Origin of the sequence: Nocardia iowensis (genome assembly GCF_019222765.1) — a bacterium.
Classification (GTDB): domain Bacteria; phylum Actinomycetota; class Actinomycetes; order Mycobacteriales; family Mycobacteriaceae; genus Nocardia; species Nocardia iowensis.
In genome coordinates this window covers 5,557,813-5,673,155 of the sequence record NZ_CP078145.1, presented here as the reverse complement: position 1 = coordinate 5,673,155, position 115,343 = coordinate 5,557,813, and the positions used below count along the sequence as shown (strand labels likewise).

Sequence of the window (115,343 nt, the reverse complement as noted above, 5' to 3'; positions counted from 1 at the left end):
GTACGGGTATGCAGCGGGATCACTGTGCGGAAATCCCGTCCCGCACCGAGTTCGGTGGTCGTCACCGCGAACGCGGCGAGCAGGGCGGCGAACAAGCCCTGACCGTGTTCCCTGGCGACCACCGACGCGGCATCGGCCGCGTCGGCGTCGAGCACCTCCACCGACAGGTTGCGCTGCGCCACCCGCCGCGTCGGCGCCTCCGCGGGACCGTTGAGCTCGATCGGTGCCGCGGCGACCTTGCTGAGCGTGCCGCAGGGCAGGTCGTTCTCGGTGTTCTCCGGAAAGAACGTGCGCCAGGTCTCCACCGCGGGGTTGTCCGCGGTGGCCGTGGCGGCGCGGACGCGCTCGTCCTGGGAGAAGTCGACGTAGCTGCCGGTCTCGACCAGCTGTGCCGTTTCGCCCGCGCGAGCCGCGTTGTAGAGCGCGTGCAGCTCGCCACCGGTGGAGATGGTCGAGTAGCCGTCCATGATCGAATGGTCGGCCGCGAATACCACGGTGAAGCCGTCGCGACCGGCAATGGTCACGCAGACGTAGGACGGCCACCGCAGCGGTGAGGTGCCGTCGTCGAGCAGGCCGTGGACCAGGCGGTATGTCGCCATGGTCGAGGTGGGCGCGCCCGCGTCGACCGGCTGCACCCGGATCTCACCGGGCGGCAGGGTGTACCTGGCCGGCTTGCCGCCCTCGATGGCGACATGCGAGCGCAGTCCTTCGTGCCGGTCGATCCAGGCATCGAAGGCGCTACGCCAGGCCTGCGGATCCAGCGGTCCGTCGATGCGGAACGCGTGTCCGAGCCAGTAGTGGCGACGGTCTCGTATTCGACTGTGCTCCACCGCATCTCGAAGATGATGCTCGTGGTTATAAGAAACGGCGCGAGTATCTCGTGGCCAGTCGGCCCAGTGTGAAGTGGCAGTCGGGAGCCACTCGATCACACGGCCGCTCGGCAACGGGTAGTCGGCCAGTTCGATGAATTCCATGACACACCTTCAGCTGCCCATCGGTAATTCCCATGCGCGGTAAGGGAATTGCCGATCCGAATAGTGACAAGAATATCGGCCTGCATCCGAGAAACTTTGTCGGAACCGGTCCCGGGACGTCATCGTCGAACCGGAACGAGAGAAACTGTAGAAGAAATTCTCGGTGAATGTGACGGTGAGCTCGATCACCGGTATTTGCCCCCCGAACGCGGACAACGGCGTTGCGGGCCATGCAATGGGCCAGTGCAACGCCGCTGCCAGCGACAATGTGAAATGCTTAATGTTCAGGTAGCTGATAGATTGCCGGACAGTGTGTCTCAATGCACCTGGAATTCATCCCAGGTTTGCATGATCTTTACAGGTCCTGACGCTTAAGGAGCGCTAAACGTGACCTGAGACACACCTGAGTCGGATCTTTCCGGCGCGGGCGCCCCTGCTGTCTCAGCCGCCGAAGGCGGATGCCGGTGCGAGCGGCACGACCAGGCTGGACGGGCGGGCGGCGTCCCGGTGGATCTGCTGGGACGAACCGAGCAACCGCGGCAAATCAGTCGGAATCGGTATGGTCGACGGGAACGTGCCGCTGGTGATGCGAAGGCGCAGGGCGTGTCCCGGCTCCAATCGGTAGAAGGTGGGGCGGATCTTGACTTCCAGTTTGGTCACCTCGCCGGGCGTCAACAGCTGTTCGGCATCCTTGCGGATGACGTGTTCCGGCGCGTAGATCGTGCCATCCGTTGCGCGCCAAGTCTTTTCGTCGTTCAACGTGCGCTGGCTGGCCAACTGGGAGCCGCCGGTGATGTTGACCGCCGAACCGTCCGGCGCGACATCGTCGAGCCAGACCTGGAAGGCGGCATCGTTGCTGGTAGAGGACGCGTAGAGGGTGACGCTGCTGGGTCCGGCCAGCACGGTCGGCTCGGTCACCGGGTCCATCGTGTAGCGGCGTCCGGCCACCGGTTCCTGCACCCACTCCGTGCACGGGTTGTAGGCGTTGAACAGGCGGAACAGGAAATCGAACAGGCCCGCGCTGTACTGGCCGAGGCTCTGCCGGTTGCAGATGGTGTCGATGCCGGTGTAATCCAGCCGATCCGACGCGTCCTCGACCGCGGGCGGCTGCGCGACCAGTCGATCACCGTCGAAGTACCGCTGCTGAATCCCCGCCTGCTCGAACGGATATCGCGCGGTCGCGACCGCCATGTTGTTCGGATCGATCACGTGCAGCGGTTTGTCGGTTTTGTCGATTCCGTTCGGAATGTCCTTGAGCCAGCGGTCGAACCAGGCCACCGTGATCATGTCGGTGTCCAGCCGCGAGCCGGGCCCGAAGCCGAGGCCGACGTGGTACCACGGGCCCATCAGCAGCTGGAACCGTCCGTCGGTGGGCTGCCCCGGCGCCATCGGCGCGAACTGGTCCTTGCCCGCGGCGAGGTTCTGCAGCTGGGAGTAGTTGCGCCACGGGCCTTCCTGGTACAGATCCCAGAGCCCACCGACCTGGTACATGGCGATGTCGTTCTCGACGACCTTGTGCAGATCGGTCTCGAACCGGCGGTCCTGCCACCACTGGCCGTCGTAGGCCAGTGGGCCGCCCGCGTACGCCTCGAGCAGCAGCTTGATCGTGCTGTCCGAGGACACCACCGCCTGCAAATGATCGACCAGGGTCTTGATGAACAGCTGCGGCGAGACCACCGCCGTCATGAACGGGCCGATCAAGCTCAGGTACGGCACCAGCACCGAGATGGCGGTGAGCAGGATCGGGCTCATCATGCCGTCGTGGCCGAGCACCTCGTTGAAGATGTTGTTGGGCATGGCCATCGGCACAATCGCCTTCAACGGCGAACCGGGCGAAACGGATTCGGCCGTGCGCAATGCGGACAGCGCCGGGAACGAGTACCCGAACATGCCGACCTTGCCGTTGGAGCCGGGCAGCTTCGCCGCCCAGTCGACCAGTTGGGCGCCGTCCAGGCCGTCCTGCTGGGAGGCAGGGTTCCAGGCGCCGGTCGATCCGCCGGTGCCGCGCACGTCGGCGATCACCTCGATGTAGCCGCGCCGGACCAGCATGTCCTGAGCGCTGGTGGCCTGGTTGATGATTCGGCGCGCGTCCTTCAGCTGGTCGGGCAGCGGGATGTGCAGTGTGTCGATCACGCTGGTCACCGCGGCCGTCAGTGCGCTCGACAGCGCGCCGTAGGTAGTGAAGTTGACGACGACCGGGAACTCGCCCGCGGCGCGCGCTCCGGTGGCGGGATCGGTCGGGTAGCGCACCTCGGTCTGCAATTGGGTGCCGTCCGAAAGTGGGACGATATGTCCCAGTTCGTAGGCGATGCCGTAGCGCTCCGGCGTGGGCTGATAACCGGCGGGCAGGCCGAAATTCGCGGGCGCGTTCGGCACCGGTCCCGCGGCGGGCACGGCGTTCGCGGCGGGCGTGAGCTGGAGGATCAAGCCGATGGCGGTGATCGCGGCGGCGACCGTCACGGTGCGGCGGGGAGCCCGTGCCCGGGATGCAATTCTCAACTACCTGAACCTTTGCTGGCGGTGGTCGAAGTCGGGCTGGAGGCTACCCGTCCGCGGCGCTGCCGGGGATCGAGTGCCGTCGACCGGGCGAGTTGATTCCGGATTGTGTCCGGACGTTCAGGGCCCACGCCTGACCTCATCGTCGCTACTCAGCACAACGCATAAGCGGGGTGCGGCGACACCGGCAATTCGCAAGAGAGAACGACGCGTCTTTGGGAAAGTGCCTAAAAGTGGGTCCGATTATGGGGCGAACCCGGCGGATTCGAGTCGCCTGGCCAGCCGTGCGGCGGACAGGGTCATCGCGTCGGCGGGACGATGCGGGTCGAGTCCGGTCAACTCGTGCACCCGGGAAAGCCGATAGGTGACCGTATTTCGGTGCACATTGAGCTGCCGTGCCGTCGCCAGCTGGTTGAAGCCGCTGTCGACGAACACCTCCAGGGTCTCGGCGAGCATCGGCTGCGCATCCAGTGGCGCGAGCACCGAGGCCAGCCCGGGGCGGGCCGCGTCGCTCACCGCGACGGTGTATTCGAACTGCAAATCCTGTCTGCGGCACAGGATGTCGCGCCGGAGCAGGCACCGGCCGAGCTCGGCGAGTACCCGCGCCTCGGCGTACATCGTCGGGATCGCGTCCTTGCTGCGCGCCGCGCCGACGCCGACCCAGTACGGCGGCGGCTCGGCGGGCTCCTGCGCGGGCAGCCGGGCGGTGAGCCCGGACAGCGTGGCCGAGCCGTCGTCACCGGTCTGTAGTGGAATCAACGCGGTCCAGCCGCCCGCGTCCAACCGCAGGAAGACCCCAGGTATCGCCTCGACCCGGTGCCGCAGCGCCGACGCTGGCCCGCCGCGGGTGCCGCACAGGCGGAACACCGCGACGAGGAACGCGTCGGACACCGGAATCACCGGATCGTTGGCCCACTCCACCGGGTCACGGCCGGTGAGCAGCGCGTCGGCGATGCCGCGCCGGCGCTCCAACAGCTCCCAGCGCGGGTCGTGCACGCGCTGGGTGGCCGCGGTGGCGATCCGCGAGGTGACCAGCGTGACGTACTTCAGCAGCACCAGCGAGGCGTCGAGCAGCAGTTCGCGCTCCGGCGGGCTGGCCGTCGCGCGCAACCGCTCCCAGATGAACGCCGCGCCGAGCCGGTAGCGCTCCAGCACCTCGGGCAGCGGGGTGCCGTCGCGCAACCGGTCCATCGCGAGCTCGACGAGTTCCCTGGTGTCCTCCTCCGTCGGCTCCTCGCCGCGGCGCAGGTACTCGAAGAACAGGTCCACGTTGAGCTTGGTGCCCCGGGCGAAGTCGGTCTCCACCAAGGATTGCGGCAGCCGCTGGTACGGCGGCAGCGCGGCGTAGAACCCGTCGAGCATCGACGCGGTCCGCCGATGGAGATCGTCGAACACCCGAGTCCGCGATGGCATCATGCTGGTTCTTCTTCCCGGATTCAGGTCGAGTACAAGGCTTCGATCGTATCCGTGTAGCTGCTGGAAATGGGCTTGCGCTTGAGTTTGCCAGTCGCGGTCAGGTAGTCGCTGCCGTTCTCCCATACCTCTGGGAGCACGATGTACTTCCTGATCTGCTCGACCCTGGACAGTTTGCTGTTGGCCGCGGCGATGCCCTGCTCGACCACCCTCAGGATCTCCGGGTCCTTCGCCAGCTCGGCGACGGTGGTCCCCGGCAGGTTGTGCCGCTGCGCGTAGGCGGCGGCCAGGTCGGGATCGAGCAGCAGCAGCGCGGTGTTGAACGGTCGCTGCTCGCCGATGACGACCACCGTGCTGATCAGCGAGCAGTTGTCGGTGACCGTGTTCTCGATGTTGGCGGGCGACATGTTCTTTCCCGTCGCGTTGATGATGAGCTCTTTTTTGCGGTCGATGATCGACAGGTAGCCGTCACTGTCGATGGTGCCGATGTCGCCGGTGTGCAGCCAGCCGTCGGCGTCGATCGTCTCCGCGGTCTTTTCCGGGTCGCCGCGGTAGCCGCGCATCACCATCTTGCCGCGGATCAGCACTTCACCGTCGTCGCCGAGCTTGACCTCGGCGCCGGGCAGCGGGGTGCCGACCGTGCCGATCTTGACCCGGTCCGGGCCGTTGAGCGTCGCGCCCGCGGTACATTCGCTCATCCCGTAGCCCTCACACAGCGGCAGGCCGAGCCCGAGGAAGAACTCGTGCACCTCCGGCGGGATCGCGATCGAGCCGGTGACCGCGACCCGGACCTTGTCCAGGCCGAGACCCTGCCGAATCGTCGCCAGCACAAGGCGATCCGCCAGCCGGTGCTGGAATCGGTCGATCGCGCCGAGGGGGCGCGCGTCGGAGGCGGCGCGGGCCCGCTTGCGGCCGACGCCGATCGCCCAGTGGATCAGGCGGCGCTTGATCGGGGACTCGTTGGCGAACCGTTCCTCCAGTGCGCCTTTGACTTTCACCCACACTCGGGGGACGCCGAGGAACACGCTCGGATGCACCTCGGCCAGCGCCGCGGCGACCTGTTTGAAATCGGGGACGGTGGTGATCTGACAGCCCTCGAGCATGGTCAGATAGTGCGCGAACCAGCGGTTGGCGGCGTGTGCGTCGGGCAGGTAGGAGATCACCCGGTCGTCCGGCCCGCCACCGCCGAATTGCTCTAGGACGCGGGCGTTTTCGATGAAGTTGGTGTGGGTGAGCTCGACGCCCTTTGGCGGGCCGGTGGTGCCGGAGGTGTAGACGATGGTGAGCAGATCTTCGGGCCGTACCTTGCGCCAGGTGGCGTCGAAATCGAACCCGTCCGCCTGGGCCTGCTCGACGTCGGCCAGTGCGATGGTGCCGTCGGGCGCCTCGTCCACGCAGATCACGTGCTGGACGTGAATGCCCTGCTCGGCGGCCTTGGCCACGGCTTCCAGGATCTTCGGGGCGAACTGGCGCTCGCAGATCACCGCCTTGTTGCCCGAGTTGCCGAACTGATAGGTCAGCAGGTCGACCGGGTTGGTGTTGTACACCGAGAACGGCGTGGCGCCCGCGTGCAGCACCGCGGTGTCGCAGAGGTGGAACTCCGGCCGGTTGGTCAGCATCAGCGCGACCGTGTCGCCGGGCTGGATACCAAGCGCGGCGAGGCCGGTGGCGATGGACCGGACCCGCTGGCCGTATTCCCGCCAGGTGATCGAGACGGCGCCGCCGAGGGTGCGCAGCGCGACCGCGTCGGGGTACTTCGCGACGTTCGATTGGAACGCCGCACATAACGTGTCCGGGCGGAGCTCCGCCGGGACTGTCGATGAAACCAAGACCTAACCTCTGCTAGCGAAGGGCTGAGGCCATGCCGGTCGCCGTGGGGGACGCGGATGACCTCATCGTCACCTATCAGCAGAACGCATGAGCGAGTGTGTGCGCTAGCGGCAAACGCGCAGAGTGTGGCGCACGGCATTGTGCACTTGACCAAATTCGCGCCTCCTGGGTCACTCGTGCACCGCGGTGCCGGTCAGCGACAGGTGGGCCAGGATCCCGAATGTTCGACCGGTAGGTTCGGCGCCGCGAGCGCGGTCTCGGTGGTGGGGGCGAAACAGTTGTTTCCGGCGCTGCCGAGGCGGCCGCCGCCGAAGTCGATGACCGAGCCGGCGCCAAGGTTGCCGCCACTCTGGGTGAGCACGACGTCGCCGCCGAATCGGGAGCGCTCGACCTTGCCGGTGAGCGCGGCCAGGTCGCCGACGGTGTGCACGTGCAGGTCGGCGATGGCGGCATCGGCGACGGTGGTGTCGGCGATGTCGAAGCTCATGGTCGCCTTCGCCGGGGCGGGGCCGCCGGGGGAGTAGGCGTAGATGCCGATGCCGTCGGCGCTGCACTGACTGAGATGGGCATTGCGCAGGGTCAGCGCGGTGGTGTTGTCGCGGCCGAAGCTGGCGGAGAACAGGCAGCTGCCGAGGTTGCCGGGCACCACCGGATTCAACACCGCGGCGAGGAAGCTGGACCGGGCGGCGGTAAGGCCGTCGATGGTCATGCGGTGGCTGGCGCCCTCGGCACTCAGATTGAGGTTCTCCACGATATCGCCTGGGACATCGATGAATTCGCTGTTGGTAAGGGTTACTTCGCTGTCCGGCGTGCCGTTGCTGGTGACGAATTCGATTCCGTTGGCGGAGAAGTGGCCGCCACCGTGCCGATAACTGTTGCGGTCGATAGTGATTCGCATACGGGCGCGGTCGGCGGCATTGACGAAAATGCCCTCGCTGTCGGCGGCGGCGTTGAGTGGGTCGTTCGCCGGAATGGCGATATTGCGCTGGGTGTTGCCGCGCAATGTGGCGGTGAGCGAGGAGGTTCCGGTGCTCTGCATGCCCACGGCGAGGACGGAGAGTTTCGCGATGCCCTGATTGATGTTCTCGGTCAGGTTGTCGGTGATAGTGGCGGTGGCTTGCGCCGCGCCGGTGGTGCGGACATCGATGCCGTCACCACATGCGGTGTCGCGCACAGTATTGCGTTCGATGACGAGGGTATGTGCGCCCGCATCGGAGTCGATCATGATGCCCGCCCAGCCGTTGTTCAGCGCGATCACGTTCGGGGCCGCCGGGAGCGACGTGCCGAACGGGACGCCGAGCATCGGCGGGAACGGCTGGACGAGGAAGCCGTCGTGGCAGGCGCGGTTGCTGGCGGCGACCGTGTTACCCGCGAGGACCGCCGCGCCGACATTGCGGCCGTAGATGCCGCCGCGCTGAGCGCTGGTGATGGTGAGATCGCGGACTTCGGTCTTCGGTGCCAGGCGGACCGCGTCACCGTCGTTGGCGGTGGTCGTGTTGGCCACAGCCGGAACACTTCCGGGAGTCTGGCGGCCGAGCAGGCGCTGGCCCGGTTTGAGGGCGATGCCGCCGTCCAGCGGTGGTGTGCCGACGGGCGCGGCGAGGACGACGATCGTGTCACCGTCATTCGAAGCCTGCTGGACGCCCTGCAAGGTGTTGAAAGGTGCTGTTTCCGAACCGTTTCCGCCCGCTGGGGCCACCGCGCTCACGTACCAGGTCTGTCTAGGGTCGGCGGACGCGTACATCGGAGCCGTGCCGACGGCGAGCGCGCAGCACAGCGCGCCCACCACGGCCAACCGCGGCGAAGACAATTTCATGGCGACCTTCCGGATCGAGCCGGCGGTGCCGCGCACCACCGTGTGGTCCAGCCCACCCCATGCGCCTGGCGCGTGGTATCGGCAGAATGCCGAAGCTCACGGCGGTTCTTTGTGCCGTTGCCCGGAGTGAACGCGCAGGACACGCCGAACCGTGGTCGGGCCACCGCGATTCACCTCCGGCGCCGAGCGCGGCGTCGTATGGTGGATTCGGCGAGCCGGACCTGCCACGCCCGCTCGGGCGCGCCGCGGGATGCGCCCGCCTCGCCGATCCGCGGATGCCGCGAGTGCGAGGAGTGAGTCGTGTTGAAGCCGACTACCGAGGGAGTTCTGGAGTACATCTGCGCCGAGGAAGTCACCTACGTCGACATCCGATTCTGTGACGTTCCCGGTGTGCAGCAGCACTTCTCGATCCCTGCCCAGTCCTTCGGCGCCGATCTGGTGGAGAACGGGATCGCGTTCGACGGCTCGTCGGTGCGCGGGTTCCAGTCGATCCACGAGTCGGACATGCTGCTGTTCCCCGACCTCGATACGGCGCAACTGGATCCGTTCCGTGCGGCGAAGACGCTGAACATGAACTGCTTCGTGCACGACCCGCACACGCACGAGGCATACAGTCGCGATCCACGCAATGTCGCGCGCAAGGCCGAGGATTATCTGCGCAGCACCGGCATCGCGGACACCGCGTACTTCGGTCCGGAGGCCGAGTTCTATATCTTCGACGCCGTCCGCTACGACACCAGCATGAACGGCGCCTTCTACGAGGTGGATTCGGGATCGGCGAGCTGGAACACCGGCACCAAATACAACCCGGATGGCAGCCTCAACCGCGGCTACAAGGTTCGCCCCAAGGGCGGCTACTTTCCGGTCGCACCGTATGACGCCGACGTCGACCTGCGTGACCGGATGTGCACCAATTTGCAGAACGCGGGCTTCGAACTGGAGAAGGGGCACCACGAGGTCGGCACGGCGGGCCAAGCCGAGATCAACTACAAGTTCAACACTTTGCTCTCCGCCGCGGACGACCTGCAGCTGTACAAATACATCATCAAGAACACCGCCTGGGCCGAAGGCAAGACCGTCACCTTCATGCCGAAGCCGCTCTTCGGCGACAACGGTTCCGGCATGCACGTGCACCAATCTCTGTGGAAGAACGGCGATCCACTGTTCTACGACGAGGTGGGCTACGCGGGACTTTCCGACCTGGCGCGGCACTACATCGGCGGGCTGCTGCGGCACGCGCCGTCGCTGCTCGCCTTCACCAACCCGACCGTGAACTCCTACAAGCGCCTTGTTCCCGGCTACGAGGCGCCGGTCAACCTCGTCTACAGTCAGCGCAATCGATCAGCGGCGGTCCGCATCCCGGTCACCGGAACCAGTCCGAAGGCGAAGCGGCTGGAATTCCGCTGCCCCGACTCCTCCGGCAACCCATACCTCTCCTTCGCCGCCATGCTGATGGCAGGCATCGACGGCATCCGCCGCAAGATCGAACCCGCCGCCCCCATCGACAAAGACCTCTACGAGCTGAGCCCCGAAGAATCCGCCGAGGTAACCCAAACCCCGCCCAGCCTCGCCAGCGTCATCGACCGCCTGGAGGCCGATCACGACTACCTCACCGAAGGCAACGTCTTCACCGACGATCTTCTGGAAACCTGGATTCGCCTCAAGCGCGACACCGAAATCGCCGAGATAAACGTCCGCCCGCACCCCTTCGAATTCGAGCTCTACTTCGACGTGTAGGCCGGTTCCAGGGGATAGGGCGGCTCGCCGATGCCGACGATACGCAGATTGCCCCAGGGGTCGCGTTCCTGGAGGCGGCCCGCGGTGGGGTAGCAACCCGGGAGGGTCAGGAATACTTCGGCGCGGCCGGGGTCGGGCAGCTCGGTGCCGGTGGTGGGGGTGATGCGGCCGTACCAGTGGTAGCGGCCGTCGGTGGGGTCGGCGTGGCCGCTGAGGGTGACGGTCACCGGGAGCAGTGCGCCGGGGGCGTCGAGGGTGGCGGGGCCCGAATATTCGTGGGCTGGTTCGCGGTCCGCGGGGACGGTGAGGTCGTAGTGGCCGGGGTCGAGATGGCGCATGGTGCGCCAGTAGGAGACGCTGGAGCCGGGCCAGGCGGCGCGGTTGAGGCCGTGCTCATCGAGATACCAGCTGTTGCAGCCGCCCGAGTTCCAGACGGTGCCAGCCAGTTTCGCTTGGGTGCGGCGGTTGAATTCGTGCTGGGTGGCGGCGCGCACTTCGATGCGAGTGCTGGAGGTCTTGCGGTGCAGCTCGACGCACTGGCGGATGTAGCGGGCCTGCGCCTCGATCATGAACACGATGGATTGGTGTCCGCCACCGGAATTCGGGCCGACGATGAGGAACAGGTTGGGGAAGCCGTGTACCGCGACGCCGAGGAAACCCTCCATCCCATTGCGCCACGCGTCTTGCAGAGCAAGGCCGTTGGCGCCGACGATGTGCTGGTCGGCGAACCGGTCGGAGATCTTGAAACCGGTGCCGTAGACGATCGCGTCGAACGCCTCGGCGGACCCGTCCACGGTGGCGACACCGGTCTCGGTGAGGCCCGCGATGGGCGTGGTCACCAGATCGACATTGTCGCGCTGTAGCGCGGGATAGAAGTTGTTGGACACCAGGATTCGCTTACAGCCCAGCCGGTAGTCCGGGGTGAGCCGTTCGCGCAGTTCCGGGTCGCTGACCTGGCGGCGCAGATGGCCACGGGCGACCTTTTCCACCTGACGCATCAGTTCCGGATTCATGAACGCGGGGATCAACGACTCGTAGCCCCAATAGATCGCCCACCGGTAGAGCCGTTGCGAGCCGGGCAGATACCGGAACATTCGGTGCTCCAGCGCCGACAGCGGACGGTCCGGTTTCGGCACGATCCAGTGCGGGGTGCGCTGGTACACGGTTACCTGCGCGGCTTCCTTGGCGATTTGCGGCACGAACTGCACCGCGCTGGCGCCGGTTCCGATGACAGCGATGCGCTTTCCGCTGACGTCGAAGTCGTGATCCCACTCCGCTGAGTGGAAGCTCGTGCCGCGGAACGTGTCTCGACCAGGAAAAGCCGGAATCGAGGGTTCGTGCAGCGGGCCGGGCGCCATCACGACCAGCCGCGGCCGCAAGTGCCGCCCGTCCGCGAGGCCGACATCCCAGCGATCGTCCGCGTCGTCGAAGTCGAGCGAAACCACCTCCGAACGCAACCGGATGTGCCCGCGCAGGTCGTACTTGTCGACGGTGCGGCGCAGGTAGTCCAGAATCTCCGGCTGGCGGGCGAACATCCGCGTCCACCGCTTGTTCGGCTCGAACGAGTACGAATACATCAGCGACATCACGTCGCAGCCCGCGCCGGGATAGGTGTTCTCCCGCCAGGTGCCACCGATCTCGTCGGCCTTCTCCAGCACGACGAAATCGTCGATACCCGCCTTGCGCAGCTCGATGGCCATGCCGAGGCCACCGAAACCCGCACCGACAATGACGATTTCGGGTTCGAGGGTCATGCGAGCAGTCCCCGCCGCCGCCAGATCCACTCGCCGATCGGCCCGATGAGACCCTGCTTCTGCAGGAACACGCCGAGATTCGCGGCGCCGATGCCCAGTGCCTTCTTGGCGTCCGGGTTGTTGGTCGCGATCCGCCGGGCGGCGCGCCCGTCCAAACCGGCGCGGGTGTACATGTGCCGGTTGGTCAGCAGGTAGACGAACAGCGGGGCGGCGATCGCGACACACAGTCTGGTGTAGGCGAGTTCGGCCCGCGACATGGTGGGCACCCGCCGGGCCAGCGCGTCACGGGCGAAACCGATATGGCGCGCCTCCTCGGTGACGTGAATGCGCATCGCCCGAGAAACCAAGGGCTGCAACTCCGGGTCGTCCAGGGTGCGCCGCTGGATCGCGTCGAAAATCTCCTCGCCGACCAGCGCGCCGACCCAGGTCATGGAGCCGCGCAAGAAGAGCGGCAGCACGCCGATCACCAGTCTGCCCGTGCGGCGCGGCCAGTACGGACGCGCCTCGATGCGATCGATCAGCTTGCCGAACATCATCATGTGCCTGCACTCGTCACCCATTTCGACGAGGGTGTAGTGCGAATGCCGGGTGGTCGGGTCGTCGGCCAGCAGTTCGCGCAGCAGCAGCCGGTTGAGCAGGTTCTCGAACCAGATGCCGACGGACAGGACGTTCGCCAGTTCCTGCCGGGACAGTTCGCGGCGCTGCTGCGGGGTCATCGACTCCCACAGGTCGGTGCCGTACAGCGAAACGACCTCCGCGGGGAGGAAGAGTTTGTCCGGGTCGAGCGGTGCGTCCCAGTCCATGTCGACCACCGGGTCGTAGGACTTCTTGACCGATCCGGTCAGCAGGCGCTGCGCGAAGGACTCTTGCGGGATCAGTGCGGCGTCGTTGCCCATGACTGCTCTCCAACATGTCGACTAACCGATACAAGCTGTCACAGTCAGATTAGTGAGACAGGGTGTCGCAGTCAACCGTTGTGCGAGTATCGTGATTCTGTGACCACGACCAGCGGAAACCTCGAGCCTCCCGCCACCGACGGCCGTGCCACCCGCTGGATCGGCCACAAGGCACAGCGTCGCGCCGACGTGATCGACGCCGCGATCACCGTCATCGAGGAGCACGGCGTCGAGGTGTCGGTGCAGCAGATCGCCGACCAGCTGAAGCTGCCCCGCCCAGTCGTGTACCGCCACTTCGACGGCCGCACCGACCTCGACGAGCAGATCCGGCGCCAGATCCTGGAATCCCTGCTGGCGCAGATCATGCCGACGCTGCATCCCGACGGCACCGTCCGCGATGCCGTGCGCGGCGCCGTCGGCACCTACGTCCGATGGGTCGAGCGCCACCCGAACCTGCACCGCTTCATCGGCGGTGCCGCGCCCCAGGGCGATTCATCGCTGGCCGGTGCCAGGGACCGCATCGGCGGCCGGCTGGCCGACCTGTTCGCCATCTGGTTGTCCCGCTTCGGCATCGACCCCGGACGCGCCCGGCCGATGGCCTTCGGCATCATCGGCTTCGTCGACGGCGTGGTGAACAGCTGGCGCGCCGACCCGGCCACCACGCTCTCCTCCGACCAGGTCGAAGGCATCCTCACCGAATCGGTCCTCGCGCTCTTCGAGGGCAATGCCCGCAGCCTCGGCGTTCCCCTGGAGCGCGACGTGATCGTCGGCGATCTGCTGGCCCGTCCGGAAGCACTGCGCGTCAAGTAATTCGACTACTCGACAGCCGCGCGTCGGGTAGCCGGCCGTGCGCGAGCGTTGACTACGCTATGCCGGTGTCCGAACCTGTGCCCTTGACGAGGCTGCTCGACGACGCGGGGTTGCTGTCGCTCGAGCACCGCCTACACGTCGAAGAAGTGCTGGGTACGCACCGGTGGCAGGCCGACATGGAGGAGCGTCGGCTCGAATTCATCGGTGCCGAGCACACATTCGTGTGCACGGACTTTCACCTACTTGGCACGGCCGACGCCGAGTCGTGGCTGTGGGCCTGGGCGAATCCCTGGGGCTTCGCGCCGCCGCTGATCGCGGTCGCGCAGATGGTGCGCGAGTTCGGCTTCCGCTACGGCGTCGCCGAATTGTCCGTCGCGGAGCTACCCGTCGCGCTCGGGCGCGCCGCACCGGAACCGCATCAGGTGGCGGGCCTGCTGGCGGACGCCGCGAAAGTGATTTCCGGGCATTGGAGTTCGTACTGCGGTGTCACCGACGGCACCTGCGTGGCGTTCCTGGTCGAACATCCGGCCTTTCTGCTACCACCGCCTACCGCGGCAGGCCTTGCCCGGGTTCTCGCGCATGGCATCAACGCATTGCCGCTGGCCGACCATCGACGCGCCGTGCAGAGCTATTTGAGCAGGCGGGGCCTGGTCACCGGGTTCCTCGAGGACTATCGGCTGCTCGAATTCAGCGGTTCGGGCGTGGCGGGGGCGGTCGAGTTCGACGATGACGGGCAGGTCGCGAACCTCGATGTCGGTATGGTCATCGATCGCATCGAACTCCCGGCGGAGACGAAAGCGCAATCGGCGAACTCTCTTTGAGCGAGGGCGCGGCGAATCAGGCCTTTTCGCGGGCCAGTGCCTGGTAGCTCCGATGCCAAGCCCACTCGACCGGACCACGCTCGAACCGCCGCAACCACAGGTGCGCGCCGGTCACGATGATCAGCGAGACCAACAGGTACATGCCGACGGTGAACGGCACCCGCGCGTCGGCGGAGAAGCGGGCGGCGAGGCCGAAACCCCAGCCGTAGCAGAAGATCGACGCCACCAGGTTCTGCAAGATATAGCAGCTGAGCGCGGTGCGCCCGACCTCGGTGAGCCTGCGGCCGAGGAACCCCACGTGCGACTTGCGCAGATAGAACTCGGCGACCAGGGCGAGAATGCCGAGGGCGACGAAGGGCGCGGTGCCGTAACGGGTGAACAGGAACAGGTCACCGCCACCCGCGACGCCCGCGACGAGGTCGATCGGCGCCGCGACGCCGAAGCCGATGAGCATCAGCCACTTACGGATCCGCGCGCCCTCGGGCCGGAAGACACCGGCCCGGAACAGCCTGGCACCGAGCAGGAACAGCGCGACCGACATGGCGAACACGAAGATCGTCTCCACCCGGAACGGGGCCGCGTTCTGCACGCGGAACACCACGAGATCCCAGAACGACCCATCCGCAAAGGGATTCGGGTCGAGCGGTGGGCGTGGCTTCGAATTCTGCTGCGGCGCGAACACCATCGCGAGCGCGATGGCAGTCAGCACCGCGACGTGGATGCCCGCCATCACGATCATCCAACGACGTTGCGCGCGGTCACTTGTCGCGAGGACGAAGGCGACGACCAAGCCGGTGACCGCGTACCCCATCAACACATCGAACTCCGCGATGAACACGAAATTCAGCAGACCGTCCAGCAGCAGCAACCCGGCGCGAATCGGATACTTGCCGGGCCAGCGCCGCCCGCCGCGCTGGGCCGAGGCCTGCTGGATCGCCAATCCGATGCCGAACATGACGGTGAGTAGGCCGAGGAACTTGCCCTGCGCCAACTGCTGCAACACCCGCTCGGCCCACATCCAGCCGGTTGCCGGTCCGTTCAGTTCATCGATGTAGCCGATGATTCCCTCGCGGTTGGTCATGATCCAGATGTTGGTGCCGAGGGTCCCGAGAATCGCGATACCGCGCAGCACATCCAGCGCGATCACGCGCGAGCGTCCGCCCGGGGCCGCCCCCTTCACGGCCCCGGGCCGCTCCGCGGCGGCGCGCGTCTCGGCAATTGATTCGGTCATGTCTCGACTATCGCGTGTGGCCGCACTCGGGCAGATCCTCCGGAAGTACCACTGCGGTATGAGATCGACGTCCACACCGGCTCGGCGTCCGTCGCGCGGCCCGGCGCAGGCTGCGGACGGACTTCGTCCGGCGGTGCCCGTTAGGCTCGACCTATGCAGCGCATCATCGGAATCGAGGTCGAGTACGGCATTTCGACCCCAACCGAGCCGTCGGCCAACCCGATCCTCACCTCAACGCAGGCCGTCCTCGCCTACGCCGCCGCCGAGGGTGTGCCGCGCGCGAAACGCACCCGCTGGGACTACGAGGTGGAGTCGCCGCTGCGCGACGCGCGCGGTTTCGACCTGAGCCGGATGAACGGCCCCGCGCCCGTGATCGATGCCGACGAGGTCGGCGCGGCCAACATGATCCTCACCAATGGCGCCCGCCTGTACGTCGACCACGCCCACCCCGAGTACTCCGCCCCCGAGGTCACCGATCCGCTGGACGCGGTGATCTGGGACAAGGCGGGGGAGCGGGTGATGGAGGCCGCCGCGCGGCACGCGTCGAGTGTGCCCGGCGCCCCGCGGCTGCAGCTGTACAAGAACAACGTCGACGGCAAGGGCGCCTCCTACGGCACCCACGAGAACTACCTGATGAGCCGCGACACCCCGTTCAACCAGATCATCCTCGGCCTCACGCCGTTCTTCGTGTCACGCCAGGTGATCACCGGTTCCGGCCGGGTCGGCATCGGCCAGTCCGGCGACCACGCCGGGTTCCAGCTGTCCCAGCGCGCCGACTACATCGAGGTCGAGGTCGGGCTGGAGACCACCCTCAAGCGCGGCATCATCAACACCCGCGACGAGCCGCACGCCGACGCGGACAAATACCGCAGGCTGCACGTCATCATCGGCGACGCCAACCTGGCCGAGATGTCCACCTACCTCAAGGTAGGCACCACAGCGCTGGTGCTCGACCTGATCGAGGCGGGCGAGGACCTGTCCGACCTGCAGCTGGCCCGCCCGGTCACCGCCGTGCACACGATCAGCCACGACCCGACGCTGCGCGCCACCGTCGCGCTCACCGACGGCCGTGAGCTGACCGGCCTGGCACTGCAGCGGATGTACCTGGACCGGGTGATCAAGTTCGTTGACCGCACCGGCAACGACGACAAGCGCGTCGCGGACATCATCGAGAACTGGGCCATGGTGCTCGACCTGCTCGAGCGCGACCCGATGGAGTGCGCGAGCCTGCTCGACTGGCCGGCCAAGCTGCGCCTGCTCGAGGGCATGCGCCAGCGTGAGGGGCTGAGCTGGGCGGCGCCCAAGCTGCACCTGATGGACCTGCAGTACTCCGACGTGCGCCTGGACAAGGGCCTGTACAACCGCCTGGTCGCCCGCGGCTCGATGAAGCGGCTCGTCAGCGAGCAGCAGGTGCTCGACGCGATGACCAACCCGCCCACCGACACTCGCGCCTACTTCCGCGGGGAATGCCTGCGTCGGTTCGGCGCCGATATCGCGGCGGCGAGCTGGGATTCGGTGATCTTCGATCTTGGCGGCGATTCGCTGGTCCGGATCCCGACGCTGGAGCCGCGCCGGGGGACAAAGGCGCACGTCGGCAAGCTGCTGGACGGCGTGACCTCGGCCGCCGATCTTGTGGAACAGCTCACAACCTAGCGACGTCCGTCACAGCTCGGCCACCACGCGCGAGGCTTTCGAGCGCCGTTCGTGGCCCGGCTCGCGTCCGAGTGGCCGCAGCGCAAGCGACGAAGTCGCAAGTCGCGGCCGCTCGGACGCGAGCCATAAAGGGGCCGCGAACACGCAGCGCCGTAGGCGCTGCAGATCTCAACACAGTCCACATCGGCACGGAATACCTCATCGGGTCGGTTCGGCTGGGTAGTGTTGAAGAACGAGCACGGACATTGCTCATGATCGGGGCCGTGCTCAGAATTGAGCTCCGGTCATGATGAGGACAGAGGAGGTCGGCTGCCATGGCACAAGAGCAGACCAAGCGCGCCGGGGGCGGCGACGAGGATGAGGGTCCGGACGGCGTAGACGCCGCCGGTCAGGAGCGCCGCGAAAAGCTGGCGGAGGAGACCGACGACCTGCTCGACGAGATCGATGATGTGCTCGAGGAGAACGCCGAAGACTTCGTCCGTGCGTACGTTCAGAAAGGCGGCCAGTGACAGTAGGTGACCCCTCGCGTCTCCACTTGGGGTACGCCCTCTCGTCCTTCTCCGAATATCTCCGCATGCACGCTCCGGACATGTTGCCCGGCAACAAGTTCGGACCGATTGATGGCGCGGGTTTGAGCGCCACCAGTGCTAAGGATGTCGCGCCGCATGGCACCACCATCGTCGCGATCAGCTACCGCGGCGGCGTGCTCATCGCGGGTGACCGGCGGGCCACTCAGGGAAACCTGTTGGCCAGCAGGGACATCGAGAAGGTCTACATCACCGACAGCTACTCCGCGGCGGGCATCGCAGGCACCGCGGGTATGGCCGTCGAGATGGTGCGGATCTTCGCGGTGGAGCTGGAGCATTACGAGAAGCTCGAGGGCGTGCCACTGACCTTCGACGGTAAGTCCAACAAGCTGTCGAAGATGGTGCGCGAGAACTTGCCCGCGGCCCTGCAGGGTCTGGCGGTGGTGCCGATTCTGGTCGGTTACGACCTGAATGCCACCGATCCGGACAAGGTCGGCCGCATCGTGTCGTATGACGTAGTGGGTGGACGCAGCGAGGAGCGGTTCGGTTACGCCGCGGTGGGATCGGGTTCGGTCTTCGCCAAGGGATCGCTGAAGAAGCTGTACAGCAAGGGAATCGATCAGGAGCGCGCGTTGCGCGTCGCCGTCGAGTCGCTGTTCGACGCGGCCGACGACGACACCGCGACGGGCGGCCCCGATCTGCTGCGCGGGATCTACCCGACGGCGATCGTGATCGATGAGGAAGGTGCGGTCGAGGTGACCGAGGACCGGCTCGAGGCGATCGCCCGTGGGATCGTCGCCGATCGCGAGGCGGCCGAGGAAGGGAGTGCCCGCGCATGACACTGCCGTACTACGCGTCGGCCGAGCAGATCATGCGCGACAAGACCGAGCTCGCCCGCAAGGGCATCGGTCGAGGTCGCAGCGTCGTGGTTCTGGTGTACGACAAGGGTGTGCTGTTCGTCGCGGAGAACCCGTCCGCGACGCTGCACAAGGTGAGTGAGCTCTACGACCGGGTCGGGTTCGCCGCGGTCGGCAAGTACAACGAGTTCGAGAATCTGCGCCGCAGCGGGATCCTGCAGGCCGACATTCGCGGTTACCAGTACGACCGCCGCGACGTGACCGGCCGTGCACTGGCCAACGCCTACGCCCAGGTGCTCGGTTCGATCTTCACCGATCAGCTCAAGCCCTACGAGGTGGAGATCTGTGTGGCGGAGGTGGGCTACCCGGAGCAGCAGCCGACGTCGGTGCTGTACCGGATCACCTTCGACGGGTCCATCGTGGACGAGCGCGAATACGTGGTGATGGGCGGCACGACCGAGCCGATCCTCACCGCGCTGAAGGCGTCCTACCGGCCGGGCCTGGATCTGGCCGCCGCGATCAAGGTCGCGGTGGAGGCGCTGCAGGCGGGCGTCCCCGAGGGCGCGGAGAAGGAAAAGCGGGTGCTCGGCGTCAGCTCGCTCGAGGTCGCCGCGCTGGAGCAGGCGCGGCCGCGACGGGCCTTCCGGCGGGTCACCAACTCCGCGCTGGAGCAGTTGCTGAGCCCGGCCAAGAAGGGCAAGGCCAAGGCCGCGGAACCCGCAGCGGAGGAAACTCCGGAGGCGGAGTAACCATCATCGAGAAGTCCGGGCCCGGATAGGGGCGTGCTACGGCCGCCCGTATCCGGGCCCGAACTCTGTCCGCCGCGAGCACCCGTGGCACCGGGCGCACCGGATCGGACACGTTGATCAGGGTCGACAAGAATTTCCGCGGCTTCGTCGATGGTCCCGCCTGCCCGTCGCGTCGGGGGTGAAATGGTGTCCAGGGGTGGCGGGAGCTGCAGGGAATAGGGCAAACCGGGCCGAATCGTTGTGAAGACGTATGCGTTCTCGTTGTCCGCAGCCCCACGCGCTTGCATGACATGGCTGTAATGTCGATGGTGTGCAGCGACGAATCATGGGAATCGAGACCGAGTTCGGTGTGACATGCACCTTCCACGGTCACCGTCGGCTGTCCCCCGACGAGGTGGCCCGGTATCTGTTCCGCCGGGTGGTGTCCTGGGGCCGTAGCTCGAACGTGTTCCTCCGCAACGGTGCTCGGCTCTACCTCGATGTCGGGTCGCACCCGGAGTACGCGACCGCCGAATGCGACAGCCTGCACCAATTGGTGACCCACGACCGAGCGGGCGAGCGGGTCCTCGAAGAGCTGCTGATCGACGCCGAGCAGCGCCTCGCCGAAGAAGGCATCGGCGGCGACATCTACCTGTTCAAGAACAATACCGACTCCGCGGGCAACTCCTACGGCTGCCACGAGAACTTCCTCGTGGTCCGGGCCGGGGAATTCTCCAGGATTTCCGATGTGCTGCTGCCGTTCCTGGTGACCCGTCAGCTGATCTGCGGTGCGGGCAAGATCCTGCAGACGCCGAAGGCGGCCACCTTCTGCCTGTCGCAGCGCGCCGAGCACATCTGGGAGGGCGTCTCGTCCGCGACCACGCGTTCCCGGCCGATCATCAACACCCGCGACGAGCCGCACGCGGACGCGGAGAAGTACCGCCGCCTACACGTCATCGTCGGCGACTCGAACATGGCCGAGCCGACCACCATGCTCAAGGTGGGCACCGCCGCGCTGGTGCTGGAGATGATCGAGGCGGGCGTCTCGTTCCGGGACTTCGCCCTTGACAATCCGATTCGTGCCATTCGCGAGGTCAGTCACGATTTGACCGGTCGTCGTCCGGTGCGTCTCGCCGGTGGCAGGCAGGCCAGCGCCCTCGACATCCAGCGCGAGTACTACGCCCGCGCCGTCGAACACCTGCGCAACCGGGACCGGGATCCACAGATCGACCAGGTCGTCGACCTGTGGGGCCGCACCCTGGACGCGGTGGAGGCACAGGACTTCGCCAAGGTCGACACCGAAATCGACTGGGTGATCAAGCGCAAGCTGTTCCAGCGCTACCAGGACCGCTACAGCATGGAGCTGTCCGACCCGAAAATCGCCCAGCTCGACCTCGCCTACCACGACATCAAGCGCGGCCGCGGCGTCTTCGACCTGCTGCAGCGCAAGGGCTTGGCCAAGCGGATCACCGAGGACGAGGCCGTGGACGCCGCGGTCGACACCCCGCCGCAGACCACCAGGGCCAAGCTGCGCGGCGACTTCATCACCGCCGCCCAGGAGGCCGGTCGCGACTTCACCGTCGACTGGGTGCACCTGAAGCTGAACGACCAGGCGCAGCGCACGGTCCTGTGCAAGGACCCGTTCCGCTCGGTCGACGAGCGCGTGGATCGTCTCATCGCCTCCATGTAGAACGGGGCGACCGGACCCGGGGACCGTTCGGGTATCGGTCGCCGTCGGGTTCGACTCGCCGCTCGGTCGTATTACCGGATACGGTACGCGCTTATAGCGCCCTGAACTGCACGGATGTCGATTCCCGAGTCTTTGCCTACCGTGGAACGTATGGCTGATACAGAACTCCTGAACGAGCTGCTAGGCCTCGAGCGTGCGGGCTGGGACTCGCTGTGCAAGAGCGCGGGCGCCGACTTCTACGGCTCCATGATGACCGGCGACGCGGTGATGGTCCTCGCCCATGGCATGGTGCTGGACCGCGCCGAAGTCATTGCCTCCCTCAACGATTCACCGCCGTGGCGGACCTACGAGATCCGCGACCCGCGCGTGATAGACGCCGGAGTGGACAGCAAGATCCTCGTCTACACCGGCGTCGCCTACCGCGAGGGCGATAAGCCTGCTTTCCGCGGGCTCATGTCGAGTGTCTACGTGCGCGCGGGCGGCGAATGGAAACTGGTGCTCTACCAGCAGACGCCTATCCCGGACTAACCCTCGGCGAGATACCGCTCGACCGACTCGACCTTCGACGTCATCGCATCGGTGACGCCGGGACGGATGTCGGCCTTCAACACCAGGCTGCACCGCGGCGCGACCGCGAGGATCGCGTCGGTGGCCTGCTTGACGACGCCCATCACCTCGTCCCATTCGCCCTCGAGGGTGGTGAACATGGCGTCGGTCCGGTTCGGCAGCCCACTGGCGCGGACCACTCGGACGGCCTCGGCCACGGCGCGACCGACGTCGACACCGGCGCCGAGCGGACTCACGGAGAAAGCGATGATCATGTGTTCCATAGTGCCGTCCGGGCGGCCGTCATCCGGTGCCGACGCACATGTGATCGAATGAATCGCGCGCCGACGCGCACGCGCGGTGCGCGGCCCATTACCCTCTATCGGGTGGCGATATCCAAGGTCGAGCGGCTGATGAATCTGGTCATCGCGCTGCTGTCGACCCGGCAGTTCCTGACCGCGGAGCGGATCCGGGACAGCGTCGCCGGATACGAGGATTCCGCCAGCGACGAGGCGTTCAGCCGAATGTTCGAGCGGGACAAGAACGAACTACGTGACCTGGGCATACCCCTGGAGATCGGGCCGGTCGGCCGGTACTCGACGGTGGAGGGCTACCGGATCAACCGGGACGCCTACGAGCTGCCCGAGATAGATCTGACCGACGAGGAAGCCGCCGCCGTCGCGGTCGCCGTGCAGATGTGGGAATCGCCGGAACTGGCCGCCGCCGCGGAGGGCGCGCTGCTCAAATTGCGCGCCGCGGGCATTCACGTGGAGACCGACGCCGCGGTGGCCTCGGTGCCCGCGGTGCCCGCGCGCACCCGTGGCTCGGAACCGGTGCTCGGCAAGCTGCTCGCCGCGATCGACGCGGGCCAGGCGGTGCGGTTCGAGCATCGTGGCGCGATCAACGCGCCGTATCTGATGCGCGACGTGGAGCCGTGGGGTGTGGTGACCCACCATGGTCGCTGGTATCTCGTCGGGCACGATCGGGACCGGGACGCGGTGCGCAGCTTCCGGTTGTCCAGGATCGGCGACGACGTGACGCCGTACGGCCCCGAGAACGCGGTGAGCAAACCGGACGGTATCGACCTTCGCTCGATCGTCGACCACGTCACCAGCTCGGCGCCGGTCAGTGGCACCGCAACGGTGTGGGTGGCCGAGGGACGCGGGCGAGAACTCCGCAGAATCGGCCAGGTGACCGGCGAACGCACCATCGGCGGCCGGGCCGGCGCCGTGGTGGAGCTGCCGGTTCGCTCTCGGGACTGGATAGCCAGGCTGATCACCGGCCTCGGCCCGGACGCGGTGGTGCTCGCGCCGGAAGAACTGCGCAATGATGTCGTCGCCCGGCTGCGCTCGGTTTTCGATCGCACGGAGGTCAGGGCGTGACTTCTCGGCTTTCCGTTCGACTTTCGCGGCTGCTCAACATGATTCCGTACTTCATCGCTCACCCCGGCATCAGCGCCGCCGAGGCCGCCGCCGACCTCGGCGTGACCACCAAGCAGCTGATGAGCGATCTGAACCAGCTGTGGATGTGCGGCCTGCCCGGCTACGGGCCCGGCGACCTGATCGACCTGTCGTTCTCCGAGGAGAGCATCGAGGTCACCTTCTCCGCGGGCATCGACCGTCCGCTGCGGCTGACCTCCACCGAGGCGACCGCGCTGCTGGTCGCGCTGCGGTCGATCGTGGACATGCCGGGCATGGTCGATCCGACCGCGGCGCACGCGGCCATCGCCAAGATCGAATCGGCGATTGTCGGCGGTTCCGGCGCCGAGCTCGACGGCGCCCGCACCCCGCCGACCGAGGCGCCCGCCGTCGCCACGGTGCGCTCCGCACTGGCCAGGCAGCGCGCATTGCGACTGGTCTACTACTCGGCGAGCCGCGATGTCGTCACCGAACGCGTCGTCGACCCGATCCGGATCGTGCTCGTGGACAACAACAGCTACCTGCAAGCCTGGTGCAGGCAGGCCGAGGGCGTCCGCCTGTTCCGGTTCGACCGGATCGAGGCGGCCACCGAGCTCGACGAACCGGCCAGGCCGCCGAGCCACGCCACCGAAGAGTCCGCCGCGCTCGACCTGTTTCAGGATGATCCCGCGGTTCCGTTGGCGCGCTTGCGGATTCACGGCGACTACGCGTGGGTGCTCGATCAGTACCCGATGCATCGGCTCGCGGTGCACCCCGACGGCAGCCTGGAGGCGACCATGCGGTTCGCCACCCTGGACTGGATGGCGCGGCTGCTGCTCGGCTTCGGCTCGGGCGTCACGGTCCTCGGACCGCCGGAACTGGTCGCCGCGGTGCGCGAGCGCTCCAATGCGGCGCTGGCCGCCTACGCGGCAGCGGGATTCGAGGAAGCGGTATGACGGATACCGCCCACCCGACGGTGGGCCGATCAGCGGAAGTCGAGCCGACGTGACACACCGCGTGATGGTGATCGGTGCGGGCAGTATCGGCATCTTCGTCGGCGGCAAGCTGGCCGTGGCCGGTGCGGACGTCACCTTCGTCGGCAGGCCGCGGCTGCTCGACGAGATCACCGAGTCCGGCGTGCGGCTCACCGACCTCGACGGCGGTGACGACGCGCTGCCTGTCGGGCGATTCCGGGTGGCCACCGAACCGGACGATATCGGCTCGGCCGATCTGGTGCTGGTCACCGTGAAATCGGCGGCGACCGCCGAGTCGGTGCGCGAGCTCACCGGCAAGATCCGCCCCGGCACGGTGGTGCTGAGCCTGCAGAACGGCATCGGCAACGACACCGTCATCCGGGAGATCCTGCCGCACTGCGTGGTGCTGGCGGGCATGGTGCTGTTCAACGTCGTGCACCACCCGGGCGGCCGGTTCCACCGGGGCACCGAGGGCGGGCTGGCCGTCCAGGACGATCCGGCGCTCGCACCGTTCCTCGGCGTCTTCCAGCAGGCCGGACTCGCGCTGCGTCGCTACCCCGACCTGCGCCCCGTGCAGTGGGCCAAGCTGCTGCTGAACCTGAACAACCCGATCAACGCGCTGTCGGGGCGACCGCTGCGCGAGCAACTGGCCGATCGCAACTATCGACGCTGCCTGGCACTGACCCAGCGGGAAGCGCTCACGGTGATGAACAGGGCGCGAATTGCCCCCGCCCGGCTGACCCCGCTGCCGCCCGCCGTGATGGCCAGATTGCTGACCGTCCCCGACGGGGTTTTCCGCCGTGTCTTCGGCCGGGTGCTCGCCATCGATCCGATGGCCCGCTCGTCCATGGCGGACGATCTCGAGCTCGGTCGCAAGACCGAAATCTCTTGGCTCTGTGGCGAAATCGTCGGTCTCGGGGCGATGGTCGGCCTGCCGACACCGGTGAATCAGCGACTGATCGAGTTGATCGTGGCCGCCGAGCAGGGTGACCGGCGCACCTGGACCGGTGCGGAACTGCTCGAACAACTGCGCGCCGCCCACGCGAGCGGCCGCTGAGCAAGCGCGCGCGGCTCGGCTGAACGCCGGGCCAACGAGGCCGGATGGTGGCGTTGGCGCACGTCACCCTCCGGTAGCATCAGAACCATCACCAGTCTTGGGAGGTAAAAATCATGGGCAGTCTGAGCATCTGGCACTGGCTGATCATTGCGGTCGTTTTCGTGATGTTCTTCGGTGCCAAGCGGATGCCCGACGCGGCCCGCAGCCTGGGTCGGTCGCTGCGCATCTTCAAGAGCGAGGTCAGCCAGATGCAGAACGAGGGCAAGGAGTCCACCGACGCGTCGGCCCCGGCTCAGCAGCCCGCGGCGCAGCTGCCGCCCGCGCAGCAGGTGACCCCGTCGGTCACCGAGCAGCCCCAGACGCAGCCGAAGACGCTCTGAGCGGAATCTCGCGTCCGGAGTGAGCCGAAACTCACTCCGGGCATAGTGCTGTTGCCGAGCTGAGCGAGGCACTCCAACCCAGGGGCAATCACCAACCATGCGAATCCCGTTCGATCCCCGGCGCAGCAAGCGCAGGACCAACCCCGACGGCACGATGTCGTTGGTCGAGCATCTGCAGGAACTGCGCTACCGGTTGCTGGTCTCGATCGCCGCGGTCCTGCTCACCACGGTGCTGGGGTTCATCTGGTACGAGTACGGGTTCCTCGGCATCAAGAGCCTCGGCGATATCCTGCGCGGTCCCTACTGTTCGCTGCCGGACTCGTCGCGCGCCTCGATCAGTCCCGACGGGTCGTGCAAACTGCTGGCCACCGCGCCGTTCGAGCAGTTCACGTTGCGTTTGAAGGTCGGCATGACCGCGGGCATCGTGCTCGCCGCGCCGGTGTGGCTCTATCAACTGTGGGCGTTCATCACACCGGGTCTGTACGCGAAGGAGCGTAAGTACGCGGTCAGCTTCGTCTCGGCCGGAACCGTGCTGTTCGCGACCGGCGCCGCACTGGCCTACATCGTTGTCGCCCATGCATTGAGCTTCCTGCTCACGATCGGCAACAACGTCCAGATCACCGCGCTCAGCGGTTCGCAGTATTTCGGCTTCATCATTCAGCTGCTGGTCATCTTCGGCGTGAGCTTCGAAACCCCGCTGCTGATCATCGGATTGAACCTCATCGGGGTGCTCACCTACGCGCGGCTCAAGGCGTGGCGGCGCGGAATCACCTTCGGGCTCTTCGTCTTCGCGGCCATCGTCACCCCGCAGGACCCGTTCTCGATGCTCGCGCTGGCGTTCGCGCTGACGGTGCTCTTCGAGGTCGCGATCCAGTTCGCCCGGCTCAACGACAGGCGTAAGGCGCGCAAGGAAGCCGAGAGCATGGCCGCGCTGTCCGACGAAGAGGCGTCCCCGCTGACCGGGCCCGACCCGATCGACCCGGCCGACTCGATCATGACACCCCCGGATAAATCCGCACGCTCGATGTCGGACTACTCCGATACCCTCTGACGGTGACACATCACCGGTCGCATACGGGCGAGCTTGCGAAGTTTTCCACCGAGCTGAAATTCAGCCTGGATCCTTTTCAGCGCACCGCCTGTGCGGCACTCGAAGAGGGGCACAGCGTCCTGGTTTGTGCGCCGACCGGTGCGGGCAAGACCGTTGTCGGCGAGTTCGCCGTGCACCTGGCGCTCGCCGCGGGCGGCAAATGCTTCTACACCACGCCGATCAAGGCGCTGTCGAACCAGAAGTTTGCCGATCTGACCGAGCGCTACGGCCGGGACAGTGTCGGCCTGCTCACCGGTGATCAGTCGATCAACCCCGGCGCGCCCGTTGTGGTGATGACCACCGAGGTGTTGCGCAACATGCTCTACGCGTCGTCCGACGCATTGCGCGGGTTGTCCTTCGTGGTGATGGACGAGGTGCACTACCTCGCCGACCGGTTCCGCGGCGCGGTGTGGGAGGAAGTGATCCTGCACCTACCGCCGGACGTGCGGCTGGTCAGCCTATCGGCGACGGTCAGCAATGCCGAGGAGTTCGGCGCCTGGATGGAAACCGTGCGCGGCGACACCGCGGTGGTGGTGGACGAGACCAGGCCGGTGCCGCTGTGGCAGCACGTCATGGTCGGCCGGCGGATGTTCGACCTGTTCGACACCGACTCCACCGACCAGAAGGTGCTCGTCGACGAGGACCTGGTGCGGTTCATCCGGCAGCGTGAGGCCGCCGACCGGGCGAGCAGCTGGGGTGGCCCGCGCAACGGCCGCGGTGGCCCGCGACGCGACTTCCGTCCGTTGCCGCGTCCCGAGGTGCTGGCGAAGCTGGACGAGGAAGGCCTGCTACCCGCGATCACCTTCATCTTCAGTCGCGCGGGCTGCGACGGTGCGCTGGCGCAGTGCCTGCGTTCCCGGCTCGACCTGAGTCGCGAGGACGACCGCGAACAAATCGACGCCATCATCGAGAAGCACACCGGCGATCTGCCCAAGGCGGACCTGGAGGTGCTCGGCTACTGGGAGTGGCGCGAGGCGCTGCACCGCGGTCTGGCCGCGCACCACGCGGGCATGCTGCCCGCCTTCCGGCATACCGTCGAGGAACTGTTCGTCAAGGGTCTGGTGCGGGCCGTATTCGCTACGGAGACACTGGCTCTCGGCATCAACATGCCCGCGCGCACGGTGGTGCTGGAGCGGCTGGTCAAGTACAACGGTGAGTCGCACGCCGAGCTCACACCCGGCGAATACACCCAGCTGACCGGTCGTGCCGGACGGCGCGGCATCGATGTCGAGGGACACGCGGTGGTGCTGTGGCAGCCCGAGGTGGACACCAGCGCGGTCGCCGGTTTGGCGTCCACCAGGACCTATCCGCTGCGCAGCTCTTTCAAGCCCGGCTACAACATGTCGATCAACCTGATCGACCGGATGGGCGCCGACGAATCGCGGGCGCTGCTGGAGCGGTCGTTCGCGCAGTTCCAGGCCGACCGCTCGGTGGTCGGGCTGGTTCGCGGCATCGAACGCAACGAGGCCGCGCTGCGCAAGCTGCGTGATCAGCTCGGCGGCACCGATGGCGACTTCCTGGAATACATTTCCCTGCGCGAACGGATCAAGCAGCGGGAACGGCAGCTCGAACAGCAGGGCCGGTCCGACCGGCGCGGCGTCGCGGTCGCCGCGCTGACGGCGTTGCGCCGCGGTGACGTGGTGGCGATTCCGTCCGGGCGGCGCGCCGGGCTCGCGGTCATCCTGGAACCCGACGCGACGCCGGGCGATCCGCGGCCGCTGGTGCTCACCGAGGACAAATGGGCAGGCCGGGTGTCGGTGGCCGACTTCCCGGTGCCCGCGGAACCGTTGGGGCACATGCGGTTGCCGCGCCGGGTGGACCACCGCACCGCGCAGACCCGCCGCGATCTGGCCTCGGCACTGCGCAGCACCGGGATCTCGGCGCCGGGCCGACCCCGGCGCGGGAAGCGGGCCTCGGCCGCCGACGACCGGGAACTGTCCACGTTGCGCCGCAGCCTGCGTTCGCATCCGGCGCACACCCGCGCGGACCGGGAGCAGATGGCCCGCGTCGGCGAGCGCTACAACCGGCTGCTCCGGGAAACCGAGACCATGCGCCAGAAGGTTGCCGCCACCACGAACTCGCTGGCCCGCACCTTCGATCGGATCCTCGGGCTGCTGGAGGAGCGCGGGTTCGTGCACGAGTCCGAGGTGACGGCGGACGGGCGCAGGCTCGCCCGGATCTATTCGGAAAGCGATCTGCTGGTCGCCGAATGCCTGCGCCAGGGGCTGTGGCGCGGGCTCGGACCGGCCGAATTGGCCGGGGTCGTGTCGATTCTGGTCTTCGAATCCCGCCAGGACGGTGGATATCTCGGCGTATCCGGTCCGACGGCGCCGATCCGACGGGCGGTCGGCGAGACCATCCGGGTGTGGACCGAACTGCGTTCCGACGAGGCGCGGCACAAGCTCCCGCCCACCAGGGAGCCGGATCTCGGCTTCGTCACCGGCGTCCACAAATGGGCCCGCGGCGACGGGTTGGCCGAGTCGTTGCTCGCCAGCGGTGACCAGGCCGCGCCGCTGTCCGCGGGCGATTTCGTGCGCTGGTGCAGGCAGGTGATCGACTTGCTCGATCAGATCCACGGCACCGCCGACGATCCGGAGGTCGCCTCGACCGCCGCGAAGGCGGTGCGGGCGATCCGGCGGGGTGTCGTCGCGGTGGACGCCGCTTAGCGGATTCGATTGTGATTTGATTTCTTTCGCGTACCGACCGTGGCGGAGGAATCGCATGAGTGAGCGCAGCGAACGGATCAATAGTGCTTGCACGTCGGTTCCCACGCGGGGGGCTACCGTGTGTACAACGATGCGAGTGGAGGCAATCAGATGAGCGGCCCGTTTGGACCCAACGAACCCGGGGAGGGGCGCAACGATCCCACCCAGCAGTGGGGCGGCCAGCAGACACCCGGCGGCACCGGACCGGCCCAGCCCTGGGGCGGTCAACCGCAGACGCCGGCTTCGGCGCAGCCGACCCAGCAGTGGGGTGAGCCGACGCCGCCCCCGCAGCAACAGTGGGGCCAGCAGCCGCCGCAGTGGGGGCAGCAGCCGAATCCGCAATGGGGCCAGCAGCCCGGCCAGCCACAGTGGGGCCAGGGGCAGCCGCAGGATTGGCAGCAGGGCCAGCAGCCCCAGTGGGGTCAGCAGCAACCGCAGTGGGGCCAGCAGCCCGGCCAGCCGCAACAGTCGGGTGGCAAGGGGAAAGGCCTGGTCATCGGCCTGGTCGTGCTCGGTGTCGTGGTCATCGGTGCCATCGTCGCCCTCGTCCTCGTGCTGACCTCCAAGGACAAGCTGGACCAGTCCGCCGTCCAGGACGGCGTCAAGAAGGTACTCACCGACTCCTACGGCATCCAGGACGTCAGCGACGTCGCCTGCCCGTCCGGCCAGGAAGTCAAGGTCGACGCCACCTTCAACTGCGACCTCAAGGTCAGCGGCGAAGCCAAGAAGGTGACCATCAAGATCACCAAGGAAGACGGAACCTACGAGGTCGGCCGCCCCAACTAGGCCCCGGCTCCCTTGTATCCCCGGTCGGCCCACTCCCAGTGGGTCGACCGTTGGTCGTTGCGCCACCTGATCCGCGCGCACCCCCACCGGTACCGATCACGATCAACGGGACGTAGTGGTGGATGCTCTCGGGCGATGCCACCACCATGTCCCGTTGATCATGGTGGCTATCGGCCGACTGGCCGATTCGGGTGCGTTCTTCCTCTGCCGCACGGAGTTCGGTGCGGGTGCGGTGCCTGTTGCTCGGCTCGCGACTATTGCCGGGGGGTCAGGCGGTTCGGGTGGTGAGGGCTTTGATGAGCCGGGTGACGGGGCTTTCGGCGTTGTATGCGGTGGCTAGTTCGCGGAGGCGGTCGGGGTCGGCGGGGGTGGTGGGGAGGGTGTCGGGGCGGGAGAGTTCGACGTCGGCGTCGCAGACGACGCGGACGACGGGGGCCGCTGCCTTCAAATAGTCTTCCGCGGCACGGAGTTTGGCGCGGATGCCCTGGGACAGGTCGGTTTCCGGGTCCTCGACGGCGGCGACCAGCGCCTCGAGGGAACCGAATCGGGAGATCAGCATGGAGGCGGACTTCTCGCCGATGCCCGCTACGCCGGGCAGGCCGTCCGAGGCGTCGCCGCGCAGGGTGGCCAGGTCCGCGTAGGCGCGGCCCGCATTCTCCAGCGGCACACCGTATTTGGCGGCTACTTCGGCGGGTCCGTACAGTTCGGCCTTGGCCAGTCCGCGGCCTGCGTAGAGCACTCGCACGGGCGGCGACGGCGTGTCACGGACGAGCTGCAGCAGGTCGCGGTCACCGCTGACGACGATCACCTCGTCGGTGCTCTCCCGCGTGGCCAGCGTGCCGAGCACGTCGTCGGCTTCCAGCCCCGCCGCGCCGCCGGTCGCGATCCCGGCGGCCGCGAGCACCTCGAGGATCATGTCGACCTGCGGGGTCAGCGTGTCGGGTACCTCTTCGGCGCCGGGGCCCGCGTCCGCGGCGGTGTCGAGCCGGTGCGCCTTGTACGACGGCACCAGTTCTACGCGGAAGGTCGGGCGCCAGTTCAGGTCGAGGCACACCACCAAACGGCTCGGCGCGTGCTTGGTGATCAGCGACGCGACCATATCGGTGAACCCGCGCAACGCGTTCACCGATCGCCCGTCGGGCGCGGTGATCTTCTCGGGGATCGCGTGAAAGGCACGGAACCACAAGCTCGCCCCGTCCAGGAGCAACAGCGGTCCACCGGGAGTCGCAGCAGAAGTCACGCGCTGAGGCTACCTCCCTGCCCCGACAGACCCCTGCTGATCGGACACGAGGTGCGAACAACCGCCGTGCGATGAAGGGGTTCAACCCACCCGCGTCGGAGGGATGTGCAAGGAAACGAATGTGCGAAGACCGGTGGGCGAAGGGGAGTGGAGAAGTTCGGGTTCGCCTGGGCGGGGCGGCCAGGTAACGTCGGACGAATGAGCTCGCATACGGATTCCAGGTTCGCGGCGGACGTTTACGGGGAGCGGTTGGAGCGGGCGGTGGAGCTGATGCGGGCCGCCCATCTGGACGCCTTGTTGATCACTCCGGGCCCGGATCTGCGCTATCTGATCGGATCGGCCGCCGAATCCTTCGAACGGTTGACCTGCCTGGTGATCCCCGCCGACGGTGCGACACCGTCGGTGGTGATTCCGAAGTTGGAACTGGCCTCGCTGGAGGGATCCGCGGCCGGGGAACTGGGTTTGCAGGTGCTGGACTGGGTCGATGGGACCGATCCGTACGGAGTGGTGAAATCCGCGCTGCACGTCGGCTCCCGGGTGGCCGTCGCCGACGCCATGCCCGCCCTGCACCTGATCCCGCTCGCCGCGTCGTTCACCGGCCTGCCCGCCTCCGCCACACCCGTCCTGCGGGAACTGCGGATGATCAAGGACACCGCGGAGATCGACGCGCTGCGCCGCGCGGGTGCCGCGATCGACCGCGTGCACGCCAGGATGGGTGAATTCCTCCAGGTCGGCCGCACCGAGGCGGAGGTCGGCGGGGATATCGCCGCCGCCATCGTCGAGGAGGGCCATACCGAGGCCGCGTTCGTCATCGTCGGCAGCGGCCCGCACGGCGCCGACCCGCACCACGGTATGTCCGAGCGGCGCATCGAGGCCGGCGACGTGGCGGTCATCGACATCGGCGGCCCCGTCGACCCCGGCTACTACTCCGACTCGACCCGCACCTATGTGCTCGGCGAGCCGGACCCGAAGATCGCCGCCCGGTTCGCGGCGCTGGAACGCGCCCAGGCCGCCGCCGTAGCCGCCGTCCGCCCCGGCGTCACCGCCGAGTCGGTGGACGCCGCCGCGCGAAACCCGTTGACCGAGGCCGGTTTCGGTGCGGCATTCGTGCACCGCACCGGCCACGGCATCGGCCTGTCCGTGCACGAAGAGCCCTACATCGTCGAAGGCAACGACCTGGTACTGCAACAGGGCATGGCCTTCAGCATCGAGCCCGGCATCTACTTCCGCGGTGACTGGGGCGCCCGCATCGAAGACATCGTCGTAGTCACCGCGGACGGGTGCGAGTCGATGAATCAGCGTCCCCACTCGCTGACGGTCCTGTAGCGGACCACAGTCCCACCGCGTTAGCTCTGCCCCCGCGGAGTTATTGCTGGGGGGCGTTATCGTCCGGGGCGGCGAGGGTGCGGCTGGACATGACCCGCTGCACCTCGATCGCGATGACCACGCGGGTCGGGTTCTCGCGCGGGACCCGGTAGCGGTCCGCGTAGCGCCGTTCCGCCTCGGTGACGTCGTCCGGAGCGTCGAGGATCGTCGCCGGGCCTTCCAGGGTGAGCCAGCGCGCCCCCGCCACCTGGCTCACCGCCGCGTAACCTCCGCGCCGAACGTTGCGTACCTTCGCCGACGCCCCATCGGTGATCACCCTGGCGATCCGGGCCGTCGGATCCCAGGTGAAGCCCACCGCCACCACATGCGGTGTCCCGTTCGCCCGCAACGTGGTCAACGTCGCGAGGTGGCGCTCGTTCACGAACTCGAGCGCGGCGGGGGAGAGCGCAGTGGTCATCGTCGGCATCCCTCGACCGTAGCGGCCACCCTGGCCCACGTCCCACAAGGACCCGCCCGCACCATGGTCAACGGGACATCACCGAGCCCGCACTCGGGAAATCACTCGGCCATGTCGCGTCGATCATGCGGCCGCCGGGTCGGCACAGGTGGGTGGGGCGGGAATGACAGACTGGGCGGATGGGATCGCGCGGGATTGCGGATGGGACGGTGCTGCTGCTCGGCGGGCGCAGTGAGATCGGGGTCGAGGTGGCGCGGCGGCTGGCGCCGGGGGAGGTGGTGATCCTCGCGGCCCGGCGCAGCGGCGAGCTGGCGGAACAGCGCGCGGAGATCGAGTCGGCCGGCGCGGCGGCCGTGCACTGCGTGGAGTTCGACGCCGACGACACGGCGAATCATCCGGCGTTCCTGGAGAAGGTCACGGCCGAGTACGGGCCGATCGGAGTGGCGGTGCTCGCGTTCGGCATCCTCGGCGATCAGGCACGGGCCGAACGAGATCCGGCGCACGCACTCGCCGTGGTGCACACCGACTACGTCGCCCAGCTCAGCGTGCTCACCACGCTCGCGAATCTGCTTCGCGCCCAAGGCGATGGGCAGATCGTCGCGTTCAGCTCGGTGGCCGGTGTCCGGGTCCGCCGCGCCAACTACGTCTACGGATCGGCGAAGGCCGGACTCGACGGTTTCGCCAGTGGGCTCGCGGATGCGTTGCACGGCAGCGGTGTTCACCTCCTGCTGGTGCGCCCAGGTTTCGTCATCGGCCGGATGACCGAGGGCATGGAACCGGCACCCTTTTCCAGCAAGCCGCACCAGGTGGCCGATGCTGTGGTCAAGGGACTGCACAAGCGCTCGGGAACGGTCTGGGTGCCTCGCATCCTCCAGCCGGTCTTCTTCGTGATGCGCTTACTGCCCCAAGCGATCTGGCGCCGGATGCCACGGTGAGCGGTCAGGGCTGGGTGACGCTGCTTCGGCACGGTACGGCGGGCGCCGATTTGATGTGCGCCCCCTCGGCACCGCATGCTCTGCCAGGCGGCCCCAGGTGACGATGTCGTGGTCCGGGCCGCCGGTCGTAGTCGCCGGGATCGGAGCCGACGGGTGGGACGGACTCGGTCGATCGGCGCGGGAGGCGATCGCGTCAGCCGAGGTGATCTTCGGCTCGGCGCGCCAGCTTGCCCTTGTGCCGGAACAGGTTTCGGCGGGGGAGCGGGTTACCTGGCCGTCGCCATTGCTGCCTGCGCTGCCAGGGCTGTTCGAACGGTATGCCGGGGCCCGGGCATGTGTGCTGGCCAGCGGGGACCCGATGTTCTATGGGATCGGCGTGACGCTGGCGCGGTTGCTGGGGGCCGGTTCGTTGCGGGTGTTGCCGCAGCCGTCGTCGGCGTCGTTGGCGTGTGCGCGGCTGGGCTGGGGCGTGGCCGAAACGCCGGTGGTCAGTGTGGTGGGTCGGGCTTTGGAGACAGTGCTTCCGGAACTGGTGCACGGGCGAAGGGTGCTGGTGCTCAGCGCCGATCAGCACACTCCGGCGCGACTTTCGGAGTTGTTGTCGCGCAACGGCTTCGGTGATTCGGCGCTGACGGTGCTCGAACAGCTGGGCGGTCCCGCGGAACGAATCGAGGCGGGGATGGCGAAGCAGTGGCAGCGGCCCCCTGGAGATCCGCTGAACATCCTGGCGATCGAGTGCGTCGCGGACGCGGGACAAATTCGCGCGACCCGCCTACCCGGCCTGCCGGACGAATTGTTCAGCGGCGACGGCCAACTCACCAAGCACGAGGTCCGGGCACTGACGTTGGCCGCACTGGCGCCCGCGCCAGGAGAACTGCTGTGGGATATCGGCGGCGGCTCGGGCAGTATCGCGATCGAATGGTGCCGCACCCATCCCAGTTGCCGGGCAATTACTTTCGAACGGCTCGAGCACAGGCGGCGGCACATCGCCGACAATGCCGCCGCCCTCGGTGTTCCGCACATCGATGTGCGCGGCGAGGCGCGCGCGGAACTGGGCCGGGCAGCGCAGGCCGACGGTGCCGAAGTCGCCCCTCCGGACGCCATTTTCGTCGGTGGCGGCCTCACCCAGGATGGCCTACTCGAGACATGCTGGTCGCAGCTGCGACACGGCGGTCGGCTCGTCGTCAACGCGGTGACCGCGGAATCGGAATCATTGCTGCTCAGCTGGGCGTCCGCGCACGGGGGCGGATTGCGGAAGTTTCAGATCTACCGCGCGGAGGCACTGGGATCATTCACGACTTGGCGCCCGCAGCTGCCGGTGACGCAATGGTCTGTTGTGAAGATGCACAATGCGGCGCCGCGAAACGAGGTCCGCGGATGAAACGGGTTCGGCCCAGCAGGTAGGGTCGGGGCCGATATCCGATCATGATCGGAAATCCGGTTCCTGATGGGGAGATAGATGAAATACAAGAAATTCGCCGCAACCGCACTGTTGGCCATCGCCGCTACCGGTGTCACCGCCGGTACCACGTACGCTGCTCCGGTGCCGCCCGCGGTGCAGGATCAGACCACCACCGCGCCGACCGTCAAGGGTGAGGACCAGGGCGTCAGCTACGCCCTGCAGCTGGCCGACGCGGGCAAGTCCGTCGTCACCAGCGTCACCGGCGGCGCGTTCAGCCTGGCCGGTGACAAGCAGTCGGTCACCCTGAAGAATTCCGCGGGCGAGACCGTCACCACCATTCCGCTCACCGCGACGGCCAAGGGTCAGCCGGTGCAGATCGCCGCGGCTATCGCCGACGACGCCTCGCAGCTGACGCTGACCCCGCAGGTCACGCCGACCGCGAGCGCGCCGACCACCGCCGAGTTCATCGGCGCGCAGGACTGGTTCTTCGCCGAGTTGCAGCGTGCCTCGCTCGGCGCGCTGGTCGGCGGCCTGATCGGCGCGGCGGTCGGCATCCTGTTCTTCGGCGTCGGCATCCTGCCCGGTGCCGTGCTCGGCGCGATCATCGGTCTTGCCGTCGCGGGCGGACCGTCGTTGCTGAACGCGGGCATCGCCTACTTCAGCGGCCAGCCCTGAGAATACTGATTCTGGGCGGTACCCGGGAAGCCAGGGAACTCGCTCACATCGCTTCCGGCGAGCAAGGATTCGACATCGTCTCCTCGCTCGCCGGTCGCGTTCGCGACCCGCTGTTGCCGGTCGGTGCGGTGCGCGTCGGCGGCTTCGGCGGCGTCGACGGGCTGCGGGAGTGGTTGCGGACCAACGAGATCGGTGCGCTGGTCGATGCCACGCATCCGTTCGCGGGTGTCATCAGCGCGAATGCCGCTGCGGCAGCGACGGATCTGGGTCTTCCGCTCGTGCATGTGCGGCGGCCCGGCTGGTCCGCGCAGCCCGGCGACCGGTGGATTCGGGTACCCGACCTCGCCGCAGCGGCAAAGTCCGTTGGTGAGCTCGGTGAGCGGGTGTTCTTGACCATCGGACGTCAGGGTGTCGGCGCTTTCGCCGGACTGACCCGCCCTTGGTTCTTGATCCGTGCCATCGACCCACCCGAAGGCGCGCTTCCGGCGAATCATGAACTACTGCTTGCCCGCGGGCCTTTCACGCTCGAGGACGAATCGCGGCTGCTGGCGGACAAGCGCATCGATGTACTCGTCACCAAGGACAGCGGCGGCGATCAGACCGATGCCAAGCTCATCGCCGCCCGTTCGGCGGGAATCCCAGTCGTCATGATCGACCGCCCGCCACTGCCTGACGCCGCCGTGGTGATGGAAACCGTTGCGCAGGCGTGGGATTGGCTGCGCGAGCGGTCAGCGGCCGAGTAGTTCGGGCAACCGGTCGAACCAATCGAGTACGGCGCGTTCGTATCCGATACCGAAATCCAGGGTGGCGCGGGCGTAGGGCGGCAGGTCGGTGGGGTCCTCATCGAGGTACTTGGTGAGCCGCGTCTGATGAATCTCCCTGTTGGCGGCGATGATCCGGTCCAGATGCGCGCGATCGAGGTGGTCGCCGAAGGACAGCGTGAGCAGCAGGGGGAAGCGGATGTTCTCGCCGCCGGGATCGCGGGCGATCCACTCCAGGAAGGCTTCCCGGCCGGTATCGGTGATCAGATAGGGCGTGCGCTCACGGGCCCCCGGCGCGCCTTTCTCGACCAGCCCGGCCGCGTCCATCGCGTTGAGTTCCCGATAGACCTGGCTCTGCGTGATCGTCCAGAAGTCGCCGATCCGGTCCTGGGCCTTGGCCACTAGGTCCCAACCGGACATGGGGCCTTCGTGCAGAAATCCGAGCAGCGACGCGGCCGTGGAGTTCAACGGCTTGTGGCTGGTCGCGGTTTTCGTCAACCGACTGCTCCCTTCGCTGTCAACCTTCCATAGTGGAATGTTATACGAACGCGTGCGCCGGGTTCGCGAGGTGACCTATTTGCCGTCGACCAACTGATCGAGACGGGCGAGTACCAGCGCCATGCCTTCTTCCAACCGCACTTGACTCAGGCGAAGTTCGACGAGGTCTTCCTCGATCTTCTCGGTGCGCTCCTCGATCCGGTTGATGCCGTCGAGCGCCTTTCTGGTCAGAGCCGCGAGCTCGCTGAGCACATCGCCCTGTTCGTCGAGCGCTTGTTCGCTTGCGGGGCCTCCAGGGCTCGGGCGCGCAGCGTCAGCTCCGACAGTGTCGCGGCCAAGATCCCTCCATTCGTCAGTGCGTCAGCAGATCCTACGCGTCGGCCGGCGCCGCGTCGCCCGTCCCCGCGTAGCGACGCGAGGTGTAAACGCGGACGCCCTGGTCGGTGTGCATTGCCACGGTGGTCGACGCGCCGATGATCAACAGGGTGCGCATGTCGACCTCGGCCGGGTCGAGGTCGCCGAGCGACACCACCCGGACGGACTCGGTCGGGCCGCCCACGTCGCGGCCGAGCACCACGGGCGTGTCGGGCTTCCGATGCTCCAGCAGCAGATCCCGCATCGCACCGACCTGCCAGGTGCGCTGCGAGGAGGCCGGGTTGTACACGGCGATCGCCATGTCGGCGGCGGCGACCGCGGAAAGCCGTTGGGCGACAACCTCCCACGGCTTGAGTCGATCCGAGAGGGAGATCATCGCGTAGTCGTGCCCGAGCGGCGCACCGGCCCGGCTGGCCACCGCATTGGCCGCGGTGAGGCCGGGCAGCACCCGCACGGGCACCGCGCGCCACTGCGGATCCGCGGCTTCCTCGAGCACCGCTGCCGCCATCGCGAACACACCCGGATCGCCCGAGGACACCACCACGACCCGGGCGCCCCGCCTGGCCAGATCCAATGCCATGGCGGCGCGCTCCGACTCGACACGGTTGTCGCTGGCATGCCTGCGCTGTCCCGGCCGGGCGGGGACTCGATTCAGATAGGTGGTGTAGCCGACGAGATCCGTTGCGTCGGCGAGTGCTTCGTGCACCTCGGTTGTTGTCCACTCGGGTGCGCCAGGGCCGAGCCCGACGACGATCACTTGACCGGGGCGGTCGGGTGCGCGATCGAGAGGCGCGTCATCGGCGAAAGAGGGCGCAACCGTGCTGGTTTCGTGGTGCTCGACGGGCGAATCTCTCGTTGCGGCGGGTGCATTTGCGCGAGATCGAGTGGGTGAACTCGCGCGAGAGTGATCGTTGGCCGAGACATGCAGCGCTGCATCAAGTTCCGTGGCCGCTCGGGGGAGCGGAGTGGTCGGCGTCGGGCCTGGCACGAGGGTGATGGAGAAGTACGGGACATCCGCGTCGTCCACCTCGGCGGCGCGCAGGACGCGTTGACGGGTGCTGCTCGCGCGTTCCACGTAGTAGGCGTCGTCGAGCCGACCGGAATCCGAAAGTGCTTGGCGCACATGGGGGTAGGTGCGGCCGAGCTTCATGATGGCGGCAGCCTCGGTGTCGCGCAGGCGGCGGGTGAGCTCGTCGACGGGCATGGTGCCGGGCAGCACGGTCAGCACCTGCTCGCCCTCGACCAGCGGGGTCCCCAGCGCCGCCGACGCGGCGCTGACCGAGGTGATCCCGGGGATGATCTCGGCCTCGAATCGATCCGCCAGCCGTCGGTGCATGTGCATGTAGGAGCTGTAGAACAGGGGGTCGCCCGCGGCGAGCAGCGCGACCGAGCGTCCGGCCGCCAGGTGTCCGGCCAGCCGTTGCGCGGCCTGCTCGTAGAACTCATCGATCGCACCCTGATAGCCACCGGGGTGGACGGTGGTCTCGGTGGTCACCGGGTAGACGAGATGCTCCTCCAGTTGTCCGGCCCGCATATACGGTGCGGCAATAGCTCTGGAGATGCTGCGCCCGTGCCGCGCGCTGTGGAACGCGATCACATCGGCCGCGGCGATCACCCGCGCCGCCTTCACCGTGACAAGCTCGGGGTCGCCCGGTCCGAGTCCCACACCCCACAATTTGCCTGGCGCGGTAGCTGTTTCGCCGAACTGCACGTCGCCCTCCTGCGGCAGGTGACGCTGGTCACCTCGGGTGGCGTGCTGACTCGGCACCGATCCGCGGTCGGGCGGCCGAGTCGCATCGTCCGCTTGCCTGGCACCAGCCGTGCTGTCCGTCATTCCTGTTCGCTCGCAATCGCATTCAGCGCGGAGGCGGTGATGGCGCTGCCGCCGCGCCGACCGCGAACGGTGAGGTACTCGACACCGCCGAAACCCACCAGCGCGTCCTTGGATTCGGCCGCGCCGATGAAGCCGACGGGGATTCCCAGGATGGCGGCCGGGCGAGGCGCACCCGCATCGAGCATGTCCAGCAGATGGAACAGCGCGGTCGGCGCGTTCCCAATGGCGACGACAGCACCGTCGAGATGCTCCCGCCACAGCTCGAGCGCCGCCGCGGAACGCGTATTCCCCATGGCCGCAGCCAGTTCTGGCACCCGAGGATCGGCAAGCGTACAGATCACCGCATTATCGGCAGGCAACCGCTTACGCGTCACCCCCGACGCGACCATATTGGCATCACACAAAATCGGCGCCCCCGCCCGCAACGCCCCCCGCGCCGCAGCCACCACCCCCGCCGAAAAAGCCACATCCCCCGCCAAATCCACCTGCCCACACCCGTGAATCATCCGCACCACCACCCGAGCCACATCCGGCGGAAACCCACTCAAATCCGCCTCCGCCCGAATCATCGCAAACGAGCGCCGATAAATCTCGGCCCCATCGGTCAGGTAACTGGCACGCACATCGGACATGCGCCCCACCCTAAGAGGTCCCTCCCACCCCAGGTCGGCGCGGGTAGCCAGTGGCCAGTACCCCCACCGCCCGCCGAGCGGGACATGAGAGAGGCGACTCGCCGCTCGGCGCTCGGTGAGGTCCCGCTCGGAGGCAGCGTCGGCGGTGGGATGCCGGATTACCGCTCGGACTCTCGATTCCCGGGGCGCGAAGTCCCTGTGGTGAAGACGGCGCCTTCTCGCTAGCCAGCCATGGCGATGTCGACAGACAGCCGCCAAGTGGGACATGAGGAAGGCGACTCGCCGGTTGGGGTGCGGTGAGGTCCCGCTGGGCCGGTTAGGTGCGGGGGCGTTCGAGGATGCGGGACATGACGATTGAGCTGCGGGTGCGGCCGACTCGGGCGTTTTCGCGGATTCGTTCGACGGTTACCTCGATTTCGGCCATGTCGGTGGCCATTACGTGGACGAGTGCGTCGGCCTCGCCCGCGATCGTCCACACGCCGACGACCTGCGGGATCGGTTCCAGGCTGCGGCGGAGTTCGGCGGGGGAGATGTTGTCGCGGTAGTACACCTCGACGTAGGCCTCGGTCTTCCAGCCCATCGCCGCCGGGTTGACCAGCGCGGTGAAACCGGTGATCTGTTTGTTCGCGACCATCTTGTCGACACGCCGCTTCACGGCGGGGGCGGTCAGGCCCACCGCGCTGCCGATTTCTTGGAACGAGGCACGCGCGTGTCTGAGCAGGTGCTCCAAAATGCGCCGGTCGATGTCGTCCACGTCACACCCGCTTCCGTATCGCGCAATTATTCGGTGCTCTAGCGCTGATATGCGCAACGATTCGTTGTTCCTGGCGCAATAGTAGGCGAATTACCGTCGTGTGAGCAGCAAGATCGCGCCGACCTCCGGGAGACACGTTGACGTCAGTAGCCACCCTCCGCGCCGAGACCACCGCCCGTCAGCCGTTGCCGCGACGGTTCGTCATGTGCCGTCCGGACTACTTCGAGGTGACCTACTCCATCAATCCGTGGATGGATCCGACCGAGCCGGTCGACCGGTCCCTCGCCCTGCTGCAGTGGGAAACGCTGCGCGCCACCTACGAGGAGTATGGGCACAAGGTAGACGTAGTGCCCGGCGTGCCCGGCCTGCCGGACATGGTGTTCGCCGCGAACGGCGGCCTCATCATCGGCGACCGCGCGATGTCGGCCAAGTTCACCCACCCCGAACGCGCCGCCGAGGGACCCGCCTACCACCGCTGGTTCGCCCAGCACGGGCTGGCCGGACTGGTCGACGCCAAGGAGGTCAACGAGGGTGAAGGCGACTTCCTCCTGGTCGGTGACCGCATGCTGGCCGGGATGGGATTCCGCAGCTCGCTCGCCGCGCATCAGGAAGTGGCGCAGCACTTTTCCCGCCCGGTGGTCTCATTGGAGCTGGTCGACCCGCGCTTCTACCACCTCGACACCGTCCTGCTGCCCCTCGACGACACCACCATCGCCTACTTCCCACCCGCCTTCAGCCCGGCGAGCCAGGCAGTGCTCACCGAGCTGTACCCCGACGCCATCGTCGCCACCGACGCGGACGCCGAAGTCCTCGGCTTGAACGGCGTCTCCGACGGTTTCAACGTCTTCCTCAGCGACAAGGCCACCACCCTGATCGAATCGCTGCGCACCCGCGGCTACAACCCAGTCGGCATCGACATGTCCGAACTCCTCAAGGCCGGCGGCAGCGTCAAGTGCTGCACCTTGGAAGTCCACGAGTAGACAGCGGGTACATGGTCAACGGGACATAGTGGCGGACCCTCTCGGGCGATGCCCCCACCATGTCCCCTTGATCATGGGCGCGCGGATTCGGGCTGGGTGGGGACGGTCAGTCGATGCGGTAGCCGGTGTCGGTGGCGGTCACGTCGGTGACGATGCCGCGTGGTCGGCCGCAGCGGCGGTCGCAGCCGGACCAGTGTTGGCGTCCGGCGACTACCAGCTCGTTTGCGGGTAGCGTGGGGATGTCTTGGCGTGCAGGGGGTTTCGATTCTGGCGGCAGGACTCGGCCCGTTTCGACGGCGGCTGTGACGTCCGCGCGGACGTCGGTGCGTGACTTTGCGCAGCCTGGCCGACCCGCGCAGGCGCTGACCTGGAGCCAGGGGGAGTTGGCGTCGAAGATTAGGTCCATCGGGGCGAGCACGCGGACAACTTGCTCGGCGGCCCATTCGGCCAAGTCGGCGATGATAAGCGTGCGCCACGGGGTGATGAAGACGGGACGGTCGACGGCGGCGATGAATTCGGCGGTGCGGGCGGGTAGGGAGCCAAGGCGGACGCCTGCGCCGAGGCTGACCAAACCGTTGTCCTGATCCAGCCAGCCGATCGGAATGTCTTGGGCCGCAGTGAAATCGACCCGTTCGGCAGCGGGGGTGAGGCCGAGGTGGTCCGCTACCCGCGCGGCGCCGTCCTCGATGTCGTGCAGCCGCCACCGGCCCGCCTCGTCGCCACGCAGGTCGAGGAAGGTGTGCGCGGCGGCGAGCATGACATCGACCGCGTCGGCGGCCGAAACCCGGATGCCGGAGTCAGTTCCCGCCAGCACGAGCGCGAATTCGTCTGGGCCCGTGGCATGTACGCCGATATCGCCGTCGAGGCCGCTGATATCGCCACGCCCGTCGTCGAGGGTGAACAGCACTCGGCCGGGGAGTTCGGCCAGGCGCGGCGCGGCAAGCAGTCCGGCGTCGAGGACCGGGACGAGTGGATGGACATCCGCCGCGCCACCGATCCGACCGGACAGCGGCGAAGCGATAATATTGCGCACCCGCTCATGCGTCCGACTCGGCAACAACCCCGCCGCAGCCAACCGCCCGGTCAGCTCCGCGGCATCTCGCACCTGCCGCAACTGAACATTCCCTCGCGACGTCAGCTCGATATCCCCACCCGCGAGCTCCCGCGCCGCCTCAGCCAACACCTGCACCTGCCCCGGTTCCAACCGCCCACCGGGCACCCGGATCCGCGCCAGCGGCCCATCGGCCGCCTCATGCAACCGCAGCACACCGGGACAGGAATCCGGAACACGTCGACTCATAGTCCACCCAGCCTACGTACCCCCACCAACCAGCCATCCAGCGAGCAGGCACCCGAACACGGCCCCGCGAGCGGGACATCACTGCGGCATCGGCCGAGTGAACGCTCCATGGTGTCCCGTTCGGTGAACCGACGGGGCGCGGGGCAAGAAACCGGTTGGGAGGCGAGAGGGGGTGCGGGCCGATAGGGTGGGGGTATGTCCGAAATCTCTACCCTTGCAGACCGTCTCGCGATTGCTGACGTGGTTACTCGGTTGTTCGTCTTTACCGATCAGCGGCGGTGGGGGGAGTTGGTTGATGTGGTTTTTGCGGCGAAGGTGGATTTTGATGGGGGATTCGGGGGGCCGGTGGGGGAGCGGGATGCGGTCGATATCGTCGAGGATTGGCGGGTCGGGCTCGGTGAACTGGATGAGGTTCACCATCAGGCCGGGAATCAGTTGATCGATCTTCAGGGGGATGTGGCGACCGTGCATGCTGATGCGATCGCGGTGCACGTGAAGAATTCCGCTGTCAATGGCAAGACCCGCACGTTCGTTGGCAGCTACGCCATCGGTACCGAGCGCACGCCGGACGGCTGGCGGATCAACCGGTTCCACTATCACCTCAAGGTGATCGACGGAAACGCCGACCTGACGTAGCGATCGCCGTGTCGTTCTGGCGTTGTGGTCGCGGTGTCGTTCTGACGTAGCCATCGCGGCACCGTTTCCTTGCGGCGCGGACCGGGCATCAACTGTGCCCCGCAACCGTCGGCCACTTCCGCGCCGCCCGCAGCCCCGCCCGCGACCGCATGAATCGAACCGCACAGAGCGGCAGGTAGCATCTGGATGCTCGGCGGGCGATGAGGAAACCGGTGGAAATCCGGTGCGGTCGCGCCACTGTGAAAAGCCAGACCCTCTGGGCTTACCCACCCGCCGGCTCCGCTGGCTGCCGACCCCGGTGGCGAGCAGCAAACCGATGGGCGCGTAACCCGAGGAAGGCCGTCACCTGTGATTCTGCTGCTGTCCACGTCCGACACCGATCTGCTGAGCGCCCGCGCGAGCGGCGCCGAGTACCGGTGGGGGAATCCCGCTCGGCTGCTGGTGGACGATTTGCCCGCGCTGCTCGACGGCGCCGATCTGGTGATCGTGCGCATTCTCGGCGGCAAGCGCGCCTGGGAGGACGGTCTCGAAGCGATCCGGGCCAGCGGCGTGCCGATGGTGGCCCTCGGTGGCGAGATCGCGCCGGACGCGGAGCTGATGGAGTGCTCGACCGTCCCCGGCGGTGTCGCCGCCGACGCGCACAACTACCTGGCCGCGGGCGGCTCGGCGAACCTGCGGCAGCTGCACAACTTCCTGTCCGACACTGTCCTGCTGACCGGCCACGGCTTCGAGCCGCCGGTGCAGTTGCCGAGTTGGGGTGTGCTGCAACGAGCAACGGACGCCGAGCAGCCGACTTCGGCTGACGCGGTCGACATTCCGACCGTAGCGGTGATCTATTACCGCGCACAGCATCTCGCCGGGAATACCGCCTATATCGAAGCACTCTGTCAGGCGATCGAAGACGCGGGTGCGCGGGCCCTGCCGCTGTACTGTGCCTCGCTGCGCACCGCCGAGCCCGAACTGCTCGCGACCCTGCGACAGGCCGACACCCTGGTGGTGACGGTGCTCGCCGCGGGTGGCACGAAGCCCGCGACCGCCTCGGCGGGCGGTGAGGACGAGGCCTGGGACGTGGGAGCACTGGCCGACCTCGATGTGCCCATCCTGCAAGGCTTGTGCCTGACCAGCGGCCGCGCGCAGTGGGCGGCCAACGACGACGGCCTGTCCCCGCTCGATGTCGCCACCCAGGTCGCGGTTCCGGAATTCGACGGCCGAATTATCACGGTTCCCTTCTCCTTCAAGGAGTTCGACGCCGACGGCCTGTCCACGTACGTGCCGGACGCCGAACGCGCGGCCAGGGTCGCGGGCATCGCGGTGCGCTACGCCCGGTTGCGCCATATCCCGGCCGAACGCAAGCGCATCGCCCTCATGCTGTCCGCCTACCCGACCAAGCACGCCCGCATCGGCAACGCCGTCGGCCTGGACACCCCCGCCAGCGCCATCCGCCTGCTCACCGAAATGCGCAGTGCCGGTTACGATCTCGGTGCACCCGGCGAGATCCCCGGCCTCGAAGAACGCGACGGCGACGCGCTCATCCACGCGCTCATCGCAGCGGGCGGCCAGGATCCGGACTGGCTGACCGCGGAACAGCTGGAGGGCAACCCGATTCGGATCAGCGCGGCCACCTACACCGCGTGGTTCGACACCCTGCCGGAAGACCTGCGCGAAGCGGTGACCGAAGCATGGGGCCCGCCGCCCGGCGAGCTCTACGTCGACCGCTCCGCCGATCCGAACGGTGAAATCGTCATCGCCGCATTGCGATTCGGCAATGTGGTGCTGATGGTGCAGCCGCCACGCGGTTTCGGCGAGAACCCGGTCGCCATCTACCACGACCCCGATCTGCCGCCCAGTCACCACTACCTTGCCGCCTACCGATGGCTCAGCGCGCCAGAGGGTTTCGGCGCCGACGCGATGGTGCACCTTGGCAAGCACGGCAACCTGGAGTGGCTGCCCGGCAAGACCCTCGGCATGTCCGCTTCCTGCGGTACCGACGCCGCCCTCGGTGACCTGCCGTTGATCTACCCGTTCCTGGTGAACGATCCGGGCGAAGGCACCCAGGCCAAGCGCCGCGCTCACGCGACCCTGGTCGACCACCTCATCCCGCCGATGGCACGCGCCGAAAGCTACGGCGACATCTCACGTTTGGAGCAGCTGCTCGACGAGCACGCCAACATCTCCACCCTCGACCCGGCCAAGCTGCCCGCCATCCGCCAGCAGATCTGGACGCTGATGCGCGCGGCGAAAATGGACCACGACCTCGGCTTGGCCGAACGCCCCGACGAGGATGTCTTCGATGACATGCTGCTGCACGTCGATGGCTGGCTGTGTGAGATCAAGGACGTGCAGATCCGCGACGGCCTGCACATCCTCGGCCAGGCTCCGGCGGGGGAGAGCGAGGTCGACCTGGTGTTGGCCATGCTCCGTGCCCGCCAGCTGTGGGGCGGCGAGCGGAACGTGCCCGGCCTGCGGGAAGCCTTGGGGCTGGACGAATCCGGCACCGAGGCGCGCGGCCGGGTCGACGTGGTCGAGAGCCAAGCCCGCGGACTGGTCGCGGCCCTGCAAGCCGCCGACTGGTCGGCAGACGCGGTCGACCGACTGGTCGACGAGTTCGCCGCCGCGCTCTTGGCCCCCACGACGGTTGTCGCGCAACCCGATACACGACAGTCCGCCGCCGAACACGCCGACACCAACGCACCGGCTGACTCCACCCCCGACCCCCGCCTGACCGCCGTCCGCTCCGTACTCCGATTCGCCGCAACCGAAGTCGTCCCCCGCCTCCGCCAGACCGGCATCGAGATCGACCGCGTCCTGCACGCCCTGAACGGCGGCTTCATCCCCGCGGGTCCTTCCGGCTCACCCCTGCGCGGCCTGATCAACGTGCTGCCGACCGGCCGCAACTTCTACTCCGTCGACCCGAAGGCCGTCCCGTCCCGGCTGGCCTGGGAAACCGGTCAGGCCATGGCGGATTCGCTGCTGGCCCGCTACCTGGCCGACCACGGCGAGTACCCGCGTTCGGTGGGCCTCTCGGTGTGGGGCACCTCGGCGATGCGCACCTCCGGCGACGATATAGCCGAAGTCTTTGCCCTGCTGGGTGTCCGGCCGGTGTGGGACGAGGCGAGTCGCCGCGTCACCAGGCTCGAGGTGATCTCGCTCGACGAATTGTCCCGTCCCCGTATCGATGTGACGGTCCGCATCAGCGGCTTCTTCCGTGACGCCTTCCCGCACGTGCTCGCCCTGCTCGACGACGCGGTGCGGCTGGTCGCCGAACTCGACGAGCCCGCCGAGTCGAATTACGTTCGCGCGCATGCCGAGGCCGACCTGGCCGAGCACGGCGACGCCCGGCGCGCCACCACCCGCATCTTCGGTTCCAAGCCGGGCACCTACGGTGCGGGCCTGCTGCAACTCATCGACTCGAAGAGCTGGCGCACCGACGACGACCTCGCGCAGGTCTACACCACCTGGGGTGGCTACGCCTACGGCCGCGACCTCGACGGCGCACCCGCCGCCGACGACATGCGCACCGCGTACCGGCGAATCGCGGTGGCCGCCAAGAACACCGACACCCGCGAGCACGACATCGCCGACTCCGACGACTACTTCCAGTTCCACGGCGGCATGGTCGCCACCGTGCGCGCGCTCACCGGCAAGAACCCCGAGGCCTACATCGGCGACAGCACCCGCCCCGACGCGGTGCGCACCCGCACCCTCTCCGAGGAGACCTCGCGGGTTTTCCGGGCCCGCGTGGTGAACCCGCGCTGGCTGGAGGCGATGCGCAGGCACGGCTACAAGGGCGCGTTCGAGATGGCCGCCACGGTCGACTACCTGTTCGGCTACGACGCCACCACCAACGTCGTCGCCGACTGGATGTACGAGAAGCTGGCGGAGAGCTACGTTTTCGATGACGTGAACCGCAAGTTCATGGAGCAGTCCAACCCGTGGGCGCTGCACGGCATAGCCGAGCGGCTGCTGGAGGCCGCCGAGCGCGACCTGTGGGAGCACCCGGAGCAGGCGACGCTGGACCGGTTGCGTCAGGTCTATCTGGAGACCGAAGGGGAATTGGAATAACAAAAAAATCAACCCCCCAATTGTTGGGGAGTTTGAAACCTATGATCTTGCAAGGCAATTCAATTCGCTGAATTCTCTCGACATGCTCTTGTCAAGGGAGCATGATCGAGGGTGTTCCACGGCCGTTTCCGGGGAAACGTGATCGAATCGGCTAGCAGATTGGAAAGCCTTATGAGTATCAAGAAATTGGTAGCGACCACGGCGATCACCATTGCCGCCACGGGTATCGCTGCCGCCACCGCACACGGTCAGGCAGAAGTGGCCGACGCCGCGATCAGCGGGGTCGACAAGGGCGTCGCGTACACGGCGGCGGTCGCGCCGGACCACTCGAGTGCGACGGTATCGCTTGCCTCCGGCAAGTTCGTGCTGACGCCTGATCAGGGCATCTCCGTGGTGGCGCCGGACGGTGCGGTGGTGGCCAGCGTGCCGACCACGATGCAGACGGTGTCGGGTCAGCAGGTGCAGGTCGCGCCGGTAGTAGACGCCAGCGCAACCACTTTGACGCTGACACCGGTGGGTGCGGCGGTGCCGGAGCCCGGTGCGCCGCAGTTCATCGGTGATGCGGGCACCACCGTGGCCGGTGTGTTGATCGGCTGCGCGATCGGGTTCCTGATCGGCCTGATCTTCCTGGTAATCGGGGCCGTTCCCGGTTGCATCATCGGCGGGATCATCGGCGGCATCGCCGGCGCAAACCAGCCGACGTAAATCGGCGGGTAATACCCACCGTGGCCGCCCGGCCCCGATCGGCGGAAATTCGCCGGTCGGGGCCGGGTTTCTGTTGTCACCGAATTCCGCTGCTCCGCCGTTTCATTCGTGACCGGCCGCCCTGCGGAATCGATCGGCGGTCACCAGCAGCTGTTCGGCGAGTTCAGGCGCGTCGAGTACCTCGAAATCAACATCGGCAAGGCCGAGATAGAACGTGAGCAGCTGCGGCGTATCCGAACCCACCTGAACCACACAGTGATCGGGCCCGTCCGGCTCGACGGTCACCGCCGCCGGAAGCTTTGCTCGAATCTCGCTCGCGGGCGCCGCCATCCGCACGGTCGCGCGATACCGCCAGGTTGCCGCGCCGACGCCACGCTGCACCCGCTCGGCGATCTCGGCCTCCGGCACCACGCGCGGCGTGAACCGCGGACCGTTCGGCGTCTTCGGCGCCATCCGGTCGACGCGGAAGGTGCGCCAGTCGCCGCGTCCGGGATCCCACGCGGCCAGATACCAGTGGCCGCGCCAGTGCACCAGCCGATGCGGCTCCACATCGCGACGCGACGGTGTGCCGGAATGTGTTTCGTAGTCGAAGCGCAGCCGCTCGCTGGCCCGGATCGCACCGGCGACCGCGGTGAGCACCGCGGCGTCGACCGTGGGCCTGCCGACGCCGGGCACGTGCACGGTGGCCGAGGTCAGCGCTTCGACCCGGTGGCGCAGCCGGGAAGGCAGCACCTGCTGCAGTTTCACCAGCGCGCGGACCGATGTCTCCTCGATCCCGGTGACCGCGCCATTGGCCGCGGTGGCCAGCCCGACCGCCACCGCGACGGCCTCGTCGTCATCGAGCAGCAGCGGCGGCAACGCGGAACCAGCGCCGAGCCGGTAGCCGCCCGCGACGCCCGGCGTGGCGTGCACGGGGTAGCCCAGGGTCCGCAGGCGTTCGATGTCCGTGCGGACCGTACGGGTGGACACCCCGAGTCGCTCGGCGAGGACGGGTCCGGTCCAGTCGCGATGCAGTTGCAGCAGTGAGAGCAGTCGAAGCAGCCGCGCGGAGGTCTCCAGCATTCCTCGATCATCGCAGCAATCGCGGAAGGTTATCTTCCGCGATCGAACGCCGACCCGGTCAGCCGACGATCGCGTTCATGATCGTGCCCGCGCTGGTGGCGACGACGCCGCCGATCATGGCTCCGGCGAGCATCTTCGGCGAGTCGAGCGGGCCGCCGCTCCACTTCTCCCAGGCGAAGCGGCCACCGGCGTAGGTGATTCCGGCGACCCCGGACAGCAGGACCAGCCAGGTGAGGTAGCGGACCATCTGCAGGATCTTGTCCGAGACCGGCGGTGCCTCCGGGGTCGGATTGCCGATCTGCGCGAGGAGGGCGTCGTGCACAGCGATGATTACCATGTATACGCTCGCTTCGGGTCGATGTGACACCTGCGGGAGGCATCACGGGCGCGTTGTCTGGGTGATAGCCATGCCTATACCGGACAGTATGTGCGGCGCCGAAGATTTCGTGGAGCGTACGAAAGAACCTGTCCGAAATGTCCGATCACTGATTCAGTGCGGGGTTCTGAACAGGCAGTAGTTCAACACCGTTCGCGGTGCGCTCACCGTGGCGTCGCCGACGCCGTCCTCGGCCCACGGCCGTCTGCTCGGTTTGCTGCCGAAGCCAGTGCGACGTCCCAGGTCTGGCCGGAGGACAGGGTCTTCTCGGTGTCCTCGACGCGGACGCGGATCGGTGCGGCGGCGCTGGGATGCAGGCGCACGGTGACCCGGGTATGCGTGAGGGTGATGGTGAGCGGCTGGCCGCGGTAGTTGAGCGTGAACGACGCCTGCGGGAGCTCGGTGGGCAGCACCGGGTGCAGGCGCAGTACGTCGTGGCGGGTTTCGACGCCGCCGTAGCAGCGCAGCACCATGTCGGCCGTCCCCGCCATCGCCCCGATATGCACGCCTTCGCGGGTGGTGCCGCCCTGGGTGTCGGCCAAGTCGGCGTCGAGGGCCTGGGTGAACAGCCGCCAGGACAGCGCACGGTCGGTCCGGGCCAGCACCCACGCGTGCACCAGGCGACTCAGCGTGGATCCGTGGCTGGTACGGGCCAGGTAGTAGTCGACGGTCCGGGGGATGAGCTCCGGTGGCAACGCGTAGCCGAGACGATCGAAGATGTCCCGCAGCTCCTCGGCGGAGAACAGGTAGAACAGCATCAGTACATCGGCTTGCTTGGACAGCTTGTAGCGGTTGGTGGTGTCGCCCTCGGCCTGCAGGATCAAATCGAGACGGCCGATATTGCCGTAGCGGGATCGATACCGGTCCCAGTCGAATTCGGCCAAGTCCTCGTAGCCGTCGAACTGGCTGATAATGCCGTCGGCATGGAACGGGATCCGCAGACGTCGGCTGATTCGGTCCCAGTGCGCCGGTTCGTCCTGCCGCAATCGCAACCGATTCCACAGCAGATCGCAGTCCCGCCCGGTGAGCAGTTCCACCACGTCACCGGCCCGCGCGAGGATCCAGGCGGTCAGCACATTGGTGTAGGTGTTGTTGCGCAGGCCCAGGCCCGGCGCGTCCGGGTAACCGTCGTGATACTCGTCCGGCCCCATCACCCCGCGGATGTCGAAGCGATCCTCGACCGGGTCGTGCTCGGCGAGACCCGCGAACAGCCGCGCCACCTCGATGAGGATCTCGGCACCGTAGTCGGCGAGGAAACCCAGGTCGGCGGTGGCCTCGTAGTACTGCCACACGCTGTAGGCGATGGCGAGTCCGATGTGGCGCTGGCGATGCGAGTTGTCCGGCATCCATTGGCCGTTGCGAATATTGAACAGCGTGCTCGGCGTCTCCTCCCGCCCGTCACTGCCGCTCTGCCAGGGGAACAGCGCGCCGTCGAGCCCTTCGGCGCGGGCCGCGGCGCGAGCACGCGGGAGCCGCCGGTACCGGTACAGCAGAAAAGCGCGGGTCAGCGCGGGCCGCCGCAGCGTCAGCATCGGATAGACGAACAGCTCGTCCCAGAAGATGTGACCGCGATAGGCCTCGCCGTGCAGTCCGCGCGCGGGCAGCCCGGCATCGATATCGGGACCGGCGGCGACGGTGGCTTGCAGCACGTGAAAGACGTGCAGGTTCAAGGCGAGTCGGTGCGAGCGGCCATCGCTCAGCCGGATGCCGAAGCGCTCCCACAGCTGCGTCCACGCATCGACATGCGCCTCGAGCAGGGCGGCGAAGTCGGGTGTTTCGCCGATCCGGTTGGCAACGTCCGAGGCAGCGGTGGACAGCCCGCGGTCGCGGGAGGTGGCCGCGGCCGCGATCTTATCGATGGTGACCGGCCGACCCTGGTGCAGTTCGAGCGTGAATTCGTGTCCGGGGCAGGCGTTCTCGGCAAGAAACCGGCGATCCGTCACCGTGGCGCAGGTACGGGTGCGGGCCGCCATGGCAATCGTGAGGCCGGATTGGTTGGTGATCGCCTCGTACAGCACAGTGTCGCAATCGAGTTCGGCATTGCCGCCGGGGCGCAGATGGTTGTGCGCCAAGCCGCGGTCGGCGACCACATTGCGGTTGGCCACCTGCCCGTTGATCGCCGACGCCACGGTGATCGTCCCGGTCCAATCCTCGGCTTCGACAGTGAGTTCCAGCGCCGCGAGGTGCGGATCGGTCACCGACTGGAATTGCCGTGAGGTGATCCGAGTGGTGCGGCCCGCGCTGTCGCGGTAGCGGTTGCTGCGGGTGAGCACACCGGCACGCAGATCGAGATCCTGGTGGTGGCTGAGCATTTCGGGCGAACCGGGGCGCAGCACGGGCCCGTCGGTGGGCCGAATCGTCAGGAACGCCCAGTCGGGAGCGTTGACTAGATGCTCGGTCTCGAAGGGATGACCGTGGAGATCGGACGTGACCCGATTGTAGATACCGGCGAGGTAGGTTCCGGGATAGTGCACCGAATCTGCCGTGGTGCCGGGTACCGCCGCCCGCGTGCCCCAATATCCATTGCCCAACGTGCACAACGCTTCCCGGGTACCTTCCTGGGCCGGGTCGAATCGGTCGTAGACCAGATCCCAGCCGCCGGGGCCCGCCGTGGTCGCACCGCCGCACCAGCGGGCTTGGCCGTGGCCGTCCGCGGTGGCGTGCGCGTCCGCGGTCAGCGGCAGGGTGGTGAGGTCGCTGACAACGATGTCGGCTCCGGCGGCTTCGAGTTGTGCTGCGGTGTCGTCGGCGGTCCCGGTATGGTCGACCCCCACGACGAGGCCGAAGCCGCCCGCGGCGGCGGCCTGGACGCCCGCGGTGGCGTCCTCCATGACCACGGCATCGATCGGATCGACGCGCAGGCGGCGCGCCGCTTCGACGAACATGGCGGGATCGGGCTTGCCGGGCAACCCCATCCGCACCGCATCGTTGCCGTCGACGCGGGCCGTGAAGTATCCGGTGATACCCGCCGCGTCGAGAACCGCGATGCTGTTGCGACTCGACGTCACCAGCGCGGTCGGCACCCGCGCCGACCGGAGCCGTTCGAGCAACTCCCGCGCGTCGGGAAACACGTGCACCCCGACACGGTCCAGCTCGGTCGCGAACAACTCCTGCTTACGCGCCGAGAGTCCGGCGACGGTCAGCTGGTCCGGGCCGTCGTCCGGCTCGCCCTCGGGCAGCTCCAGGTCGCGAGCCTTCAGGAAGGCGCGCACCCCGTCTTCCCGGCTGCGGCCGTCGACCCACTTGCGGTAGTCCGCGTCGACATCGAATGGTGCTGCCGCACCGTCGAGTTCGGGCAGCACCTGGTCGAACAGCGACTTCCACGCGGCGGCGTGCACCGCGGCGGTGTCGGTGATCACGCCATCCATGTCGAAGATGACCGCACCGTAGTCGTCGGCGGTCCGGCCGGGCGTCGCGGGTAGATTGTCGAGCCGCATCGCCAAGCCCGCCGTCGGCTTCGAATGCGGCGGATCAAGGGGACGTCGCCATGCGTCGCACACCTAACCGATCGTGCATGGGACCGCGCGGACGAGCAAGTGCGGTGGTCAGCGCCGGTAGATCAGGGCACGATCGACCGGGCGAGGCGCAATCCCACGTCGTCCAGGTGCAGGGTGGGGTGGCTGCGGCGGCGGACCGAAGCCCGGCAACTCCAGTGCTCGTCGAACCAGCCGCCGCCGCGCAGCACCCGGTAGCTGCCGTAGACCTCGGCGTCGTAGATGTCCCAGCACCAGTCCCAGGTGTTGCCCAGCATGTCGTACAGGCCCCACGCGTTGGGGCGCTTGCCGCCCACCTCGTGCACGTGCTCGTCCGAATTGCCGCGGTACCAGGCGATTTCATCGAGCGGGCCGTAGCGCGGGCCGGTGCTGCCCGCACGGCAGGCGTGCTCCCACTCGGCCTCGGTCGGCAGTCGGTAACCGTCGGCGGCGGCGTTCCACTCGGCGTCCTCGTCGGCGAGGTGATACGCGGGTGTCATCCCCTCCTGGATCGACAGGGTATTGCAGAACCGCACCGCGTCCCACCAGGAAACACTGTCGACAGGCAGATAATCGCCGTGGCTGCTGCTCGGTCGTTCGCCGGTGACCTGCGCGTACTGCTCCTGCGTGACCGGAACCGCTGCCATCAGCAATGGCGCGACCTCGACCGGCCAGCTGCGCTGCGTGCGCCGGTCCGACAGAGTCACCTGTCCCGGCGGGATGGCAACCAGCACGGTCAGGCTCGCGTCTCGGCAACCGGTTCGGCACGTTCGATGGCAGGCTCCATCGAATCGGGGAAAACGAATCTGCGCATGGCCCACCAGCGGAAAACGGTGGCGAGCAGGGTGCCGATGATGCTCGCGCTGACGAAGTCGGCGATGTTCTCCACCAAGACCGACACGTGCGGTGTGCGGAGCTCGAACAGGTAGGCCGAAACCGCCAGCGGCAACTGGTTGATCACCATGCCGACGCCGGCCACCAGAAAGAACAGTGCCGCTTCGTGACGGCGCTCCCGACCGCCGCGCGCGGTGAACGCCCACTCCCGGTTCAGCACATAGGACACCACGGTCGCGATCAGCACGGCCACCACGTTCGCGGTGACCGGCTTCCCGTCCAGCACAGTCCATTTCAGGCCGAAGAAGAGCACCGAGGTCGTCACGAAGGCGATCGCGCCGACGGTCAGGAACTTCAGCAACTCCGCATTCCGCACGAACACCGACAGCATTCGGCTCGGTACCCGCGCGGCGACGATCTGGGCCAAGAACATCGGAACAGGCTAGCCCAGCGGTAATTCGGTGGTAGCGGGCGGACCGTTAGCGCGAGGTGGCTCATCGGCGAATTCTTCGCATGCGACGGTTGACAGCGAAGCGAACAGTTTGGGCACGACGGGCCGGTGATGTTGCTAATTCGTTATCTATGAACAACTTTCGGACGGTAATTCCGGTGGAAGAACGCGGCCCCGTCGCTCGTGCAAATGCACGGGCGCATGAGCTCACCGATCGCGTCTTCGCTCGGTGCGCCGAACGGCCGGAAGTGTGAGAGCCTCATGTATCGAGGCCGGGGCCCAGAGGAAATTACTCGGACACTGGTCGGCACGACCGCGGGGCCTCAGCTATCTGCTGAGGTCCCCGCTGTGCATTCGGTGCCGAGGGGATTGGGCCGCTCCAATATTCGGGATCACGCCCGTAGTCGCGGGTGGTGTACGCCCGATCCCACGGTGCGTCCGGTGCCAGCAATTCCCGCCATGGGGCGACTTCGACGTAAAGGACGCGCATGGCATTCAGTGAGCCGTAGTGCAGCGCCGGACCGTCGGTGGTGACGGCGTCGTCCGGCACGCCGACCTCGAAGTTGCGTTCCAGGGCGGCGCGCACGGTGGCTTCGATGCAGACATTGGTCTGCAGGCCCGCGACCACCAGCCGGTGCACGCCCAGGTTGCGCAGCAGTGGCTCCAGTTCGGTGTAGGCGAAGAAGCTGTGCCGGGTTTTGAACAGGACCAGGTCGCCCTGCTGTGGCGTGACGGCATCCAGGATCCGGGTCTTCCATTCGCGGTGCTCGGTGGCCAGTTTCGGCACCAGATGCCTGCGATGTTGGAGATGGCGGCGTGGGCGCGGACCGATGCCGACCGACCCGGCCGGAGCGGGGACCATGCGCGAGTAGATGATCGGAAGTTCCCGGCGGCGCGCGTGAACGGCCAGGTCGGCGCATTCGCGGACCACCTCGTCGAGTCGCCAGATCGGCGGCCAGCCCAATGCGTCGCGGACACCGTCGTCGGCGATGTAGGTGTTCTGGAGGTCGATCATGAGGACCGCGGTCTCGATCATCGGTGTCCTCCGCGTACGTCGAGGGAACCCTTGTCCTCAGGGTAAGGACTGGGCCGGGGCCGACGTCGGGAAATGGGCGTCGCGCTCGCGGTCGGTGGGCAAGCGCGACACCACGGTGGCGGGTCTGTCGTTGCCTTCGGTGGCGACCTGGCCCGCGTAGATTGTTCTCGGATCTGGACGGGACTCCGGGCGACCGGACCGACGCTCAGGAGTTCGGTGACGACCACCTCGGAGAAGCTCTCGTCCTGGCTGCTGGCCGGCGCCGACGACGAGCAGCACGCCCGCCATCCCGGCCCGCACCGCCGGGTCGACGCCCCCGATCAGCAGCGGCCCTGGTGGAAGGTGATGTGCCTGACCGGTGTCGACTACTTCTCGACACTGGGCTATCAGCCGGGGATCGCGGCGGTCGCCGCCGGCGTGCTCTCACCGTTGGCGACGCTGGTGCTCGTCGCCCTGACGTTGCTCGGCGCGTTGCCGGTGTACCGGCGGGTGGCCGGGGAGAGCCCGCACGGTGGTGGTTCGCTGGCGATGTTCAGCCGGTTTCTGTCCAAGTGGACGGGCAAGCTGTTCATCCTGGTGCTATTGGGTTTCGCGGCAACGGATTTCATCATCACGATGACGCTGTCCGCCGCCGACGGCGCGGCGCATATCGTGCAGAATCCGTTCACGCCCGCGCCGCTGCACGATCATCCGCTGCTCATTACCTTCATCCTGCTCGGGCTGCTCGCAGCCGTGTTCCTGAAGGGGTTCGGTGAGGCGATCGGCATCGCGGTCGCGCTGGTCGGCACGTACTTGGCGCTGAACGTGGTGGTCGCCGCGGTCGGGCTGTGGCAGGTGTTCACCGCGAGCGGGCTGATCGTGGACTGGACGCACGCGATGACCACGCAGCACGGTGATGTCCTCGCCATGGTCGGTATCGCGCTGCTGGTCTTTCCGAAGCTGGCGCTCGGCTTGTCCGGTTTCGAGACCGGGGTTGCGGTGATGCCGCAGATCGCCGGCGCACCAGGGGAATCCGAGGACGATCCGGTCACCCGGATCGCGGGTGCGCGCAAACTGCTGACCACCGCGGCGCTGATCATGAGTGCGTTCCTGATCGTCTCCAGCTTCATCACCGTCGTGCTCATTCCGGAACGGGAATTCCAGAGCGGCGGTGCGGCGAACGGCCGTGCGCTCGCGTATCTGGCGCACGAATACCTGGGCAACGCCTTCGGCACGATCTACGACGTGAGCACGATCGCGATCCTGTGGTTCGCGGGCGCCTCGGCGATGGCCGGGCTGCTGAATCTGGTACCGCGATACCTGCCCCGGTTCGGGATGGCGCCCGAGTGGGCGCGGGCGGTGCGGCCCCTCGTGCTGGTGTTCGCGGTGATCGCGTTCGGCATCACCTGGTATTTCGATGCCGACGTCGATGCGCAGGGCGCGGCGTACGCGACCGGCGTGCTGGTGTTGATCACCTCCGCCGCCGTCGCGGTGACCCTGTCGGCGGCGCGAAAGGGGGAGCGCGCCAAAGTGTTCGGGTTCGGCACGGTTGCGGCGGTGTTCGTCTACACGACGATCGTGAACATCTTCGAGCGACCCGAAGGGGTGCAACTGGCGTCGCTGTTCATCGTCACGATCATCGTGGTGTCGTTCGCGTCCCGGGTCCGGCGCGCCTTCGAGTTGCGCGCCATCGAGGTGACGTTCGACGAGACCGCACGCCGGTTTCTCGATGAGGCGGCGGCGGCCGGGGTGATCCGGATCGTCACCCACGACTTCGAGCACCGCGGGCCGGACGAGTACGCCCGGAAAGAGGCGCAGCAGTGCTGGGAAAGCCACATCCCGAAGGGTGATCGGATCCTCTTCCTCGAGGTCATCGTGCAGGACCCCTCCGAGTTCAGCACCGATCTGCGGGTGACCGGTGTCGAGGTGGGCCGCTATCGGATTCTCCGGGTCGAGGCGGCGGCCGTCCCCAACTCGATCGCCGCGATTCTGCTCTCCATCCGTGACCACACCGGCCTGCAACCTCATGTCTATTTCGAATGGTCCGAAGGCAATCCGATCGTCAACCTGCTGAAGTTCCTGTTCGTCGGCGAGGGCGAGGACGCGCCGGTCACCAGGGAAATCCTGCGCCGCGCCGAGCGGGTCCCGGGCCGACGGCCACACGTGCACGTCGACAGTTAGCGGCTCGCCGCACCACTCGAGCTCCGCTCGCGAGAGAACGCTCGCCGTTGACATGTGACCATTTGGTCACATATTGTCGTGAGGTGGCAGATGACGACCTGGCGTTCAAAGCGCTCGCCGATCCGAGTCGCCGGTTCCTGCTCGACCTGCTGTTCGCCCGCGACGGTCGCACGCTGGGGGAGTTGGAGTCGGAGCTGGCGATGACCCGATTCGGTGTCGCGAAGCATCTACGGGTGCTCGAGGACGCGGGGCTGGTGGTCACCCGCCGCTCGGGCCGGGAGAAGTTGCACTTCCTCAATCCGGTGCCGATCCGGCTGATCCACGACCGGTGGATCGGCAAATACACCGAGCGGGCCGCGGCAGCGCTCGTCGACCTCAAGTACGAACTGGAGCAAGCCATGACATCAGGAGCCGACACCACGGCCCGCACCGTGAACGTCTATCGGGTCTACATCAAGGCGACCCCGCAGGCGATCTGGGACGCCATCACCAAGCCGGAGTGGACCGTGAAATTCGGTTACCAGGCACCGGTCGAATACGACCTGCGTCCGGGCGGCGCGTTCCGTGGGCTGGCCAGTGCCGCGATGAAAGAGCTCGGTGCGCCGAATGTGGTGATCGACGGCGAGGTGATCGAGGCCGACCCGCCGCGTCGGCTCGTACAGACCTGGCGCGCACTGTTTCTCGGCGAAGACTTCACCCGGCTCACCTACGAGATCGAAGAAGGGGGTGACGGCGTCTCGGTGCTGACCGTCACCCACGATGTGACCGGGGCACCGCAGACCGCGGCCCAATGCGGCGGTCAGCTGCCGGGCGCGGGCGGCGGCTGGAACCAGACGTTGAGCGATCTGAAGACCCTGCTGGAGACCGGAAAGTCCCTGTACGCCTGAGCAATTGATAGCTGCCGTGCACCCGGACGCCCATGTGGCGCCGGGTGCACGGGCTGATTGCCGACACCCGCTACGCGCGGCTGGGCGGTCGAAGGTTCCATAAGGCATGCTCTCACGTAGATATGCGCATCTAGGAATGTATCACTAGAAAGCGATCGGGTTCAGCGCAACCGAATACGTTGGATACCGGAAACCAAAAAACTTGCCTGGACCGGGCTAATGCGGAAGTAGGTCTTCCGCGATTGCCGCGAGAGTAGTTCTCATGACGAACACAGCGATCCGCCCCTTCCGCATCGACATTCCGCAGGCCGAGCTCGATGAGCTGCGCGATCGGCTCGCGCACACGCGGCTGCCGCATGCGGTACCGGGGACCGAAAACGATTGGCGGCGTGGCATAGCGCCTGCCTACCTGGCGGAACTGGCCGAGTACTGGCGGGATGGGTTCGACTGGCGGGTGCAGGAGGCGAAGCTCAATGCGCATGACCAGTTCACGACCGAAATCGACGGGCAGACGATTCATTTCATTCATGTGCGGTCGGCGCAGTCCGGGGCGGTGCCGCTGCTGATCACGCACGGGTATCCGAGTTCGGTGGTCGAATTCCTCGATCTGATCGGACCTTTGACGGATCCGATCGCGCACGGTGGCGATGCGGCGGACGCGTTTCATGTGGTGATTCCGTCGCTGCCGGGGTTCGGGTTCTCCACACCGCTGGCGTCGACCGGGTGGGAGTTGGCACGGACGACAGAGGCTTTCGCGGAACTGATGACGCGGCTCGGTTACGAGAAGTTCGTGGCGCAAGGCGGCGATGTGGGGGCGGGAGTGACCGGCCGGCTGGCCGCGAACTATCCGGAGCGGGTCATCGCGACGCATGTGAACAGCGACCAGGGGATGCTCGGTCTGGTGGGTGAGCAACTGCCGATGCCGGACGGTCTCACCAATGCCGAGTTGGCGCAGATCAAAGCCGCGCAAGTGCAGTGGTCGGAACAGAAGGGTTACCTGGTGCTCCAGTCCACCCAGCCGAACGCGATCGCCGCCGCGTTGACCGACTCACCGATCACTCAATTGGCTTGGATCGCTGAGAAATTCCAGGTCTGGACCGACCCGGCTCGCTCGGGTGGCGAGGCGGTGGACCGTGATCTGCTGCTGACCAATATCAGCATCTACTGGTTCACCCGCAGCGGCGCTTCCGCCGCCCAGTTCCTCTGGGAGACCGCGCATTCCGGCATGGCCTGGACTGCTCCGTCGGGCGTGCCGCAAGGGTGGGCCGTCTTCAACACGAATCCGTTGATGGCGCGGGTGATGAACCCGGGCGGGTATATCGAGCACTTCACCGAGTACGCGGAAGGCGGGCACTTCGCCGCGCTGGAGCAGCCGCAGCTGTTCGTCGACGACGTGCGCTCCTTCTTCCGCGCCTATCGAGGTTGAGTCGTACCGGCGGGCGCGGACCGGCCGGTACGTCGCCGCGCGTACTGCGAAATTGAGTCCGTGGACGGATGCTGCGCCCGACCCGGCGGCCTACCGTTCTCGATATGACATGGAACGAGCTGGGCGCGAGCAAATTCGCGCTGCTGACGACCTACAAGAAGGACGGCACCCCGGTGGGCACGCCGGTGTGGGTGGCGCCGGACGGCGACCGGATCGTCGTCTGGACCAACTCGAAGACCTGGAAGGTCAAGCGCATCCGGCGCACTCCCGACGTGACATTGCAGCAGTCGGACGCGCGCGGACGCCCGAAGGGCGACGAGGTATTCACGGGCACCGCAACGCTCCTCGACGCCGAGGGCACTCAGCGGGTCCGCGATCTCGTCTCCCGCAAGTACGGCATCATCGGCACGGTCCTCATCAAACTGCACAAGCTGTTCCGCGGCCTCGACGGCTCCGTCGGCCTCGCCATCACCCGGCAGCCGAACGGCTCATGATCACGATGCCACCACCACGTCCCGTTGATCATGGTCAGGCGGATTGGGCGAGGCCTGCGGCGCGCCAGGTGTCGGCGAGGTCTTGGAGGGGGAGGCCGAGGACGAGACTGAGCGCGACGACCGTGCCGAAGGCGGGGGAGGGGAGGCGGCCGGTCTCGATCTTGCGCAGTGTTTCCGGCGAGATGCCCGCCGCGCGGGCGACGTCGGCGAGGTCGCGGTCGGCGCGGGCCGCGCGCAGGGCGGTGCCGAGGCGACGACCTGCGTCGATCTGAGCCGGGGTCAACGGGAGACGGACCATGTGATCAGAGTATGGCTGGTATTTAAATACCGCAAGCGCTACGGTGGTATTAAAATACCGAGATAGGGGAAATTGATGGTGGAGTTGAAGACGCCCGGTGAGATCGAGCGGATGCGGGTCACCGGGCAGTTCGTTGCCGAGGTGCTGGGCGAGCTGCGCGGGCTCGCCCAGGTGGGGGTGAACCTGCTGGAGTTGGAAGCCCATGTGCGCGAGCGGATTCGGCAGCGCGGCGCGGAGTCCTGCTACTGGGATTACTCGCCGTCGTTCGGCCGTGGCCCGTTCCGCAATACCGTCTGCCTCTCGGTCAACGACGCGGTGCTGCATGGGCTTCCGTTCGACTACCAGCTGCGCGACGGTGATGTGCTCACCATGGACTTGGCTGTCGGCATCGACGGCTGGGTCAGTGATGCGGCGACCACCGTCGTGGTCGGCGCCGCGGCCGAGGAGGACCTGCGTCTGGTGCGGGCCACCGAGGAGGCACTCGCCGCGGCAATCTCGGTTGCGGTGCCGGGCAACCACATCGGCGACATCTCCGCCGCCATCTCCGCTGTCGCACGCGACTACGGCTACCCGGTGAACACGGAATTCGGCGGTCACGGACTGGGCCGGACCATGCACGAGGATCCGCACGTGCCCAACTATGGCCGCCCGGGCCGCGGCTATCGACTGCGCCCCGGCCTCGCCATCGCCATCGAGCCCTGGTTCGCCCGCACCACCGCCCGCATCATCACCGACCCGGACGGTTGGACCCTCCGTTCCGCCGATGGCTCCCGCACTGCCCACTCCGAACACACCGTAGCCATCACCGAAGACGGTCCGGACGTGCTGACCCGCGCGGCGTAGGTCCTTGCGGATGGTGGCCGAGGGGGCCACCATCCGGGTCGGGACTACTCGGAGTCGTCCAGCCACTGCTGCAGGTTCGTGGCAATCTCGAGGTGCTTCGCGATCTCGGCCCGCTCATCGTCGGTGAGATCGAGTCCCGCTATCTCGCCGCGCAATTCGGCGGCACGGGCCGAATTGCCCATCGCCACAGCCAGTTCCGCGAGCTCGGCCAACGCATGGGCTTTGTCGAGCGTCGACGCGGTGGCGGCGAAGCGGCGCAGTCCGGACTCGATGGTTTTGCGGGCCGCCTCGTCGTCCTCCTTGGAGAAGCGCAGGATCCGCGCGTTGTCCAGAACCCGTTGCAGCCCTTCTAGTTTGCGGGAACCGCCGTACTCGTATTCCGGTTCGTCGCGTTGGATGTAGGTGATCGAGTTCCCGCCGGGATCGACCACGGTGAAGCGTGTCTGGCCCGGACGGAAGCGGCTGATGCGCGGGATGCCACGCGCGGGGATTTTGCCGTAGTGCTCGCGCAATGCGGCGCTGAATTCCGCATGCAAGGTCGCCACCTCGTCCACGTAGACCAGGCAGCCGTAATCGATCTCCTCGGCGCTGCGGCCGTCCTTCTTGTCGCGGTAGAAGTTCAGTTCGTAGCCGTTGCGTTCCACCGAGCCGTAGACGTAGGGGCTGGTCTGCTCATAGGTCTTTTTGTAGCCGAGTACCCGATAGAACTCGAGCGTCTCGGTCAGGTTGCCGCCCCACATCACCGGTACCACCGTGTCGCCCATGAAATCCTCCCACTACCTGCGGTAATCAATTTTGACTACCCGAGATTAGAGTCGGTGCGGCGCGGAAGTCAAGTTTGACTACTGTAGAAATTTCCTATCTGAAGGAGGTCGTCCATGTCGGCTGTGCGCCTGTTGGTGCTGGGGGTGATGCGCCTGCGTCAGCCCACCTACGGCTACGCCGTGCGGCGCGAATTACTGTCCTGGCGTGCCGAAACGTGGACGAACGTCAAACCGGGTTCGATCTATCACGCGCTGAAACAGCTGACCCAGGAAGGCAAGCTGAGCGCGTACGGCACCGAGGGCAGTAGCGAGGGGCCAGGCCGCACGCTGTTCCAGCTGACCGAGGACGGCGAAGCCGAGTTCCTGAAGTTGATGGACGAGGCGCTGGTCAGCATCGACATGGAGGAGCTCGGCGCGGGCATCGCGTTCATGGACGCACTGCCCCGCGCGCACGTGATCGAGAAGCTGCGGGAGCAACGGCGCCGCAGCGAGGAGGTCCGCACCGGACTGCTCGAGATGATCCCGAGTTTCCCCGGTCGCGACGAGCCGCCGCACTCGACGGACCTGCTGGAACTGTGGAGCAGCGTCTTCGGGAACCTCGCTGGCTGGACCGACGGTGTCCTGGAACGGCTCGAGGCGGGGGAGTACCGAATGTCCGATTGACCGGGCAAGCCGCAGGGCGAGGACCCCGTCGGGTGATCAGGTCGCCTGGCTGACCGAGGACATGTGGAAGTCGGGGATTCGCAAGGGCGGCATGGCCGTTCGAGTGAACCAGTCCTTCCACTCGCGGGGGAGAGTGATCTCGGTGGCCCCCGCCTCGGTGGTGCGGCGCAGCAGGTCCAGCGGACTCTCGTTGAAGCGGAAGTTGTTGACCGCGGCGGTGACTTCGCCGTTCTCGATGAGGTAGACACCGTCGCGGGTCAGCCCGGTGAGCAGCATGCTGGCCGGGTCCACTTCGCGGATGTACCAGAGCGTGGTGAGTAGCAGGCCACGTTCGGTGCGGGCGATCATCTGGTCGAGCGAGGCGTCGGAGCCGCCGGTGAGTAGCAGGTTTTCGCCGGGAACCGTGGTGGGAGCGTCGAATTCGGCGGCGGTGGCGCGCGGGTAGACCAGCGATTGGATGACGCCCTCGCGCACCCAGTCGACCCGCTCGGCACGCAGGCCGTTGTCGAAGACCGACATCGCCTGGGAGGACGCGGAAGTCGCGACGAACGGCTGATATTCCAGCCCGCTCGCGCTCGGGTCCGAGTAGAGCGTCAGCGGAATGTCGGTGAGCCGCTCGCCGATTCGGGTGCCGCCCGCGCGGGAGAACGCGGTGTGACCCTCGTGCGCGCCGCGACCCTCCATCTCCCAGTTCATGTAGATCATCAGGTCGGCGACGGTGGAGGGCGGCATGAGGGTTTCGTAGCGGCCCGCTGGCAGGTCGACCTTGCGCTTGGCCCAGTCCAAGCGCCGGGACAGCTCGGTGAGCATGCCCGGCACGTCGACGTCGGTGAAGTCGGCGGTGCCGACACCGACCCAGGCGCTCGCCAAGTCGGCTCCCTCGCCACGCTTCCCGTTGATCTCCACCGACCCGGTGGGCTGGACGAAGCGCCGCCGAAGTCCGGTCGAGGTGCCCAGCCAGGTGGTGTGCATCGTGTGGTGGGCGAAACCGTAGAGACGGTCGCTGTTGTCGAAGCCGGTGGACAGGTCGCGGGCGAGGTCGGTGAACACTTCGATGCCGGTGCTGCCCGGCGGGTCGGTCCAGTCGTCGACCGGAGCGTCCGGTTCGAGCAGCGGCATCGCGTCCCTGGCGGGTTCGGCGGTGCGGGCCGCCTGCTCGCTCCGGCGCACCACCGCTTCGATTTCGGCGGGGTCGACGCTGGTGGAACCGATGGTGCCGACGCGCGCCGAATGCGGGCCGTCGCGGAATATCGAAACGACGGACCATTCCCGCGACACCGACGACCCGTTGGTGGTCATCGAATTCCCAGCCCATCGCAGCGACGCGTCATATGCGTCGGTGACGATGACCATCGCCTCGTCGGCGCGGGACAGGGCGAGCGCCCGCTCGACGACCTCGCCCGCGGCAATAACGTGCACGCTCACTGTCCCGCCTCCGTCCGGGTGTTCAAAATGTTGATGCCGCGCACCAGGACCGACGGGCAGCCGTGACTGACCGCCGCGACCTGGCCGGGTTGCGCCTTGCCGCAGTTGAACGCGCCGCCGAGCTGCCAGGTGGACCGCCCGCCGACCGCCTCCATGGCGCCCCAGAAGTCGGTGGTGGTCGCCTGGTAGGCGACGTCACGAACCTGGCCGTCCAGCTTGCCGTCGCGGATCCGGAAGAACCGCTGGCCGGTGAACTGGAAGTTGTAGCGCTGCATGTCGATCGACCAGGACTTGTCGCCGACGATGTAGAGGCCGTTGTCGACCCGGGAGATGAGTTCCTCGGTGCTGGTGTCGCGCTCGGGGTCGGGTTGCAGCGAGACGTTCGCCATCCGCTGGATCGGGACGTGGTGCGCGGAGTCCGCGTAGGAGCAGCCGTTGGAGCGGTCAAGGCCGAGGCGCGGGGCGAAGACCCGGTCGAGTTGGTAGCCGACCAGGATGCCGTCGCGCACCAGATCCCAGCGTTGTCCGGCGACGCCCTCGTCGTCGTAGCCGACGCTGGCCAGGCCGTGCGTCTCGGTGCGGTCGCCGGTGACGTGCATGATCGGCGTGCCGTACTGCAGGGTGCCGAGCTTGTCGGGGGTGGCGAACGAGGTGCCCGCGTAGGCGGATTCGTAACCGATGGCCCGGTCGTACTCGGTGGCGTGGCCGATGGACTCGTGGATGGTCAGCCACAGGTTGCTCGGGTCGATGACCAGGTCGGTCGGGCCCGCGGTGACGGTCGGCGCCTTCACCTTCTCGGCGAGCCATTCCGGGATGCGCGCGAGTTCGCCCTGCCAGTCCCAGATTCCGTCGGCGCCGGTGACGTACTCCCAGCCGCGGCCTGCCGGGGCGGCCAGCGTGCGCATCGTTTCGAATACGCCCGCCGCGGAGTCGACCGTGGTCGCCTCGAGCTGCGGATGCAGCCGGACCCGCTGCTGGGTGATGGTCGAGCCCGCGGTGTCGGCGTAGAAGGTCTGTTCCTTCACCTGCAGCAGGCCCGCGGTGACGTGGTCGACGCCGTCCGCGCCGGACAGTCGTTCCGAATAGTCCTGCAGCAGTGCGACCTTGTCGGTGGTCGGCACGGTGAACGGGTCGAGGTCGTAGGCCGATACCCAGAACACGTTGTCGTAGATCGGCTCGTCGGCGAGTTCGACCCGTTCGCGGTTGAGTGCGCGCAAGGTCGTCGCCACCGTCACCGCGGTACGGGCCACCTCGACGGCCGTGTCCGGGGTCAGCGCGGCGTGCGAGGCGAAACCCCACGTCCCGTCGACGATCACCCGGACCGCGAAACCGAGCTCGGCGTTGTCGGAGATCGACTCGACCCGCCCATCACGCAGCCGGATCGACTGGGTGACCAGCCGATGCACCCGAAGGTCGGCGTGCTCGGCGCCCGCCGCCTTCGCCGCGGTCAATGCGGCGTCGGCGAGCGCGGCCAGTGGCAGGTCGAGGAACTCGGCGTCCACATCCTTGGAAGTCGCGATGCTCACTCGGTCCAACCTAGTCGGTCGGGTGGTAGTGCACCTGCGCCTGCCGCGAATACACGCCGTGCCATCTTGCATCGAGTGCAAACCAGCATGAAATGCACAGTGGCACAGAATGAACCGCAGGCCGGTGGGCGGGGTGAACGGCACGCGCGGAACCTGCGCTTACCGCGTCTGCCTCGCGAAATGCCGTACTGTGCCCGCGTGCCGCCATCCGCCCTTCGTGACCGCAAACGCGAACGTACCCGCCGAGCCCTGCTCGAGGCAGCCGTAGAGCTTTTCGAGACGAGAGGCTATGAAGAAACGACGGTGGCCGACATCGCCGCGGTGGCCGATGTCGGGACCCGCACCTTCTTCAACTACTTCGCCAGCAAGGAAGAATTACTCTTCCCGGAGACGGACGAACGGGTGCGCGCCGCGGTGGCCGCGATCGCCAGCCGGCGGCCGGGGGAGCGGCCGGTCGAGGTGTTGCTGCGGGCATTGCGCGCGGCCGGGGACAATCCCGGCGAGCATCTGGTCGACGACCTGAACGCTCGGATCGCCGCGTTGCGCGCGCAGGTGTCGCGCACCGTGCCATCGGTGAGTGGCCGGGCCGCGCACGCGCAGCTGGTCGCGCAGCGGGAGATTGCCCGTCAGTTGCATGTGGCGTTTCCGGCCGAACTGGACGAGGTCGGTGCCGCGGCATTGGTCGGTGCGGTCGTCGGCGCGGTATCCGGTGCGCTCACCGTGCTGTTCCAGCAGCCGCTGAACGGTACGGAGGACGGGGAGCGGCTGCACAAGCGGATCCACGAGACGACCTCCCGGGTGCTGAAGCCGTGGCTCGCGTCGCAGGTCGAAACGCGGGCCTGATCAGCCGAACTGCTGCCAGCCCAGCCGGATCACCATCCCGACGACCACCACCAGCAGCACGACGCGAACGAACTTCGCGCCATTGCGCAACGCCATGTGCGAGCCGACGATCGCGCCCGCCACATTGCCCACCGCCATGGCCGCGCCGAGCGCCCACAGGATGTTGCCGGTGGCGCCGAAGAAGATCAGCGCGCCGACATTGGAGCCGCAGTTGATCACCTTGGCCATCGCGGCGGCGCGGACGAACTCGGTGCCGAGCAGGGTGGCGAAGGTGATGATCAGGAACGTGCCGGTGCCGGGACCGAGCAGGCCGTCGTAGAAGCCGACGAGGCCCGCGGCCAGCGCGATCGTGAGAATGAACTTGCGCCGCGTCGGCGGATGGGTGGCGAGGGTGACGCCGATCGACGGGCGCAGCGTGACGAATACCGCGACCGCGACGAGCACCACCATCACGATCGGAATGAACAGGTCGCGGTCGATCAACGACACCGCGGCGGCACCGGTTCCTGAGGTGACCGCGGCGATCGCCGCGGCCGGTAGCAGCACCCGCCAGCGCATCGGGACCTTCCTGGCGAAGGTCACCACCGAGGCGCCGGTGCCTGCCACCGCGGCCATCTTGTTGGTGCCGAGCGCGGTCTGCGGTGTGATGGTCGGCGCTACCAGGAACAGCGTCGGCAGGATGATCAAGCCGCCGCCGCCGACCACCGCGTCCACCCAGCCCGCGGCCGTCGCCGCGGTCAACAACACCACCCAATCGCCGATCTGCACGCGGTCAGCCAACCAGATCGGGTGTCCAGGACCAGTTAGCAGTCCAGTGCGGGCGCACTCGGTGCATGACCGCGGCTCGACCGGACGCTGATGTGTGCGGCACACACTGCCGAGTGCGACCGTGGCGGAAGCGGCACGCGGCGGGTGCGCTGGGATACCGGACGGTAGACCTAGGCTGAAGTCGTGCGTCGGTTCAGTCTGTGGCTTCGCGGGAAGCCCATCGTTGCGGATTCGATGCTGGCGTTCGTCCTGTTCGTGCTCGAAGTCTTCGGGGTCACCACCGCGGAGAGCAAGGTCGCGTTTCTCGCGATCGGGGTGTTCTTGCCGCTGCCGCTGGTGTTCCGGCGGATATACCCGAAGGCGATGTCGGCGGTGACGCTGCTGCTGTCGTTCACCGCGACCGCGGTGCAGTATGTGACCGACGACCACAAGGCCGAGCACATCACTTTGTTCAGCCTCGGCATCATGCTCTACACGCTGGTCGCCTACGTCGGGCGGCGGGACGGGCTGTGGTTCGCGGCCGGTCTGGTGGTCGACAGTGTGTTGTCGTACGCGGCGGTGGCGGACAAACCGGCCAGCGACGGCATCTTCACCGTGATGTTCTTCGCGCTGTGCTGGACCTTGGCGGAATTCATCGGCGCGCGGCATGCCTACGACACCGAGGTCGCGGCGCGGCTCGCGGTCGCCGACTACGACAAGGAGCGCCGGGCGCACGACGCGGTCTCCGCCGAGCGAACGCGCATCGCACGGGAATTGCACGACGTGGTCGCGCACGCGGTGAGCGTGATCATCGTGCAGGCCGATGGTGCGCGATATGCGCTGCGCCGCGATCCCGACGCGGCCGAGCAGGCGCTCACCACCATCGCGGGCACCGGGCGGGAGGCGCTGCGCGAATTGCGCCGGACCGTCGCACTGCTGCGCACCGAACACGCGCCCGACCAGTTGCCCCAGCACGGGACCGCGGGTCTGGCGAAGGTGGTCGAGATGATGCGCGGCACCGGCCTGGCCGTGGAACTCGAATTGACCGGCGAACTCGACGACATCGCGCCGGAGGTCAGCCTCGGTGTGCACCGCATCGTGCAGGAATCGCTCACCAACACCTTGCGGCACGCGGGCCCGCACCCCAAGGCGTGGGTGCGGATTCGCCGCCGCGACACCGACGTGACCGTCGACATCACCGACACCGGCGGCGTCCCCCTCGACGAGCCCGCGATCCGCATCAAAGGCAGCGGCATGGGTCTGGTCGGCATGCGCGAACGCATCGCCGTCCTGGGCGGCACCCTGGAAACCGGCCGTTCCCCCGACGGCGCCTGGCAAGTCCAAGCCACCATCCCCCTCAACCCCGGCTTCCCGGAGTAGCCGCGGCGGGCAAGCAGAGGTGCGGGGGTAGGCACGTTAGATTAGGGGCGTGCCGATCACCGTTCTCGTTGTGGATGACCAGGAACTCATGCGTATGGGGTTGAAGATGGTGCTCGGCGCGCACCCGGACATCGAGGTGATCGGGGAGGCGGCGAATGGGGCGGCCGCGGTCAGCCGGGCGGCGGAGTTGCGGCCCGATGTGGTGTTGATGGATGTGCGGATGCCCGTGGTGGACGGTGTCACCGCGACCAGCCGGATCGTCGAAGCGGGGCACGGTTGCCGCGTGCTCGTGATGACCACCTTCGACCTCGACGAACACGCCCTCGGTGCGTTGCGCGCCGGAGCCAGCGGCTTCCTGCTGAAGGACACCCCGCCGGAGGACTTGATCTCCGCCATCCGCAGCGTGGCCGGCGGCGACGCGGTGGTGTCCCCGAAGGTGACCAAGCGCCTACTGGACCGGCTCATCGCCGAAGACCCGGCCCGCATGCGCGACCCCGGCGTCCTCGACGTGCTCACCGCCCGCGAACGCGAAGTACTCGAGCAGATCGCCGCAGGCCGCTCGAACGCCGAAATCGCCGAGCAGCTCTTCCTTTCCGAGGCGACAGTCAAAACCCACGTCGGCCGCGTACTCACCAAACTCGGCCTCCGCGACCGAGTTCAGGCCGTAGTGCTGGCCTACGAAACCGGCCTGGTCCGCCCCGGCGGTTAGCAGGTCTCAGCGGGCTCTCAGGCGGAATCGGGAGAAAAACGGGGGCGTCGGGCGTTGCAAGAGGTAGATCGTCCGAAAGGATCGCCATGCCCGCCCTAGTATTCGTCCTCTATGTGATCACCGAGATCGCCGCGCTGGTCGCCGTCGGCCAGTGGCTCGGTGTGCTGCCCGCCATCCTGCTGTTGATCGCCGGATCGACCGCGGGCATGCTGCTGGTCGGTGCGCAGGGGCGGCGGGTGTTCGAGCAGTTCCGGCGGGCCGGGCGTGGCGAGATTGCGCCGGGTACCGCGGTGGCCGACGGCGCGCTGGTCGCGGCGGGCGGGGTGCTGATGTTCGTGCCCGGCCTGGTCACCTCGCTGTTCGGGCTGCTTTTGCTGTTGCCGCCGACGCGGTTCCTGGTGCGTCCGCTGGTCACCGCGTTCGCCGCACGCCGGTTCGGCAAGCTGGCCGCCGCCGTCCCGTATCGCGGGGTGGTGATCGACGGCGACGAGGTGGTGGACGGCGTTGTCGTGCAGCAGTGGTACGACGACGGCCAGGGCAACGCCCACCGTGCGATTACCAAGCCGTAGTGTCCCGATTACCAACGAGTAGTAAAGGTCCTCGCGAACGCTAGGGTTCCGGGCAAAACAGGACTATGGTGGCGCGATGGCCACCGAGCAACTCACCATCACGGTGAGCGAGGAGCTAGCCGCCGCAGTGAAGAAAGCGGCGGCTGCTGCCGGACAATCGATTTCCGGATTCACCGCCGCCGCATTGCGGCTGGAACTGATCGCCGTCGAAGCGGGATGCAGGCCCGGACCGGGTCGCGGGTCCGGCGGTCCGTCGCAATTCGCCGAAGTGATGACGGTGCTGGCATGTCCGGAGGACGTGGCACCGCAGCCGATACTGAACGGCTGACCTGAACGCCTGAATCGGGCGTACGGCAGACTGGTCACTCGTGAGTGAGCGAACCATCGGCACAGTGGGCGTACGCACGACGGAACCGAGCGTCAGCGAGGTGGAGTCGTGAGTACCCAGTTGCTGATCGGCGGTCGCTTCTACAGTTCTAGTTCCCCCGACGCGACGGCGATGGCGGTAACCGACGGAACCGTGGTCTGGCTCGGCGCCGAACAGCCGGGCCGGGCGCTGCACCCGGACGCCGAGATCATCGATCTCGATGGCGCTTTCGTGGCACCCGCGTTCGTCGACCCGCACGTGCACGTCACCGCGCTGGGACTGAAACTCACCGGACTCGACCTGTCGGCGGCCCGCTCCCTCGACCACTGCCTGGCCCTGCTCAGCGACTTCGCCGCAGCCCACCCCGATGGCGCGATTCTCGGCGACGGCTGGGACGAAACCACCTGGCCGGAGGGCCGCCCGCCCACGATCGAGGAGATCGACAAGGCGGCGGGCGCACGGCACGTGTACCTGGCCCGGGTAGACGCGCACTCCGCCGTGGTGTCCTCGGCCCTGCTCGACACGCTGCCCCGGGTCACCGCCACCGACGGATTCACCCGCGGCGAGCCGGTGCGCGCGGCCGCCCACCACCTGGTGCGGACCGCGGTGCTCGCGGAATTGGATCGGGCACAACGGGATCGGGCCAGGACGGCCGCACTGGACCACGCGGCCGCGCACGGCATCGTCGCGGTGCACGAATGCGCGGGCCCGGAAATCGCCGGGCGCACCGACATTCGCGAACTGCTCGACTTCCGGCACGGTGTGGAGGTGCGGGCGTACTGGGGCGAAGCAGTGCACAGCGCGGACGAGGCGCGCGCACTGGTGGACGAACTCGGCGTGCACGCGCTCGGCGGCGACCTGTTCGTCGACGGTTCTTTCGGCTCACACACCGCCTGGCTGCGCGACCCGTACGCCGACGACCCGGGCATCGGTCGCGCCTACCTCGACGCCGACACCATCGCCGCCCACGTCCGCGCCTGCACCGAGGCGGGCATCCAGGCCGGTTTCCACGTCATCGGCGATGCGGCCATGGACGCGATCATCGCCGGATTCGGCCGCGTCGTCACCGGATTCGGCGGCCCCGCCGTCGCCGCTCGCGGCCACCGCATCGAACACGCCGAACTCCTCGACGCCGACCAGATCGCCAAGCTCGCCTCCTGGGGCGTCATCGCCAGCGTCCAACCAGGATTCGACGCGGCGTGGGGCGGCACCGACGGCATGTACGCCGCCCGCCTCGGCGCCGAACGCGCCGCCGCGCTGAATCCCTTCGCCGCCATGGCTGCCGCGGGCATCTCGCTGGCCATCGGCTCCGACGCCCCGGTCACCCCGCTCGACCCCTGGTCCGCGGTCCGCGCCGCCGCCAACCATCGCACCCCCGGCCACGCCCTGTCGCCACGCGCCGCCTTCGCCGCCGCCACCCGTGGCGCCTGGCGGGCCGGTGGCGTCCGGGACGGGGTTGCGGGCACCCTGGTCCCCGGCGCCCCCGCCTCCTACGCGGTGTGGGACGCCGACCAACTCGTCGTCGCCGCGGCCGCCGACTCCGTCCAGCGCTGGTCGACCGACCCGCGCTCGCGCGTGCCCGGATTGCCTCCGCTGGAATCGGATTCGCCGCTGCCGACCTGTTTGCGTACCGTGCACCGTGGAGTGACCATCCATGAGGCCTGAACGCGCCGCCCCAGGCAGCCGACCCGCGCGGCTGCGCGATTCAGGAGTCCTGACTACCGCGACGTGCGCGCCGCCGAGAGGCACGCCTCCTGCCGATTTCGGTAGCGCCGAACAGGCTGTGGCCGGAAGCGTCGGCCCGACGAACCCGCACGGGAAGGCGACAACCCGTGCTGCGTGAGCGACTCTCGTCCTTCGCCGACGGGCCGACCCGGTATCCGGTGCTGTGGCGCTCGGTCTCGGCGGTGCTGGCCGGCCTGCTGCTCTTCGGCAGCTTCCCGCCCCGGCCGTGGTGGTTCCTCGCGCCGCTGGGTATCGCGGTACTCACGTTGACCGTGCGCGGAACCGGACGACTGCGCGCCGGGTTCGGGTATGGATTCCTGGCCGGGCTCGCGTTCTTCGTACCGCTGCTGCCGTGGACCGGGATCTACGTGGGACCGCTGCCGTGGCTGGCGCTTTCGGCGGTGTGTGCGGTCTACATCGGGTTGTTCGGACTGGTGACGCGGCTCGTCGGGGCGTTGCCCGGCTGGCCGCTGTGGGTGGCCTCGGCATGGGTCACCGCGGAGTGGGTGCGATCGAGTTTCCCGTTCGGCGGATTTCCGTGGGGCCGTTTGGCATTCGGGCAGGCCGACGGATGGTTCCTGGCGCTGGCCGCGATCGGCGGTGCGCCACTGGTCAGCTTCGCGGTGGCGCTCACCGGAACCGGCGCGGCGGCGGTGCTCCTGCTGGTGCGTTCGACGCTGCGTACCCGATCTTCGGCCGCACGTCGATCCGCGAACCCGCGCCTCGGATTCGCCACCGCGGCAGTCGCCTTGGCGATCATGCCGATCGCGGGCCTGGCGCTCGGGTCCGCCCTGCCCGATCCGGACCACGGCGACCGGACGATCACCGTCGCAGCGATCCAGGGCAGCGTGCCGCGGCTCGGCCTCGACTTCAACGCGCAACGACGGGCCGTGCTGGACAACCACGTTCGACGCACCATCGAACTGGCGCGGGCGGTCGAGGCGGGTCAGGCGAAGCGGCCGGATGTGGTGATCTGGCCGGAGAACTCCTCCGACATCGATCCGTTGCGCAACACCGACGCCGCGGCGCTGATCACCCAGGCATCCGCGCAGATCGGCGCGCCGATCCTGGTCGGGGCCGTGCTGGTGAACAGCGATCGCACCACGACGAACTCGGTGATCGTGTGGAACGGCGCCGCGGGCCCGGGGGAGCGGCACGACAAGAAGATCATCCAGCCGTTCGGCGAGTACCTGCCGATGCGCTCGTTCTTCCGGCTGTTCTCCGAATACGCCGACCGGGCCGGATATTTCGTGCCCGGCCACGGCGACGGGGTGGTGCGTGCCGACGGCATCGATATCGGCGTGGCGACCTGCTACGAGGTCGCCTTCGACCGCGCCTTCGAGGACGCGATGCGCGCGGGCGCCCAACTGCTCACGGTGCCGACGAACAACGCGACCTTCGGTGACAGCGAGATGACCTACCAGCAGCTGGCGATGTCGCGGATCAGGGCGGTCGAGCACGGCCGCGCCCTCGTTGTCGCGGCAACCTCGGGCGTCAGCGCGATCATCGGCGCGGACGGCACTGTGCGGCAAGAAAGTCCACAGTTCGTGCCCGCCGCCTTGGTCGCCGACCTGCCGCTGCGCACCAGCAACACTCTCGCTACTCATGTCGGGCCCGCGCCGGAGCGCGTTTTCGTGGCCATGACCGTCGCCGCCATGGCGGTCGTGATGGTCCGTAAGCGATCATCGAGGGCCGCAAAAAAGACCGACCGGCTCGTACAAAGTGCCGATATTCCGGGCTGAAGGTCTCGGGAAGATAACCTGTCTTCCGGTTTTTTCTGTGGTTGCTGTGGCTGACTCGTCATGTAACGAAGCGTTCGCAAGCGGGCGTTTGAGTGGCCGTAAGCGCTTGTCAGCGCACAATTTCCCGCGCATTTCCGCTGAGCAGTCTGGGCGGTTTGCGTAGTTAGCTAAAAGTTTGCTGGTCAAACTTTGCTGTCGCCGTTAGCGTGCGATGTGAAACAAATCCACCACGTTGGCAATCCGGCCGATCAGACGCTCCGAATCATAGGGCGTGGATCAAGTTCCACGGTCGGCCTTGCGCGCCTGCTGTGGGGCATAGCTCGGTGAGTTGCGTCGAACAGCGGCAGAACGGAGTGATTGATGAGTTCATTGGCCACGGACAGCGTCGACCAATGTTCATCGGGCGAATCTTCGGCACAACCATTCGTCTTGTCGCCGGCCCAGACGGCCCTCTGGTACGCGCAGCGGATTCGTCCGGATGTGCCACTGACGATCGCCCAGTATGTCGAGATCCGCGGTGACCTGGATGTCGGCCGCCTGCTCTACGCGATCGAGCGCTTCGGCGCGGAGACGCAGGTCGGACAGGTGCGGCTGCTGGAGATCGATGGAATCCCGCATCAGGTGGTCGATTCCACCCGGCGGCCCGGCTGGGCGCGGGTCGATCTGCGCGCGGAGGCCGATCCGCACGCGGCGGCGGTGCGCTGGATGAACGAGCACGCCAGCTCGCCGATCGATCTCGAGCGCGACCCGCTCACCACGAATGTCGTACTGCGGACCGGGGATTCGGACTACATCTGGTACGCCCGTGCCCATCACATCGTGATCGATGGATACGGTGCGATGAACGCGCTCACCCGCACCGCGGAGATCTACACCGCGGTGGAGAACCACACCGAGCCGGTGGCCTCCCGGGCGACGCCGCTGGCCGAGATGTACGCCGACGAGCTGCGCTACCGGGATTCCAGCCGGTTCCGCGCCGACCGCGACTACTGGCTCGAGCAACTGGCCGGCGCGGGCGAGCCGATGAGCCTCAGCGGCGTCACCGTCACCGCCGCCACCCACGACGGGGGTAGGCGGACCGCCACCGGTGTGCTCGACGACCGGTGCCAGTCCGCGATGGACGCCGCGATGGCTGCGTTCGGCACCACCAATTCGGCACTGTTCGTCGCGGCGCTCGCCGCGTATGTGCGCTCGGTGACCGGCAATCCGGACGTGGTGCTGAGTTTGCCGGTGTCCGCGCGGACCACCGTCTCGCTGCGCCGCTCGGCCGGTGTGGTGTCCAACGTCGTGCCGATCCGGCTGAAGTTCACCGCCGAGACCACCCTCGCCGACGTGGTGAAGGCCACCGAACTGCAGATCACCGGTGCGCTGCGGCACCAGCGCTACCGGCACGACGACATCCGGCGCGATTGCGGCTACTCCCGCGACGCCCGCGGCTTCTTCGGCCCGATGGTCAACATCATGTTGTTCCACAACGAGCTGAAGTTCGGCAGCCTGGTCGGCTCGCTGAACGTGCTGGCCACCGGGCCGGTCGAGGACCTGTCGGTCAACCTGTACAACGGCGTCGGCAACCGCATCCACGTCGATTTCGAGGCCAACCCGCGGCTCTACGACGAGACCGAGGTCGCCACCCATCACGAGCGCTACCTCGACTTCCTCACCCGCTTCCTCACCGCCACGCCGGACACCCTCGCCGAGACGCTCACCGCGATCACCGACGTCGAACGCGACCGCGTCCTGCATGACTGGAACGCCACCCGGACCGCGCCGCACAACGGCACCCTGGCCGGTCTCTTCGCCGACCGTGTGGCCCGCTGCCCGGAGGCCGTCGCCCTCGAGTACGCCGCCGAGTCACCGGCCCACCCGTCGCCCGACCACCACCCCTCAACGAGTCGCTCCGCGACGCTCGCCCACCCGTCACCCGACCACCACCCCCCGACGAGTCGCTCCGCGACGCTCGCCCACCCGTCACCCGACCACCACCCCCCGACGAGTCGCTCCGCGACGCTCGCCCACCCGTCACCCGACCACCACCCCCCAACGAGTCGCTCCGCGACGCTGACATATCGCGAACTCGATGACCGCGCCAACCGGCTGGCCCGGCTGCTGATCGCGCGTGGCGCGGGCCCGGAGACGGTGGTGGCGCTGTGCCTGCGCCGCAGCCTCGACCTGGTCGTCGGCATGTACGCGATCGTCAAATCGGGCGCGGCCTACCTGCCGCTGGACCCTGAGCATCCGGCCGAGCGGATCGAGCAGATCATCGGGCAGGCCGCACCGGTCTGCGTGCTCACCGCCGACCGCGACGAGCTCACCCTGCCCATCGACGCACTCGCCATCGACACCGTCGACCTGTCCGGCTATGCCGCCGATCCGATCACCGACGCCGACCGCACCACCGTGCTGCGCGAGGACCACCTGGCCTACGTCATCTTCACCTCCGGTTCGACCGGAAAGCCCAAGGGCGTCGGCGTCACCCACCGCGCGATCGTCAACCGGCTGCGTTGGATGCAGCACGAGTATCCGCTCGACGCCGCCGACGCGGTATTGCAGAAGACACCGGCCACCTTCGACGTGTCGGTGTGGGAATTCTTCTGGCCCTTGCAGATCGGCGCGCGACTGGTAGTCGCCGAGCACGACGGTCACCGCGACCCGGCTTATCTCGCGCGGGTCATCACCGAAAAGAACGTGACCACGGCACATTTCGTGCCGTCCATGCTGTCGGTCTTCGTCACCGACACCGACGTGCGCGGCTGCTCGGCCCTGCGGCAAGTCTTCTGCAGCGGTGAGGCGCTGCCCGCCGCGACGGTCCGTGACTTCCACGCCGCACTGCGTTCACCCACCCCGCCGGCTGCCGTCCCCCGGCACGGGCCCGCGCTGCACAACCTGTACGGCCCGACCGAGGCCGCGGTCGACGTCACCTACTGGCCGTGCCCGGCCGATCCGGCGACCGTGCCGATCGGCTCGCCGGTGTGGAATACCCAGACCTACGTGCTGGATTCGCGGTTGCGGCCGGTGCCGCCCGGCGTGGTGGGCGAGCTGTACCTGGCCGGTGTGCAACTGGCCCGCGGTTACCTGGGCCAGCCCAAGCTGACCGCCGATCGCTTCGTGGCCAACCCGTTCACCGCGGGCGCGCGGATGTATCGCACCGGCGACCTGGCCCGCTGGCAGCTCTCGACGGATCGGCGCGGTGTCCTGGAATACATGGGCCGCAGCGACTTCCAGGTCAAGATCCGCGGCCTGCGCATCGAACTCGGCGAGATCGAGGCGGCGCTGCTGGCCGACGACCGGGTGGCCAGGGCGGTCTGCGTGGCACACGCCGGACGCAACGGTGACGAACTGGTCGCCTACGTCGTCGCTGCGCCGGACGCCGGGAAGTCCCGCTTGGACACGGCCGCGCTGCTGACCGTGCTGCGCCGCACCCTGCCCGCGTACATGGTGCCGTCCGCGCTGCTGGAACTCGATGAGTTGCCGCTCAGCGCCAACGGCAAGATCGACCGCAAGGCGCTGCCCGCGCCCGCGATGGGTGTTCGCGCGGTGAGCAGCACCATCGCCGAGCCGCGCACCGAGGTGGAGCGGGTGCTGGCGGGCATCTTCGCCGAAGTGTTGGGCACCGACGACGTCGGCGTCGAGGACAGCTTCTTCGACCTCGGCGGCAACTCGCTGATCGCCGCGCGCGCGGTCGCCCGGATCAATGCCGCGCTTGGCACCGCGCTGACCATTCGCGATCTGTTCGAGGCGTCGACTATCGCCGCGCTCACCCAGTGCTTCGCCACGCACACCCTCGACGTCGCCTCGCCGAAACTCGTCGCGGCTGCCCGGCCGGAGCGCATCCCGCTGTCGCTGGCTCAGCAGCGGCTGTGGATTCTCAACCGGTTCGCCGAACATGCCGCGGCTTACAACATGCCGCTGGCCGTCCGGCTCGAGGGTGCGCTCGACGTAGAGGCATTGCGCGCCGGTCTGGTCGACGTGATCGAACGGCACGAGAGCCTGCGCACCACCTTCCCCGAATCCGCGGACGGGCCGTGCCAGCTGATCCACCCGGCCGCCGAGATCCCGCTCACCCTCGACCCGATCGACGCAACCGGCGCCGATGTCGCGGCGCTGGCCACCGAATTCGCCGGATACGGTTTCGATCTGCGCACCCAGGCCCCGATCCGGGTCGCGCTCTACACCACCGGACCGGACCAGTGGGTGTTCCTGCTTGTGCTGCACCACATCTGCGGTGACGGCTGGTCGATCGCGCCGCTGGCCAGGGATTTGATGACCGCGGTGTCGGCCAGGACCGACGGTGCCGCGCCGCAGTGGTCACCACTGCCGGTGCAGTACGCCGATTTCGCGCTGTGGCAGCGCGAACTGCTCGGCGCGGAATCCGATCCGGCGAGTGCGCTGAGTAGCCAACTGACGCACTGGCGTTCGGCGCTGGCCGGGCTGCCGGACCAGCTCGACCTGCCGCTGGACCGCCCGCGCCCGCTGCGCCGGTCGACCACCGGCGGCCGGGTCGAGTTCACCATCGCACCCGAAATCCGGCGCGCCGCAGGCGAACTCGCGGCCAGCCGGGGCGTCAGCATGTTCATGGTGTTGCACGCGGCGCTGGCCACGTTGCTGTCGCGGCTGTGCGCGAGCACCGACATCGCCATCGGCACGCCGATCGCGGGCCGCTCCGATCCGGCACTGGACGAGCTGGTCGGCATGTTCGTCAATACGCTGGTACTGCGCACCGAGGTCGACCCGGCCGCCGGTTTCGATCGCATGCTCGATGTGGTGCGCGAGACCGACCTCAACGCCTTCGCGAACGCCGACGTGCCGTTCGAGCGGCTTGTCGAGGTCGTCAACCCGGAACGCTCGGCCGCCAGGCATCCGCTGTTCCAGGTGATGCTGTCCTACGACCGGGCGCCGGACCTGCGCATCGAACTGTCCGGCCTGCGGGCCGAGGTGCTGCCGATCGTCTCCGACATCGCCAAGTTCGATCTGCAGCTGGTGGTGCACGACGACATTTCCGACGGCCCGCTCACCGCCGAATTCGGCTACGCCACCGACATTTTCGACGCTTCGACGGTCGAGTCGTTCGCCCGCCGGTTCGTCGCGGTGCTGAACGCGGTGGTGGCCGCGCCGAGCATGCCGATCGGTGACCTGACCATCCTTGATCGCCGCGAACTGGCCAACCTGGTGCCGATCGCCGGCTCGCCCGCCGAACCGTTCAGCACGCTCGCGCAACTGCTCTCCGATACGGCCGAACGGGTGCCGGACGCGGTCGCCGTGCGTTACTTCGGCGTCGACACCACCTACCGCGAGCTGGACGAGACGTCGAACCGGCTGGCGCGCGTGCTGATCGAACACGGCGCCGGTCCCGAGGTGGTCGTCGCGATCGCGCTGCCGCGCGGCCTGGACGCCATCACCGCCGTATGGGCGGTCGCGAAAACCGGTGCGGCATATGTGCCGATCGATCCGAGCTACCCGGGCGAGCGGATCGCGCACATGATCGGCGACTCCGGCGCCATGCTCGGCCTGACCGATGCCGAATGCCTTGCCGCCATGCCCGAATGGCCCGCGCCGCGCGGTAAGCACCGCAAGACCTATGTGGACTGGCTGGTGCTCGGCTCCGACGAACTGGCCGCCGAAGCCGTGCACTACGCCACCGAGCCGATCACCGACGCCGACCGGCACCACCCGCTGTGCGCGGTGCACCCGGCGTACCTGATCTACACCTCGGGCTCGACCGGCACGCCGAAGGCGGTGATCATCACCCACGCCGGTCTCGCGTCCCTCGCGCACGAGCAGATGCACCTGTTCGGTGTCTCGGATTCGGCTCGGACACTGCACTTCTCGTCGCCGAGCTTCGACGCGTCGGTCCTGGAACTGCTGCTCGGTTTCGCCGCGGGCGCGACCATCGTGGTGGCCCCCGCCGGGCTCTACGGCGGCGCCGAGCTCGCCGCGCTGCTGCGCGACGAACGGGTGACTCATGCCTTCGTCACCCCGGCCGCGCTCGGCACCGTGCCGACCGACGGGCTCGACGAGCTCGAGGCGGTCATCGTCGGCGGTGAAGCGTGCTCGGAGGAGCTCGTCGAAACCTGGTCGGTCCAGCACCGTATGCACAACATGTACGGGCCGTCCGAGGCCACCGTCGCGGCCACCGCGACCGGCCCGATGGTGCCGGGCCGTCCGGTGCCACTCGGCATGCCCATCCGCGGCATGCGGTTGTTCGTGCTCGACAGTCGACTGCACCCGGTGCCACCGGGGACACCGGGTGAGCTGTACCTGTCCGGGCCCGGCCTGGCCCGCGGCTACCATGGTCGTTACGCCCTTACCGCGCAACGGTTCCCGGCCAACCCGCACGGCAGGCGGGGCGAGCGCATGTACCGCACCGGCGACCTGGTGGTGGTCGAGCCGGGCGGACAATTGCGCTTCCTCGGCCGCGCGGACGACCAGATCAAGATCCGCGGCTTCCGCATCGAACTGCGCGAGATCGACCATGTGCTGCGCGGCCATCCCGGGGTGAGTTTCGCGCTCACCGTTGTGCACACCGACGAGCACGGCCAGCCGCGACTCGCATCCTATGTGACCGCGGACGAGCCCGTCGACGCCGCCGAGCTCACCGAGACGGCGCGCCAGCGGCTGCCCGGCTACATGGTGCCAGCGTCGGTCACCGTGCTGGCTGAACTGCCGGTCACCCCGGCGGGCAAGCTGGATCGAAAGGCCTTGCCGGAACCCGTTTTCGCGGCCGTCGGCTGCTCACGGGCGCCGAGCACCGATCTGGAACTGCGCGTCGCGGGGGTCTTCGGCGACATCCTCGGCCGCCCGATCACCGGTGCCGAGGACAGCTTCTTCGACGTCGGCGGCAACTCGCTGCTCGCCACCCGGCTCGCGGCCGCGCTGCACGCGGAATTCGGCGTCGATCTGCCGGTGCGGGCGATCTTCGAGGCGCCGACGGTGGCGGGCGTCGCCGAGCGGCTTACGGAAGCGCCCCGGACGCAGCGGCTGGCGCTGGCTGTGCAGACCACGCGTCCGGGACGCATTCCATTGTCGCTGCCACAGCAGCGACTGTGGTTCCTCAATCGATATTCTCCCGCATCGAGCGCGTATAACATCGCTTTCGTCATCCGGATCGCGGGCGATCTGGATGTGACGGCGCTGCGCGCGGCGCTCACCGACGTCGTCGAGCGGCACGAGGTGCTGCGTACGGTGTTCCCGGAGGACAGCAACGGGGCACAGCAGGTGGTGTTGCCGACCTCGAAGGCGCTCCCGACGATCGATCCGATCGATACCGACGACGCGGGCGCCAGCACGGCGCTGCGCACCCTCGCGCACACCGGGTTCGACCTGGTACGCGAAACGCCCCTGCGAATGACCTTGCTGCGCACCGCATCCCAGCGCTATCTGCTCGGCATCGTGGTGCACCACATCGCCGCCGACGGCTGGTCGCTCGGCCCGCTGACCAGGGACCTGGCCGCCGCGTATGTGGCAAGGCACGAGGGTGCCGCGCCGGCCTGGACGCCACTTCCGGTGCAGTACGCCGACTTCGGTCTGTGGCAGCGCGCCTGTCTCGGCGACGAGAACGACCCGGGCAGCCTCGCGGGCAACCAGCTGGAGTACTGGCGGACCGCGCTGGCCGACCTGCCCGAGGAACTTCCGCTGCCCTACGACCGGCCGCGTCCCGCGGCACCGACGCAGCAGGCGGGCGCGGTGAAATTCACGGTGCCAGACCCGGTCCAGCGCGCCCTTGCCGAACTGGCCAGGGAGCAGGGCGTGAGCATGTTCATGGTGCTGCGCTCGGCGCTCGCGGTGCTGCTGCGCTGCGTGACCGGCGGTCGCGACATCGTGATCGGCACGCCGGTCGCCGGGCGCACCGACACCAAGCTCGACGAGTTGGTCGGCATGTTCGTCAACGCTCTGGTGCTGCGCTCCGACGTCGATCCGGACCGGACCTTCGCGGGGCTGTTGCGCGCCGACCGGGACACCGAGCTGGCCGCCATGGCGCACGCCGATATCCCGTTCGAGCGCATCGTGGAGGAATTGGGCCGCGACACACGCGTTCTGTCCAATGGCCGCTCCGCGGTCCGCGGCAGGCACCCGCTGTTCCAGGTGGCGCTGACCGTGCAGGACGGTCCCGTCCCGACGCTGGAGTTGCCGGGGCTCGCGCTGCGCGCCGAGGAACTCGACATCGCACTGGCCAAGTTCGACCTGGAACTGCGGGTCGCGCACATCGGCTGCGACGCCGGTCCGGGCGAACCCGGGCAGGCATTCGAATTCGTCTACGCCGCCGAGCTTTTCGATGAATCGACGATCCACATCCTGGCCGACCGGTTCCTGCGGGTGCTCGCGGCAGTCACCGCCGACCCGCGAGTCCTGGTGCGCGACATCGACGCTCGCACCGAGCGGGAACGGCGCCTGTTCGCGCCGGCGACCGGCGGACCGACCACACCGCAGTGCACGCTCTCGGCGTACTTCACCGCGACCGCGCACATGCATCCGCATCGCACCGCCCTGCGGTCGGGCACCAGCACGATGACCTACGCCGAAGTCGACCGCCGCTCCAACCGGCTGGCGCGCGCCCTGATCGCGCGGGACATCGGGTCGGGGGATCGGGTCGCACTCGGATTGACTCGCTCGATCGAGTCGGTCCTCACGGTGCTCGCCGTCGTCAAGACCGGCGCGGCGTTCGTGCCGGTCGACCCCAACTATCCGACCGACCGGGTCCGGCACATGCTCACCGATGCGGGATGCTGGGTCGGCGTCACCGTCACCGCGCACGCCGACCGGCTGCACGCGGCCGCCGACGACGGCCCGGTGACCGACTGGCTGCTGCTCGACGACCCCGAGTTCGCCGCCGAACTGGACACCCACGACGACGCGCTGGTCGACGACCTGGACCGGCTGTGCACCATCGAGCCCGACGACCTCGCGTACCTGATCTACACCTCCGGTTCCACCGGCAAACCCAAGGGCGTCGCGGTTACCCACGCGGGCCTGTCCAACTTCGCCGACGAGCTCCGCGACCGCATGCGGGTCGGGCGGGAGTCGCGCACGCTGCACTTCGCCTCGCCCAGCTTCGACGCCGCGGTCCTCGAGCTGCTGCTGGCGATCGGCTCCGGTGCCGCCATGGTGATCTGCCCGCCCGACATCTACGGCGGCGACGAGCTGGCCGCGCTGCTGGAACGCGAGCGGATCACGCACGCCTTCATCACTCCGGCGGCGCTGTCCACCATCGACCGGGATCGCTGGCCGCTGCCGCACCTGCGTTCGCTGATGGTCGGCGGCGAGGCGTGCACCCCCGACCTGGTGGCGCGCTGGGCGCCGAATCGCAACCTGCACAACGTCTATGGACCCACCGAAACCACCATCGTCATCACCATCTCCGATCCGATGGCGGTCGATCGGCCCATCACCATCGGCACGCTCGTGCGTGGCGCGCGGGCGCTGGTCCTCGACGAGCGGCTGCGTCCGGTGCCGGTCGGCGTGCCCGGCGAGCTCTACCTCGGCGGGTACGGCGTTGCCCGCGGGTACTTCGACCGCTTCGGGCTCACCGCACTGCGTTTCGTCGCCGACCCGTTCGGCCCGGCCGGTGCCCGGCTGTACCGCACCGGTGACGTGGTGCGCTGGAACGACGCGGGCGAGCTGTGCTACCTCGGCCGCAGCGACCATCAGGTGAAGGTGCGCGGTTTCCGCATCGAGCTCGGCGAGATCACCGCCGCGCTCGGTGAGCATCCCGGGGTGCGGTTCGCGCACACCGAAGTCCGGCAGATCGCGGGCGCCGACCGGATCGTGGCGTTCGTGCAGCCCTCCGACGAGCACGCGGGTGTGGATGTGGAGGCGGTGCGCGCCCATGTGGGCGCGCAGTTGCCGTCGCACATGGTGCCCTCGAGTATCACTGTGCTGGAACGCATTCCATTGACGCCGGTGGGCAAGCTGGACACCGGCGCGCTGCCCGAACCCCAGCTCACCGCGGACGTCGCGGCGCGCGCGCCGGAGACCGAATCGGAGCAGCTGGTCGCGAAGGTGATGGGGGACCTGGTCGGCGTCGACGCCGTGCGCGCCGACGACAGCTTCTTCGACATCGGCGGAAACTCGCTGCTGGCAACGCAACTCGTCGCCCGGCTGGCCGCGGCGACGAACATCCGGCTCGAGGTGCGCACCGTGTTCGCGGCGCCGCGGGTGGCCGAGCTCGCGGCACTGCTCGACTCGGGGCCCGCGGGTTCGGACGCGCGTCCGGCGCTGGTGCGGCGCAACCGTCCGGCGCGGATTCCGTTGTCGGCGGCGCAGCGCAGGCTGTGGTTCCTCAACCGCTTCAACGGAACCGGCGATGCCGACCAGTCGGCGGGCGCTTACAACGTCCCGGTCGTGCTGCGGATGACCGGCAAGCTCGATGTCGACGCGCTGGTGATGGCGCTGCACGCGGTGCAGGCCAGGCACGAGACGCTGCGGACGGTGTTCCCCGAGACCGACGGCGAACCGGCCCAGCGGGTGCTCGATCTGGCCGCCGCCGCGATCACGCTGTTCGTCGCGACGGTCACCCCGGATGAGGTCGACGACGCCGTACGGCGGTTCGCCGCACCGGGATTCGATCTCGCGGGCATGGTGCCGATCCGGGCCGCGCTGATCTCGGTGTCGCCGGACGGCGATACCGGTGTGCAGAACCCGGCCGAGGTGTCCGACGAGCACGTGCTGGTCCTGGTGGTGCACCACATCGCGATGGACGGCTGGTCGCTCGAGCCGATGGCCGTCGACGTGGCGACCGCCTACCGGGCGGCCTGCGCGGGCAAGACGCCGGAGTGGACCGAGCTTGCGGTGCAGTACGCCGATTACACGCTGTGGCAACAGGACATGCTCGGCGCCGAGAACGATCCCGACTCGGTGCTGAGCCGTCAGCTCGGCTACTGGCGGCGCACCCTGGACGGCATCCCCGAACTGCTCACCGTCCCCGCGGACCGGCGCAGGCCACCGGTGCCGTCCTATCGCGGCGGGCTCGTCGAGTGCGCGGTCGACGCGTTCACGCACCGGGAACTGCGCACGGTCGCCACCAGCAACAACGTCAGCATGTTCATGGTGCTGCACGCCGCGCTCGCGGTGCTGCTGCACCGGATGACCGCGACCGACGACATCACCGTCGGCACGCCCATCGCCGGTCGCGGCCATCCCGCGCTGGACCGGCTGGTCGGCATGTTCGTCAATACGCTGGTGCTGCGCACCCGCATCGACCCCGATGCCAGGTTCACCGATCTGCTGCACACCGTCCGCGACACCGACCTGGACGCGTTCGCGCATGCCGACCTGCCGTTCGAGCGGCTGGTCGAGGTGCTGAATCCGGCTCGGTCCCAGGCGCATCACCCGATGTTCCAGGTGATGCTCTCGGTGCAGAACCAGCCGGTGAGTGCGCTCGAGCTGCCCGATCTGCGGATCGAGGCCGCCGATATAGATACCGGCATCGCCAAGTTCGATCTGCAGTTCACCCTCACCGAATCGCAGACGCCGGAACGGGATCCGGCGGGCATCACGGTGTCGGTGAACTACGCCAGCGATCTGTTCGACGAGCAGACCGCGCTGCGGCTCGGCAAGCGGCTCACCCGGCTGCTCGCCGCCGTCGCCGCGAATCCGACCACCGCCGTGGGGGATCTGGAACTGCTCGACCCCGCCGAATGGTCCGGGCTGGCCCCGGTGCGTGGTGCGGAGGCGGACCGCCCGGTCACGCTGCCCGAGGTGTTCGAGGCGGCGGCGAATATCGATCGCTCGCGGATCGCGTTGCGCGCGGAGGGCACCCAGGTGAGCTACGACGCGCTGGACCGGTGGACGAACCGGCTGGCGCGGGTATTGATCCGGCGCGGTGTCGGCCCGGAAACACTGGTGGCGCTGGGTATTCCGCGGTCGGTCGAGTCGGTGGCCACGGTGCTCGCGGTGGCCAAGGCCGGTGCCGCGTTCGTGCCGGTCGACCCGTTGTATCCGGCCACGCGGATCGCGCACATGCTGTCGGATTCCGGTGCGGCACTGGGCATCACGCTCGGTGACTACCACAATGAGCTGCCCGGCGGGGTGGAGTGGATCGTGCTGGACGACCCGCACTTCCGTGGACTCGTGCTGGACGCCTCCGACACGCCGATCACCGCGGCCGAACGGATCGCGCCGCTGCGGATGGACAACCCGGCCTACGTGATCTACACGTCCGGCTCGACCGGCACGCCGAAGGGTGTGGTGGTCACCCACGGTGGTCTGTCCAATTTCGCCGCCGAGACCGCGCAGCGGTTCGACGTCCGGCCCGGTTGCCGCGTCCTGCATTTCGCGACACCGAGCTTCGACGCGGCGATGCTCGACCTGTTGCTCGCACTCGGTGGCGGGGCCACCCTGGTGATCACGCCGCCCGGTGTGGTCGGCGGGGCCGACCTGGCCAGGGTGTTCATCGATGAGGCGATCACGCACGCGTTCATCACCACCTCGGCGCTCGGCACGGTCGACCCGACCGGCGTCACCGAATTGCGGCACGTGCTGGTCGGCGGCGAGGCCTTGCCGCCGGACCTGGTCACCCGGTGGGCGCCGAACCGCAACCTGTACAACGTGTACGGGCCCACCGAGACGACCATCGTCACGGTGATCTCTCAGCCGATGACGCCGGGCGGGCCGATCACCATCGGCGGGCCGATCCGCGGCGTCAGCGCGACCATCCTGGACGCGCGGCTGCACCCGGCCCCGGTCGGTGTCACCGGCGAGTTGCACCTGTCCGGTTCCGCGCTGGCCCGCGGCTACCTGAATCGGCCCGGCCTGACGGCGCAGCGGTTCGTGGCGAATCCGTACGGCAAACCGGGCGAGCGGATGTACCGGACCGGTGATCTGGTGCGCTGGTGGTCCGGGCAGGGTTCGCTGGCCGCTGGCCGCTGCACCGGCTCCGGGCGGGAGATCGAGTACGTCGGTCGCACCGACCATCAGGTCAAGATCCGTGGCTTCCGGATCGAACTCGGCGAGATCGACGCGGCGCTGGCACGGCACCGCGGCGTGGAGTTCGCCACCACCATCGGGCATCGCACGCCCGCGGGTTCCACCGCGCTGGTGTCCTATGTCAAGGCGCGCAACGGAACCGAGCTGACCGCGGCCGAGCTCACCGACCACGTGGCCGAGCTGGTGCCGAATTACATGGTGCCGCAAGCGATCATGCTGCTCGACCAGGTGCCGCTCAGCCCGGTCGGCAAGCTGGACCGAAAAGCGCTGCCGGAACCGATGTTCGCCGCCGCCGACGGCTACCGGGCGCCGAGCACCCCGACCGAGGCGGCACTGTGCGCGGCCTTCGCGACGGTGCTCGGCGTGGAATCGGTGGGCGCCGACGACGGGTTCTTCGAACTCGGCGGCAACTCGCTGCTGGCGACGAAAGTCGTTGCGCAGGTGCGGGCCAACGGTCTGGACCTGCCGGTGCAGTCGATGTTCGGCGAGGCGACCCCGGCCGCCATCGCGGCTCGCCTCGACGGTGCGGGCGCGGGCATCGCCGCGGCGCTGGGACCGGTACTGCCGATCCGGCCCAACGGCGCGGCGGCACCGCTGTTCTGCATCCATCCCGCGATCGGCCTGGCCTGGTGCTACTCGGGGCTGCTCGGACACCTCGCGCCGGACCGTCCGGTGTACGGATTGCAGGCGCCGCACGTGGCCGGCGAGGACGGCTTCGCCTCGATCACCGAGGCCGCCGGACAGTATGTGGCACATATCAAGTCGATCCAGCCGACCGGGCCCTACCACCTGCTCGGCTGGTCGTTGGGCGGGTTGATCGCGCACGAGGTGGCGGTGCGATTGCAGGCGGATGGCGATGAGGTCGCACTGCTGTCGATGATGGACAGCTACCGGCTCTCCGACGCATGGCTCGAGCACGCGATTCCGAGCGTGGCCGAGATCATCGAGGAATTCGGCAGCGACCAACTCGACGCGCCCCTCGATCCGGCGATGAACCTGCGCGACGCGGCGGAGCTGCTGCGTGCCAGGCCCGGTCCGTTCGCGGCGCTCACCGTCGAGCACCTCGAGCGGCTCTACGCCGGCTACACCAACGGCACCCTGCTCGCGCACGGCTTCCGGCCTCGCGTCTTCCACGGCGACCTGCTGTTCTTCACCGCCGCGGCGGACGCGATCAACCGGGCCGACCCCGAGCGCCGCGCGGCCGCCTGGCAGCCGTTCGTCACCGGCGAGATCCACGACCACGAACTGCCGTGCCGGCACTCGGCGATGACCGCCCCCGAATCGCTCGCCGCGATCGGGTCGGTGCTGCGCCGCGCGCTGGACGGTGAGCTGGTGCAGCAGACCAACGGGACGGTACCGGCGAAGTGCGCCGAGAACGGTGCGCACCTCGAGACGACCGCCGTCGGTACCAGAAAGAAGGAGAAGCAACGGTGAGTGGGCAGACGGGGGAGTGCGCGGAGGTGACGAGGTGAGCTTGGCAGTGGAAGTACTTGGCCTGGTCAAAAATTACGGCAAGATCCGGGTGCTCGACCAGATCGACCTGCAGATACCGACCGGAACGGTAATGGGTCTACTCGGACCCAACGGTGCGGGCAAGACCACGACCGTCCGCATCGTCACCACCCTGCTGCGCCCGTGCGCGGGGTCGGTTCGGGTGGCCGGGGTGGATGTGCTGCGCAATCCCGGGGCGGCGCGGCGGCGGATCGGCCTGTCCGGTCAGTACGCCGCGGTCGACGCGAACCTGTCCGGCTACGAGAACCTGCGGATGGTCGCCCGCCTGTACGGGATGTCGCAGCGGCAAGCCGCCGCGCGGGCGACGGACCTGTTGACGGCGCTCGGGTTGGACCACGCGGCGCACCGCAGGGCGGGCACCTACTCCGGCGGCATGGCGCGGCGGCTGGACCTGGCAGGCGCGCTGGTGGCCCGGCCCGCGGTGGTGGTGCTGGACGAGCCGACCACCGGACTCGATCCGCGCGGCCGACTCGACATGTGGCGCGTCATCGGCGAGCTGGTCGACGACGGCACCACCGTGCTGCTCACCACCCAGTACCTGGAAGAAGCCGACCTGCTCGCGGACCGGATCACCGTTATCGACCGCGGGCGGGTGATCGCGCGCGGCTCCGCGGACGAGCTGAAGATGTCCATCGGCGGCGACCGGCTCACCGTCACCCTCGCCGCCGGACAGGACGTCGAGCCCGCCCTGACCGTGCTCGCACAGGTCGGTATCGGCGAGCCGAGCCACGAGGCGGGCACCGACGAGGCGTCGATCGTGGTCGGTGACGGCTCGCGCACCATGGTCGAGGCACTGCGCAGGCTCGACGACGCGGGTGTCTGCGTGGTGGACGCCAATGTGCACCGGCCGAGCCTCGACGACGTATTCCTGTCCCTCACCGGTACCACCGCCCACGCGGCCGACCGGCAGCCAGAAACCGATGACGTACAAGAGGAGATTTTGTCGTGACCGCTGTGGTGGATGTCCCGAAAACGCAAGTGGTCCAGTTCGATTCGGGGCCGCGGCTGCGGATCTTCCGGGACAGCGCGATCGTCGCCTACCGCAATCTCCTGACCATTTTGCGGGTGCCCACCTTGCTGGTGACCGCGACGATTCAGCCGCTGATGTTCGTGTTCCTGTTCGCCTACATCTTCGGGGCATCGCTGGGCGGCAGTCAGTACCGGGAATTCCTGCTGGCCGGAATCTTCACGCAGACAGTCGCTTTCAATGCGGCGTTCACCACCGTCGGCCTGGCCGGTGACTTGCAGAAGGGCATCATCGACCGGATGCGAACGCTGCCGATGTCGCGGCTCGCGGTGCTGATGGGGCGCACCCTGTCCGATCTGGTGGTCAATGTGCTCAGTGTCGCCGTGATGGTCGGTTGCGGTTATGTGGTGGGCTGGCGGATCAACGGCGGAATCGCCGACGCCGCACTCGCTTTCGGTGTGATCCTGCTGTTCGCCTTCGCCATGTCCTGGGTCGGCGCGTTGACGGGGCTGCTGTCACCGAATGTCGAGGTGGCGCAGAGCGCGGGCCTGATCTGGCTGTTCCCGCTGTCGTTCATCTCCTCGGCCTTCATCTCCGCCGAGACCCTGCCCGGCCCACTGCGCACCATCGCGGAGTGGAACCCGATCACCGCCGTCTCCGCCGCGGGCCGCAAACTCTTCGACAACAGCGCCCCACCCAGCTTCGCCCCCGCCACCGGCTGGGCCGCCGACCACTGCGTCGAATACGCAGTCGGCTGCTCCCTCGCCATCCTCGTCATCGCCGTCCCGCTGGCCCTACTGCGCTACCGCAAGGTCGCCAGCCACTAGCGATGCAAAAGGCCGCCTTCGTCGAAGGCGGCCTTTTCGGGTCAGCTAGACGCGGCGGCGGGTCTTGAGGAGGTCGAGGCGCTCCTTGAGGAGTTCCTCGAGCTCTTCCTTGCTGCGGCGCTCCAGCAGCATGTCCCAGTGCGTGCGCGGCGGCTTGACCTTCTTGGTCTCGACGGTGGTGCCCTCGATCAGCATGCCTTCCTGACCGTTGCGGCACAGCCACGTCGGGGGGATCTCGGCGTCGTCGGCGAACGGGACGTCGAATTCTTCACCGTTGTCGGTGCGGTACCGGGCGATCCGACGCGGAGCCAGGTCGTGGTCGCGATCGGTCTCGTAGCTCACCGCTCCGAGCCGACTGCCCCGGAGTACGCGATCTGCCATGGTGTGCCTCTCCCTGTGTGCTCGAGTCTTGTTGCTGCGACCGTACGAGCGTCTGGTGCTCGCTGGACCTTATGTGCAACGAACGGGCCTGCGCCGATAGTTCCCGACGGGCCGCGGAACCGTTCCATTGTAGTGCCAACGGCGCGCCGATCTCGCCGCGCCCGTCGTCCGGCGGTTCGCGGGGGTCGCTGAGCCGCTTCGAGCCGTCGAAGCATTAAGGTTCTGCGTCATGTCGCGGCGCTTGCTGTCCTGTCTGTGGTGTGGCCGGGAGATCGTGGAGTCGGAGGCCGGGCGTCGTCGCCGATACTGCCGCCAGTCCTGTCGCCAACGCGCCTACGAGCATCGCAACAGTCTGAAGGGAACCGGGATTCCGGACGACTCCGTCGTGCTCAGCGCCCAGGAGGCCGCCGACCTGGCCGACCGCTGGTTCGCCGCCCGCTGCGCCGCCGAGGATGTCGCCATCGCCATCGAAGAAGGCGCGAGCACCGAGGAACTGGCCACCCTCGGCAAAACCTTGGTCGAGCTCACCCGCGACGCCGAACGGCTGCGCTGACCCGGGTAGTCACAGTTCCGACTCGTGGCGCACAGCGGCGCGGCCTTTCCAGTACACGGAACCGAGCAGCGCAGCGACCCCCGCGGTGAGTCCGGCGAACGCGGCCAGGGTGGTGCTGTCCGGGTGGACGAGGGACTGGGCGCGCATCGCCTGGAAGAACACGATGGCCAAGAGACCGGTGTAGCCGAGGCCGAGCACGCCGATGACGGCGGCGCGGGTGCGTTCGGCGCGCAGCCAGGGGTAGCGCGGGGCCAGCCAAGCCAGTACGACAACGGCGAGCAGCAGCACTTGAATGCCGTGCAACCCGACGAAGTGGGGCACACGCAGGTCGCCGCCGATCGTGCTCCAGTGGGTGATCGGCATGCCCGGCGCGGCGTCGCGGGGTGAGAGGTCGCGGCTCGCGGGGTCGAGGACGGTGTGGCCCGCGACCAGCTCGATCACCTTTCCGTCGGCGTCGCGCACGAGCTGCTTACCGGTGTAACCCATCAGATAGCCCATAGCCATTCCTGCGACGGCCAGGGCCAGCCCGAAGTGAATCGCGCGCGTCGTCGGCCGGTCCACCAGACGCTGCCACGACAGGATCACCACGATGACCAGATTCGCGAGGAACAGCCCGGGCACACCGGACATGAAGATCTGCTGCCCGATCGCATTGACTGGGTCGGCATCGAAGTTGTTGAAATGACTGAACGTGCCACGCGCCGCTTGCACGGCGATGAAGCCGACATCGAGAAAACCGGTCACCGCGAATACCGTGCCCAACCACCAGGTCGCCCGGCTTCCCTTGTGCGGCAACGACAACAGCCACGCCAGCGTGAGCCCGTAGAGCGCGAACGCGAAACCGAACTTCATCGGTTTCAGCCAGACCGACTCGCCGAGCAGCATCCGGTCGTCGACGAACATCCCCACCAGGGCGCAGCCGGTCAGCGCGGCCATCGTGAACGTCATCCAGGCCAGCGGCCGATGCAGGCGGGTAGCCGCGCCGCTACGGCGATGCCGCGCCGAAGGCGGCTCCACGAGCCCCGCACCGAATTGTGTTGTGAGCATGCCCCGACGCTAGAAACCGCCACCCACGGAACACCTCCCGCCGCAGCACTATCCGCGCCTAGCACTCCGGTACTGAAGTCCGGTCGGCGACTGGCACGTCATGGTGTGTGCCGCGCTGGGCGAGGGGTCGGTCAGACGGCGGGCAGGCTGGCGTCGGGGAACGAGTGGTGCTCGTGCGCCACGATCCACCGGCCGTTCTCCTTGCGCAGGCCGAGGGTGAGCCGCAACCGACGTCCAGGATCCTTCGCGAAGTCGTCGGCCGTGCCACACAGCAGTAGGGCGTGCGCGAATGCCACATCGGCACCCGCAGTGACATCCAGCGAGACGATCTCGAATGTCGCGCCCTGCGCCTGCCACTCGAAGAAGCCGGGCCAGGCCGCCTGGTAGGCGTCGATGCCGCGCAGGCCCTCGTCCGGCGGCGGCACGTCGAACATGACGATGTCGGGCGCGTGGTCGGCGAGCACGGTGTCCAGGTCGCCCGCGTGCACGGCGGCGGCCCACCGTTCGATCAGCACCCGGATCTTCTTCTCGTCGTCCGACATCGTTCATCGTCCCTTCATATGGCCTCACCCAGTGCGTTCGGCTGCTGTGAGCCTGCCGAAGACACGCATGGGACGCAATGGATTCCATGTCATATGTGAGATATCCCGACCGCGGCGGGCCGGTTTCGCTGCTAACTGACGGCAGCCGGGGCAAGCGTGGAGCGTTTGCGGCCGTATCCGAAGTAGACGGCCAGTCCGACCGCTACCCAGATCGCGAAGCGCACCCAGGTCAACCCGTCCAATGTGGTCGCGAGCAACACGCATCCGATGAGCGCGAGCGCCGGAACCACCGGAACGAACGGGGTGCGGAACGGCCGCTCTCGATCGGGCTCGGCCCGGCGCAACACCAGCACGCCGACGCACACCACCGCGAACGCGGACAGCGCACCGATGTTCACCAGCTCCACCACGATCTCGATGGGCAGCAGCCCGGCGATCGCCGCACCGACCACGCCGAGCAGCAGCGTCAGCCGCACGGGCGTTGCCCGCTTGCCGGTCTGCGCGAGACCGAAGGGCAGCAACCGATCTCGGCACATCGCGAACATCAGCCGCACCTGCGCGTAGACGATCATCAGCAGACCCTTGGTCAACGCGACGATCGAGGCGAGCACGATGACGTTGCCGATCCAGCCGATGTGCAGCCCCTCGAACGCGGTCGCGATCGGCGCCCCGTTGTTGAGCGTCGCGAAGGGCGCGATACCGGTGAGTACGGCGCTGACCAGGGCGTAGAGCACGGTCGCGATGAGTACCGTTCCGATGATGGCGAACGGAATGTCCCGGCGCGGGTTGCGGGCCTCCTCGGCCGAGGCGGCGACCACATCGAAGCCGAGGAACGCGAAGAACGCGATCGCCGCACCGCCGATGATGCCGCTGACACCGAAGGGCGCGAACGGAGTCCAGTTGCCGACGTCGATATGCGGCGCACCGACCGCGACCACCAGCACCAGCACGCCGATCGTCACACCGACCAGCACCTTGGTGATCCGCGCGGTCAACGACACCTCGCCGACCAGCACCGCGACGATCACGCAGATGATCAGCATCGCAGGCAAATTGACGATGCCGCCCTCGGTCGGACCCGCCGCGATGGCCTTCGGGATCGTGATGCCGAACATCGAATCCAGCGCCGACACCGTGGTCCCGGACCAGCCGATCGCCACCGCGGCGCCCGCGATCACGAACTCCAGCAACAGATTCCAGCCGACCAGGAACGCGGGCCCCTCACCGAGCGTCGCATACGTGTAGGTGTAGGCGCTGCCGGATACCGGCACCATCGCCGCCAGTTCGCTGTAGCAGAGCGCGACGAGCACGCACACCGTCCCCGCCAACATGAACGACAGCACGATCGACGGCCCGGCCTTCTCCGCCGCGGCCACACCGGTGATCACGAAGATGCCCGCGCCGACGATGGTGCCGACACCCATCGCCGTGAGGTCGATCCGGCCGAGCCTGCGCGCCAGCGTCGGCGCTCCGTCGGTCATCGCGGTGTCGGGCAGGCGGCGGCGCCATCGCTGAGCGGCTGGGGTGGTCATGACTCCCTTATGAACTCGTCCAGGGTCCCGCCTGAGGGCCGGACCGACAGTCCATTGTTGTCGGAGTGAGTCAATCGCCGTTAACTGGGGGGTGAACTGGGGAAACCGACGGTAGCCGCGGTGTTGCGCGCGTTCCCCAACGCGAAATCGCAGGTGAAGCCGGGTGCAGGGGCCCCTATGGTCTGCCGGCCAGGTGGCTCAGCTGCTGGACGAGGCCGCGAAGGGCGTCGAGACCGGTGCGGCGACCGGACGGGACGGATGCCGCCACAGCCCCTTGCGTTCCAAGATCGGCAGCACACCCTCGCCGAACCAGTACGCCTCCTCGAGATGCGGATAGCCGGACAGGATGAAGTGGTCGATGCCCAGCTTCGCGTACTCGACCAACCGCTCGGCGACCTCTTCGTGCGAACCGACCAGCGCCGTGCCCGCGCCGCCGCGCACCAGGCCGACCCCTGCCCACAGATTGGGCGCGATCTCCAGCCGGTCGGTGCTGCCGCCGTGCAGTTCGGACATGCGCCGCTGCCCCTCGGACTCGCTGCGGGCCAGGCTCGCCTGCACTCGCTCGATATCGGCGGGATCGATGCCATGCAGCAGCCGGTCGGCCTCGGCCCACGCCTCCTCGGCGGTGTCGCGGCTGATCACATGGATGCGCAGGCCGTAGTCGAGGATGCGACCCTGGTCGACGGCGAGGCGGCGGATCCACTCCAGCTTCCTGCTCACCGCGAGCAGCGGTTCACCCCAGGTCAGGTAGGTGTCGGCGTAGCGGGCCGCGACCGGTCCCGCGGGTGCGGAGGAGCCGCCGAAGAACACCGGCGGGATCGGGTCGGGCCGGTTGCTCAGCAGGGCGTCGCGGACGTGGATGTGCTCGCCCTCGAAGGTGATCGGCTCGTGCGAGTTCCATAGTTCGCGTACTACGTGCAGGAATTCGCCGGTGCGCGTGTAGCGCTGTTCCTTGTCCAGGAAGTCGCCGTAGGCCTGCTGTTCGTGCGATTCGCCGCCGGTCACCACGTTCAGCAGCAGCCTGCCCTGCGAGTGCCGTTGGAAGGTGCCAGCCATCTGCGCCGCCAGCGTCGGGCTGACCAAGCCGGGGCGCAGCGCCACCAGGAACTTCAGCGTCTCGGTGGTGTCGACCAGCATCGCCGTGGTGAGCCAGGCGTCCTCGCACCAGGCGCCGGTCGGGGTGAGCACCGCCTCGAAGCCGTTGTCCTCGGCGGCCGCGCCGATCTGGTTCAGGTAGCGCAGCGTCGCGGGCCGGTCGCCGGACATGAAGGTGCCGTGTCCGCCCGCGACCAGGCCGCGCGAGTCACCGTAGGTGGGCAGGAACCAGTGGAATGACAGGGTCATGGAGAGCCAACTCCTCAGGAGGCCGGGGGAAACAGGTCGTTGAAGCGGGTGTCGGTGTAGTCCGAGATGGTCACCTTGCGCGGGATGAGCCCGGCGTCGGCGAACGCGTCCGCGACACCCTGCTCGGCGGCGATGGTGGCGGCGTCGAGCTGATGGTCGTGGTACGGGCCGCGCTTGACGACGGCGAGGATGACGTCATAGGGCAGGCCGGTCAGTTCGGCGTAGGTTTTCGCCCACTGCTCGGGGTGCTCATTGACCCAGGCGTGCGCCCGTGCGATGCGGGCGAGCAGGTCGCGCAGCGCCGCGGCGGTCGCCTTGTTACCGAGTGCCTTGGCACCGGCGACGTAGAACGCATCGCCGGTCACATAACCGTTGCCGTCCACCAGGATTCGCGCGTTCGACTGCTGCTCGGCCTGCGCGGTGTACGGGTCCCAGATCGCCCACGCGTCGACTCGGCCGGTGGACAGCGCCGCCAGCGCGTCCGGCGGCTGCAAGTATTGCGGCTCGATCTCGTCCCATGTGATCCCCGCTTTGCTCAGCACGGCGAGCAGGTGGGCGTGCGCCGAGCTGCCCTTGGCGACGGCGATCTTCTTGCCGCGCAACTCTTCCGGGGTCCGCAGTGGTGAATCCTTTGGCACCACGATCCCTTGGCCTTCCTTGCCCGCCTGGTAGGCGCTGACGATCTTGATGGCGGACTTGGCCGCCGCCGCGAAGACCGGCGGTGCGTTGCCGACGCCGCCGAGATCGACCGCGCCCGCGTTGATCGCCTCCAGCATCGGCGGGCCGGATTGGTACTGCGACCAGGTGATCTTGTAGGGCGTTGTGGCCAATTCACCCGCAGCGGTGAGCAGCGCTTGCAGGCCGGTGCCCTTCTGATCGCCCGCGCGCACGGTGACCTGGGACAGGTCGATCGAACCGTCGGCGCGGACCGCCGCATCGTCGGACTTGTCGGACCCACAGGCTGTGCCGACCGTCGCGACCAACGCGAGAGTCGTTGCGAGCAGCAGCCTTCTGGCTTTCATTCGGTTCCTTCCGGTGCCACGCCGAGTTCGGCGAGCAGGGTGTCGCGCAGGGCGAGCAGGTGCGGATGGTCATTGCGGCGCGGGCGCGGTAGATCGATGCGTGACTCGTGTGCGATGCGGCCCTCACCGAGCACCAGCACTCGATCGGCCAGCCGCAGCGCCTCGTCGACGTCATGGGTGACCAGCAGGACACCGGGGCGGCGGCGCTGCCACAGGTCGATGACGAGACGGTGGATGGTGATCCGGGTGAGCGCGTCGAGGGCGCTGAAGGGTTCGTCGAGCAGCAGCAGGTCCGGCTCGCGGACCAGGGCGCGGGCCAGGCTGGCTCGCTGGGCTTCACCACCGGAGAGGGTGAGCGGCCAGGCGTCCGCGCGTTCCGTCAGACCGACCTCGGCCAGCGCGGCACGGGCCGCGGCCTTGGGGTCGGGGTGCCGTAGGCCGAGAAAAACGTTGGCCAACACACGCTTCCACGGGACGAGGCGTGGTTCCTGGAAGGCGACGGCAATCGTGCCCTTGGTGATCAGCTCGCCCTGGACGCCGCGATCCAGACCCGCGAGTGCGCGGAGCAAGGTGGACTTGCCCGAGCCGCTGCGACCGAGCAAGGCGACGAATTCGCCTGGTGCGATGTCGAGATCGAGACCGTCGAGGACGCGGCGGCCGTCGAAGTCGCGGACGAGGCCGCGCACTCGGGCGACTGCGGGGCCTACCGCTGCGTCCGCGGAAATCGTTGCCGCCGAGAGGCGTTCAGCTGGCCCCAGTGCGGCGTCGTCGGGAGTCGCTGTGGCCGTTCGTGGTTCGGTGATCACTGTCCCAGGAATCCGCGTCGCCATGCCAGCGCCTTCCGCTCGATCAATCGGACGAATGCGTCGGTCAGCAGGCCGAGCACGCAGTACACGAGCAGGCCGACCACGATCACGTCGGTGCGCAGGAATTCGCGGGCGTCGTTGATCAGGAAGCCCAGCCCCGCATCGGCATTGACCTGCTCGGCGACGATCAGCGCCAGCCAGGCGATGCCCAGCGACTGGCGCAGGCCGACCAGGATCTGCGGCAGCGCACCCGGCAGCACGATGTGCCCGATGAGGGCGACTCGGCCGAGCTGCTGCACCTCGGCGAGCTCGGCGAGCTTGCTGTCCACCCCGCGGATACCGGCAAACGTATTGAGGTACAGCGGAATCGCCGCGCCGAACGCGACCAGCACCACCTTCGGCAGCTCGCCGATCCCGAACCACAGGATGAGCAGCGGGATCAGACCGTAGAACGGCACCGTGCGCAACATCTGCATCGGCGGATCGACGATGTATTCGCCGACCGTGCTCAGCCCGGCGAGCACGGCGAGGCCGATGCCGAGCACGGCGCCGATCACGAAGCCGGTCGCGGCCCGGCCGAGCGATACCGTGATGGCCTCCTGCAGCGTTCCTTCCTGGATAAGTTCCCAGGTGGTCCGCACAATCGTTACCGGCGAGGCCAGCAACCGTTCCGGCAGCACGCCGCCGGCGCTGGCGAGCTGCCATGCCACGACGATGACCAGCGGGCTGACTATCCGCAACCACGTCTTGCGTGGTCGCCATCGGGCCGCCGATCGAGCCCGAACGGGCATCGGCTCCAAGGCAATTGATGACACGCAACACCTCAGGTAGGGGACAAGATCCGCGGGCGCCGCTGAGTGCGCCGCAGTTATCCATGGTGTGCGCGCGGGCCGCGGGAGTCACCGTTTGGAACCAGTGCGGTTTTAATTGGGCGTCGCCGTCCAGCATGATGTGAGCAAACCCGACTAGACGTAACCTGGAATAACACGTAACCTCGACGGAAGCTCTCGATCGAAGGTGATCGAGGCGTGACCAGACGAAACGAGTTCCTCAATGACGCGGCATGTCGACGTACTGATCATCGGCGCCGGGCTATCCGGAATCGGTATGGCCTGTCACCTCACCCGCGAGCAGACCGGGCGCAGCTACGCGATCCTGGAGCGGCGCACCGCCATCGGCGGCACCTGGGACCTTTTCCGTTACCCCGGCATACGGTCCGACTCGGACATGTACACCTTCGGCTACGGCTTCCGCCCGTGGGTCGGCACCAAGGTGCTCGCCGACGGCCCGCATATTCGCCAGTACGTCGAGGACACGGCCAACGAATACGGCGTCACCCAGCACATCCACTTCGGCCGCAAGGTCACCACCGCCCGCTGGTCCAGCGCGGCAGAAATCTGGACCGTCGAGGCGCTCGACGAGCAGACCGGCGCCACCGAGACCTTCACCAGCAACTTCCTGGTCGGCTGCACCGGCTACTACGACTACGACAATGGCTACCGGCCGGAATTCCCCGGCGAGGCCGATTTCGGCGGGCAGATCGTGCACCCGCAGCACTGGCCGGAAAATCTCTACTACCGCGGCAAGCGGGTGGTCGTGATCGGCAGTGGAGCCACCGCGATCACCTTGATTCCCGCGATGAGCGAGGACGCCGCGCACGTCACCATGCTGCAGCGGTCGCCGACCTACATCACCGCACTGCCCGCCGACGATCCGGTCGCGGTCGGCATGAAGCTGGCCAGGGTGCCAGCGAAGCTGGCCTACCGGGCCGGTCGTGCGCGCAATATCGCGTTGCAGCGCGCCAGTTTTCAGCTGTCCCGCACCAACCCCGATGCGGCCCGCAAGCTGCTGCTCGGCGCGGTGCGGATGCAGCTCGGCAAGGACATCGACATGCGGCACTTCACGCCGTCCTACAACCCCTGGGACCAGCGACTGTGTGTCGTGCCGAACGGTGACCTTTTCAAGGTGCTGCGCAGCGGCAAGGCGTCCATCGTCACCGACCGCATCGACACCTTCACCGAGACCGGCATCCGCCTGGCCTCCGGCGAGGAACTACCCGCCGACATCGTGATCAGCGCGACCGGCCTGCGCGTGCAGATGCTCGGCGGCGCCACCCTCGAGCTGGACGGCGAACCGGTGGTCACCCGCGACCGCGTCGTCTACAAGGGCGCCCTGCTCGACGGCGTCCCCAACGCCCTGATGGTGCTCGGCTACACGAATGCCTCCTGGACGCTGAAGGCAGACCTCGCCGCCGAATACTTCTGCCGAATCCTCAACCACATGAAGACGCACGGCTACACCCGCATGGTCGCCGTCGCCGAGGAAGGCGACCGCTCACCCGACTCCGTCATGGGCGGCGCCCTGACCTCCGGCTACATCCAACGCGGCGACGCCATCATGCCCCGCCAAGGCACCCGCGGCCCCTGGAAGGTCATCAACAACTACTTCCGCGACCGCAAAATGCTCCGCAAGGGCCCCATCGAAGACGGCGTCCTCACCTTCACCACGCCCACCACCGCCGCCGATACCACCCGCCCCCTGCAGGCCACCCGAACCGCCTGACCCGTCCAGCGGGACATGGTGGAGGGGTCGCCCGGCGTTTCGCTCAGCGATGTCCCGTTCGGCCCGCGCACGGCGGTGCGGGAGACTGGCTGGATGCGCGTGGTTGTGGTGAACCGGGGTGAGGTGGCGGTTCGGGTTTTGCGGGCGGTTCGGGAGCGGGGGTGGGGGACGTTGGCGGTGTGTACTGCTGAGGAGCGGGATGCACTGCATGTTCGGCTGGCGGATGATGTTGTCCAGCTTCCCGGAGTTGGTGCTGCCGCGTATCTGGATGTGAACGCGGTCGTCGCGGCGGCGGGTAAGGCCGGGGCGGGGGCGTTGGTGCATCCGGGGTATGGGTTCCTCAGTGAGAGTGCGGATCTCGCTTCCGCCTGTGCCGCGGCTCAGCTGGTATTCGTGGGGCCGGGGCCGGAGGTGCTGCGGACATTCGGTGACAAGGTTGCCGCCCGTGCGGCGGCGGAGCGGGCCGGGGTGCGGGTGTTGGCGGCGACGTCGGCGGGCGCGGAGGTGGCCGAGATCGCCGGACTGCTTGCCGCGCATCCGGATGGGGTGATGGTGAAGGCCGCGGCTGGGGGCGGTGGGCGTGGAATGCGGGTGGTGCGGGACCCGGAGGCGCTGGGGGAGGCGTATGCGCGTTGTCGGGCGGAGGCACTGGCGGGGTTCGGCGATGACACGGTGTATGGCGAAGCGTTGGTGGCCGATGCGCGGCACATCGAGGTGCAGGTGGTCGCGGACGGCGTGCGTGCGGTTGCCGTCGGCGACCGGGATTGCAGTGTGCAGCGGCGGCACCAGAAATTGATCGAGGTGGCACCCGCGCCGAATCTTGCTGCGGCGCTGCGGGACCGGCTACATGCCGATGCTGTTCGGCTTGCCGAGTCGGTCGGCTGTCGCGGCGTGATCACCGTCGAGTTCCTGGTGCGTGCCGAGGATGCCTGGTTCCTGGAGGTGAATCCGCGTTTGCAAGTCGAGCACACGGTCACCGAGGCGGTGATGGGCGTCGACCTCGTGGCCATCCAGCTGGATCTGGCGCGCGGGTGCACTCTCGCGGACCTCGATCTTCCCGCCGGTGCACCGCGTGGCCATGCCGTGCAGGCGCGGGTGAACGCCGAAATCGTCACCGCGAGTGGCGATGTGCTGCCGAGTACCGGGACTGTCGCACAGTTCGCCGCGCCGACCGGCGTGGGCGTGCGGGTCGACACCGCCGCGTACACCGGGATGCGGCAAGGGGCACAGTTCGATTCGCTGCTGGCGAAAGTGATCACCCACGCGCCGTCGTATGGGGCGGCCCTGCGCCGTTGTTCGGATGCGTTGGCCGAAACCGTGGTGGTCGGCGTCGATACGAACGCGGCGTTGCTGCGGGCGGTTATCGATGGACTCTCGGGCGGCACCACCGTATCGACCTCGTGGTTCGAACAGAATCTGAACGAAATCGTCACTCGGGCAATTGATTATGTGCCTGCTCCGCACCTGGAGCAGCCTGCCGACGCCGTCATCGCGGAGTCCGTTGTCCTGCAAGACGATGAACAAGCACTGCGGTCACCCATGGGTGGCACGGTGGTCAGCCTGGTCGAACCGGGCACCGTCGTCGCGGCAGGTGCCGAGGTCGCTGTCCTGGAAGCGATGAAGATGCAGCACGTGCTGCGTGCCGAACAACCGCTGCGTATCCGACGGCACGTCGCGGCACCTGGTGACACGGTGGATCCGCATGCACCTCTGCTGGTGTGGACCGAGGCCGACCACGACGGACTGGTCCCCGACGTCATGGCAATCGACCTCGACGTCGTCCGCCCCGACCTCGCCGAGGTGCGCGACCGCCATCGCATCGGTCTCGACGAATCCCGCCCCACCGCCGTCGCCAAACGCCACCGGCTCGGCAGGCGCACCGCCCGCGAGAACATCGCCGACCTGGTCGACGACGACAGCTTCATCGAATACGGCGCACTGGCGGTCGCCGCACAACGACTGCGCCGCAGCCAAGAGGACCTGATCGCCAACACCCCGGCCGACGGCTTGATCGGCGGAGTCGCCACCATCAACGCCGACCGCTTCGGCGCCGACCGTGGCCGGGTAGTCGTAATGTCCTATGACTACACGGTTTTGGCGGGCACCCAGGGCATGCGTAATCACGTCAAGACCGACCGCATGCTCGAACTGGCCCGCGAACAACAGCTTCCGGTGGTCTTCTTCACCGAGGGCGGCGGCGGCCGCCCCGGCGACACCGACTACAGCGGCATCTCCGGCCTCGACGTCACCACCTTCCGCGCCATGGGTGCGTTGTCCGGCCGAGTCCCGTTGGTCGGCATCGTCTCCGGCCGCTGCTTCGCGGGCAACGCCGCCCTGCTCGGCATGTGCGACGTCGTGATCGCCACCCCCGACGCGAATATCGGCATGGGCGGTCCCGCCATGATCGAAGGCGGTGGGCTCGGCGTCTACGCCCCTGAGGACATCGGCCCGATCGACGTGCAGCGCCGCAACGGTGTCGTGCACATCGTGGCCGCCGACGAAGCCGAAGCCGTTCGCGTTGCCCAACGCTCTCTCGCCTACTTCCAAGGGCCAGTGGATGATTGGAGTGCCCCGGATCCACGCCTGTCGCGCCACGTTGTCCCGGAGAATCGGCTGCACGCGTTCGACATCCGCACCGCCATCGAGGCCGTCGCCGATCTCGATTCGGTGCTCGAGCTGCGCCGCGACTGGGCGGTCGGCATCGTCACCGCCCTGATCCGTGTCGAAGGTCGTCCCTACGGCCTCATCGCCAACAACTGTCATCATCTCGGCGGCGCCATCGATGCCCCCGCCGCCGACAAACTCAGCAGCTTCCTGCGCCTCTGCGACGCCAATGGTCTACCCATCGTGTCTCTGTGCGACACACCGGGTTTCATGGTCGGTCCGGAGGCGGAAAAGGACGCCACCGTCACCAAGTTCAGCCGCCTCTTCATCGACGCGGCCGCCCTGTCCGTCCCGTGGGGCACCATCATCCTGCGCAAGGGCTACGGCCTCGGCGCCCAAGCCATGGCCGCGGGCTCCTTCCGTGCTCCCCGCTTCGTCATCGCCTGGCCTACCGGTGAAATCGGCGGGATGGGCCTGGAAGGTGCGGTCCGCCTGGGCTTTGCCAAGGAACTGGCAGCCATCGAAGATCCGGTCGCACGCCAGGAAGCCTTCGACAACCTGGTCGCCCTCGCCTACGCCAACGGGAAAGCGCTCACCGCCGCCACTGTCCTCGAACTGGACGACGTGATCGACCCCGCGCACACCCGCCGCTGGATCACCACGCTCCGCTGACCGCCGTTGCTTCGTTGGGGCGAGACGTCCACTGGTGCATGGTTACTCGACGCCCGTGTCGAGGGCGTCGACCAGGTTGCGGGCGCGTAGGTCCAGAGCGCCTTCGACTATGTGGTTGGTGACGTAGGCGAAAGCGAGGTTGCGGGTGGGGTCGGCATAGGCGAGGGAGCCGCCACGGCCGGGGTGGCCGAAGGAGTCTGGGCCGCCGAGGGTCAGGTCGGCGATCGGCAGCATATAACCGGTGGCGTACCGGTCGGGGAGCATGATCACCCGGTCGATGCCGCTGGTTTGTTCGCGGATGGCGTCGGCGAGGGTTTCCGGGGTGAGCAGGCGGCGGCCGTCGACCTCGCCGATGAGCGAGGCGTACAGGCGGGCCAGGCCGCGGGCGGTGCCGATGCCGTTGCTCGCGGGAATCTCCGCGGCTTGAACGGTGGGGGAGTTGAAGTCGATGTCGGGTGGGTCGGTGATCTGGAAGGCGCGGTTGGTCAGCGATTCCGGATCACGCATCGCGGCAACCATCGGTCGGATCTGCTCCGGGATGAGTTCGTCCGGCATCGACTCGAGATCCGGTTTCGGCGCGAAGACCAACCGGCTGACGCGGTGCTGTTCGGCAGGTGGCAGACCGATGAAGAAATCGACGGCGTAGGGCCCCGCGATTTCCTCGGCAACGAACTGCCCCACGGTGTGCCCGGTAATCCGGCGGATCACCTCGCCGACGAGCCAGCCAAAGGTGCGGCCGTGGTAGCCGTGGTCGGTACCCGGTAGCCAGTTCGGCGCTTGCGCGGCCAACGCGTCGACCATCGGTGTCCAGGCCAGCGCGTCGGCGAGCGGCACCGGCTTGTCGAGCGCGGCGAGACCGGCCTGATGAGTCAGCAACCAGCGCACCGGAATCTCGGCCTTGCCCGCGGCCGCGAACTCGGGCCAGTACCGCGCGACCGGCGCGTCCAGCTCGAGTTGCCCGCGCTGGACCAGCAGATGGGCCGCGGACGCCACCACCCCTTTGGTCGCGGAGTAAACCAATTGCAGAGTGTCGCGCTCCCACGGTTTCCCCGTGTCGGGGTCGGCGAGCCCACCCCACAGGTCGACCACCGGTTGCCCGTCCCGATATATGCACACGGCAGCCCCGATATCACCCTGATCAGCAAAATTCGCGGCAAACGCGGCCCGAACCGCCTCGTACCCGGGAGCCACCGTTCCATCGATCCGCATGCCGCCCAGCATGTCACGGCGCACCACCGGCCCACCTGTGACCTCGGCGCGCACGACCCGGTCGACCCGCTCCGAAGCCGATGTCCGGGAACATGCGTTTGATCCGTGCCGCCCCGAACGCCGTTCCGCGTCGATATGCCCGATATTCCATGCGGCACCGATGAATTCGAGCTATACGGTCGGTCTACCAAGGAAAGCAGCAACGATCGAACGGAGAAGTCGCATGTCGGAGAGTGCACCCACCAAGGCGAGCCGCAAGGTCGCCGCTGACGTTGTCGTGTCGATGGACGGATACAGCAGCACCGGACCCGACGACGACATGAGCTGGGCGATGGAACACATCCTCAGCGAGCAGACCGAGATCTACTACGAGGGCATCTGGCGTGGAGCCAGCACCGCGATCGTCGGCAGGACCAACTGGGAAGGTTTCACCTCGGTCTGGCCGTCGATGACCGCCGACCCGAACAGCTCGGACCGCACCCGCGACCTCGGCAATTGGCTCGCCACCGTCGAGAAGGTCGTCTTCTCGCGAACTCTGGAGCAAGCCGATCTCGGCAAGACCGAATGGCGCAACGCCAGGATCGGAACCGACCTCGAAACGGAGGTCCGCGCACTCAAGCAGACAGCGGGTCGCGACATCCTCGTCCTCAACAGCGCAAGCATCATTCAAGCTTTGCTGAAGGCCGACCTGATCGACGATCTCTATCTGACCATCGTCCCCGTGACGCTCGGCGGCGGATTGCGACTGCTGCCGGACAACTACACCTCGACCTGGCGCATCGCCGCTGCCACGACCTTCCCCGCCACGAGTGCGGTCGCACTGCACTATCAGCGCCCGTAACCCCGGAGAGCAACCTCGGAATGAACCTGTCGGTGCCGCACGGAATACTCGATCGCTGTCGCACCACGAACCGTCACCGGGAGGATCAACCGCATGCCAAGCGAGCTCGAAGACCTGTCCTACGCGCGTTATCTCGCGGCTTTGGCGGGTGACCTCGAGCCGGAAGGGGACTACGACTGCGTGCACGTGGACGGCGGCGAGCGCGACGACGTCGACGTGCAGAACGCCCGCTTCAGCGAGTGCGCCTTCACCTCGGTCGCGTTCAACCGGGGCAGCATGCGGCACACCAGGTTCACCGATGTCTGGCTGCGCAATGTTCGCTGGGTGGGGACCGAACTCGCCGACACGGGGTGGCTGGATGGCGAGATGATCGCCGGAGCCATGTCTGGGGTGGATCTGGCGGGTTCGAGCCTGCGCCGAGTGCGGTTCGAGGGCTGCAAGCTCGATTCGGTCAACTTCCGCACCGCCCGGCTGCGGGACGTCTCGTTCGTCGAATGTGTCTTGCGGGACTGCGATTTCGGTGACGCCGCACTGACCAACGTGACCTTTTCCGGATCGACCCTGGAGAGCCTGGTGCTGAATCGGGTCAAGCTGACCAAGGTCGACTTCCGCGGCGCCCGCGCCCTCGACATCACCGACGGTTTCGACTCGCTGCGTGGCGCGACGATCGACAGCGGTCAATTGATGGACTTGGCCCCTGCCTTCGCCCGCCACCTCGGCCTCGTGGTGCGCAATTCTTGATCAGATCGTCGCGGCCACACCGTCCAGCACGATCTCCAGCCCGAACTCGAAATCGTCCTGACCCGGGTCGGCCGTTGGCGGGGGTGCCGATTCGAACAAGCCGGAAGCGAAGAGTTGCGCCGCGTCCGGAAAGCGTTCCGGATCGACCAGCCGAGCCAGCTGCCGACCATAGGCGCGGTTGGTCTGGAATTCATCGAGACCTGTTGCGCGCCTGCCTTGTTCGAGCTGCTGCGCCAACAGATCGGCTTGCCGCACATACCCGCTGACCACCATCACCACACCGACCTTCGTGCCCGCGTCGAGGCCGGTGGGACGCAGCGCGCGCAAGCCCGCGTCCATCCAGCCGATCGCGCCGGGCCCCCGGGGCGGTCCCGCGATCGGCAGCTGGGCGAGCCACGGCCGCTGCCGATGGACCAACCAGAGCGCGCTGGCCCATTCGCGCAGCGCCGACCGCCAATCATCGACTGGCGCAGCGAAATCCGGGGGAGACCCGGTGGCCGCATCAGTCATGAGGACGAGTAGCTCCTCCTTGGAACCGATGTGGCGATAGAGCGACATCGGTGTGACGCCGAGCGTTTCGGCGATCTTCGGCAGCGTCGCACCCGGCAATCCGCCCCGGTCCGCCAGTTCGACCGCCGTGCGGACGACACGGTCGACATCGAGTCCGGCCGGGCGGCCCAGTCGCGAGGCGGTGGGCAGTCGCCATAGTCGAACCAACTCGTCCGGTGGGTTGTCATCGACCATGGTGCGGTTTGCCTCCTCAGCGCTTGTGCTCGAACGGCCGAAACGTTAGCATTCACCATATAGTATAAGGCATATACTAACTAGCGACGGCTTGGACGCCGCACATCGGCGCCATTTCACCGAAAGCGAGAGTCGATGGACAACACCGTGATCCGACGCACCACCGGCGCGGCAGGCCTGGCCGCCACGCTGCTGATGCTCGTGGAGCTACCGCTCTATTTCGTCTACGGCGGCCCACCGCCGGACTGGAATATCTTCACCCGCAGCATGTTCGGGCTCACCGGCACGATGCTGCTGGTGGTATTCATGATCGGCATCCCGCACCTGGTGCGGGCGGCGGGCCCGAAATCGGTCTGGATAGGGTCGATCAGTGCGGCCGCTGGATTGATGTGGCTCACGGTCGCCGCCATCTCCACCAGCCTCGAGGTCGGTGCGGCGATCGCCGCACCGGACCCGATCGACCCCACCATTGCCGTCACCGGCACCTACATCCTCTACGGGTCGCTGTCGAAATTGCTGATCGCGTTGTTCTTGGTGGCCTTCGCCTTCGCGATTACCGACACCGGCCTGCTACCACCGTGGACGAGGTGGTCGGCATTCGGCTTGGCCGCGATCCACCTGGCTTTCGTGCCGTCGATGTACTGCGGGAACGACCCGGCGAACTTCTACGCGGCCAACGGCTGGGGCACCACGGCAACCACGGGCGGGCTGACCATACTCTGGCTGCTCGCGGTGAGCGTCACCCTGCTGCGCACGCCGGCCGATCAGTTCGTCATTTCGCCCATATCCCGAGCCGCGCATTGATACATTTCGCCAAGCCGTCCGTACGGCGAATTCGATGAGGAATGCGAGTACATGTTCGACCGGGACTATCGCCGCAGCGCTGCCGGCGTCCGCGTGCTGATCACGATGGCGGCGGAACGCGGAATGTCCGCGACGGACTGCCTGTCGGGCACCGCGCTAGCATTGGCGGATGTCGACTGCACGGCACGGCAGGAACTGCTGGTCGTGCGTAATCTGCTGGCCCGCTTCGGTACCGAGCCCGGCCTTGGTGCCGAAGCGGGCAGCCGTTCCGACATTCCGCCGTACGGGCCATGGGGTCTCGCCCTGCTCAGCAGCCGCACCCGGCGCGACGCGGTCGACGTAGTGGTGCGCTACCTCGACCGTGCCTGCGTTTCCGGTCGGCTCACCGCCGAGTCGACCCGCGGTGCGCTACGTCTGCGATTCGTCGATTGCGAAAGCCCGCCCGAACTGCGCGCCTTTCTGGCCGAACGAATCCTCGCCGGTGTCACCTCGACCGGCGGCGAGCTGTTCGATGCCCGAATTCCGGTCGAGCGGATCGAATTCCGGCATCCAGCGCCCGTCAGCAGCGTCCGGCACCGCGAGATCTATGGTGTGGAGCCGATTTTCGGCGCGGATGCCGATGTGGTGGTGTTCGGCAGACGCGCTCTCGACCTGCCGATGCCGAAATCCAGCGAACGGGCGCGCGGCATCTGCGCGCAGCTCTGCCGTGACCTCCTGGATCGGCACCGCACGCGGTCCGGCGTCGCGGGGGCGGTCCGCGATCTGCTCGTCCGCAATCCCGGGGAGATCCCCGATCAAATCGCGGTCGCCAACGAATTGTTCATGAGCCCGCGCACCCTGTCGCGCCGACTCAACGAGGAAGACACCTCGTTCCGCGGCTTGCTCGACGAGGTCCGGCAGCTGCTGTCGGAGCAACTGCTCGCGCACACCGATATGACCACCGAGCAGGTGGCCGCCCGCCTCGGCTACGCGGAGGCGGCCTCGTTCATCCGCGCTTTCCGGCGCTGGAAAGGCTGCCCGCCGCAGGAGTTCCGGCTGCACGAAACTCGGTCGCTCACTCCGCAGGTGGCCCCCGTACCGGCAGGTGCCCACTAGCTCGCGCCGCCGACGACTGTTGGGCACCGAGCGTGTTCGAACTTGCGGGCAGTCCGTTTGCTCGTGTCTAACTGTGCGAAACGGATGGATGCTGTAAGTATGCTGGAATGTCGATCAGCGCTCCTGTCGCGCCGAATGTGCCGAGGACGATCCGGCAGGCCACCGTGTTGGCCGTCTGCTGCGCCGCTGTGGTGATGGCCAATGTGGACACCACTGCGGTCAACGTCGCCCTACCGGCCATCAGTCGTGGGCTGGGCGGTTCGCTAGCGGGGGCGCAGTGGGTGGTCGCCGCCTACACCTTGACCTTGGCGTGCCTGCTGACCTTCTCCGGTTCGCTGGCCGACCGGATCGGCAGGAGGACCGTCTTCCAGCTCGGCCTCGCAATATTCGCCGTAAGTTCGCTGGCATGTAGTCTAGCGTCCTCGGTCGGCTGGCTCATTGCGTTCCGGGTGATCCAGGCTGTCGGCGGCTCGATGCTCACGCCGGTGGCGATGGCCATCATCTCGTCCGTCTTCGCCGATCCGGCTCGGCGGGTCCGGGCAATCGGTGTCTGGAGCGGGTCGATCGGGATCGGCATGGCGGGCGGCCCGGTGGTCGGCGGCTTTCTGGTGGACGCGATCGGGTGGGAAGCGGTGTTCTGGATCAATGTGCCGATCGCGGTGGTGGCATTGGCCCTCACCTTCTTCGTCGTTCCGCAGTCGAAGTCGGATCGGCCGCGGGCGCTCGATCCGGTGGGGCAGTTGCTGGTGATCGGTCTGCTCGGACTGCTGGTGTTCGCGATTATCGAAGGGCCGCACCGGGGTTGGCTGTCCGCGGTGACGGTGGGCTGCTTCGCCGGGTCGGCGGCGTGCCTCGCCGCGCTGCTGCGGTACGCGCCGCGGCACCCGCAGCCGCTGATCGACCCGCGCGTGTTCCGGTCGGCATCGTTCACCGGCGCGTTCGTGATCGCGATCCTCGCATTCGCCGCGATGGGCGGGTTCCTGTTCCTGAATACGTTCTACCTCCAGGAGATTCGGCACGACTCTCCGCTGACGGCCGGACTCGCCCTGCTGCCGATGGCGGCGGCCATGTTCGTGTTCGGGCCCATGTCGGGCCGTCTGGTCGCGAACCGCGGCGCTCGCAGCGCGCTCACGGCTGGGGCGGTGCTGGCGACCGCCGCGGCGGCGATACTGACGGTGACCTTCGACGGCAGCGGAAAACTGTTGCTACTCATCGGCTATGCGCTGTTCGGCGCGGGCATCGGCCTGCTGTACACACCGATCACCGCGACGGCGGTGGCGGGCCTGCCGTCCGCGCAGGCGGGCGTCGCTGCCAGCTTGGCAACCACGTCACGACAGATCGGACAGTCGCTCGGGGTTGCGGTCATCGGCTCGCTCATCGCCAGCCATCCCGGTGCCCTCACCGCCGCCGCGGCCTTCCGGCCGCCCGCCCATCTCGGCTGGCTGACCATCACCGCGTTGTGTGCCGCCGCACTGGTCGTCGCCCGAATCAGCACCGCTCCCAAGATGGTTCGCGCACACGTCTGAAACTCCGATTGTCCACTACCTGGGCAATCGGTCGGCGCACCGAATCCTCCTCCCGTACTATCGCGATCGGGTACACCGGCCGGGGAGATGTTAGGAGGACGGTGTGGGAACTCGCATCCGCAACGGGACCTTGTGGTTGCGACGCTTCGCCGGAACGACGCCGGGGGTGGTCGCGGTTGTCGTCGTCGTTTCCGTTGTGCTGTGCCTGCTCGCCGGGTTGGCGTGTGTGAACCAGATGAGCGGCAAGAGCGCGCGCCGCGACGTCGCGCTCGAACGCACCGAACCGCTCGCCTTCGCCGCGCAGCGGCTCTACGTCGCGCTCTCGGCCGCGGACGCGACCGCGGCCACCGCGTTCCTGTCCGGCGGCATCGAGGCGCCCGCCGTGCGCGGGCAGTACCAGCAATCGCTCGCCGACGCCGCGGCCGCGCTGTCGGAGGCGACAGTGGGCGTGTCCGACGAACGGACCAGGCAGATCGTGGCCAGGATCGTCGCCGACCTGCCCGTCTATGCCGGGCTCGTCGAGTCGGCCCGGACAAATCATCGGCAAGGCTTCCCGGTGGGATCGTCGTATCTGCGCGAGGCCTCGGAGGTGATGCAGACCTCCTTGCTGCCCAATGCCGAACGGCTGACCGCGGACAGGTTCGCCGCGGTGCGGGCGGATCAGCGCGCCATCGCCGCGATGCCGATGGTGAGCATCGTGCTGGTCGTCCTGGTGCTGATCGCCTGTGCGGTGGGGTCATGGATCCTGTTGCAGCGCACCAACCGCCGGGCGAACATGGGCGTGGTGGTGGCCGCCGGGCTGGCGGCGCTCGCGCTGCTGTGGCTGATCACCGCGACGGGCGTGGCATCGAATGTGCTCGATACCGGTGCGTCCGGTGCGAGCAACCGCTTCGAAACCCTGGCCAAAGCGCGCATATCGGCGCAGCAGGCGCGCACCGACGAAACCCTGCAACTCGTCACCCGCGGCGACATCGCGGCCGGTGAGGAGCTCTACAACAAACACGCCACCGAACTGCGCGACCGCCTCGGCGCTGTCGTCGGCCCGGATTCGGTTGCCGCGCAAGAGCTCACCAAGTGGACGGCCGGACACCGCGCGCAGGTGGAGGCGTATCAGGCGGCGAACTATCGGGCCGCTGTCGCGCAGGCGATCGGCACCGAGCCCGATTCCTCGGCCACTCGGTTCGCCGCGCTGGACCGCTCGTTGAACGACAATATCGCCGAGGCGCGCCGCGACCTGCGCGACGGACTGCACGCCGCGGGTACGGCCTTGCTCCTCAGTCCATCCGGCACGCTGGTGCTGCTCGTCCTCGCCGCGGCCGCCGTGGTCGTCGGGGTGTGGCCGCGGCTGAAGGAGTTCCTGTGAACACACGCCTGCTGCTCACCGCGCTCGTGGCGGCGACGGCCTTGATGACGGGCTGTGGGTCGGGCGAACTGCCCGCACCGAGCACGCTGGAAGCGATGAACCCGAAACCCGCGGGCGCGGCGGAGATCACCGCCGTGCCGCCGGCCGAGGGTGCGGACACCTGCGACGACGAGGCGACCCTGCGGCCCGGCCCGCTGCCGAGACCCGGTGCCATGCCGCCCGGTTCGGCGATGGCGAAGATCGTGGCGAACGGCAGGCTGCGCGTCGGCGTGGATCAGAACACCTACCTGTTCGGCTTCCGCGACCCGAGCACCGGCGAACTCGTCGGCTTCGACATCGATATCGCCCGCGAAATCGCCAAGGATCTGTTCGGCGACCCGAACAAGATCGAACTGCGCTCGGTGACGGCCGCCGAACGCATCTCCGCGCTGCGCGACAAGAAGGTCGACATGATCGTGCGGACCTTCTCGGCGACCTGTGAACGGCGCAAGGAAGTCGACTTCTCCGCCGTCTATTACCGTGCGGCGCAACGCGTTCTGGCACCGCGCGGCTCCGGCATCGAATCCGGCGCCGACCTGGCAGGCAAACGGGTGTGCGTGGCCCGCGGTACCACCGCGGCTGCCCCGCTGTTCGCTATCCCGCAGCGCCCCACCGTGATCGGCGTTACCAACTGGACCGACTGCCTGGTGGCGCTGCAACAGGGGCATGTGGACGCGATCAGCGGTGACGATCCGATCCTGTTCGGCCTGGCCGCGCAGGACAACAATCTCGCGGTGGTCGGCAACCCCATCGGTGACGGCGCCTACGCGGTCGGCCTCCCCAAGGGCAGCGACGAACTGGTCCGCTTCGTCAATGGCGTGCTCGAGCGGATGCGGACCGACGGCACCTGGCAGCGCATCTCCGCCGAGCGGCTCGGTGCCCTCGGGCAGGCACAGAGCCCGCCCGAGCCCCGGTATGTGGGATGAGCGGGACCACCATGCGGCTGCTCACCGTCGTCGAGATCGACCGCGAATTATCCCGGCGCGCAACCGAAGTCGACTCGATCGTCGCCACCATGCTGGAGCTGGACAAGCACCAGGGGCTCACCCTGGTCCGCCGCTTCCCGCCATCGGGGCTGACCGAGGCGCGCTGGCTGCCCGTGCGGGACGCGCTCGCGCTGATGTGGGAGGACTTGGGCCGGATGCGGGCGATCCTGGATTCGGCGCGCGCGGCGCGCGGCAACCGGGCCAAGCTGGCCGACGGGCAGCGGGCGGAGCTTACCGAGCTGCTACGCGGCCGCCCCTATGAGGTGTCGCGCACGCCGATTCCGCTTGCCGAACGTTCGCTCACCGGTCCGCGCGAACACGTGCTGTTCGTCGGTCTCGCCGATACGCTTGATCGTATGCGGGCGACGTTCCCGATGATCGCCGAATTCCTCGACGCGGTGGACCGGGTGAACACCCGCGTGATGTCCGGACTCGCCCCGCTACAGGACAATCTGGACAAGGCCGGGGCGGCGACCCCGGAACTGCGCGCCATCGGCGCCGGCATCGCCGACCTGCTGAGCCGTTCGGCCACTGACCCGCTTGCCCTCACCGCCGCCGAAATCGACGCACGTCTCGCCGAACTCACCACCGCCATGCGACGCGAGGCGGCCGTGCTCGCCGAAATCGGCGCGATGGTGGCGAATTGGCCTGCGGCGATCGCGGGCGCGCGCACGAAGCTGGACGCGCTACGGGCAACGCGGGAGCGGGCCGCGCAGGCCAGGGCGAAAGTCGAGGCCACCATCCTGTCGGGGGCACTGCCGGTGTTCGCCGACGATATCGCGCAACTGTGCGCGCAACTGGATGCCGTCGCGGCCGATCCCGGTGCGGCAGCGACGCTGATGGAACTAGAGCGCCGCATCGACGCCGCGAGTGTGGCCGCCGCCGCGGCGGAGAACCTGGCCAAGGGCCTGCTCGATCGTCGCGGCGAACTGCGCGGCAGGCTGGCCGCCTACCAGGCCAAAGCAGCTCGCCTCGGCGTCGGCGAGGACCCCGACCTGCTCGCCGCCCACCAGATCGCAGCCGGGCTGCTCGCGCGGACACCCTGCGATCTGGCGGCGGCTACCCGCGCCGTCGCCGACTACCAGCAACTCGTCGCGGAGAAATCGGGGAGGCGACCATGAGCGAGCGAAGCGTGGCTGTGCGCATGGCAGCGCCGAGTGCGGTGGCGTCATGAGTACCTGCACCGAACCCGGCTGTACGGGCACCATCGAAGACGGTTACTGCGCGGTGTGTGGGACGGCCCCGGCGGAGGCTACGACGCTGCGGTCGGAGACGCAGCAGGCCGAGGCGACCCCGGCGGAGGCGCCGACAGTCGAGTCGGCGCCCCAGCAGTGCACCGAACCCGGTTGTGGCGGAACGGTTATCGATGGTTACTGCGAGGTGTGCGGCACGGCGCCCGCGCCTTCGGCAGCTGCCGCGTCCGCGTCCTCGACGGCCGCTGCGCCTTCGCCGGAGACTGCCGCGATGGCGTCCGGCAGCACGCGCGGCAGCCGGGGTAGCTCGCGCTCGGTGCGCACCGGCCGATCCTCGTCCAGGTCGAGTCGCCGCGGCCGACTTGGCGCGGGCATGGTCGAGGTGCCCCGCGTTCCGCGCATCGATCCGACGACCGCCGTGCTGACCGATCCGCAGGTGCCGGAAAACAAGCGGTTCTGCGGTAAATGCGAGAAGCCGGTGGGCCGGGGTCGCGACGGCAAGCCCGGCCGGGTCGAGGGATTCTGCGCCAACTGTGGCACCCGATTCTCCTTCGCTCCCAAGCTATCCAAGGGCGATCTGGTCGCGGGCCAGTACGAGGTGGCGGGTTGCCTGGCACACGGCGGGCTCGGCTGGATCTATCTGGCGGCCGATCGCAATGTCAGTGACCGCTGGGTGGTGCTGAAGGGGCTGCTGAACGCGGGCGACACCGACGCGATGCTGGCCGCGGTGGCGGAGAAGCGCTTCCTCGCCGAGGTCGAACATCCGAGCATCGTCAAGATCCACAATTTCGTCGAGCACGCGGGTGCGGACGGGGTCGCGGTCGGCTACATCGTGATGGAGTACGTCGGCGGCACCTCGCTCAAGCAGATCCTGCGCCGCCACCGCGACACCGTCGGCGGATTCCTGCCGCCCGCCCAGGCGATCGCCTACGTGCTGGAGATGCTGCCCGCGCTCGGCTACCTGCACTCCCTC

General features: G+C 67.9%; 92 protein-coding genes (2 of these 92 only partly in view). 53 read left to right on the top strand and 39 right to left on the bottom strand.

Annotation, left to right across the window (positions count from 1 at the left end):
- The 5 genes from KV110_RS26050 to KV110_RS26030 all read right to left on the bottom strand — a co-directional run.
- Window positions 1–974, bottom strand: the 5' portion of a protein-coding gene (locus KV110_RS26050) for a condensation domain-containing protein (protein WP_218469893.1). The gene continues 478 nt to the left of window position 1, outside the view; only the first 974 of its 1,452 coding nucleotides appear in the window; the start codon lies at window positions 972–974; the stop codon falls past the left edge of the window.
- Between the two features lie 441 nt (window positions 975–1,415).
- The gene (locus KV110_RS26045) at window positions 1,416–3,473 is read right to left on the bottom strand and encodes a CocE/NonD family hydrolase (protein WP_218469892.1); all 2,058 of its coding nucleotides are present in this window, start codon (window positions 3,471–3,473) and stop codon (window positions 1,416–1,418) included.
- 240 nt (window positions 3,474–3,713) lie between these two features.
- Window positions 3,714–4,886 carry a PucR family transcriptional regulator gene (locus tag KV110_RS26040; protein WP_218469891.1) on the bottom strand — a complete coding sequence of 391 codons (1,173 nt, stop codon included), beginning with the start codon at window positions 4,884–4,886 and terminating at the stop codon, window positions 3,714–3,716.
- A 20-nt stretch (window positions 4,887–4,906) separates the two neighbouring features.
- Complete coding sequence (locus KV110_RS26035) at window positions 4,907–6,712, bottom strand: AMP-dependent synthetase/ligase (RefSeq protein WP_218469890.1); 1,806 nt, start codon at window positions 6,710–6,712, stop codon at window positions 4,907–4,909.
- A gap of 194 nt (window positions 6,713–6,906) precedes the next feature.
- A complete protein-coding gene (locus tag KV110_RS26030) occupies window positions 6,907–8,529 on the bottom strand; it encodes a right-handed parallel beta-helix repeat-containing protein (protein ID WP_218469889.1) in 1,623 nt (540 codons plus the stop codon).
- A 300-nt stretch (window positions 8,530–8,829) separates the two neighbouring features.
- Here KV110_RS26030 and glnA point away from each other — a divergent pair, with 300 nt between their 5' ends.
- Window positions 8,830–10,266, top strand: a complete 1,437-nt coding sequence (glnA, locus tag KV110_RS26025; RefSeq protein WP_218469888.1) for a type I glutamate--ammonia ligase — start codon at window positions 8,830–8,832, stop codon at window positions 10,264–10,266.
- On the opposite strand, the gene KV110_RS26020 is transcribed toward glnA, so the two are convergent.
- The gene (locus KV110_RS26020; RefSeq protein ID WP_218469887.1) at window positions 10,251–12,020 is read right to left on the bottom strand and encodes a DUF4873 domain-containing protein; all 1,770 of its coding nucleotides are present in this window, start codon (window positions 12,018–12,020) and stop codon (window positions 10,251–10,253) included. The genes glnA and KV110_RS26020 overlap by 16 nt on opposite strands.
- Complete coding sequence (locus KV110_RS26015; protein ID WP_218469886.1) at window positions 12,017–12,916, bottom strand: AurF N-oxygenase family protein; 900 nt, start codon at window positions 12,914–12,916, stop codon at window positions 12,017–12,019. Before KV110_RS26015 ends, KV110_RS26020 begins: the two co-directional genes overlap by 4 nt.
- Window positions 12,917–13,015: 99 nt before the next feature.
- Here KV110_RS26015 and KV110_RS26010 point away from each other — a divergent pair, with 99 nt between their 5' ends.
- The gene (locus tag KV110_RS26010) at window positions 13,016–13,726 is read left to right on the top strand and encodes a TetR/AcrR family transcriptional regulator (RefSeq protein WP_218469885.1); all 711 of its coding nucleotides are present in this window, start codon (window positions 13,016–13,018) and stop codon (window positions 13,724–13,726) included.
- A gap of 65 nt (window positions 13,727–13,791) precedes the next feature.
- Window positions 13,792–14,547 (top strand): DUF6882 domain-containing protein, encoded by a 756-nt coding sequence (locus tag KV110_RS26005; protein WP_218469884.1) that lies wholly within the window; start codon window positions 13,792–13,794, stop codon window positions 14,545–14,547.
- Between the two features lie 16 nt (window positions 14,548–14,563).
- Here the strand turns inward: KV110_RS26005 and KV110_RS26000 are convergent, their stop codons facing one another.
- Window positions 14,564–15,778, bottom strand: a complete 1,215-nt coding sequence (locus KV110_RS26000; RefSeq protein WP_218469883.1) for a DUF418 domain-containing protein — start codon at window positions 15,776–15,778, stop codon at window positions 14,564–14,566.
- A 153-nt stretch (window positions 15,779–15,931) separates the two neighbouring features.
- Here KV110_RS26000 and dop point away from each other — a divergent pair, with 153 nt between their 5' ends.
- From dop to KV110_RS25970, 6 genes are all read left to right on the top strand, one after another.
- Window positions 15,932–17,431 (top strand): depupylase/deamidase Dop, encoded by a 1,500-nt coding sequence (dop, locus tag KV110_RS25995; RefSeq protein ID WP_218469882.1) that lies wholly within the window; start codon window positions 15,932–15,934, stop codon window positions 17,429–17,431.
- A 314-nt stretch (window positions 17,432–17,745) separates the two neighbouring features.
- On the top strand, window positions 17,746–17,940 hold the full coding sequence (locus KV110_RS25990) for a ubiquitin-like protein Pup (protein ID WP_014986166.1): 195 nt from the start codon (window positions 17,746–17,748) through the stop codon (window positions 17,938–17,940).
- Entirely contained in the window at window positions 17,937–18,797 is an 861-nt protein-coding gene (gene prcB / locus KV110_RS25985) for a proteasome subunit beta (RefSeq protein ID WP_218469881.1), read from the top strand. Before KV110_RS25990 ends, prcB begins: the two co-directional genes overlap by 4 nt.
- Window positions 18,794–19,564: a proteasome subunit alpha gene (prcA, locus tag KV110_RS25980; protein WP_218469880.1), complete on the top strand. Its 771-nt coding sequence runs from the start codon at window positions 18,794–18,796 to the stop codon at window positions 19,562–19,564. Before prcB ends, prcA begins: the two co-directional genes overlap by 4 nt.
- A 310-nt stretch (window positions 19,565–19,874) precedes the next feature.
- Window positions 19,875–21,233, top strand: coding sequence for a Pup--protein ligase (gene pafA / locus KV110_RS25975; RefSeq protein ID WP_186818252.1), 1,359 nt, complete (start codon window positions 19,875–19,877; stop codon window positions 21,231–21,233).
- 150 nt (window positions 21,234–21,383) lie between these two features.
- Window positions 21,384–21,761, top strand: a complete 378-nt coding sequence (locus KV110_RS25970) for a nuclear transport factor 2 family protein (RefSeq protein ID WP_218469879.1) — start codon at window positions 21,384–21,386, stop codon at window positions 21,759–21,761.
- Here KV110_RS25970 and KV110_RS25965 read toward each other — a convergent pair.
- Window positions 21,758–22,054, bottom strand: a complete 297-nt coding sequence (locus KV110_RS25965) for an MTH1187 family thiamine-binding protein (protein ID WP_218469878.1) — start codon at window positions 22,052–22,054, stop codon at window positions 21,758–21,760. The genes KV110_RS25970 and KV110_RS25965 overlap by 4 nt on opposite strands.
- Before the next feature lie 111 nt (window positions 22,055–22,165).
- Between KV110_RS25965 and KV110_RS25960 the strand changes: the two genes are divergently transcribed.
- The 7 genes from KV110_RS25960 to KV110_RS25930 all read left to right on the top strand — a co-directional run bounded on the left by KV110_RS25960 (window position 22,166) and on the right by KV110_RS25930 (window position 30,168).
- Entirely contained in the window at window positions 22,166–23,161 is a 996-nt protein-coding gene (locus KV110_RS25960) for a helix-turn-helix transcriptional regulator (protein ID WP_218469877.1), read from the top strand.
- Window positions 23,158–24,132, top strand: a complete 975-nt coding sequence (locus tag KV110_RS25955) for a helix-turn-helix transcriptional regulator (RefSeq protein ID WP_218469876.1) — start codon at window positions 23,158–23,160, stop codon at window positions 24,130–24,132. The genes KV110_RS25960 and KV110_RS25955 overlap by 4 nt, the downstream gene beginning before the upstream one ends.
- Window positions 24,133–24,181: 49 nt before the next feature.
- Window positions 24,182–25,207, top strand: coding sequence for a 2-dehydropantoate 2-reductase (locus tag KV110_RS25950; RefSeq protein WP_246633981.1), 1,026 nt, complete (start codon window positions 24,182–24,184; stop codon window positions 25,205–25,207).
- A gap of 113 nt (window positions 25,208–25,320) precedes the next feature.
- Entirely contained in the window at window positions 25,321–25,587 is a 267-nt protein-coding gene (tatA, locus tag KV110_RS25945) for a Sec-independent protein translocase subunit TatA (protein WP_218469875.1), read from the top strand.
- Window positions 25,588–25,684: 97 nt separating this feature from the next.
- Entirely contained in the window at window positions 25,685–26,638 is a 954-nt protein-coding gene (gene tatC, locus KV110_RS25940) for a twin-arginine translocase subunit TatC (RefSeq protein ID WP_218469874.1), read from the top strand.
- Between the two features lie 2 nt (window positions 26,639–26,640).
- Window positions 26,641–29,343, top strand: coding sequence for a DEAD/DEAH box helicase (locus tag KV110_RS25935; RefSeq protein ID WP_218469873.1), 2,703 nt, complete (start codon window positions 26,641–26,643; stop codon window positions 29,341–29,343).
- A 150-nt stretch (window positions 29,344–29,493) separates the two neighbouring features.
- A complete protein-coding gene (locus tag KV110_RS25930) occupies window positions 29,494–30,168 on the top strand; it encodes a DUF4333 domain-containing protein (protein WP_218469872.1) in 675 nt (224 codons plus the stop codon).
- Between the two features lie 268 nt (window positions 30,169–30,436).
- On the opposite strand, the gene KV110_RS25925 is transcribed toward KV110_RS25930, so the two are convergent.
- Window positions 30,437–31,408, bottom strand: coding sequence for a 5'-3' exonuclease (locus KV110_RS25925; RefSeq protein WP_218469871.1), 972 nt, complete (start codon window positions 31,406–31,408; stop codon window positions 30,437–30,439).
- Window positions 31,409–31,606: 198 nt separating this feature from the next.
- On the opposite strand from KV110_RS25925, the gene KV110_RS25920 reads away from it, so the two are divergent.
- A complete protein-coding gene (locus KV110_RS25920) occupies window positions 31,607–32,734 on the top strand; it encodes a M24 family metallopeptidase (protein ID WP_218469870.1) in 1,128 nt (375 codons plus the stop codon).
- A 40-nt stretch (window positions 32,735–32,774) separates the two neighbouring features.
- Here KV110_RS25920 and KV110_RS25915 read toward each other — a convergent pair whose 3' ends face one another.
- A complete protein-coding gene (locus KV110_RS25915) occupies window positions 32,775–33,200 on the bottom strand; it encodes a PPOX class F420-dependent oxidoreductase (RefSeq protein ID WP_218469869.1) in 426 nt (141 codons plus the stop codon).
- Window positions 33,201–33,370: 170 nt separating this feature from the next.
- On the opposite strand from KV110_RS25915, the gene dprE2 reads away from it, so the two are divergent.
- The 4 genes from dprE2 (at window position 33,371) to KV110_RS25895 (ending at window position 36,946) form a co-directional block, all read left to right on the top strand.
- Window positions 33,371–34,126 carry a decaprenylphospho-beta-D-erythro-pentofuranosid-2-ulose 2-reductase gene (dprE2, locus tag KV110_RS25910; protein WP_218469868.1) on the top strand — a complete coding sequence of 252 codons (756 nt, stop codon included), beginning with the start codon at window positions 33,371–33,373 and terminating at the stop codon, window positions 34,124–34,126.
- 103 nt (window positions 34,127–34,229) lie between these two features.
- The gene (cbiE, locus tag KV110_RS25905; protein ID WP_218478887.1) at window positions 34,230–35,507 is read left to right on the top strand and encodes a precorrin-6y C5,15-methyltransferase (decarboxylating) subunit CbiE; all 1,278 of its coding nucleotides are present in this window, start codon (window positions 34,230–34,232) and stop codon (window positions 35,505–35,507) included.
- A gap of 78 nt (window positions 35,508–35,585) precedes the next feature.
- The gene (locus tag KV110_RS25900) at window positions 35,586–36,203 is read left to right on the top strand and encodes a DUF8020 domain-containing protein (protein WP_218469867.1); all 618 of its coding nucleotides are present in this window, start codon (window positions 35,586–35,588) and stop codon (window positions 36,201–36,203) included.
- The gene (locus tag KV110_RS25895; RefSeq protein ID WP_218478885.1) at window positions 36,200–36,946 is read left to right on the top strand and encodes a cobalt-precorrin-6A reductase; all 747 of its coding nucleotides are present in this window, start codon (window positions 36,200–36,202) and stop codon (window positions 36,944–36,946) included. The genes KV110_RS25900 and KV110_RS25895 overlap by 4 nt, the downstream gene beginning before the upstream one ends.
- Here KV110_RS25895 and KV110_RS25890 read toward each other — a convergent pair.
- The 5 genes from KV110_RS25890 to KV110_RS25870 form a co-directional block, all read right to left on the bottom strand.
- Entirely contained in the window at window positions 36,932–37,462 is a 531-nt protein-coding gene (locus tag KV110_RS25890) for a PadR family transcriptional regulator (RefSeq protein ID WP_218469866.1), read from the bottom strand. The two genes, KV110_RS25895 and KV110_RS25890, sit on opposite strands and share 15 nt — an antisense overlap.
- A gap of 75 nt (window positions 37,463–37,537) precedes the next feature.
- Window positions 37,538–37,714 carry a hypothetical protein gene (locus KV110_RS25885; RefSeq protein WP_218469865.1) on the bottom strand — a complete coding sequence of 59 codons (177 nt, stop codon included), beginning with the start codon at window positions 37,712–37,714 and terminating at the stop codon, window positions 37,538–37,540.
- A gap of 118 nt (window positions 37,715–37,832) precedes the next feature.
- A complete protein-coding gene (locus KV110_RS25880; RefSeq protein WP_246633980.1) occupies window positions 37,833–39,671 on the bottom strand; it encodes a precorrin-2 C(20)-methyltransferase in 1,839 nt (612 codons plus the stop codon).
- A complete protein-coding gene (locus tag KV110_RS25875; RefSeq protein WP_218469864.1) occupies window positions 39,668–40,303 on the bottom strand; it encodes a precorrin-8X methylmutase in 636 nt (211 codons plus the stop codon). Before KV110_RS25875 ends, KV110_RS25880 begins: the two co-directional genes overlap by 4 nt.
- A gap of 316 nt (window positions 40,304–40,619) precedes the next feature.
- Window positions 40,620–41,057, bottom strand: coding sequence for an Lrp/AsnC family transcriptional regulator (locus KV110_RS25870; RefSeq protein ID WP_218469863.1), 438 nt, complete (start codon window positions 41,055–41,057; stop codon window positions 40,620–40,622).
- Window positions 41,058–41,194: 137 nt separating this feature from the next.
- Here KV110_RS25870 and ddaH point away from each other — a divergent pair, with 137 nt between their 5' ends.
- Window positions 41,195–42,037 (top strand): dimethylargininase, encoded by an 843-nt coding sequence (ddaH, locus tag KV110_RS25865; protein WP_246633979.1) that lies wholly within the window; start codon window positions 41,195–41,197, stop codon window positions 42,035–42,037.
- Between the two features lie 106 nt (window positions 42,038–42,143).
- Here the strand turns inward: ddaH and KV110_RS25860 are convergent, their stop codons facing one another.
- Window positions 42,144–43,337, bottom strand: coding sequence for a nitrite/sulfite reductase (locus tag KV110_RS25860; RefSeq protein ID WP_218469862.1), 1,194 nt, complete (start codon window positions 43,335–43,337; stop codon window positions 42,144–42,146).
- Between the two features lie 195 nt (window positions 43,338–43,532).
- On the opposite strand from KV110_RS25860, the gene KV110_RS25855 reads away from it, so the two are divergent.
- The 3 genes from KV110_RS25855 (at window position 43,533) to KV110_RS25845 (ending at window position 48,740) form a co-directional block, all read left to right on the top strand.
- Window positions 43,533–43,973 (top strand): nuclear transport factor 2 family protein, encoded by a 441-nt coding sequence (locus KV110_RS25855; RefSeq protein ID WP_218469861.1) that lies wholly within the window; start codon window positions 43,533–43,535, stop codon window positions 43,971–43,973.
- 348 nt (window positions 43,974–44,321) lie between these two features.
- A complete protein-coding gene (cobN, locus tag KV110_RS25850; protein WP_218469860.1) occupies window positions 44,322–48,035 on the top strand; it encodes a cobaltochelatase subunit CobN in 3,714 nt (1,237 codons plus the stop codon).
- Window positions 48,036–48,206: 171 nt separating this feature from the next.
- The gene (locus KV110_RS25845; RefSeq protein WP_218469859.1) at window positions 48,207–48,740 is read left to right on the top strand and encodes a DUF8020 domain-containing protein; all 534 of its coding nucleotides are present in this window, start codon (window positions 48,207–48,209) and stop codon (window positions 48,738–48,740) included.
- Window positions 48,741–48,842: 102 nt separating this feature from the next.
- On the opposite strand, the gene KV110_RS25840 is transcribed toward KV110_RS25845, so the two are convergent.
- The 6 genes from KV110_RS25840 to KV110_RS25815 form a co-directional block, all read right to left on the bottom strand.
- Complete coding sequence (locus KV110_RS25840; RefSeq protein WP_218469858.1) at window positions 48,843–49,802, bottom strand: helix-turn-helix transcriptional regulator; 960 nt, start codon at window positions 49,800–49,802, stop codon at window positions 48,843–48,845.
- Window positions 49,803–49,860: 58 nt separating this feature from the next.
- Window positions 49,861–50,139, bottom strand: a complete 279-nt coding sequence (locus KV110_RS25835) for a hypothetical protein (protein ID WP_218469857.1) — start codon at window positions 50,137–50,139, stop codon at window positions 49,861–49,863.
- A gap of 203 nt (window positions 50,140–50,342) precedes the next feature.
- A complete protein-coding gene (locus KV110_RS25830) occupies window positions 50,343–53,615 on the bottom strand; it encodes a beta-phosphoglucomutase family hydrolase (protein ID WP_218478879.1) in 3,273 nt (1,090 codons plus the stop codon).
- Between the two features lie 122 nt (window positions 53,616–53,737).
- On the bottom strand, window positions 53,738–54,382 hold the full coding sequence (locus KV110_RS25825; RefSeq protein WP_218478878.1) for a formylglycine-generating enzyme family protein: 645 nt from the start codon (window positions 54,380–54,382) through the stop codon (window positions 53,738–53,740).
- Between the two features lie 5 nt (window positions 54,383–54,387).
- On the bottom strand, window positions 54,388–54,918 hold the full coding sequence (locus KV110_RS25820; protein WP_218469856.1) for a GtrA family protein: 531 nt from the start codon (window positions 54,916–54,918) through the stop codon (window positions 54,388–54,390).
- A 307-nt stretch (window positions 54,919–55,225) separates the two neighbouring features.
- Window positions 55,226–55,972 (bottom strand): cysteine hydrolase family protein, encoded by a 747-nt coding sequence (locus KV110_RS25815; RefSeq protein WP_218469855.1) that lies wholly within the window; start codon window positions 55,970–55,972, stop codon window positions 55,226–55,228.
- 216 nt (window positions 55,973–56,188) lie between these two features.
- Here KV110_RS25815 and KV110_RS25810 point away from each other — a divergent pair, with 216 nt between their 5' ends.
- The 4 genes from KV110_RS25810 (at window position 56,189) to KV110_RS25795 (ending at window position 60,939) form a co-directional block, all read left to right on the top strand.
- Window positions 56,189–58,132, top strand: coding sequence for an APC family permease (locus KV110_RS25810; RefSeq protein WP_218469854.1), 1,944 nt, complete (start codon window positions 56,189–56,191; stop codon window positions 58,130–58,132).
- Between the two features lie 83 nt (window positions 58,133–58,215).
- Window positions 58,216–59,019 (top strand): ArsR/SmtB family transcription factor, encoded by an 804-nt coding sequence (locus tag KV110_RS25805; RefSeq protein WP_246633978.1) that lies wholly within the window; start codon window positions 58,216–58,218, stop codon window positions 59,017–59,019.
- A gap of 262 nt (window positions 59,020–59,281) precedes the next feature.
- Window positions 59,282–60,445, top strand: a complete 1,164-nt coding sequence (locus KV110_RS25800; protein WP_218469852.1) for an epoxide hydrolase family protein — start codon at window positions 59,282–59,284, stop codon at window positions 60,443–60,445.
- Window positions 60,446–60,549: 104 nt separating this feature from the next.
- Entirely contained in the window at window positions 60,550–60,939 is a 390-nt protein-coding gene (locus KV110_RS25795) for a PPOX class F420-dependent oxidoreductase (RefSeq protein WP_218469851.1), read from the top strand.
- Window positions 60,940–60,973: 34 nt separating this feature from the next.
- Here the strand turns inward: KV110_RS25795 and KV110_RS25790 are convergent, their stop codons facing one another.
- The gene (locus KV110_RS25790; RefSeq protein ID WP_218469850.1) at window positions 60,974–61,237 is read right to left on the bottom strand and encodes a helix-turn-helix transcriptional regulator; all 264 of its coding nucleotides are present in this window, start codon (window positions 61,235–61,237) and stop codon (window positions 60,974–60,976) included.
- Window positions 61,238–61,312: 75 nt separating this feature from the next.
- On the opposite strand from KV110_RS25790, the gene map reads away from it, so the two are divergent.
- Window positions 61,313–62,080: a type I methionyl aminopeptidase gene (gene map / locus KV110_RS25785; RefSeq protein ID WP_218469849.1), complete on the top strand. Its 768-nt coding sequence runs from the start codon at window positions 61,313–61,315 to the stop codon at window positions 62,078–62,080.
- Between the two features lie 44 nt (window positions 62,081–62,124).
- Here the strand turns inward: map and KV110_RS25780 are convergent, their stop codons facing one another.
- Window positions 62,125–62,844, bottom strand: coding sequence for a VOC family protein (locus tag KV110_RS25780; protein WP_218469848.1), 720 nt, complete (start codon window positions 62,842–62,844; stop codon window positions 62,125–62,127).
- 114 nt (window positions 62,845–62,958) lie between these two features.
- Between KV110_RS25780 and KV110_RS25775 the strand changes: the two genes are divergently transcribed.
- Window positions 62,959–63,507: a PadR family transcriptional regulator gene (locus KV110_RS25775; RefSeq protein WP_218469847.1), complete on the top strand. Its 549-nt coding sequence runs from the start codon at window positions 62,959–62,961 to the stop codon at window positions 63,505–63,507.
- A gap of 36 nt (window positions 63,508–63,543) precedes the next feature.
- On the opposite strand, the gene KV110_RS25770 is transcribed toward KV110_RS25775, so the two are convergent.
- Together KV110_RS25770 and KV110_RS25765 are read right to left on the bottom strand one after the other, a co-directional pair.
- Window positions 63,544–64,860: a metallopeptidase TldD-related protein gene (locus tag KV110_RS25770; protein WP_218478876.1), complete on the bottom strand. Its 1,317-nt coding sequence runs from the start codon at window positions 64,858–64,860 to the stop codon at window positions 63,544–63,546.
- A 68-nt stretch (window positions 64,861–64,928) separates the two neighbouring features.
- Complete coding sequence (locus tag KV110_RS25765) at window positions 64,929–66,458, bottom strand: TldD/PmbA family protein (RefSeq protein ID WP_393539818.1); 1,530 nt, start codon at window positions 66,456–66,458, stop codon at window positions 64,929–64,931.
- A 198-nt stretch (window positions 66,459–66,656) separates the two neighbouring features.
- Here KV110_RS25765 and KV110_RS25760 point away from each other — a divergent pair, with 198 nt between their 5' ends.
- Window positions 66,657–67,301 carry a TetR/AcrR family transcriptional regulator gene (locus tag KV110_RS25760; protein ID WP_246633977.1) on the top strand — a complete coding sequence of 215 codons (645 nt, stop codon included), beginning with the start codon at window positions 66,657–66,659 and terminating at the stop codon, window positions 67,299–67,301.
- On the opposite strand, the gene KV110_RS25755 is transcribed toward KV110_RS25760, so the two are convergent.
- Complete coding sequence (locus tag KV110_RS25755; protein ID WP_218469846.1) at window positions 67,302–68,069, bottom strand: TSUP family transporter; 768 nt, start codon at window positions 68,067–68,069, stop codon at window positions 67,302–67,304.
- 183 nt (window positions 68,070–68,252) lie between these two features.
- On the opposite strand from KV110_RS25755, the gene KV110_RS25750 reads away from it, so the two are divergent.
- The 9 genes from KV110_RS25750 to KV110_RS25705 all read left to right on the top strand — a co-directional run bounded on the left by KV110_RS25750 (window position 68,253) and on the right by KV110_RS25705 (window position 90,764).
- Window positions 68,253–69,428 (top strand): sensor histidine kinase, encoded by a 1,176-nt coding sequence (locus KV110_RS25750; RefSeq protein WP_218469845.1) that lies wholly within the window; start codon window positions 68,253–68,255, stop codon window positions 69,426–69,428.
- Between the two features lie 49 nt (window positions 69,429–69,477).
- Window positions 69,478–70,137, top strand: a complete 660-nt coding sequence (locus KV110_RS25745) for a response regulator (protein WP_218469844.1) — start codon at window positions 69,478–69,480, stop codon at window positions 70,135–70,137.
- An 86-nt stretch (window positions 70,138–70,223) separates the two neighbouring features.
- A complete protein-coding gene (locus tag KV110_RS25740) occupies window positions 70,224–70,706 on the top strand; it encodes an FxsA family protein (protein WP_218469843.1) in 483 nt (160 codons plus the stop codon).
- 76 nt (window positions 70,707–70,782) lie between these two features.
- Window positions 70,783–71,034 (top strand): ribbon-helix-helix protein, CopG family, encoded by a 252-nt coding sequence (locus tag KV110_RS25735; protein WP_218469842.1) that lies wholly within the window; start codon window positions 70,783–70,785, stop codon window positions 71,032–71,034.
- 108 nt (window positions 71,035–71,142) lie between these two features.
- Entirely contained in the window at window positions 71,143–72,738 is a 1,596-nt protein-coding gene (locus tag KV110_RS25730) for an amidohydrolase (protein ID WP_218469841.1), read from the top strand.
- 167 nt (window positions 72,739–72,905) lie between these two features.
- Window positions 72,906–74,540 carry an apolipoprotein N-acyltransferase gene (lnt, locus tag KV110_RS25725; protein WP_246633976.1) on the top strand — a complete coding sequence of 545 codons (1,635 nt, stop codon included), beginning with the start codon at window positions 72,906–72,908 and terminating at the stop codon, window positions 74,538–74,540.
- A gap of 360 nt (window positions 74,541–74,900) precedes the next feature.
- Window positions 74,901–88,892 (top strand): non-ribosomal peptide synthetase, encoded by a 13,992-nt coding sequence (locus tag KV110_RS25715; protein WP_246633975.1) that lies wholly within the window; start codon window positions 74,901–74,903, stop codon window positions 88,890–88,892.
- A 34-nt stretch (window positions 88,893–88,926) separates the two neighbouring features.
- Entirely contained in the window at window positions 88,927–89,919 is a 993-nt protein-coding gene (locus tag KV110_RS25710) for an ATP-binding cassette domain-containing protein (RefSeq protein WP_218469840.1), read from the top strand.
- A gap of 62 nt (window positions 89,920–89,981) precedes the next feature.
- Window positions 89,982–90,764: an ABC transporter permease gene (locus KV110_RS25705; protein ID WP_218478868.1), complete on the top strand. Its 783-nt coding sequence runs from the start codon at window positions 89,982–89,984 to the stop codon at window positions 90,762–90,764.
- Between the two features lie 45 nt (window positions 90,765–90,809).
- Here KV110_RS25705 and KV110_RS25700 read toward each other — a convergent pair whose 3' ends face one another.
- A complete protein-coding gene (locus KV110_RS25700) occupies window positions 90,810–91,145 on the bottom strand; it encodes an RNA polymerase-binding protein RbpA (protein WP_040731279.1) in 336 nt (111 codons plus the stop codon).
- A 229-nt stretch (window positions 91,146–91,374) separates the two neighbouring features.
- Between KV110_RS25700 and KV110_RS25695 the strand changes: the two genes are divergently transcribed.
- Window positions 91,375–91,698, top strand: a complete 324-nt coding sequence (locus KV110_RS25695) for a hypothetical protein (protein ID WP_218469839.1) — start codon at window positions 91,375–91,377, stop codon at window positions 91,696–91,698.
- Window positions 91,699–91,707: 9 nt separating this feature from the next.
- Here the strand turns inward: KV110_RS25695 and KV110_RS25690 are convergent, their stop codons facing one another.
- The 7 genes from KV110_RS25690 to KV110_RS25660 all read right to left on the bottom strand — a co-directional run bounded on the left by KV110_RS25690 (window position 91,708) and on the right by KV110_RS25660 (window position 98,782).
- On the bottom strand, window positions 91,708–92,745 hold the full coding sequence (locus KV110_RS25690; RefSeq protein WP_246633974.1) for a hypothetical protein: 1,038 nt from the start codon (window positions 92,743–92,745) through the stop codon (window positions 91,708–91,710).
- Between the two features lie 131 nt (window positions 92,746–92,876).
- Window positions 92,877–93,287 carry a YybH family protein gene (locus tag KV110_RS25685; RefSeq protein ID WP_218469838.1) on the bottom strand — a complete coding sequence of 137 codons (411 nt, stop codon included), beginning with the start codon at window positions 93,285–93,287 and terminating at the stop codon, window positions 92,877–92,879.
- Between the two features lie 131 nt (window positions 93,288–93,418).
- Complete coding sequence (locus tag KV110_RS25680) at window positions 93,419–94,819, bottom strand: amino acid permease (protein ID WP_218469837.1); 1,401 nt, start codon at window positions 94,817–94,819, stop codon at window positions 93,419–93,421.
- A 198-nt stretch (window positions 94,820–95,017) separates the two neighbouring features.
- On the bottom strand, window positions 95,018–96,163 hold the full coding sequence (locus tag KV110_RS25675; protein ID WP_218469836.1) for an LLM class flavin-dependent oxidoreductase: 1,146 nt from the start codon (window positions 96,161–96,163) through the stop codon (window positions 95,018–95,020).
- A gap of 14 nt (window positions 96,164–96,177) precedes the next feature.
- Window positions 96,178–97,185 (bottom strand): ABC transporter substrate-binding protein, encoded by a 1,008-nt coding sequence (locus tag KV110_RS25670; protein ID WP_218469835.1) that lies wholly within the window; start codon window positions 97,183–97,185, stop codon window positions 96,178–96,180.
- The gene (locus KV110_RS25665; protein WP_246633973.1) at window positions 97,182–98,015 is read right to left on the bottom strand and encodes an ABC transporter ATP-binding protein; all 834 of its coding nucleotides are present in this window, start codon (window positions 98,013–98,015) and stop codon (window positions 97,182–97,184) included. The genes KV110_RS25670 and KV110_RS25665 overlap by 4 nt, the downstream gene beginning before the upstream one ends.
- A complete protein-coding gene (locus KV110_RS25660; protein WP_246633972.1) occupies window positions 97,988–98,782 on the bottom strand; it encodes an ABC transporter permease in 795 nt (264 codons plus the stop codon). The genes KV110_RS25665 and KV110_RS25660 overlap by 28 nt, the downstream gene beginning before the upstream one ends.
- Window positions 98,783–99,044: 262 nt before the next feature.
- Between KV110_RS25660 and KV110_RS25655 the strand changes: the two genes are divergently transcribed.
- Together KV110_RS25655 and KV110_RS25650 are read left to right on the top strand one after the other, a co-directional pair.
- Window positions 99,045–100,553 carry a flavin-containing monooxygenase gene (locus KV110_RS25655; RefSeq protein ID WP_218469834.1) on the top strand — a complete coding sequence of 503 codons (1,509 nt, stop codon included), beginning with the start codon at window positions 99,045–99,047 and terminating at the stop codon, window positions 100,551–100,553.
- A 93-nt stretch (window positions 100,554–100,646) separates the two neighbouring features.
- Window positions 100,647–103,829 (top strand): acetyl-CoA carboxylase family protein, encoded by a 3,183-nt coding sequence (locus KV110_RS25650; protein WP_218469833.1) that lies wholly within the window; start codon window positions 100,647–100,649, stop codon window positions 103,827–103,829.
- A 42-nt stretch (window positions 103,830–103,871) separates the two neighbouring features.
- Here the strand turns inward: KV110_RS25650 and KV110_RS25645 are convergent, their stop codons facing one another.
- Complete coding sequence (locus KV110_RS25645; RefSeq protein WP_218469832.1) at window positions 103,872–105,038, bottom strand: serine hydrolase domain-containing protein; 1,167 nt, start codon at window positions 105,036–105,038, stop codon at window positions 103,872–103,874.
- 223 nt (window positions 105,039–105,261) lie between these two features.
- On the opposite strand from KV110_RS25645, the gene KV110_RS25640 reads away from it, so the two are divergent.
- Together KV110_RS25640 and KV110_RS25635 are read left to right on the top strand one after the other, a co-directional pair.
- The gene (locus KV110_RS25640) at window positions 105,262–105,879 is read left to right on the top strand and encodes a dihydrofolate reductase family protein (RefSeq protein ID WP_218469831.1); all 618 of its coding nucleotides are present in this window, start codon (window positions 105,262–105,264) and stop codon (window positions 105,877–105,879) included.
- Window positions 105,880–105,972: 93 nt separating this feature from the next.
- Entirely contained in the window at window positions 105,973–106,620 is a 648-nt protein-coding gene (locus KV110_RS25635; RefSeq protein WP_218469830.1) for a pentapeptide repeat-containing protein, read from the top strand.
- Here the strand turns inward: KV110_RS25635 and KV110_RS25630 are convergent, their stop codons facing one another.
- Complete coding sequence (locus tag KV110_RS25630) at window positions 106,621–107,364, bottom strand: TetR/AcrR family transcriptional regulator (RefSeq protein ID WP_218469829.1); 744 nt, start codon at window positions 107,362–107,364, stop codon at window positions 106,621–106,623.
- Window positions 107,365–107,499: 135 nt separating this feature from the next.
- On the opposite strand from KV110_RS25630, the gene KV110_RS25625 reads away from it, so the two are divergent.
- The 6 genes from KV110_RS25625 to KV110_RS25600 all read left to right on the top strand — a co-directional run bounded on the left by KV110_RS25625 (window position 107,500) and on the right by KV110_RS25600 (window position 114,298).
- Window positions 107,500–108,168 (top strand): hypothetical protein, encoded by a 669-nt coding sequence (locus KV110_RS25625; protein ID WP_218469828.1) that lies wholly within the window; start codon window positions 107,500–107,502, stop codon window positions 108,166–108,168.
- Window positions 108,169–108,219: 51 nt separating this feature from the next.
- A complete protein-coding gene (locus tag KV110_RS25620) occupies window positions 108,220–109,263 on the top strand; it encodes an AraC family transcriptional regulator (RefSeq protein WP_218469827.1) in 1,044 nt (347 codons plus the stop codon).
- 107 nt (window positions 109,264–109,370) lie between these two features.
- Window positions 109,371–110,789, top strand: a complete 1,419-nt coding sequence (locus KV110_RS25615; protein ID WP_218469826.1) for an MFS transporter — start codon at window positions 109,371–109,373, stop codon at window positions 110,787–110,789.
- Between the two features lie 103 nt (window positions 110,790–110,892).
- Complete coding sequence (locus KV110_RS25610; protein WP_246633971.1) at window positions 110,893–112,152, top strand: hypothetical protein; 1,260 nt, start codon at window positions 110,893–110,895, stop codon at window positions 112,150–112,152.
- Complete coding sequence (locus KV110_RS25605) at window positions 112,149–113,117, top strand: glutamate ABC transporter substrate-binding protein (RefSeq protein WP_218469825.1); 969 nt, start codon at window positions 112,149–112,151, stop codon at window positions 113,115–113,117. Before KV110_RS25610 ends, KV110_RS25605 begins: the two co-directional genes overlap by 4 nt.
- Complete coding sequence (locus tag KV110_RS25600) at window positions 113,114–114,298, top strand: hypothetical protein (RefSeq protein ID WP_246633970.1); 1,185 nt, start codon at window positions 113,114–113,116, stop codon at window positions 114,296–114,298. Before KV110_RS25605 ends, KV110_RS25600 begins: the two co-directional genes overlap by 4 nt.
- Before the next feature lie 249 nt (window positions 114,299–114,547).
- Here the strand turns inward: KV110_RS25600 and KV110_RS42110 are convergent, their stop codons facing one another.
- Window positions 114,548–114,745 (bottom strand): hypothetical protein, encoded by a 198-nt coding sequence (locus tag KV110_RS42110; protein ID WP_423710090.1) that lies wholly within the window; start codon window positions 114,743–114,745, stop codon window positions 114,548–114,550.
- On the opposite strand from KV110_RS42110, the gene KV110_RS25595 reads away from it, so the two are divergent.
- A protein-coding gene (locus tag KV110_RS25595; RefSeq protein ID WP_423710091.1) for a serine/threonine-protein kinase crosses the window boundary here: on the top strand, window positions 114,744–115,343 show its start. Its footprint extends 1,440 nt past the window's final position; the window shows 600 of its 2,040 coding nt (coding positions 1–600); its start codon is at window positions 114,744–114,746; the stop codon falls past the right edge of the window. The two genes, KV110_RS42110 and KV110_RS25595, sit on opposite strands and share 2 nt — an antisense overlap.

Bases quoted from the DNA above. Each gene is read 5' to 3' on its own strand.
- KV110_RS26040 (WP_218469891.1), bottom strand. From the start codon at position 4,886: ATGATGCCATCGCGGACTCGGGTGTTCGACGATCTCCATCGGCGGACC.
- KV110_RS26030 (WP_218469889.1), bottom strand. From the start codon at position 8,529: ATGAAATTGTCTTCGCCGCGGTTGGCCGTGGTGGGCGCGCTGTGCTGC.
- KV110_RS26020 (WP_218469887.1), bottom strand. From the start codon at position 12,020: ATGACCCTCGAACCCGAAATCGTCATTGTCGGTGCGGGTTTCGGTGGC.
- KV110_RS26015 (WP_218469886.1), bottom strand. From the start codon at position 12,916: ATGGGCAACGACGCCGCACTGATCCCGCAAGAGTCCTTCGCGCAGCGC.
- KV110_RS26000 (WP_218469883.1), bottom strand. From the start codon at position 15,778: ATGACCGAATCAATTGCCGAGACGCGCGCCGCCGCGGAGCGGCCCGGG.
- dop (WP_218469882.1), top strand. From the start codon at position 15,932: ATGCAGCGCATCATCGGAATCGAGGTCGAGTACGGCATTTCGACCCCA.
- KV110_RS25990 (WP_014986166.1), top strand. From the start codon at position 17,746: ATGGCACAAGAGCAGACCAAGCGCGCCGGGGGCGGCGACGAGGATGAG.
- prcA (WP_218469880.1), top strand. From the start codon at position 18,794: ATGACACTGCCGTACTACGCGTCGGCCGAGCAGATCATGCGCGACAAG.
- KV110_RS25970 (WP_218469879.1), top strand. From the start codon at position 21,384: ATGGCTGATACAGAACTCCTGAACGAGCTGCTAGGCCTCGAGCGTGCG.
- KV110_RS25965 (WP_218469878.1), bottom strand. From the start codon at position 22,054: ATGATCATCGCTTTCTCCGTGAGTCCGCTCGGCGCCGGTGTCGACGTC.
- tatA (WP_218469875.1), top strand. From the start codon at position 25,321: ATGGGCAGTCTGAGCATCTGGCACTGGCTGATCATTGCGGTCGTTTTC.
- tatC (WP_218469874.1), top strand. From the start codon at position 25,685: ATGCGAATCCCGTTCGATCCCCGGCGCAGCAAGCGCAGGACCAACCCC.
- KV110_RS25930 (WP_218469872.1), top strand. From the start codon at position 29,494: ATGAGCGGCCCGTTTGGACCCAACGAACCCGGGGAGGGGCGCAACGAT.
- KV110_RS25920 (WP_218469870.1), top strand. From the start codon at position 31,607: ATGAGCTCGCATACGGATTCCAGGTTCGCGGCGGACGTTTACGGGGAG.
- KV110_RS25915 (WP_218469869.1), bottom strand. From the start codon at position 33,200: ATGCCGACGATGACCACTGCGCTCTCCCCCGCCGCGCTCGAGTTCGTG.
- dprE2 (WP_218469868.1), top strand. From the start codon at position 33,371: ATGGGATCGCGCGGGATTGCGGATGGGACGGTGCTGCTGCTCGGCGGG.
- cbiE (WP_218478887.1), top strand. From the start codon at position 34,230: ATGTCGTGGTCCGGGCCGCCGGTCGTAGTCGCCGGGATCGGAGCCGAC.
- KV110_RS25900 (WP_218469867.1), top strand. From the start codon at position 35,586: ATGAAATACAAGAAATTCGCCGCAACCGCACTGTTGGCCATCGCCGCT.
- KV110_RS25880 (WP_246633980.1), bottom strand. From the start codon at position 39,671: ATGACGGACAGCACGGCTGGTGCCAGGCAAGCGGACGATGCGACTCGG.
- KV110_RS25875 (WP_218469864.1), bottom strand. From the start codon at position 40,303: ATGTCCGATGTGCGTGCCAGTTACCTGACCGATGGGGCCGAGATTTAT.
- KV110_RS25860 (WP_218469862.1), bottom strand. From the start codon at position 43,337: ATGAGTCGACGTGTTCCGGATTCCTGTCCCGGTGTGCTGCGGTTGCAT.
- KV110_RS25855 (WP_218469861.1), top strand. From the start codon at position 43,533: ATGTCCGAAATCTCTACCCTTGCAGACCGTCTCGCGATTGCTGACGTG.
- KV110_RS25845 (WP_218469859.1), top strand. From the start codon at position 48,207: ATGAGTATCAAGAAATTGGTAGCGACCACGGCGATCACCATTGCCGCC.
- KV110_RS25840 (WP_218469858.1), bottom strand. From the start codon at position 49,802: ATGCTGGAGACCTCCGCGCGGCTGCTTCGACTGCTCTCACTGCTGCAA.
- KV110_RS25835 (WP_218469857.1), bottom strand. From the start codon at position 50,139: ATGGTAATCATCGCTGTGCACGACGCCCTCCTCGCGCAGATCGGCAAT.
- KV110_RS25830 (WP_218478879.1), bottom strand. From the start codon at position 53,615: ATGCGGCTCGACAATCTACCCGCGACGCCCGGCCGGACCGCCGACGAC.
- KV110_RS25820 (WP_218469856.1), bottom strand. From the start codon at position 54,918: ATGTTCTTGGCCCAGATCGTCGCCGCGCGGGTACCGAGCCGAATGCTG.
- KV110_RS25815 (WP_218469855.1), bottom strand. From the start codon at position 55,972: ATGATCGAGACCGCGGTCCTCATGATCGACCTCCAGAACACCTACATC.
- KV110_RS25800 (WP_218469852.1), top strand. From the start codon at position 59,282: ATGACGAACACAGCGATCCGCCCCTTCCGCATCGACATTCCGCAGGCC.
- KV110_RS25795 (WP_218469851.1), top strand. From the start codon at position 60,550: ATGACATGGAACGAGCTGGGCGCGAGCAAATTCGCGCTGCTGACGACC.
- KV110_RS25790 (WP_218469850.1), bottom strand. From the start codon at position 61,237: ATGGTCCGTCTCCCGTTGACCCCGGCTCAGATCGACGCAGGTCGTCGC.
- map (WP_218469849.1), top strand. From the start codon at position 61,313: ATGGTGGAGTTGAAGACGCCCGGTGAGATCGAGCGGATGCGGGTCACC.
- KV110_RS25780 (WP_218469848.1), bottom strand. From the start codon at position 62,844: ATGGGCGACACGGTGGTACCGGTGATGTGGGGCGGCAACCTGACCGAG.
- KV110_RS25775 (WP_218469847.1), top strand. From the start codon at position 62,959: ATGTCGGCTGTGCGCCTGTTGGTGCTGGGGGTGATGCGCCTGCGTCAG.
- KV110_RS25770 (WP_218478876.1), bottom strand. From the start codon at position 64,860: ATGGTCATCGTCACCGACGCATATGACGCGTCGCTGCGATGGGCTGGG.
- KV110_RS25740 (WP_218469843.1), top strand. From the start codon at position 70,224: ATGCCCGCCCTAGTATTCGTCCTCTATGTGATCACCGAGATCGCCGCG.
- KV110_RS25735 (WP_218469842.1), top strand. From the start codon at position 70,783: ATGGCCACCGAGCAACTCACCATCACGGTGAGCGAGGAGCTAGCCGCC.
- KV110_RS25715 (WP_246633975.1), top strand. From the start codon at position 74,901: ATGAGTTCATTGGCCACGGACAGCGTCGACCAATGTTCATCGGGCGAA.
- KV110_RS25700 (WP_040731279.1), bottom strand. From the start codon at position 91,145: ATGGCAGATCGCGTACTCCGGGGCAGTCGGCTCGGAGCGGTGAGCTAC.
- KV110_RS25695 (WP_218469839.1), top strand. From the start codon at position 91,375: ATGTCGCGGCGCTTGCTGTCCTGTCTGTGGTGTGGCCGGGAGATCGTG.
- KV110_RS25690 (WP_246633974.1), bottom strand. From the start codon at position 92,745: ATGCTCACAACACAATTCGGTGCGGGGCTCGTGGAGCCGCCTTCGGCG.
- KV110_RS25685 (WP_218469838.1), bottom strand. From the start codon at position 93,287: ATGTCGGACGACGAGAAGAAGATCCGGGTGCTGATCGAACGGTGGGCC.
- KV110_RS25680 (WP_218469837.1), bottom strand. From the start codon at position 94,819: ATGACCACCCCAGCCGCTCAGCGATGGCGCCGCCGCCTGCCCGACACC.
- KV110_RS25675 (WP_218469836.1), bottom strand. From the start codon at position 96,163: ATGACCCTGTCATTCCACTGGTTCCTGCCCACCTACGGTGACTCGCGC.
- KV110_RS25670 (WP_218469835.1), bottom strand. From the start codon at position 97,185: ATGAAAGCCAGAAGGCTGCTGCTCGCAACGACTCTCGCGTTGGTCGCG.
- KV110_RS25665 (WP_246633973.1), bottom strand. From the start codon at position 98,015: ATGGCGACGCGGATTCCTGGGACAGTGATCACCGAACCACGAACGGCC.
- KV110_RS25660 (WP_246633972.1), bottom strand. From the start codon at position 98,782: ATGCCCGTTCGGGCTCGATCGGCGGCCCGATGGCGACCACGCAAGACG.
- KV110_RS25655 (WP_218469834.1), top strand. From the start codon at position 99,045: ATGACGCGGCATGTCGACGTACTGATCATCGGCGCCGGGCTATCCGGA.
- KV110_RS25650 (WP_218469833.1), top strand. From the start codon at position 100,647: ATGCGCGTGGTTGTGGTGAACCGGGGTGAGGTGGCGGTTCGGGTTTTG.
- KV110_RS25645 (WP_218469832.1), bottom strand. From the start codon at position 105,038: ATGCGGATCGATGGAACGGTGGCTCCCGGGTACGAGGCGGTTCGGGCC.
- KV110_RS25640 (WP_218469831.1), top strand. From the start codon at position 105,262: ATGTCGGAGAGTGCACCCACCAAGGCGAGCCGCAAGGTCGCCGCTGAC.
- KV110_RS25635 (WP_218469830.1), top strand. From the start codon at position 105,973: ATGCCAAGCGAGCTCGAAGACCTGTCCTACGCGCGTTATCTCGCGGCT.
- KV110_RS25630 (WP_218469829.1), bottom strand. From the start codon at position 107,364: ATGGTCGATGACAACCCACCGGACGAGTTGGTTCGACTATGGCGACTG.
- KV110_RS25625 (WP_218469828.1), top strand. From the start codon at position 107,500: ATGGACAACACCGTGATCCGACGCACCACCGGCGCGGCAGGCCTGGCC.
- KV110_RS25620 (WP_218469827.1), top strand. From the start codon at position 108,220: ATGTTCGACCGGGACTATCGCCGCAGCGCTGCCGGCGTCCGCGTGCTG.
- KV110_RS25615 (WP_218469826.1), top strand. From the start codon at position 109,371: ATGTCGATCAGCGCTCCTGTCGCGCCGAATGTGCCGAGGACGATCCGG.
- KV110_RS25600 (WP_246633970.1), top strand. From the start codon at position 113,114: ATGAGCGGGACCACCATGCGGCTGCTCACCGTCGTCGAGATCGACCGC.
- KV110_RS42110 (WP_423710090.1), bottom strand. From the start codon at position 114,745: ATGCCCGCGCCAAGTCGGCCGCGGCGACTCGACCTGGACGAGGATCGG.